This is a genomic window from Lysinibacillus boronitolerans JCM 21713 = 10a = NBRC 103108, assembly GCF_000772935.1.
GTDB lineage: Bacteria > Bacillota > Bacilli > Bacillales_A > Planococcaceae > Lysinibacillus > Lysinibacillus boronitolerans.
This window is the reverse complement of the sequence record NZ_JPVR01000079.1, coordinates 57,672-173,014: the sequence shown is the minus strand read 5'-3', so window position 1 is coordinate 173,014 and position 115,343 is coordinate 57,672. Positions and strand designations below refer to the sequence as shown.

Annotated in this window: 124 protein-coding genes, 1 pseudogene, 1 riboswitch and 2 other annotated features (2 of these 128 cut by a window edge); of the genes and pseudogenes, 96 read left to right on the top strand and 29 right to left on the bottom strand. The window is 37.0% G+C overall.

Translation table 11 applies throughout. The features are described from left to right. Together CD31_RS17780 and CD31_RS23070 are read left to right on the top strand one after the other, a co-directional pair. Positions 1-556, top strand: partial view of a helix-turn-helix transcriptional regulator gene (locus tag CD31_RS17780; protein WP_036079591.1) — the 3' portion only. 329 nt of this gene lie to the left of the window's left edge; 556 of the gene's 885 nt are visible here — the last part of the coding sequence; its start codon lies off the left edge, out of view; the stop codon is at positions 554-556. Between the two features lie 96 nt (positions 557-652). Next, positions 653-811, top strand: a complete 159-nt coding sequence (locus CD31_RS23070) for a DUF1540 domain-containing protein (RefSeq protein ID WP_004231699.1) — start codon at positions 653-655, stop codon at positions 809-811. Positions 812-859: 48 nt separating this feature from the next. Here the strand turns inward: CD31_RS23070 and CD31_RS17775 are convergent, their stop codons facing one another. After that, positions 860-1,102: a hypothetical protein gene (locus CD31_RS17775; RefSeq protein WP_016993122.1), complete on the bottom strand. Its 243-nt coding sequence runs from the start codon at positions 1,100-1,102 to the stop codon at positions 860-862. Positions 1,103-1,517: 415 nt separating this feature from the next. Here CD31_RS17775 and CD31_RS17770 point away from each other — a divergent pair, with 415 nt between their 5' ends. Both CD31_RS17770 and CD31_RS17765 read left to right on the top strand, forming a co-directional pair. Then, positions 1,518-2,069, top strand: coding sequence for a histidine phosphatase family protein (locus CD31_RS17770; protein WP_036079589.1), 552 nt, complete (start codon positions 1,518-1,520; stop codon positions 2,067-2,069). A gap of 61 nt (positions 2,070-2,130) precedes the next feature. Next, complete coding sequence (locus tag CD31_RS17765; RefSeq protein ID WP_036079587.1) at positions 2,131-2,778, top strand: uridine kinase family protein; 648 nt, start codon at positions 2,131-2,133, stop codon at positions 2,776-2,778. A 42-nt stretch (positions 2,779-2,820) separates the two neighbouring features. Here CD31_RS17765 and CD31_RS17760 read toward each other — a convergent pair whose 3' ends face one another. The 4 genes from CD31_RS17760 to CD31_RS24085 all read right to left on the bottom strand — a co-directional run bounded on the left by CD31_RS17760 (position 2,821) and on the right by CD31_RS24085 (position 4,872). Then, positions 2,821-3,465 (bottom strand): SIMPL domain-containing protein, encoded by a 645-nt coding sequence (locus CD31_RS17760; protein WP_036079585.1) that lies wholly within the window; start codon positions 3,463-3,465, stop codon positions 2,821-2,823. A 47-nt stretch (positions 3,466-3,512) separates the two neighbouring features. Next, complete coding sequence (locus CD31_RS17755; RefSeq protein ID WP_036079583.1) at positions 3,513-4,139, bottom strand: DUF2238 domain-containing protein; 627 nt, start codon at positions 4,137-4,139, stop codon at positions 3,513-3,515. Positions 4,140-4,247: 108 nt separating this feature from the next. Beyond that, positions 4,248-4,550, bottom strand: a complete 303-nt coding sequence (locus CD31_RS17750) for a YunC family protein (protein ID WP_004231716.1) — start codon at positions 4,548-4,550, stop codon at positions 4,248-4,250. A 199-nt stretch (positions 4,551-4,749) separates the two neighbouring features. Then, a complete protein-coding gene (locus tag CD31_RS24085) occupies positions 4,750-4,872 on the bottom strand; it encodes a hypothetical protein (RefSeq protein ID WP_016993110.1) in 123 nt (40 codons plus the stop codon). Positions 4,873-5,142: 270 nt separating this feature from the next. Between CD31_RS24085 and CD31_RS17745 the strand changes: the two genes are divergently transcribed. After that, a complete protein-coding gene (locus CD31_RS17745) occupies positions 5,143-5,877 on the top strand; it encodes a polysaccharide deacetylase family protein (RefSeq protein WP_036079581.1) in 735 nt (244 codons plus the stop codon). Positions 5,878-5,941: 64 nt separating this feature from the next. Here CD31_RS17745 and CD31_RS17740 read toward each other — a convergent pair whose 3' ends face one another. Next, entirely contained in the window at positions 5,942-6,202 is a 261-nt protein-coding gene (locus tag CD31_RS17740) for a hypothetical protein (RefSeq protein WP_036079579.1), read from the bottom strand. A gap of 105 nt (positions 6,203-6,307) precedes the next feature. On the opposite strand from CD31_RS17740, the gene CD31_RS17735 reads away from it, so the two are divergent. Further along, the gene (locus tag CD31_RS17735) at positions 6,308-7,102 is read left to right on the top strand and encodes a DUF2268 domain-containing putative Zn-dependent protease (protein ID WP_036079577.1); all 795 of its coding nucleotides are present in this window, start codon (positions 6,308-6,310) and stop codon (positions 7,100-7,102) included. 18 nt (positions 7,103-7,120) lie between these two features. After that, positions 7,121-7,630 (top strand): DNA-deoxyinosine glycosylase, encoded by a 510-nt coding sequence (locus tag CD31_RS17730; RefSeq protein WP_016993104.1) that lies wholly within the window; start codon positions 7,121-7,123, stop codon positions 7,628-7,630. Between the two features lie 14 nt (positions 7,631-7,644). On the opposite strand, the gene CD31_RS17725 is transcribed toward CD31_RS17730, so the two are convergent. The 3 genes from CD31_RS17725 to CD31_RS17715 form a co-directional block, all read right to left on the bottom strand. After that, a complete protein-coding gene (locus CD31_RS17725; protein WP_036079575.1) occupies positions 7,645-8,445 on the bottom strand; it encodes a cytochrome c oxidase assembly protein in 801 nt (266 codons plus the stop codon). A 13-nt stretch (positions 8,446-8,458) separates the two neighbouring features. Continuing rightward, positions 8,459-8,941: a DUF2243 domain-containing protein gene (locus tag CD31_RS17720; RefSeq protein WP_176408492.1), complete on the bottom strand. Its 483-nt coding sequence runs from the start codon at positions 8,939-8,941 to the stop codon at positions 8,459-8,461. A 104-nt stretch (positions 8,942-9,045) separates the two neighbouring features. Further along, entirely contained in the window at positions 9,046-9,903 is an 858-nt protein-coding gene (locus CD31_RS17715) for an endo alpha-1,4 polygalactosaminidase (RefSeq protein ID WP_036079571.1), read from the bottom strand. 132 nt (positions 9,904-10,035) lie between these two features. Between CD31_RS17715 and CD31_RS23060 the strand changes: the two genes are divergently transcribed. The 3 genes from CD31_RS23060 to CD31_RS17700 all read left to right on the top strand — a co-directional run bounded on the left by CD31_RS23060 (position 10,036) and on the right by CD31_RS17700 (position 13,193). Beyond that, positions 10,036-10,398, top strand: a complete 363-nt coding sequence (locus tag CD31_RS23060) for a hypothetical protein (protein ID WP_081977513.1) — start codon at positions 10,036-10,038, stop codon at positions 10,396-10,398. Between the two features lie 328 nt (positions 10,399-10,726). Continuing rightward, a complete protein-coding gene (gene abc-f, locus CD31_RS17705) occupies positions 10,727-12,358 on the top strand; it encodes a ribosomal protection-like ABC-F family protein (protein ID WP_036079567.1) in 1,632 nt (543 codons plus the stop codon). 73 nt (positions 12,359-12,431) lie between these two features. Further along, positions 12,432-13,193 carry a hypothetical protein gene (locus CD31_RS17700; RefSeq protein ID WP_036079565.1) on the top strand — a complete coding sequence of 254 codons (762 nt, stop codon included), beginning with the start codon at positions 12,432-12,434 and terminating at the stop codon, positions 13,191-13,193. A 47-nt stretch (positions 13,194-13,240) separates the two neighbouring features. Here the strand turns inward: CD31_RS17700 and CD31_RS17695 are convergent, their stop codons facing one another. Then, the gene (locus tag CD31_RS17695; RefSeq protein ID WP_036079563.1) at positions 13,241-13,726 is read right to left on the bottom strand and encodes an SRPBCC family protein; all 486 of its coding nucleotides are present in this window, start codon (positions 13,724-13,726) and stop codon (positions 13,241-13,243) included. 136 nt (positions 13,727-13,862) lie between these two features. Between CD31_RS17695 and CD31_RS17690 the strand changes: the two genes are divergently transcribed. Beyond that, on the top strand, positions 13,863-14,228 hold the full coding sequence (locus CD31_RS17690; RefSeq protein ID WP_036079561.1) for a YybH family protein: 366 nt from the start codon (positions 13,863-13,865) through the stop codon (positions 14,226-14,228). On the opposite strand, the gene CD31_RS17685 is transcribed toward CD31_RS17690, so the two are convergent. Further along, positions 14,225-15,019, bottom strand: a complete 795-nt coding sequence (locus tag CD31_RS17685; protein WP_036079559.1) for a sulfite exporter TauE/SafE family protein — start codon at positions 15,017-15,019, stop codon at positions 14,225-14,227. The two genes, CD31_RS17690 and CD31_RS17685, sit on opposite strands and share 4 nt — an antisense overlap. A gap of 110 nt (positions 15,020-15,129) precedes the next feature. On the opposite strand from CD31_RS17685, the gene CD31_RS22745 reads away from it, so the two are divergent. The 14 genes from CD31_RS22745 (at position 15,130) to CD31_RS17615 (ending at position 27,054) form a co-directional block, all read left to right on the top strand. Beyond that, on the top strand, positions 15,130-15,939 hold the full coding sequence (locus CD31_RS22745; RefSeq protein WP_052125404.1) for an alpha/beta fold hydrolase: 810 nt from the start codon (positions 15,130-15,132) through the stop codon (positions 15,937-15,939). Between the two features lie 16 nt (positions 15,940-15,955). Beyond that, positions 15,956-16,525, top strand: a complete 570-nt coding sequence (locus CD31_RS17675; protein WP_036079557.1) for a nucleotidyltransferase family protein — start codon at positions 15,956-15,958, stop codon at positions 16,523-16,525. Between the two features lie 21 nt (positions 16,526-16,546). Then, positions 16,547-17,011, top strand: coding sequence for a DinB family protein (locus CD31_RS17670; protein ID WP_036079555.1), 465 nt, complete (start codon positions 16,547-16,549; stop codon positions 17,009-17,011). 10 nt (positions 17,012-17,021) lie between these two features. Next, a complete protein-coding gene (locus CD31_RS17665; protein ID WP_036079553.1) occupies positions 17,022-17,852 on the top strand; it encodes a helix-turn-helix domain-containing protein in 831 nt (276 codons plus the stop codon). A 205-nt stretch (positions 17,853-18,057) separates the two neighbouring features. Further along, positions 18,058-19,041 carry an ABC transporter substrate-binding protein gene (locus CD31_RS17660; RefSeq protein ID WP_036079551.1) on the top strand — a complete coding sequence of 328 codons (984 nt, stop codon included), beginning with the start codon at positions 18,058-18,060 and terminating at the stop codon, positions 19,039-19,041. A gap of 155 nt (positions 19,042-19,196) precedes the next feature. Beyond that, the gene (locus tag CD31_RS17655) at positions 19,197-20,204 is read left to right on the top strand and encodes a FecCD family ABC transporter permease (protein WP_036079549.1); all 1,008 of its coding nucleotides are present in this window, start codon (positions 19,197-19,199) and stop codon (positions 20,202-20,204) included. 28 nt (positions 20,205-20,232) lie between these two features. Next, complete coding sequence (locus CD31_RS17650; protein WP_052125408.1) at positions 20,233-21,228, top strand: FecCD family ABC transporter permease; 996 nt, start codon at positions 20,233-20,235, stop codon at positions 21,226-21,228. A gap of 29 nt (positions 21,229-21,257) precedes the next feature. Beyond that, positions 21,258-22,037 (top strand): ABC transporter ATP-binding protein, encoded by a 780-nt coding sequence (locus CD31_RS17645; protein WP_036079811.1) that lies wholly within the window; start codon positions 21,258-21,260, stop codon positions 22,035-22,037. After that, positions 22,037-22,807: an alpha/beta hydrolase gene (locus CD31_RS17640; RefSeq protein ID WP_036079547.1), complete on the top strand. Its 771-nt coding sequence runs from the start codon at positions 22,037-22,039 to the stop codon at positions 22,805-22,807. The genes CD31_RS17645 and CD31_RS17640 overlap by 1 nt, the downstream gene beginning before the upstream one ends. 121 nt (positions 22,808-22,928) lie before the next feature. Then, on the top strand, positions 22,929-24,500 hold the full coding sequence (locus CD31_RS17635; RefSeq protein ID WP_036079545.1) for a BCCT family transporter: 1,572 nt from the start codon (positions 22,929-22,931) through the stop codon (positions 24,498-24,500). Between the two features lie 82 nt (positions 24,501-24,582). Next, positions 24,583-25,056 (top strand): GNAT family N-acetyltransferase, encoded by a 474-nt coding sequence (locus CD31_RS17630; protein WP_036079543.1) that lies wholly within the window; start codon positions 24,583-24,585, stop codon positions 25,054-25,056. A gap of 11 nt (positions 25,057-25,067) precedes the next feature. Beyond that, entirely contained in the window at positions 25,068-25,715 is a 648-nt protein-coding gene (locus CD31_RS17625; RefSeq protein ID WP_036079541.1) for a hypothetical protein, read from the top strand. A 72-nt stretch (positions 25,716-25,787) separates the two neighbouring features. Further along, positions 25,788-26,267 (top strand): hypothetical protein, encoded by a 480-nt coding sequence (locus CD31_RS17620; RefSeq protein ID WP_036079540.1) that lies wholly within the window; start codon positions 25,788-25,790, stop codon positions 26,265-26,267. Positions 26,268-26,538: 271 nt separating this feature from the next. Further along, positions 26,539-27,054: a YfiT family bacillithiol transferase gene (locus CD31_RS17615; protein WP_036079538.1), complete on the top strand. Its 516-nt coding sequence runs from the start codon at positions 26,539-26,541 to the stop codon at positions 27,052-27,054. A gap of 121 nt (positions 27,055-27,175) precedes the next feature. On the opposite strand, the gene CD31_RS17610 is transcribed toward CD31_RS17615, so the two are convergent. Both CD31_RS17610 and CD31_RS17605 read right to left on the bottom strand, forming a co-directional pair. Further along, entirely contained in the window at positions 27,176-27,802 is a 627-nt protein-coding gene (locus CD31_RS17610) for an exosporium glycoprotein BclB-related protein (RefSeq protein ID WP_036079536.1), read from the bottom strand. Between the two features lie 163 nt (positions 27,803-27,965). Next, complete coding sequence (locus tag CD31_RS17605) at positions 27,966-29,156, bottom strand: hypothetical protein (RefSeq protein WP_036079534.1); 1,191 nt, start codon at positions 29,154-29,156, stop codon at positions 27,966-27,968. 235 nt (positions 29,157-29,391) lie between these two features. Here CD31_RS17605 and CD31_RS17600 point away from each other — a divergent pair, with 235 nt between their 5' ends. The 4 genes from CD31_RS17600 to CD31_RS17585 all read left to right on the top strand — a co-directional run bounded on the left by CD31_RS17600 (position 29,392) and on the right by CD31_RS17585 (position 31,720). Continuing rightward, positions 29,392-30,042, top strand: a complete 651-nt coding sequence (locus CD31_RS17600; protein ID WP_004231775.1) for a BMQ_0737 family morphogenetic spore coat protein — start codon at positions 29,392-29,394, stop codon at positions 30,040-30,042. An 85-nt stretch (positions 30,043-30,127) separates the two neighbouring features. Beyond that, positions 30,128-30,700, top strand: coding sequence for a hypothetical protein (locus CD31_RS17595; protein WP_036079532.1), 573 nt, complete (start codon positions 30,128-30,130; stop codon positions 30,698-30,700). Beyond that, a complete protein-coding gene (locus CD31_RS17590) occupies positions 30,693-30,974 on the top strand; it encodes a hypothetical protein (protein ID WP_016993047.1) in 282 nt (93 codons plus the stop codon). Before CD31_RS17595 ends, CD31_RS17590 begins: the two co-directional genes overlap by 8 nt. A gap of 11 nt (positions 30,975-30,985) precedes the next feature. After that, complete coding sequence (locus CD31_RS17585; protein ID WP_036079529.1) at positions 30,986-31,720, top strand: hypothetical protein; 735 nt, start codon at positions 30,986-30,988, stop codon at positions 31,718-31,720. Between the two features lie 198 nt (positions 31,721-31,918). Here CD31_RS17585 and rpmG read toward each other — a convergent pair whose 3' ends face one another. After that, positions 31,919-32,068 (bottom strand): 50S ribosomal protein L33, encoded by a 150-nt coding sequence (rpmG, locus tag CD31_RS17580; protein ID WP_004231780.1) that lies wholly within the window; start codon positions 32,066-32,068, stop codon positions 31,919-31,921. Positions 32,069-32,237: 169 nt separating this feature from the next. Between rpmG and CD31_RS17575 the strand changes: the two genes are divergently transcribed. Continuing rightward, positions 32,238-33,431, top strand: coding sequence for a GTP-binding protein (locus tag CD31_RS17575; RefSeq protein WP_036079527.1), 1,194 nt, complete (start codon positions 32,238-32,240; stop codon positions 33,429-33,431). A gap of 20 nt (positions 33,432-33,451) precedes the next feature. On the opposite strand, the gene CD31_RS17570 is transcribed toward CD31_RS17575, so the two are convergent. After that, on the bottom strand, positions 33,452-33,994 hold the full coding sequence (locus CD31_RS17570; protein WP_036079526.1) for an isoprenylcysteine carboxyl methyltransferase family protein: 543 nt from the start codon (positions 33,992-33,994) through the stop codon (positions 33,452-33,454). A 1-nt stretch (position 33,995) separates the two neighbouring features. Next, the gene (locus CD31_RS17565) at positions 33,996-35,078 is read right to left on the bottom strand and encodes a type III polyketide synthase (RefSeq protein WP_036079524.1); all 1,083 of its coding nucleotides are present in this window, start codon (positions 35,076-35,078) and stop codon (positions 33,996-33,998) included. Positions 35,079-35,470: 392 nt separating this feature from the next. On the opposite strand from CD31_RS17565, the gene rsgA reads away from it, so the two are divergent. The 4 genes from rsgA (at position 35,471) to metG (ending at position 39,688) form a co-directional block, all read left to right on the top strand. After that, positions 35,471-36,541: a ribosome small subunit-dependent GTPase A gene (rsgA, locus tag CD31_RS17560; protein ID WP_036079522.1), complete on the top strand. Its 1,071-nt coding sequence runs from the start codon at positions 35,471-35,473 to the stop codon at positions 36,539-36,541. A 17-nt stretch (positions 36,542-36,558) separates the two neighbouring features. After that, on the top strand, positions 36,559-36,984 hold the full coding sequence (fosM, locus tag CD31_RS17555; protein WP_036079808.1) for a FosM family fosfomycin resistance protein: 426 nt from the start codon (positions 36,559-36,561) through the stop codon (positions 36,982-36,984). A gap of 15 nt (positions 36,985-36,999) precedes the next feature. After that, positions 37,000-37,647, top strand: coding sequence for an HAD hydrolase-like protein (locus CD31_RS17550; RefSeq protein WP_036079520.1), 648 nt, complete (start codon positions 37,000-37,002; stop codon positions 37,645-37,647). A gap of 88 nt (positions 37,648-37,735) precedes the next feature. Continuing rightward, positions 37,736-37,996, top strand: a binding site (T-box leader). 57 nt (positions 37,997-38,053) lie between these two features. Next, a complete protein-coding gene (gene metG / locus CD31_RS17545) occupies positions 38,054-39,688 on the top strand; it encodes a methionine--tRNA ligase (RefSeq protein ID WP_036079518.1) in 1,635 nt (544 codons plus the stop codon). Between the two features lie 50 nt (positions 39,689-39,738). On the opposite strand, the gene CD31_RS17540 is transcribed toward metG, so the two are convergent. Further along, on the bottom strand, positions 39,739-41,310 hold the full coding sequence (locus CD31_RS17540) for a 2-isopropylmalate synthase (RefSeq protein ID WP_036079516.1): 1,572 nt from the start codon (positions 41,308-41,310) through the stop codon (positions 39,739-39,741). Between the two features lie 91 nt (positions 41,311-41,401). Next, positions 41,402-41,640 (bottom strand) — a binding site (T-box leader). Positions 41,641-41,836: 196 nt separating this feature from the next. Here CD31_RS17540 and CD31_RS17535 point away from each other — a divergent pair. Then, positions 41,837-42,608 (top strand): annotated as a pseudogene (locus CD31_RS17535) (HAD-IIB family hydrolase). 59 nt (positions 42,609-42,667) lie between these two features. On the opposite strand, the gene CD31_RS17530 reads toward CD31_RS17535, so the two are convergent. Beyond that, positions 42,668-44,362 carry a methyl-accepting chemotaxis protein gene (locus CD31_RS17530; RefSeq protein WP_036079514.1) on the bottom strand — a complete coding sequence of 565 codons (1,695 nt, stop codon included), beginning with the start codon at positions 44,360-44,362 and terminating at the stop codon, positions 42,668-42,670. Positions 44,363-44,673: 311 nt separating this feature from the next. On the opposite strand from CD31_RS17530, the gene CD31_RS17525 reads away from it, so the two are divergent. From CD31_RS17525 to CD31_RS17505, 5 genes are all read left to right on the top strand, one after another. Beyond that, positions 44,674-45,168: a DUF1648 domain-containing protein gene (locus CD31_RS17525; RefSeq protein WP_036079512.1), complete on the top strand. Its 495-nt coding sequence runs from the start codon at positions 44,674-44,676 to the stop codon at positions 45,166-45,168. A gap of 226 nt (positions 45,169-45,394) precedes the next feature. Continuing rightward, complete coding sequence (locus tag CD31_RS17520) at positions 45,395-45,985, top strand: RNA polymerase sigma factor (protein ID WP_036079510.1); 591 nt, start codon at positions 45,395-45,397, stop codon at positions 45,983-45,985. Continuing rightward, positions 45,957-47,087: a DUF4179 domain-containing protein gene (locus CD31_RS17515; RefSeq protein WP_036079507.1), complete on the top strand. Its 1,131-nt coding sequence runs from the start codon at positions 45,957-45,959 to the stop codon at positions 47,085-47,087. Before CD31_RS17520 ends, CD31_RS17515 begins: the two co-directional genes overlap by 29 nt. Positions 47,088-47,306: 219 nt before the next feature. Then, on the top strand, positions 47,307-47,537 hold the full coding sequence (locus tag CD31_RS17510; protein WP_036079505.1) for a hypothetical protein: 231 nt from the start codon (positions 47,307-47,309) through the stop codon (positions 47,535-47,537). A 274-nt stretch (positions 47,538-47,811) separates the two neighbouring features. Next, entirely contained in the window at positions 47,812-48,792 is a 981-nt protein-coding gene (locus tag CD31_RS17505; RefSeq protein ID WP_036079503.1) for a GNAT family N-acetyltransferase, read from the top strand. 49 nt (positions 48,793-48,841) lie between these two features. On the opposite strand, the gene CD31_RS17500 is transcribed toward CD31_RS17505, so the two are convergent. Next, positions 48,842-49,279: an Rrf2 family transcriptional regulator gene (locus CD31_RS17500; protein ID WP_004231845.1), complete on the bottom strand. Its 438-nt coding sequence runs from the start codon at positions 49,277-49,279 to the stop codon at positions 48,842-48,844. 190 nt (positions 49,280-49,469) lie between these two features. Here CD31_RS17500 and hmpA point away from each other — a divergent pair, with 190 nt between their 5' ends. The 11 genes from hmpA to CD31_RS17445 all read left to right on the top strand — a co-directional run bounded on the left by hmpA (position 49,470) and on the right by CD31_RS17445 (position 57,149). Further along, on the top strand, positions 49,470-50,636 hold the full coding sequence (gene hmpA, locus CD31_RS17495) for an NO-inducible flavohemoprotein (protein ID WP_016992894.1): 1,167 nt from the start codon (positions 49,470-49,472) through the stop codon (positions 50,634-50,636). Between the two features lie 223 nt (positions 50,637-50,859). Then, positions 50,860-51,120, top strand: a complete 261-nt coding sequence (locus CD31_RS17490; protein WP_036079500.1) for a metal-sensitive transcriptional regulator — start codon at positions 50,860-50,862, stop codon at positions 51,118-51,120. Between the two features lie 42 nt (positions 51,121-51,162). Further along, positions 51,163-51,504, top strand: coding sequence for a rhodanese-like domain-containing protein (locus CD31_RS17485; protein WP_036079498.1), 342 nt, complete (start codon positions 51,163-51,165; stop codon positions 51,502-51,504). 11 nt (positions 51,505-51,515) lie between these two features. Next, a complete protein-coding gene (locus CD31_RS17480) occupies positions 51,516-51,815 on the top strand; it encodes a rhodanese-like domain-containing protein (protein WP_016992897.1) in 300 nt (99 codons plus the stop codon). Between the two features lie 63 nt (positions 51,816-51,878). Next, positions 51,879-52,427 carry a sulfurtransferase TusA family protein gene (locus CD31_RS17475; RefSeq protein WP_036079496.1) on the top strand — a complete coding sequence of 183 codons (549 nt, stop codon included), beginning with the start codon at positions 51,879-51,881 and terminating at the stop codon, positions 52,425-52,427. A gap of 17 nt (positions 52,428-52,444) precedes the next feature. Beyond that, on the top strand, positions 52,445-52,840 hold the full coding sequence (locus CD31_RS17470) for a DsrE/DsrF/DrsH-like family protein (RefSeq protein WP_016992899.1): 396 nt from the start codon (positions 52,445-52,447) through the stop codon (positions 52,838-52,840). Positions 52,841-52,913: 73 nt separating this feature from the next. Further along, complete coding sequence (locus CD31_RS17465; RefSeq protein WP_036079493.1) at positions 52,914-54,041, top strand: MBL fold metallo-hydrolase; 1,128 nt, start codon at positions 52,914-52,916, stop codon at positions 54,039-54,041. A 117-nt stretch (positions 54,042-54,158) separates the two neighbouring features. Further along, positions 54,159-54,389, top strand: coding sequence for a sulfurtransferase TusA family protein (locus CD31_RS17460; protein WP_088364071.1), 231 nt, complete (start codon positions 54,159-54,161; stop codon positions 54,387-54,389). Between the two features lie 80 nt (positions 54,390-54,469). After that, positions 54,470-55,246, top strand: coding sequence for a sulfite exporter TauE/SafE family protein (locus CD31_RS17455; protein ID WP_036079489.1), 777 nt, complete (start codon positions 54,470-54,472; stop codon positions 55,244-55,246). A 13-nt stretch (positions 55,247-55,259) separates the two neighbouring features. After that, positions 55,260-55,970 (top strand): DsbA family oxidoreductase, encoded by a 711-nt coding sequence (locus tag CD31_RS17450; protein WP_036079487.1) that lies wholly within the window; start codon positions 55,260-55,262, stop codon positions 55,968-55,970. Between the two features lie 228 nt (positions 55,971-56,198). After that, positions 56,199-57,149, top strand: a complete 951-nt coding sequence (locus CD31_RS17445; RefSeq protein ID WP_036079484.1) for a c-type cytochrome — start codon at positions 56,199-56,201, stop codon at positions 57,147-57,149. 39 nt (positions 57,150-57,188) lie between these two features. Here CD31_RS17445 and CD31_RS17440 read toward each other — a convergent pair whose 3' ends face one another. After that, entirely contained in the window at positions 57,189-58,883 is a 1,695-nt protein-coding gene (locus CD31_RS17440; RefSeq protein WP_036079483.1) for an FAD-dependent oxidoreductase, read from the bottom strand. Between the two features lie 250 nt (positions 58,884-59,133). Here CD31_RS17440 and CD31_RS17435 point away from each other — a divergent pair, with 250 nt between their 5' ends. Together CD31_RS17435 and CD31_RS17430 are read left to right on the top strand one after the other, a co-directional pair. Next, positions 59,134-61,122 (top strand): ABC1 kinase family protein, encoded by a 1,989-nt coding sequence (locus CD31_RS17435; RefSeq protein ID WP_016992905.1) that lies wholly within the window; start codon positions 59,134-59,136, stop codon positions 61,120-61,122. A gap of 343 nt (positions 61,123-61,465) precedes the next feature. Continuing rightward, the gene (locus tag CD31_RS17430; protein ID WP_036079482.1) at positions 61,466-62,599 is read left to right on the top strand and encodes a C40 family peptidase; all 1,134 of its coding nucleotides are present in this window, start codon (positions 61,466-61,468) and stop codon (positions 62,597-62,599) included. 156 nt (positions 62,600-62,755) lie between these two features. Here CD31_RS17430 and ytvI read toward each other — a convergent pair whose 3' ends face one another. Next, entirely contained in the window at positions 62,756-63,814 is a 1,059-nt protein-coding gene (gene ytvI / locus CD31_RS17425) for a sporulation integral membrane protein YtvI (protein WP_036079481.1), read from the bottom strand. 90 nt (positions 63,815-63,904) lie between these two features. On the opposite strand from ytvI, the gene CD31_RS17420 reads away from it, so the two are divergent. The 20 genes from CD31_RS17420 (at position 63,905) to CD31_RS17325 (ending at position 83,398) form a co-directional block, all read left to right on the top strand. Continuing rightward, on the top strand, positions 63,905-64,459 hold the full coding sequence (locus CD31_RS17420; RefSeq protein ID WP_036079480.1) for a hypothetical protein: 555 nt from the start codon (positions 63,905-63,907) through the stop codon (positions 64,457-64,459). An 81-nt stretch (positions 64,460-64,540) separates the two neighbouring features. Then, positions 64,541-65,086, top strand: a complete 546-nt coding sequence (locus CD31_RS17415) for a glutathione peroxidase (RefSeq protein WP_016992908.1) — start codon at positions 64,541-64,543, stop codon at positions 65,084-65,086. A gap of 124 nt (positions 65,087-65,210) precedes the next feature. Then, positions 65,211-65,408: riboswitch (cobalamin riboswitch) on the top strand. 159 nt (positions 65,409-65,567) lie between these two features. Then, positions 65,568-66,125 carry a hypothetical protein gene (locus CD31_RS17410; RefSeq protein WP_016992909.1) on the top strand — a complete coding sequence of 186 codons (558 nt, stop codon included), beginning with the start codon at positions 65,568-65,570 and terminating at the stop codon, positions 66,123-66,125. Then, the gene (locus CD31_RS17405) at positions 66,109-67,059 is read left to right on the top strand and encodes an ABC transporter substrate-binding protein (protein ID WP_036079478.1); all 951 of its coding nucleotides are present in this window, start codon (positions 66,109-66,111) and stop codon (positions 67,057-67,059) included. Before CD31_RS17410 ends, CD31_RS17405 begins: the two co-directional genes overlap by 17 nt. A 142-nt stretch (positions 67,060-67,201) precedes the next feature. Next, positions 67,202-67,969, top strand: coding sequence for a tyrosine-protein phosphatase (locus tag CD31_RS17400; protein ID WP_036079477.1), 768 nt, complete (start codon positions 67,202-67,204; stop codon positions 67,967-67,969). 136 nt (positions 67,970-68,105) lie between these two features. Next, positions 68,106-69,473, top strand: a complete 1,368-nt coding sequence (locus CD31_RS17395; protein ID WP_036079476.1) for an MATE family efflux transporter — start codon at positions 68,106-68,108, stop codon at positions 69,471-69,473. 2 nt (positions 69,474-69,475) lie between these two features. Then, on the top strand, positions 69,476-70,309 hold the full coding sequence (locus tag CD31_RS17390) for a putative RNA methyltransferase (RefSeq protein ID WP_016992912.1): 834 nt from the start codon (positions 69,476-69,478) through the stop codon (positions 70,307-70,309). A 79-nt stretch (positions 70,310-70,388) separates the two neighbouring features. Further along, positions 70,389-70,991: a lysophospholipid acyltransferase family protein gene (locus tag CD31_RS17385; protein ID WP_016992913.1), complete on the top strand. Its 603-nt coding sequence runs from the start codon at positions 70,389-70,391 to the stop codon at positions 70,989-70,991. 60 nt (positions 70,992-71,051) lie between these two features. Beyond that, positions 71,052-71,513 carry a low molecular weight protein-tyrosine-phosphatase gene (locus CD31_RS17380; protein ID WP_016992914.1) on the top strand — a complete coding sequence of 154 codons (462 nt, stop codon included), beginning with the start codon at positions 71,052-71,054 and terminating at the stop codon, positions 71,511-71,513. Positions 71,514-71,714: 201 nt separating this feature from the next. Continuing rightward, the gene (locus CD31_RS17375; protein WP_016992915.1) at positions 71,715-72,434 is read left to right on the top strand and encodes a YebC/PmpR family DNA-binding transcriptional regulator; all 720 of its coding nucleotides are present in this window, start codon (positions 71,715-71,717) and stop codon (positions 72,432-72,434) included. A 66-nt stretch (positions 72,435-72,500) separates the two neighbouring features. Next, entirely contained in the window at positions 72,501-73,796 is a 1,296-nt protein-coding gene (locus CD31_RS17370) for an arsenic transporter (protein WP_036079474.1), read from the top strand. A 74-nt stretch (positions 73,797-73,870) separates the two neighbouring features. Next, a complete protein-coding gene (locus CD31_RS17365) occupies positions 73,871-75,619 on the top strand; it encodes a methyl-accepting chemotaxis protein (RefSeq protein WP_036079472.1) in 1,749 nt (582 codons plus the stop codon). Between the two features lie 225 nt (positions 75,620-75,844). Beyond that, entirely contained in the window at positions 75,845-77,587 is a 1,743-nt protein-coding gene (locus CD31_RS17360; RefSeq protein ID WP_036079470.1) for a methyl-accepting chemotaxis protein, read from the top strand. Positions 77,588-77,664: 77 nt separating this feature from the next. Next, the gene (locus tag CD31_RS17355; protein ID WP_036079468.1) at positions 77,665-78,240 is read left to right on the top strand and encodes a YdcF family protein; all 576 of its coding nucleotides are present in this window, start codon (positions 77,665-77,667) and stop codon (positions 78,238-78,240) included. Between the two features lie 132 nt (positions 78,241-78,372). After that, entirely contained in the window at positions 78,373-80,070 is a 1,698-nt protein-coding gene (locus CD31_RS17350; protein WP_036079466.1) for a M3 family oligoendopeptidase, read from the top strand. Between the two features lie 156 nt (positions 80,071-80,226). Beyond that, complete coding sequence (locus tag CD31_RS17345) at positions 80,227-81,324, top strand: AI-2E family transporter (RefSeq protein ID WP_176408490.1); 1,098 nt, start codon at positions 80,227-80,229, stop codon at positions 81,322-81,324. Positions 81,325-81,335: 11 nt separating this feature from the next. After that, complete coding sequence (locus CD31_RS17340) at positions 81,336-81,959, top strand: NUDIX hydrolase (protein ID WP_036079462.1); 624 nt, start codon at positions 81,336-81,338, stop codon at positions 81,957-81,959. A gap of 134 nt (positions 81,960-82,093) precedes the next feature. Continuing rightward, positions 82,094-82,558, top strand: coding sequence for a hypothetical protein (locus CD31_RS17335; protein WP_036079460.1), 465 nt, complete (start codon positions 82,094-82,096; stop codon positions 82,556-82,558). A gap of 22 nt (positions 82,559-82,580) precedes the next feature. Beyond that, a complete protein-coding gene (locus CD31_RS17330) occupies positions 82,581-82,772 on the top strand; it encodes a hypothetical protein (protein WP_004231917.1) in 192 nt (63 codons plus the stop codon). Positions 82,773-82,789: 17 nt separating this feature from the next. Beyond that, positions 82,790-83,398 (top strand): alpha/beta hydrolase, encoded by a 609-nt coding sequence (locus CD31_RS17325; RefSeq protein ID WP_036079458.1) that lies wholly within the window; start codon positions 82,790-82,792, stop codon positions 83,396-83,398. Positions 83,399-83,444: 46 nt separating this feature from the next. Here the strand turns inward: CD31_RS17325 and CD31_RS17320 are convergent, their stop codons facing one another. The 3 genes from CD31_RS17320 to CD31_RS17310 form a co-directional block, all read right to left on the bottom strand. Next, positions 83,445-85,556 (bottom strand): MMPL family transporter, encoded by a 2,112-nt coding sequence (locus tag CD31_RS17320; protein WP_036079456.1) that lies wholly within the window; start codon positions 85,554-85,556, stop codon positions 83,445-83,447. Positions 85,557-85,661: 105 nt separating this feature from the next. Next, a complete protein-coding gene (locus CD31_RS17315; protein ID WP_036079454.1) occupies positions 85,662-86,678 on the bottom strand; it encodes an inorganic phosphate transporter in 1,017 nt (338 codons plus the stop codon). Between the two features lie 21 nt (positions 86,679-86,699). Next, positions 86,700-87,320, bottom strand: coding sequence for a DUF47 domain-containing protein (locus CD31_RS17310; protein ID WP_004231927.1), 621 nt, complete (start codon positions 87,318-87,320; stop codon positions 86,700-86,702). Positions 87,321-87,745: 425 nt separating this feature from the next. Between CD31_RS17310 and CD31_RS17305 the strand changes: the two genes are divergently transcribed. Next, positions 87,746-88,432 (top strand): ABC transporter ATP-binding protein, encoded by a 687-nt coding sequence (locus tag CD31_RS17305; RefSeq protein WP_004231931.1) that lies wholly within the window; start codon positions 87,746-87,748, stop codon positions 88,430-88,432. A 1-nt stretch (position 88,433) separates the two neighbouring features. Then, positions 88,434-89,753 (top strand): ABC transporter permease, encoded by a 1,320-nt coding sequence (locus CD31_RS17300; RefSeq protein ID WP_036079452.1) that lies wholly within the window; start codon positions 88,434-88,436, stop codon positions 89,751-89,753. A 62-nt stretch (positions 89,754-89,815) separates the two neighbouring features. Here CD31_RS17300 and CD31_RS17295 read toward each other — a convergent pair whose 3' ends face one another. After that, complete coding sequence (locus tag CD31_RS17295; protein ID WP_036079450.1) at positions 89,816-90,976, bottom strand: class I SAM-dependent methyltransferase; 1,161 nt, start codon at positions 90,974-90,976, stop codon at positions 89,816-89,818. A 198-nt stretch (positions 90,977-91,174) separates the two neighbouring features. On the opposite strand from CD31_RS17295, the gene putP reads away from it, so the two are divergent. From putP to CD31_RS17235, 12 genes are all read left to right on the top strand, one after another. Continuing rightward, complete coding sequence (gene putP / locus CD31_RS17290) at positions 91,175-92,662, top strand: sodium/proline symporter PutP (RefSeq protein ID WP_016995390.1); 1,488 nt, start codon at positions 91,175-91,177, stop codon at positions 92,660-92,662. 133 nt (positions 92,663-92,795) lie between these two features. After that, on the top strand, positions 92,796-94,082 hold the full coding sequence (gene hflX, locus CD31_RS17285) for a GTPase HflX (protein ID WP_016995391.1): 1,287 nt from the start codon (positions 92,796-92,798) through the stop codon (positions 94,080-94,082). Positions 94,083-94,494: 412 nt separating this feature from the next. Continuing rightward, a complete protein-coding gene (locus tag CD31_RS17280) occupies positions 94,495-95,982 on the top strand; it encodes a peptide MFS transporter (RefSeq protein WP_036079448.1) in 1,488 nt (495 codons plus the stop codon). A gap of 204 nt (positions 95,983-96,186) precedes the next feature. Continuing rightward, complete coding sequence (locus tag CD31_RS17275; protein WP_016995394.1) at positions 96,187-97,332, top strand: M20 peptidase aminoacylase family protein; 1,146 nt, start codon at positions 96,187-96,189, stop codon at positions 97,330-97,332. Next, the gene (locus tag CD31_RS17270) at positions 97,332-98,156 is read left to right on the top strand and encodes a GNAT family N-acetyltransferase (RefSeq protein WP_036079445.1); all 825 of its coding nucleotides are present in this window, start codon (positions 97,332-97,334) and stop codon (positions 98,154-98,156) included. The genes CD31_RS17275 and CD31_RS17270 overlap by 1 nt, the downstream gene beginning before the upstream one ends. Positions 98,157-98,177: 21 nt before the next feature. After that, entirely contained in the window at positions 98,178-99,284 is a 1,107-nt protein-coding gene (gene menC, locus CD31_RS17265) for an o-succinylbenzoate synthase (protein ID WP_036079444.1), read from the top strand. A gap of 51 nt (positions 99,285-99,335) precedes the next feature. Further along, positions 99,336-100,388: a YkvI family membrane protein gene (locus CD31_RS17260; RefSeq protein ID WP_036079442.1), complete on the top strand. Its 1,053-nt coding sequence runs from the start codon at positions 99,336-99,338 to the stop codon at positions 100,386-100,388. 285 nt (positions 100,389-100,673) lie between these two features. Continuing rightward, a complete protein-coding gene (locus CD31_RS17255) occupies positions 100,674-101,624 on the top strand; it encodes an ABC transporter permease (protein WP_016995399.1) in 951 nt (316 codons plus the stop codon). After that, positions 101,617-102,570, top strand: a complete 954-nt coding sequence (locus CD31_RS17250; RefSeq protein WP_016995400.1) for an iron chelate uptake ABC transporter family permease subunit — start codon at positions 101,617-101,619, stop codon at positions 102,568-102,570. Before CD31_RS17255 ends, CD31_RS17250 begins: the two co-directional genes overlap by 8 nt. Continuing rightward, the gene (locus CD31_RS17245) at positions 102,567-103,328 is read left to right on the top strand and encodes an iron ABC transporter ATP-binding protein (protein ID WP_016995401.1); all 762 of its coding nucleotides are present in this window, start codon (positions 102,567-102,569) and stop codon (positions 103,326-103,328) included. The genes CD31_RS17250 and CD31_RS17245 overlap by 4 nt, the downstream gene beginning before the upstream one ends. Before the next feature lie 63 nt (positions 103,329-103,391). Further along, positions 103,392-104,411 carry a siderophore ABC transporter substrate-binding protein gene (locus CD31_RS17240; RefSeq protein ID WP_036079440.1) on the top strand — a complete coding sequence of 340 codons (1,020 nt, stop codon included), beginning with the start codon at positions 103,392-103,394 and terminating at the stop codon, positions 104,409-104,411. A gap of 1 nt (position 104,412) precedes the next feature. Further along, the gene (locus CD31_RS17235; protein ID WP_016995403.1) at positions 104,413-104,727 is read left to right on the top strand and encodes an antibiotic biosynthesis monooxygenase family protein; all 315 of its coding nucleotides are present in this window, start codon (positions 104,413-104,415) and stop codon (positions 104,725-104,727) included. Positions 104,728-105,352: 625 nt separating this feature from the next. Here the strand turns inward: CD31_RS17235 and CD31_RS17230 are convergent. Next, the gene (locus tag CD31_RS17230; RefSeq protein WP_016992693.1) at positions 105,353-105,898 is read right to left on the bottom strand and encodes a hypothetical protein; all 546 of its coding nucleotides are present in this window, start codon (positions 105,896-105,898) and stop codon (positions 105,353-105,355) included. Between the two features lie 340 nt (positions 105,899-106,238). On the opposite strand from CD31_RS17230, the gene CD31_RS17225 reads away from it, so the two are divergent. From CD31_RS17225 to zupT, 9 genes are all read left to right on the top strand, one after another. Further along, complete coding sequence (locus CD31_RS17225) at positions 106,239-107,141, top strand: polyprenyl synthetase family protein (protein ID WP_036079437.1); 903 nt, start codon at positions 106,239-106,241, stop codon at positions 107,139-107,141. 12 nt (positions 107,142-107,153) lie between these two features. Next, a complete protein-coding gene (comX, locus tag CD31_RS17220) occupies positions 107,154-107,312 on the top strand; it encodes a competence pheromone ComX (protein ID WP_016994779.1) in 159 nt (52 codons plus the stop codon). A gap of 5 nt (positions 107,313-107,317) precedes the next feature. Then, positions 107,318-109,606, top strand: a complete 2,289-nt coding sequence (locus CD31_RS17215; protein WP_244905018.1) for a sensor histidine kinase — start codon at positions 107,318-107,320, stop codon at positions 109,604-109,606. Next, positions 109,590-109,970 (top strand): response regulator, encoded by a 381-nt coding sequence (locus CD31_RS17210; protein WP_244905025.1) that lies wholly within the window; start codon positions 109,590-109,592, stop codon positions 109,968-109,970. The genes CD31_RS17215 and CD31_RS17210 overlap by 17 nt, the downstream gene beginning before the upstream one ends. Further along, on the top strand, positions 109,967-110,152 hold the full coding sequence (locus CD31_RS24125; protein WP_342351932.1) for a response regulator transcription factor: 186 nt from the start codon (positions 109,967-109,969) through the stop codon (positions 110,150-110,152). The genes CD31_RS17210 and CD31_RS24125 overlap by 4 nt, the downstream gene beginning before the upstream one ends. Before the next feature lie 423 nt (positions 110,153-110,575). After that, the gene (locus CD31_RS17205) at positions 110,576-111,475 is read left to right on the top strand and encodes a hypothetical protein (RefSeq protein ID WP_036079426.1); all 900 of its coding nucleotides are present in this window, start codon (positions 110,576-110,578) and stop codon (positions 111,473-111,475) included. Between the two features lie 39 nt (positions 111,476-111,514). Then, the gene (locus CD31_RS24075; protein ID WP_258860752.1) at positions 111,515-111,646 is read left to right on the top strand and encodes a hypothetical protein; all 132 of its coding nucleotides are present in this window, start codon (positions 111,515-111,517) and stop codon (positions 111,644-111,646) included. Positions 111,647-111,731: 85 nt separating this feature from the next. Beyond that, positions 111,732-112,340, top strand: coding sequence for a phosphatase PAP2 family protein (locus tag CD31_RS17200; RefSeq protein WP_016992735.1), 609 nt, complete (start codon positions 111,732-111,734; stop codon positions 112,338-112,340). A gap of 159 nt (positions 112,341-112,499) precedes the next feature. Beyond that, on the top strand, positions 112,500-113,309 hold the full coding sequence (zupT, locus tag CD31_RS17195; protein ID WP_016992734.1) for a zinc transporter ZupT: 810 nt from the start codon (positions 112,500-112,502) through the stop codon (positions 113,307-113,309). A gap of 55 nt (positions 113,310-113,364) precedes the next feature. On the opposite strand, the gene CD31_RS17190 is transcribed toward zupT, so the two are convergent. From CD31_RS17190 to thrC, 3 genes are all read right to left on the bottom strand, one after another. Continuing rightward, entirely contained in the window at positions 113,365-114,051 is a 687-nt protein-coding gene (locus tag CD31_RS17190; protein WP_036079424.1) for a 2-hydroxy-3-keto-5-methylthiopentenyl-1-phosphate phosphatase, read from the bottom strand. A gap of 99 nt (positions 114,052-114,150) precedes the next feature. Further along, a complete protein-coding gene (gene thrB / locus CD31_RS17185; protein ID WP_016992732.1) occupies positions 114,151-115,065 on the bottom strand; it encodes a homoserine kinase in 915 nt (304 codons plus the stop codon). Further along, on the bottom strand, positions 115,062-115,343 hold the final stretch of the coding sequence (thrC, locus tag CD31_RS17180; RefSeq protein ID WP_036079423.1) for a threonine synthase. Its footprint extends 771 nt past the window's final position; only the last 282 of its 1,053 coding nucleotides appear in the window; its start codon lies beyond the right edge, outside the window; the stop codon is at positions 115,062-115,064. Before thrC ends, thrB begins: the two co-directional genes overlap by 4 nt.

Below are 115,343 nucleotides of genomic sequence, written 5' to 3'. Positions count from 1 at the left end.
AAATATGATGGAGGAGGAACATTACATGGAAACAGTTGAACAGGTTAAAGGTTGGGTGTTGAGTGGGGCTAATCCAGAATTGTATAAGTTTCATACAGATGACAAGGTATTTCATTCAGGGAACCGCTCAGGAGTATTGTATTCCACAACTGCCTCAGCAAATCATGGCCAATTTGCTACAATGATGCAGGGCTTTCAGGCAGCTGACTACAAAGGGAAACGCTTGAAGATGTCATGCTATTTAAAGACGGCAGATGCTACAAAGTGTGGTGCATGGATGCGTATTGACAATGGTACAGGTGATACTATTCAATTTGATAATATGGATCAACGCTCTGTAACAGGTTCTACTGAATGGAATCATTATTCTATTGTCTTAGATGTACCTGAAGAAGGTTATTCCATTTATTTTGGTGTGTTACTAATTGGTTCGGGTAAAGTCTGGGCAGATGGCTTCCGTTTTGAAGAAGTGGACAACAAGGTACCCTCAACAAATATGCTTACGCAGGAACATTTATCTAATCATCCTACTAATCTAGATTTCAGTATGGAGTGAATCAGACAGTACTAATAAAATCGAGACCTGACTTTTTTGAATAACGTATTGATTACCTCTAATTTGTTAAAGATAACAAAGAGGAGGTGTGAGACGATGGCACAAGAAATTCTTTGTGAAGTCAATAACTGCACATTTTGGGATTCTGGTAACAAATGCACAGCCGAAAAAATTTATGTTGTCAGCCAAAAGGGACAACATGCTTCCAACAGTGAGGAAACAGACTGTAAAACATTCGAACCTGAAACGCATTAATGCCAAAAGGGTAACCATGTATATGGTTACCCTTTTTCCCTCTCTTTATTAATAAATATCCACCTTTTCTTTGTTGAATAAAAGAGCATGAGCATTTTTTACTTTTTCCTCTACATAATCCAGTGAGTATTTACCAACAGAATCTGTTAAATCCCCAATTGCCCGCGACAAATTATCAATAATCGGAATTAATTTGTGCATTTCTGTGCGATGCTTCTCATTGTGCATCTCATCCATAATTTCATATGCTAGTTGTTGGATTTTCCTTAGTCGCAATTTTTCAGATTGCATTGAATCCTCCTTATTGAACCAATTTATGATGTCTCATTATATGAGCTACAATAAGGTTTCATGAATAAGGTTCTTTAGAAATAATTGCTCGTGTGATGAAGGTCTAGTGCATGTTCTCTTATGCTCAATCTGGGATTCGTCTTCATTCGATACAGTTAGCTTTATCATACGTTGATGATAAAATACATCTAAATAATTGCAGTTAATTGGATCTAGCAAAATATTTTGTTTCACCTGTCTCGGTAGAAGGATATGCTATGCATACAGATCTCTATAGAGGTTAGATACTCTACAAGATGAGTTGCTATAGATTGCTGAATATGATTTGCTCAACTTGCATAAGCTTCTTTGGAACTAGTTAGTAAAGAAAGTATAATAGTTGTTAATAAATGGATTTCTACACTAGGAGGTTTTTATGGGGAAGATATATGTTATTAGACATTGTCTAGCACAAGGACAATCACTAGATGCACCCTTAACTCAGAAGGGAATTGAGCAAGCAGAAAGTTTAGCTGATTTTTTCAAGGGCATAAAAATTAATCGAATTCTATCTAGCCCTTTTTTACGAGCAATACAATCAATTGAACCTTTAAGTATTAGAGAAAGTATGACGATTGAAATTGATGAACGTCTTTCGGAGCGCCGTTTAAGTACTAGAGACCTTCCAGATTGGTATGAAAAATTACAGGCGACATTTGTTGATATGGATTTAAAATATGATGGTGGAGAATCCAGTAATGAGGCAATGGATCGAATCGTAGATGTTGTAAAAGACGCATTTGCTCGGGATGTTGATAATACATTAATCGTGAGTCATGGCAATATCATCTCATTACTGTTGAAGTATTATGATATGACTATTGATTTTCACTGTTGGAAGAATTTAAGCAACCCAGATGTTTATCTATTAAGTCCTAAGCATAACGAAGTAATGATAGAAAGAATATGGAGTTCTCAGCATGAGTGAATAATAAGGTGGTATGGAGGGAGTGGCTGCTTACCATACCTTTTCTAATAAGGAGAGTACAATGGAGACTATTTTAAAAGACATCTTAAATTGGGTGATGAAGGCGGATAAAAGGATTGTGATTGGCATTTCTGGTCATGGAGCTGCTGGAAAAACAACGTTTGCTCAAAAACTTATACAGACTTTAGAACAAGATGAAGTAAATTATTTGAATACTGATCCGTATATTGTGAATTCAGATATTCGCAAACAAACAATGCTTGAGTATACATATCAAAATGAGCATCATCGTTTTAAAATGACGGCTTGTCATCCCGCTGCTCATCATCTACCATCATTGGAGAGGGACGTCCAAATGATAAGAGCTGGATTGGATTTAATGACAATCGATACACATTACCTGAGAAGCACACTTATTTCTTCAAAAAAGAAAATTACAATAGTAGAAGGGATGTGCGTAGCATTTATCAATCCTAATCTATTTGATTTGAAACTTTATTTTTATACAGATGGTAAAACAGAATTTATAAGAAGATCGGGTCGAGATGTGATTGAGAGAGGAATAGATATCAATTATTTGAAGCAGTCACATGATGAGCGACGTATTCAATATGAATTATTTATGCATCCACATTGCCAGCATTTTGATATGGTTATTAAAACACAGGATGATGAAATCCTTATTGAAAAAAATACACTTGTAAAATAAACGAGGGCCTTCTGCATTTTGACTAGCAGAAGGCTCTTAACTTTAGTATTGAAATTTTACACGAACAGTAGCATCAATAGCAATTTGTCCCTGTTCTATAGGCGTAATTCCCGAGGATACAGTCATAGAGCGATAAAGGATCGGTGTGTTAGCCTGTTCTTCCACAATCTCTACAGGGAGTGGCTGCAAAGGCAGGTGCATAGTTTCTGCAATGGTTTTCGCCTTCAATTGAGCATTCTGTAGTGCTAAACTTAATGCTTGCTGATAGTAAGCATCGGTATGGTCCATTTTGAACTGAATATTGGTTATTCGATTTGCCCCATTTTCTACAGCGGTATCAATGATTAAGCCCAAATCATTGGTATCCGAAACGTTGACGGAAATGGCGTTGACTACTTCATAGCCATTAAAAATTTGTTTACCATCTTCAAAATTATACAGGGGTGTGATTGTATAACTAGCAGTTTGAATTTGTTCTCTTGGAATACCAAATGCAATAAGTGATTGCATAACTTCATTCATGATTGCCGCATTTTCCTGTTGGGGACCTTGTACATGGTTGCCCTGTGTTTGGACTTCAATTTGTAATTGTACAGAGCTAGGTGTAGCCATTATCTGTCCATTGCCGATTACAATCATAGTACGTGACGGATGATGTGTTAGTTGATTGACTTGTGCATAGTACATCTAATACCACCTTTCATAGGTTATATAATCATGCTATGCAAAAATATTTATGATTTGTTTATTCTTTTTAAAAATTTGTCATGGAGCTTTGTGAATAGAAGTAAAGTTAAAATAGCTCCCAGCAAGGCCAAAAACATGTCCCATTGTGCATCCCATCGATCTCCCTGCATGCCTAAGAAATCCTTTGCTCCTTTACTACCCTTCGAGATTCTTGTACTTAACCATTCAATGATTTCATAAAAAGCAGCGATTGCGAGCAAAATACTGATTGTAATACCTGTAAGCCAAGCTCCTTTTGCAAGTGGTGTTTTCCTGATTAGTATTTCCCTTATTACGATGGCTAATAAACCTTTTAAAAAATGACCAAAGCGATCATAGTGATTACGTTGTAAATGAAATTCTTCTTTTATCCAATTAAAAAGAGGGACTTCCGAATAGGTATAATGCCCACCTATAAATGTCAGAATCGACAAGAGAGCGATGATAAAATAAGAAAATGTGGTGAGGCGGAATTTATAATAAATGCAAACAACGACTGTTATTGCCACAATTCCAGGACTAACCTCAGCTAGCCAATCTAAATAGGAGGAAGGCTTTATAACAGACCAGATGAAAACAATTAAAACAATAATAAGTAAGGTGGCGTGTATTTTAACATGTTGCCTACTATTCATATTAACAACTCCCTTTGTCCCACAGTATGGGAAATGGGGAAATTGCTTATTCAAATTAGGTTAGCAAACAAAAAAGAAAAGCGTCTTGTTGACGCTTTTTTTAGCCAATTAGATCATTTTTAAAAGCGCCTCTACACCCGTCATTCCTTCTGTAATACCAAGCTGTTCTGCTTCATATGTTACGGATTCTAATGGAGCTGTTAATAGCTCATCAATCGTTTTCACGCCTACTGCACGACCAGCAATAATTTTTCGATCAACTAAGCGACTATTTAATAGACCAACATCTAAAGCACCACACATAATGTAGCCTGTATCATTAGAAATGGTCAGTAATGTTGTTTTAGGTAATTGAACAACTACTGCGGTGAAGAAATGCCCTTTAATCATAATAGGCTCAATTGTCACCATTGAAATCACTCCTTTTCTCTATATACATATGGTGATGACTAGCAAGGTGTTCGACATTTTCATGAAAAAATTCATAACAATTAACTAAACCTGTTGCTAGATGTATAAGGAAAGTGAATAGGAGGATTAGTGAAAGCATGGGAGGCACTTTATTTAACCAAAAAGGAATCTACTCTGATGAATAGATTCCTTTTATTCTTTATCTTGTATAAGAAAGCAAAGCTGTTTGCTTAAATTTGTTTAATGCAATTGTTGCCTCATTTTTAGAACTATACTCAAACATGCGATAAGTGTTTTCTTCAAATACTGTAATAACCCACATATATGTGATCCCCTTTGCTGTGTTACATAACATTTAAATATTATTTAAACTGTTATATATCAATGATGATTTTATTTTACATCAATAAAGAAAAAAATAAAGTGCAATTCAATTTTTTTCACATATTGTTCAAAATTATAAATAACGTTTAAAATTTTTTTGAAATAATGAAAAGGAGAAAACAGTCAATCCTTCTCAAGTATATTTCATGGCAATTCGTAAATAGTAAGTTGACGGAGTTCTGTGATTTCGGACTTGGGAGGTGATGCTATGACACGTAATTACGTATTCATTTTTATGGTTTTCTTTTTAATCATCTCGGGATTTTTAGTGCAGGAAGGCTACGCAGATAGAGGTCGTCCTTATTATGAGGAGACAGGTGAAGTTGTTTGGGATATCAAAACAGAGGATAAAATTGTTGCACTCACCTTTGATGATGGTCCACATCCTAAATACACAGCTGCTGTGCTGGATTTATTAGCAAAATATGATGCAAAAGCCACCTTTTTTATTATTGGAAAAAATGCAGAAAAATATCCAGAGCTTGTTTTACGTTCTTATACAGAAGGCCATGAATTAGCAAATCATACGTATACACATCCATTTAAAGTTTCCATCAAAAAATTGCAAGAGGAGCTTCAACAGACAAATGACACGATTTATAGTATTACTGGTTTTTCCCCAGTTTTATTCCGTCCCGTTGGTGGAAATTACACGGATGCTATGATTAATGCTGCTGTTAAGGACGGCTATAAGGTAGTAATGTGGTCCTGGCATCAGGATACGCAAGACTGGAAAGAGCCTGGTGTAAGGAAAATTGTGCAAAAGGTAATGAAGGGAACAAAGCCTGGAGATGTTATTTTATTTCATGATGGTGGCGGGAACCGTACACAAACAATTCAAGCACTAGAAGAAATACTACCTGCATTAAAAAAGCAAGGCTACACATTTGTTACAATATCCGAGCTGATTGAAAGCAAACAGCAACATGAGCAAGTTCAATAATGAAAAGAAGTCATCTCAACAAAGTTTGAAATGGCTTCTTTTTCATTTAAATAAAAGGATTGAATTAGAAGAAAATAATTGGAGCTAGCGCAATACCTAAAATTGTTCCTAAAGCAATTCCATAGCCAAAACCTTCTCTTCTATAGCCTCCAAATCCCCAAAATCCTAAACCATAACCACTATATCTTCTATCAGGTAGAATCCATACCTGTCTTCTATCTACCCTTGTGATTTCTCCTACATGTACTTTACCAGATGAATCCGAGATTCGAACACGTTTACCATGATATTTACAGCAAAGACTATAAGCATCAGCTGGATTCACACATTTCCCTCCTTTCAATGTCATTACAAGCTAATATATGCGATTTGATGCATTTATCACTAGCCGATTGTCTATTCAAGACATATGCTGTGAAGAGGTGATAATATGGCTGTTGTGTCAACAGATAAGTGGTTAAATGAATTTGTAAATGCTAGAAAGTTCACTAGAAAGGATGAGCTAACAAGCTTACAATGCTCGATGCTTTGCAATCGATTAGTCAAACTATTTCGAGATGGGCTTCCAGAAGAAATTCACTATACATTACAGCAACAAGGTCTTTTTTTACCACATGAGGAAGTCGATGTTGAAAAATTAAAGAAGCAAAAAGTATGGGATTGTGTACAGCAGGAGTTCCTATACTTACAGCGGAAATGGAATGGACCCTCAATACCAATATATATTTTCCCGATTACTCAGCAGCAAACGATAACCAATAAAAATGGTGTCGCTTATCCTCATTCGCTTTTTTTATTTGTGGGCGATTTACAAAAGCAGGAGCTCCAAGCGTTATTTGCTCATGAATATAACCATGTTTGTCGTATACACATCTTAAAAAAAACTTTAGATGAGATGACTTTATTGGATTCTCTCATTTTAGAAGGCTTAGCAGAAGATGCAGTGAAAGATTTATACGGGGAAAAATGGATTGCTCCTTGGTTACAATCCTACTCAGATAAAGAGCTTTTAGCTTTATGGGGGCATCATTTTTTACCACAGTTACAACTTCAAGGAATCGAACAGCATCATCCATTTCTATATGGGGGGGACCTTCCGCAATGGATAGGCTATTGTATAGGCTACAAAATTGTACAGTCGTATAAAATAAACCATTCATGCCAACATCCCTTGTTCATTTCAAGCCAAGATTTACTTGCTGGTTCGAATTTTCCGCTACAATAGAGAAAAGGAGTGATTGTTGTGTCCAATGAATTAAAAAATATATTATTACCAATTGTAGACTCAGCAACAAAGGTGCTCATTGTTGGATCAATGCCAGGAAGACAATCGTTAGAGAAGCAGCAATACTATGGCAATCCACGCAATCACTTTTGGCCCATTATTGGTGAGTTGTTAGAGATAGCGATTCCAAATGAATATACAGAGAGAATAGCCTTATTAAAAAACAATGCAATCGGTCTTTGGGACACGATTGCAACTTGTGAACGCGAAGGAAGTTTAGATGCAGCGATACGCAATGAAAAGCCCAATGATTTTCAAACCCTTTTTGAACAATACCCTAATATCCAATTAGTGCTTTTTAATGGAGCGAAAGCATTTGAGGTTTTTAAAAAGCATATTGGCTTAGAGCTTCTTGATGGACGAGCCTATAAAAAAATGCCATCAACAAGTCCAATACCAGGGAAAAATATCAAAACGTTCACTGAAAAGCTAGAGGACTGGCGGATTATCCAATCCTATTTATCCTAATCAACAGAGCGAGATTAGCGTGATGAAGTAGCTGCCTTGGAGTGAATAGTATTCCTTGTACTTTTAAACCATTGATAAAAGAGAATATACACAAGAAGGATTTCAATAGCATCACCACCGTAGTACATGATCTTAGCACCTAGTTCGGCCTCTGTGGCTGGTACATGATGAGGCGGATTTGCATAAATAAATTTTGCTAATATTGCATGAGCTGCTAATGCTGCTACTAATGTAAGAGATCGAAAGACATAAGAATATGAGTGTGGAGTAGGATCAAAATAAATAAAGGCAATAGTAAATAGATAACCCGCTAGAAAAATGTGAAGATGAATGAATACATACAGTAGTATATGTTCATGCATCAAATTGAAAAGTGAGGTTGTATAGAGTAACCATAGGCCGCCTACATTTAGAATAGAAGCAATAATTGGATGACGAATAAAACGAACATATGGATTTTTCAATAGCCGAGAAAGAACACGAGCTTTGTTTACTGGTAAGGTTCTTAACAGTAGTGTCATGGGAGCTGCTAATGTCATAAGTAATGGGGCAAGCATGCCAAGTAATAAATGCCCTATCATATGTGCGTCAAAATGGATATGACTAAGAGTAGCCAATGGGCCGATTAATGTGATGAGAGCACAGGCACTCCCAATTATCCAACAGATAGTACGAAAATGAGGCCATTGTTTTTTATGTTGATTCGAAATAATAACAGCGAGGATATACAATATAAGAGCTATAAAAAATGGCAAAGCCAGTAGTAGCTGAACCATGTTGGAAATGTTTTGAGCATGAGCTTCATGAGAATGCAAGATGCGCCACCTCCTATCGTCCTTTTTGATTTGTTTGGAGCAGTAAGACCATACCGATAATAATTAATAGCGCCGCAAATATGTTCCAAACGATATCATAGGGGAGTATTTCAACGTTGTAACGAATTTGGTGAAGTTTCATGAATTTATGCTGTATGATGCCATCGTAAAGCTGGAATGTGCCTGCTCCCAGAAAAATACCGCCTAGCCATCTTTTTAGCCAAAACCCATGTTTTCTATGTAGGTCAGCCAATAAAAAAGCAGATCCAATCGTAGCAAAAAAGCTGAATGCATGAAATAAACCATCTGAAACTAGTCCAATAGCAGCTGTAGACTTATCATAGAAATGATGCCAGTGTAATAATTGGTGAAAAATTACCTCATCTATAAATGCCACAACCCCAAGCCCAAATAAGATCCCAGTCCACATGTTCTGCTTCTTATATTGAAAGCGGTTTTCGTGCTTAGGTTTTTGCTTTTCATACGTATTTGTCATATCCAATCCTATCACCTCAAGCTGATTTTCCTTTAGTCTACCCCTGAGAAGAGCTCTTAAACAAACATCCTCCAAAACAGTCGTTTGTTAGGGGGAGGTAAGGATTATTGCCAGCTATTATAGTAAGAGCCAGCAGGGCTATAAAAGAATTTGAAATGATACTTCTCCGCTAAAGCACGGCTTTTTAATTCTTCTTCAAAACCAATTGCCATCACCTGTGTACCAAATTTATTGCGTATGTGGACAAGCTTTTGCATCATATCGAGTGACCATTCATCTTTTCCTACCACAGGATAAGAAAAATCCTCCCACATAATAAAGTCAACATATGGCGCTGTATAATCAGCAAGTGTTTGAAATCCCCAATTTTGAGCAACAGATAAATCGGGATGACGTTTTTTAATTTGTTGGATAAAAGATAACATGGCTTCATTTTGCCTTTTTTGTTCATCTTTAGGTAAATAAGAATTGATATTACCGACCGTATCTAAAAACACGCCATCTAAGCCTTTCTGAACTATTTGCTTCTCTATTTCTGCTAGCAAAATGTCTTGATAGTGCGTAGAAGTCAAATTCATTAAAAAAGAATCCCATTCGGCAAAATACATTCTTTCACCCTGTTTATCTCGATAAAAATCTTCTTGTTTCAATTGATGATAGAGTGCTGTATTCCATTTGTCTGCCTCCATCGCATTAATATAGCCGTACACTAAAGTACCGCTTTTTTGAGCATTGACGATATACTTTTGCTGCATTTCAATAGGTTCTACAATCACTAAATCTAATTTCGTCATGCTCTTACCAATGGCATCATTGCCTTTATCTAAATAGTATTTGTAATCTTTCACATCAGCAAGTTTTGCTTGGATACTAGTGGAAGAAGATACTGGATTTTTTGCAAGCAGTATCCACATACTCCCTGCGATGAGCGTGGCTAATAAAAGTAACAATAATTTTTTCATAAGGGCTCCTTTTTGAAAAATATCCCTTCCATTATACATTAATAGGAAATGTATTACCTTCGATAAATGGGCAATGGCTCAACGGTTATTCGCCCTTTTACATATATTGAATAATGTAAAAGGAGGGTTTGTGTGTCTAATAATCCATTTAGAGAAGATAATTTTAGAAGACCTGGTTGGGGAGATTATAATGATTTTGAAACAACGCCATTTGGGCCAACTCCTTTCGGATCCACTCCAGCAGGACAAATGCCAATGAGCACACCACCAGGTTTTTCGCCACCGATTACCGCTTGGCGAGTAGGATCAAGTGGTATACGTTCCTGTTTGTTTAGAAATACGTATATTTGGCTGAATAGTGGTAGAAGTTTTTGGTTTTTCCCTACAGCTATAGGAAGGGAAATCATTGCTGGTTTCCGATGGAGCCGAAGATATGGCTGGTATTTCCGTACCATTTCAAGAAATCAAATTCGCTCTTACGAATGTTTTAGATAGACGCTCAAGGTAGGGAGTTTTATTTTCAAAAAAATGATGCTACAATGGCGATAACGATAAATGAAGGGAAGATGGGTGGCTAATGAATAACTAATCTTAATTTTTGTAAAAGAAATTTTATATTTCACGAACAACAAAAATAGGATTAGTCTGCCCATTTTTCATAATAAATGCTTTATATTCGCAAACAGCTGCTGATATTTAGCTACTCCAAAGATTGTTTTCATAATAATCTTGGAGCTTATTTGTGTATGATATTGTAGCGACTAATCCTTCCAAATGAATTGGAGGGATTTTTTTGTCCCTCCAACTGGAGAGGATGGATAGGATGAAGGAACTTTTAAAATTACAGGATGTACGTTATGAAATAAAGGACACATTGCTATTTGAGCATGTGACAGGCACAGTAAAACAAGGCGAAGTCATCGGCATCATAGGGAGGAATGGGGCTGGGAAATCGACATTATTACAATTGATTCAAGGTACATTATCACCAACTATGGGAGCAATTCAGGGAGCACAGGCTTTAAAAATTACATTTGTTGAACAGGAGCTAGCTCATTTTGACAAACAAGAGGTATCCGCAAGAGAAGCTGATCTGCTGGCTAAGTGGCAGGTACCAAATGTGTCATTTGCAGCGTTAAGTGGGGGCGAAAAGCTGAAAATGCGTCTTGCAGAAGGTTTTTCCCAGAATGCTCAAATTTTATTACTTGATGAACCAACGAATCATTTAGATGAACAAAGTACCGCATTTCTTATCAGACAAGTACACAACTATGAGGGAACGATCATCGTGGTGTCGCATGATCGCTATTTTTTAGATAAGGTGGCCACAAAAATCTGGTCTATTGAGGATAAGAGTCTTATTGAACATGATGGCAATTATACAAGCTATATGGCTGATAGGGAGCACCGAAGATTAACACAACAACGAGCCTATGAGAAGCAACAAAAAAATATTGAACGGATTGAGGCTCAAATGTCGGAACTGACGTCTTGGTCACAAAAAGGCCACGCTCAATCAACAAAATTGGAAGGCTTTAAGGAGTACCATCGTGTGAAAGCAAAGCGCTTAGACTCGCAGGTAAAATCTAAGAAAAAGCGATTAGAAGCTGAACTTTCGAAGGCAAGCGTGGAAGCGGTGAAGCCAGAAGCAGAGATTCGTTTTTCTTTAGGCACGAATCAACGGGTTGGCAAGCGCTTACTGGAAACCAAGCATTTATCTTTAAAATTTGATAAACGCACATTATTTAACGATGTTAATATTACAGCTAAATTTGGAGATAAGATAGCTATTACAGGGAAGAATGGCAGTGGGAAAACAAGCTTTTTGAAAATACTTTTAGGCAAGCTAGAAGCTGAGGGTGAAGTATGGCTATCACCTGCTGCAAACATTGGTTATTTGACACAGGAAGTATTTGATTTACCACTTGATCAAACACCAGAGCAATACTTTTATCAGGAGACATTTGAAGAACGTGGTAAAGTTCGCAACTTGATGAAGAATTTAGGGTTTACACTGACACATTGGACATCTCCCATAGGCAAAATGAGTATGGGAGAACGCGTAAAGTGTAAGCTGATGGCTTATATTTTAGAGGATAAAAATGTACTAATTTTAGATGAGCCGACAAATCATCTTGACTTACCCTCTCGTGAGCAGTTAGAGCACACTCTTGCCCAATATAATGGGACATTGCTTGTCGTCTCACATGATCGATATTTTCTAGAAAAAGTCACGAATAGTGTTTGGGAGCTTCACGATCAGCACATCAAAAAAAAGTGGACAGAAGTCGCACCGAATAAAGTGGATGATACAGCGGCTATCCGTTTAAAGCTTGAAACGGAAAGGCAAGAGATCTTAGGCAAATTGAGCTTTCTAACAGCAAAAGATAAGGACTACGCAATGCTTGACCAGCAGTTTAATGAACTGACGAAGCGCATCAATGAGCTTCGATAGCGGAAACGTTTAAGTTAACCTTTTCAAGGGGAAAATATGGAGAGAAGGCATTTCTTACATGGGGGTTTACATGATGAAAAAGGTAGTATTTCTCTTTTTATTGTTAAGCATTTGTAGCATAAGTGCTTGTGCTGAACGGGATAAGAATGTACCAGAGCATGACAATAAAATCAATACATCTGTAACACAATCAATTAATGATAAAAGTGATACAGTTCAAGCACAAACTGAAGCTCTTCAACAAATAAAGGAGCAGATTCATTTTGATGTTCCATTAAAAATGCCATCAACGTTACCTATTGGAGAGGGTTCATTTTTAACAGCTACAACAAGGACACAGGGCGACCAGGTTGAAGTTATCTTTTATGAGAGCAAAGAGAACATGCCAATTAATGATATTCGTTTAAAAAAATCAGGGACTGTTATTGGAAGATTGCTGGTCAAGAAATATAAAAGTGCGGAAGGTGCAAGCACACAGATAGCGTTTGATAATTTTAATCAAAATGGTGGGCAAGAGGTTGATCTTGGTTACAATATAAAAGGTTATCAAGATGCAGGTGCCGGCTCATTATGGACTGGTTGGAATGAAGGCCGATGGGCAATTGCCACTCATACACGAACTGATAATCCTGATGCAGGTGTTAAACTGGCTAAGCAGGCAGTAGCGTATTTAGAAAACCACATGCTGCCTATCCCAAGGCAATATGGCATGGCTCAGCTAGATGTCTATCAATCAGGTAATTTAATTGTGTGGCAGGATGAAAAGCTTGTTTACACACTCGATTCAATCAAAGATCCTTTAAACGCACTAGCAATAGCCACAGCTTTTTATTAATTTTTGAAATCCTAGAGTAATAATGCTCTAGGATTTTTTGTCTTATTTTATTTCACAGTACTTAGCATTTTTTTGTATTCACTGAATCGTTGCTGCCATTCATCCATGGGGAAATGTTGATGTTCTACGCCATTTAGTAAATCTGTTAACATATCAAGGCAAATATGCCATCCTGCTAAATCCTTCGGTGTATGCTCTGTCAGCTCTTGAAGTGTCTCCACTAATACCAATAAAGAACCCTTGTTAGTAGAAGATAGTTCAAATCTCACCGTATCCGTTCCCCAATCAAATGCCAGTACTTCTTTCTCGGCATAATCTGTAATGGTTATTTCCTCAAAATTACCTGTTCCATCATTCATATTAAAATGTATTTTCCCGTTCTTACGTAGCTCAATGATTTCTAAATTACTCATCCATTTTTGTAGGTTTTCATTGTTAGTCATGGCGGCCCAAACGGCATTTTTTAAATGTGGTAATGGTCGTTTGAATGTAGCAATATGGTGATTGGATTGTTTTTCAATAGTAGCTAGCATAGACATCCTCCGTCTTTATAGTTTTGACTTCATTATAGATGTTCTTCAGTAGCTGTCCAAGCAGAAGGTCATGCAACAATTATCATTTCTAAGAAGTCAATTTTAGGATAAAATTGTTAAAAAAGGAGGGGTAAAGATGACACATCAACAAGCATTGGTACATTATATTCAAGCAACAAATACCCATGATTTTAATCAAGTAAAGGCTATTTTGCATCCACAAGCAATTTATTGGTTCTCTGATAAAACTTGCACAACAACAGAGGAGATTGAGGCTTATTTCAAGCATGCATGGAATGTTATTAAAGAAGAGGTTTATTCAGCCACTGATGTAAAATGGTTAACCGTTGATGAAAAGACGGCTACCTGTCTCTATACATATCATTATGAAGGCTATCATAACGGAAAGTTTGTATCAGGTAGCGGTAGAGCGACTAATATTTTTACACTAATTAATGGTGAATGGAAGATAATTCATGAGCACTTGAGTAGTGGTCATTAAATTATTTTCCATATAATTTGAACAAGCAACAATGTAATAATCAATGTTAGCAGTATTTTGGCTAACCTTAATGGAATGTACGGAAGCACTAGGAGACCTAATTGGGAGCCTATAATAGAGCCAAGTGCCAAAGCAATCGCATAGTGCCATTGAATAAAGCCAGAGTGATTAAACACAACAAATGCCCCTGTACAGCTACCAAAGAGGAGTACTCGAGTGAGCTGTACAGACTTTATGTAAGGGTGATGAGAACGTAGATAATGTAAGATGCTAAATGTCGAAGAGCCAGGGCCGAAACCACCATCATACATGGCGATGAAAAACGGTTGCCAAAAATGAGGTGCTTGATGTTCTAGCGAATCATGAACTTCGGTCCACGCCTTATTCTTCAAAGTAAAGACTAAAGCCAAAAGGAGTAGCACACAGGCCGTATAGTTCATTGTTTGCTCAGACAGCGAAACCGCTAGAAATGCGCCGCAAATCCCCCCAACAAAAGCAAGAGCTATATATTTGAGGATAGATGGGAGATGTAGCTCTTTCTGATAGAGTAGATAGAAAATACTGGATAAAGCTGAAATACCTGTAGAAAATTTGTTTGTGGCAATACTTGTTTGAATCGGAATACCGACAAGCATCATGGCAGGAAGTGTAATCAGTCCACCACCTCCCGCAAGTGTACCGACAAAAGCAGCTATCATTCCAATACATACGAGTGTAAAAGAAATGTTTGCATAAAAAAGTCCAATAAAGCTAAGTAGTACAAAGAACAACATCATAATCATTTTATTCATAAGCTTCTCCCTTTCTTTTATTAGCTTAAGGGTAATTGGTGTTAATGTATAAATCTAATATATAATTTTTGGTTATTTATAAAATTAATTTATAGGAAATGGGGGATTAAATGAATCAAGAAATATATCAATGGGGAAATCCTTATAATCCATCTTTAGTTTTTTTACATGGACTTGGAAGCTCAGGCTTAGCATTTGGGGAGCTAGCAACTTATTTATCGGAGTATCATATTATTTCTTTCGACTTACCAGGACATGGTTATAGAGCTACATTAGAAGCGGAAGAAGAGTATCTTCCCTCTAATTTAATTCAAATAATAGAGGAAATAATAAGTACAAATTTAAAAAATAAGCCCTTTTATTTAATTGGGCATTCTTTTGGTGCAGACTTGGCTATTCATTACGGAGCAAAATACTCGCATCAACTTAAAGGGATCGTACTACTAGATGGCGGATATATGGCTGGAAAAGATTTGGGTATCACTTTAGACAAAGAATTAAAGGACGTAGCAAATTTTTGCGAAAATGTCCGCTTTAAATCATGGGAGGAATTTTTTAACTCTGAGAAAGAAGAGCTTTCTCGGTGGTCGAAGGAGTTAAACGAAGCTTCAAAAGCACAAGTGAAGGAACACAACGGGGAGATCAGACTAACTCTTTCTCACTTCACGGCCCAAGCTATGATAAAAGGTATCAATTTTGAACCAGTTGACCAAGTAGTGAGCATGATAAAATGTCCTACATTATTATTGCATGCTACGGTACCCGCTGAATTAGAAACGAAAAGAAAAAATTGCATCCAAAGCTTACATTTGAAAATAGAGAAATTAGATGTTGAGTCGATTGTAGGGGCAAGCCATGATATTTTTCGTGATGCACCTGAGATAGTGGCGGAAAGATTAACATTTTGGTGTAAAAGCTAAACTGGAGGCTAAATGAATGAGAACGCTTAAAACGGAGGAAGAGCTGAAGAACTTAATAGCATCTGATGACTGGATGATGCACATTTTATCCACAGTAGAAACCTTGCAACTACAAGATTGCTGGGTATGTGCAGGAGTTATTCGCTCAAAGGTATGGGATTACCTTCATGTAAAAGAAGAAAGAACACCAATTGCTGATATTGATGTGATATATTTTGATAAAGAAAATCTAGCAGAAGAAGCAGAGAAGCAGTATGAACATGAACTGAGAAAGCTATCTCCAAACGAGCCTTGGTCTGTGAAAAATCAAGCACGAATGCATGTTTTAAATGGTAGTAATCCGTATAAGTCTGCTATTGATGGCATTTCTCATTTTCCAGAAATACCAACGGCGATTGGTGTAAAGTTATCAGATGGGATACTAGAGATTGCAGCACCGTATGGTATTCATCTTTTAGGAGCAGGCATTGTAGAGCCAACACCGTTTTACCTAGAAAATAAGGATAACTATGCGATTTATCGTCAAAGAATTCAGCAAAAACAATGGCATTTAAGTTGGTCAGAATTGAAAATTAATCTTCAATAAAAAAGAAGGCGAGGGGACCAATTGCAACGAGATAAAGCCTATGTCATTAAACACTATAAAAAATCTTTAGATTGGATAAATAATTTGCGAGGATTATCTGAGGAGCAATGGCGTACGCCCATCGCACCTGGGAAATGGTCGGTTGCAGAGGTAATTGGACATCTTCCTCCATGGGATATGTTTGTGTTAAATCACCGAATCCCTTTTCTGCTTACAGATGAGCGTTTGCCGAAAGGGCCAGATGTAGCACATTTGAATACAATGGCAGCTAAGAAAAGCCGTGAACAAGCAATGGAGGAAACATTGAATGATTTTATTTCCACAAGGCGTCAATTATTACAGACCATTCAGCAGTGGACTAATGAGCAATGGCAACACTCATTTAAAATTGGGCAGTCAGAGATGACTATAATCGATTATTTTGTAGGATTAATCAATCATGATTTACATCATTTTTCTCAGATTCAGAATGTTATACATGTATAGGAGTTTGCATATGGATATCAAATATTTAATTGATTACTTTGCACATGCTTCTGTAAAATTTACAGATGTTTTTACTAAAAAAATGGAGCCAGGTGAAGTGGATGTTGGTAGAACAACGGCCCCAGAAAAGTGTGGTTTAGTGGTGCCACTTGCAGGAAGTGCGATCTTTAGCTTTAATGGAACCCCCTATATGATGGAGCCAGGAATGATTGTCCATGCAGGCCCCCAGATGCCGATAGAAGTGAGAGCGACTGGTCATAAAGGGTGGGAGTATGCAGTTGTTCATTATCGCCTTCCAATAGAAGAAACAGCTCTTTATCCACTAGCCGAGCAACATTTTCTAATTAATACAGGCTTTAACACACAAATTATTAGCCATGTTCAGCAACTAATAGAAAGCTATTCCTTTCCTGGTAATATGGCTGTATTCAAGTCTAAGACATTATTTATGAACTTGTTGGAAGATATCCTTGTAGCGGCAAAAATGAAGGTTCTAGATAGTGCCAGCGAATTAATGGAGCAGGCCTTACAGTATATACATGAAAATTATGCAGAGCAAATCTCTGTATCAAATATCGCGATGGAATTTGGTATTGAGCGTCGTCGTTTTGCTTATTTATTTGAGCAGCATACAGGCATGAATCCAAGCACTTATATTACGGAATATCGTATACGACGCGCAAAAGACTTGCTGGAATATGATGTGATTCCAGTAGCTGAAGTAGCAGAATGTGTCGGATATGTTGATTGTTTTTACTTTAGTAGAGTATTTAAAAAGTGCACAAATTTATCTCCTTCAGCCTATCGAAAGATGAAAATGGAGGAATCCAACTATATGTAAAAAAACTGTTTCTTCCAAAAAAGAAGCAGTTTTTTTATTAGTAAAATCGGCAAAAATCCATGTCATTTTCGAAATCGTCCATTCACAATCTTTTTTTACTTTGTTAGGATAGTATCCGTAAATGATAATGAGTATCAATTATGTGTTGACATATGTATGAAAACGATTATCATTATCAATATGAGCTCGTTAGGGGAGAATATCTATGAATAAATATTTTAAAATGTGTGCACCGGCACTATTAGCATTATCACTGGCTGCATGTGGAACAGATAAAGCAGAGGAATCTACATCAACAGCTAATACAGCGGAGACAAGTGCAACAGAATCACAGACAGAGCAAGCTAAATCAACGCAGACCATCACGTACTTAGGCGAGCAATATGAGCTACCAGCCGAAGTAAAGAACATTGTCGCTGCCAGTCTTGAATCAATGGAAGATGCGGCAATGCTTGGTATTAAGCCAGTAGGTGTCCTTGAAGTAGGTGGCAAAGTTCCTGCCTATCTAGCAACAGATTTTGAAGGGGCTACACTTGTAGGAAATAAAATGGAGCCAAATGCAGAAGCCATTCTTAATCTGGACCCTGATGTAATCGTGGGTACTTCGAAATTCCCTGAAGAAACGGCTGAAAAGCTCAACAAAATTCAAACAATGATTCCATACTCACATATTTCAACAAATTGGAAAGAAAATTTAACTTTGCTTGCACAATTAGCTGGAAAGGAAGAGGATGCAAAGAAAATCATCTCTGACTATGCAGCAAAAGTTGCTGATGCCCAAATAAAATCCAAGGAGCAATTAGCAGATAAGCAAGTATTAATCATTCGTGTTCGTGGTGGAGTGATGTACATCTATCCAGCAGGTGTTTATTTAAACCCTGTTCTATATAAAGATTTAGGAGCACCTGTTCCAGAAGTTGTCTCAACAGCTAAAGCGCAAGCTGAACTATCACTTGAAACATTAGCACAAGTAAATCCAGATACGATTTTCCTACAATTCGAGGATTCAGAGAATAAGGATACGCCAAAAGCTTTAGAGGAGCTACAAAAGAATCCAATTTTCACTAGCTTAAAGGCAGCACAAAATAATCAAGTTTTCGTCAACGCAATTGAGCCATTGGCACAAGGTGGTACTGCTTGGTCTAAAGTGAAATTCTTAGATGTCGCAGCTGAAAAATTACTTAAATAGTATAAACAGGCTGGTAGTAGATTTGGTGAGATCACCGGGCTATTACCGGCCTTTTGTAAGATATGGCAATTTTCACTGTAGGCAGTTGTTAAGGGTATACACTTCAGTAGTTGATATTGTGTACCGCAAAATGGATAAAGAAAAAGGTGTGAAAGTTGAAAAAAACAAACATAGTGTCATTTTCAATATTAGCGATAGCTCCTTTCCTTATTGCCCTTGTGGCCCTAATTTCGGTTATGTATGGAACAAAAGATATTAGTGCACTTACAGTATGGCAGTCGATGACAGCATTTGATCCATCAGATGTTGATCATCAAATTATACGGACAGGCCGTATTCCAAGAATTGCTGCGGTATTGCTAGTTGGAGCATTTTTAGCAGTTGCTGGTGCAGTTATGCAGGGGATTACACGAAACTATTTAGCCTCTCCTTCATTAATGGGTGTCAATGATGGCTCTGCATTTGTCATTACATTAGCCATAGTTTTTTTCCCAGGACTACCAAATTATCAAATGATTTTATTATCGATGCTTGGTTCTGCATTGGGAGCAGGTATTGTCTTTGGTTTTGGCTCGTTAATCCGCAATGGCTTATCTCCAGTAAGGCTAGCCATAATTGGAACAGTCATCGGCACATTTTTAAGTAGTATTGCTACTGCGATTGCGATGTATTTCCAAGTATCCCAAACAGTTAGTGCTTGGTATAACACAAAGGTACATATGGTAGATATGGATATGCTCATCCTTTCTATTCCATTTGGTTTAACTGGATTGATTTTGGCTTTATTATCGGCAAAAGCGATTACCATTACTTCGCTAGGTGAAGATATTGCCATGGGGCTTGGACAGAAAACAAAAACAGTACGTATTATTAGCATGCTAGCTGTCGTATGTTTGACAGGGACAGCGGTTGCCCTTGTAGGGAAAATCGCCTTTGTAGGGTTAGTCATACCACATATTACACGCTTCCTTGTCGGTGTTGATTATCGCTATATTATTCCTTGTGCAGCTGTTATTGGAGCCTTTTTCTTAGCGCTTTGTGATGTCCTGAGCCGCGTTGTCAATTATCCATTTGAAACGCCAATTGGTGTCTTAACCGCATTGGTCGGTGTACCATTCTTCTTATATTTAGTTCGTAAGCACGGAGGTGAAAAACGTGCATAAAAAAACCTCAAGTTTATTCTTTTTAACCATGTCGATGCTTATTTTATTGATTTTCGTTGCGAGCTATTTACATATTACAAATGGTGTTTTTGATATGTCTGTAATGGATGTCATTAAAACATTGTTGCGGATTGAGTCCAATTCAAAGTTTGATCTTGTTATTTTTGAATTCCGTTTACCTCGAATTGTTATTGCTGGACTTGTCGGTATTGGCTTAGGTATGGCGGGAGTTGTATTACAGGGGATTACACGCAATGGACTAGCAGATCCAGGTATATTAGGGATTAATGCAGGGGCTGGTGCAGCAGTCGTCATATTCATGTTCTTCTTTCAATTAAAGCTAGTAAGTGCCGATATGAGTAGCTGGATGTCAATTTTAATGATGCCATTATTTGGTTTTATCGGTGGAACAATTGCAGCTATCCTGATTTTTTCATTTGCTTTAAAAAATGGTCATCTGGATATGCAGCGATTAATCTTAACTGGTATTGCTATCAATAGTGGATTTGGAGCTTTGTCCTTATTCCTATCCTTAAAAATGAGTGCACAAGATTTTGAATCAGCGGCTATTTGGATGGCAGGTTCTATTTATAATGCGAATTGGATCTTTGCGCTTACGATGCTACCTTGGCTTTTGATTTTAGGACTATATGTGCACAGAAAATCATATTTACTCGATTATTTCCAGCTTGAAGAGGATAGCATCACAAGTTTAGGAATAGCAGTTGAAAAGGAGAAAATGAAGCTGTTATTAGCCAGTGTAGGTCTTGTCAGCGCTTGTGTATCTGTATCAGGGAGTATTGGATTCATAGGTTTAATGGCTCCCCATATTGCCAAGCAGCTTGTTGGTATTCAGCACCGTTATGTTATGCCAGTGAGTGCTTTAATTGGTGCAGGTCTGTTAATCTTAGCTGATTTTATTGGTAAAACCGTTTTTGCACCATCGGAACTGGCTGTAGGTATTGTCGTTTCAATTATTGGGATTCCATATTTCTTGTATTTACTGGTGAAATCTAAGGCATAGGAGGAAATGGCGTGCAAACTGCATTTAGAATGGAAAACCTGGCTTCAGGTTATGAGCAGGTACGTGTCTTTGAAGGGTTAAATTTAACAATAGAAGAGGGCAAAGTGACGACAATTATCGGTCCAAATGGTTGTGGTAAATCTACCCTCCTTAAAACGATAGGACGTATTTTAAAAAAACAACAAGGTACGGTTTATTTGCAGGAGCAAAATATGCAAAATTTATCGACCAAAGATATTGCCAAGAAGTTAGCAATATTATCTCAAACACCTGTTGCTCCTGGTCAATTAAAAGTGGAGGAGTTAATTGCGTATGGTCGCTATCCACATCGCAACAATGTTAATCGCTTAACAAATAAGGATGAGGAAATGATTGAATGGGCTTTAACGGTTACCAATACAATGGAATACCGAAATAGAGACCTTGCACAGCTTTCAGGAGGACAACGTCAACGTGTTTGGCTAGCGATGGCCTTAGCGCAGGAAACAAATATCTTGCTATTAGATGAACCTACTACTTATTTAGATATGGCACATCAGCTCGAGGTATTGGACATTGTTAAAAGTTTAAATGAGATGCATAGCTGTACAATAGTGATGGTTCTACATGATATTAACCACGCTGCCAGATATTCAGATCATCTAATTGCAATGCGTAAGGGTATTATCATGCAAACTGGCACGCCACAGGAGATTTTAAGTGCTGAGGTGATGCGTAAAGTATTTAATATTGATGCGCGCATTATGGAAGATCCTGTAACAAATACACCTGTATGTTATGGCTATGAAATTTTGAAGGAGGATATCTAATGAATATAGCTAAAGTAGACTACGTTACACAACAAATGACTTCAAAATTGACAAATTATTCGTACACGATTAACATCTATGTGCCAAATGAGGAAGCACCACAAAATGGCTTCCCAGTTTTGTATGTACTCGATGGCTCCTCCTATTTTAATCTTGTAAAGGAAGCGGTGCGTTTACAAAGTCGTAATGCACCAAAAACAGGTGTCCTTCCAGCTATCGTTATTGGAATTGGTCATGGCGATGATATGCGTGAAAGAAGATTTTATGATTTTACAGCGCCAGCAGAGACATATCTATATCCAGAAAGATTTAAAGGAAAAGGTCATGAAAAGCTTGGAGGAGCAGTGGATTTTAGTCGCTTTATTGAAGAAGAGTTAAAGCCAACGATTGAGTCACAATATCCAGTAAATAAAGTACAGCAAGCTCTATTTGGTCATTCCCTAGGAGGATACTTTGCGCTTTGGCAACTATTTCACCACCAATCCAGCTTCCAACGCTATCTAGCTATTAGCCCTTCTATTTGGTGGAATGAGCATGAGCTGGTGCAATGTGCTTCAGTATTTCTGAACGAGCATCAGGACATGGACGAAACTTTGTTTATGAGCGCAGGTGAACTTGAAACCTTTATGGTGGATGATGCGCGACAAATGGCGGCAGTTTTAAAAAAAATAATGGCGGTAGATTTTTACGAGGCTTTAGATGAAAATCATGCTTCGATTGTACCAACTGTTATGAGTAGAGCCCTGCGTTTTATGCATAAAGCACATTAATAGGTAGACCGCATAGTCTTTTGATAATGCGGTTTCTTTTTTTATTTATTAATAAAATAACTGAATTGTACGCATAATAAAGGAAATTTGGTCATCTGTCTGGGATAAATGGAGGCGCTGTATGCAAAATAAAATTTTAAAAAACCCAGTATTTCTTATTTCTAGTGGAGCAATTTTTCTCTTAGTCATTATCGGAGCAACGATACCGGAAAAATTTAAGAACGTAGCAAACAGCGTATTTCATATGACAACGGATTATTTCGGCTGGTTTTATTTAATGTCTGTCTTTATTATCGTTTTATTTTTATTCGGTCTGGCAATTAGTAAATACGGAACAATTCGCTTAGGATCAGAAGATGGTCGTCCTGAGTTTAGTTTTCTAACATGGATTTCTATGCTCTTTTCAGCTGGACTTGGTGTCGGCCTGGTGTTTTGGGGTGTAGCTGAGCCGATGAGTCATTATTTTTCACCTCCTTTCAGTGATACAAAGCCTCTATCAACGGATGCAGCCCGACTGGCGATGGGATATTCATTCTTTCATTGGGGATTAAGCCAGTGGTCTGTTTATGCCATATTGGGTCTTGTTATGGCCTATGTACAATTCAATAAAAAAAGAAATATGCTTATCTCCACTGCTTTAGAGCCTGTCACTGGAACAAATCGAGTCGTTAAAGGAGCGATCGATATTCTCGCAGTAATTGCTACAGTTATGGGGGTAGCAACGTCTATAGGGCTAGGCGTATTACAAACAAATGGCGGTTTAACTTTCGTCTTTGGTTTGCCAGATACATTTATCTTGCAAGTAGCCATTATTTTTATCATGTTTATTGGCTATATGCTATCAGCCACAACAGGTCTACAAAAAGGGATGAAGATCCTGAGTAATGTCAATATGACTTTAGCAATTGTCTTACTTTTATTTGTTTTTATTACAGGCCCAACAATCTTTATACTTGAAACCTTTACATTAGCTATTGGGGATTATATTTCAAACTTTATTCAATATAGTTTAAGGATGCAGCCATACGTTGGTGGGACTTGGGTGAAGGATTGGACGATCTTTTACTGGGCATGGGCGATCGCTTGGTCACCATTTGTAGGCTCCTTTATAGCTCGTGTATCTAAAGGCAGGACTATTCGAGAATTTATTATAGGGGTTTTAATTATCCCGCCCCTCATTGCCTGCTTTTGGATTGCGACCTTTGGTGGAACCGCAATGTGGTTTGATTTACATCAAGATGCACAAATCGCTCAATCTGTTCATAATGATGTAACGGTTGCGCTTTTCCAGCTGTTAGAACACTTACCGCTTTCAACAATTGCATCTACCATTGGAATACTTTTAATCATAATATTTTTAATTACCTCTGCTGATTCGGCCACCTTTATTATGGCGAGTATGACGACAAAAGGTTCTTTAAATCCCACGATTTTATCAAAGCTAGTATGGGGTGTTTTAATGGCAGCTATTTCAGGCGTTTTATTGTATACAGGCGGGCTTGAAGCATTGCAAACGGCCTCATTAATCGCTGCATTACCCTTTACAGTGGTGTTACTTTTATTAATGATTTCTTATATTAAAATGATGAAGGAAGAGATTATTCCTCTTAAGAAAAAGGATATCCAACGTTTGAAAATAGCAAGAAAGCATATTGAAAAGGAAGCAAAAGTGAAAGACAAACATACTAAGTAGTAGGCCGTATTCGAAATAATACGGTTTCTTTTTGTTTTAATTTGCACTATTATGAACAAAAAACGATAGGAGGTGCTTAAGGTTGGAAATTGTTTTAGCAGAGAGCAAGGATGCCCCAGTTATACATCAGGTGATGCTACAGGCGTTTCAAGAATATGAAAAAGCTACTCCACCATCCAGTGCACTAAGTGAAACGGTGGATTCAATAGAACAGGCAATGCAGCAAAATGAACAAGCATTTATTGGGTATATCAATAAACAACCAGTTGCCATTGCAAGGTTTACGCTCAGTTCAAAGGGGATTTATTTTTATAGACTTTCAGTGATCCCAGAAAGACAAGGTCAAGGTTTAGCAAAAGTACTGATCTGTCAGCTCGAACAATATGCACTATCGAAAGGGGTAACAATTAGTCGGTGCAAAGTACGTATGAGTGTTCCGCGTAATATTGAGTTATATCGCTCATTAGGTTATGTTGTAACGACAGAGGAAATGGTGAAAAATCGTAATGGTAACTCTCTAGCAATAGTAACAATGGAAAAGAGACTTTCCAATTAGGAGGAGTTTAATTGAGAAAAAAGCTCGGCTGCTTGCATGCTCATTATTCCAATATAGAATACATAGAGCAAGCTTTTCAAAGCGATGAAGATATAGAGATAATCCATTTTGTAGACCCTGGCGTTATAAAGCATGTGTCTAAAGGGAGTAATGATTTAGCACATAAAGTTAAGGAGCAAATTGAATGGATAATTAGCTGTGATGTGGATGCAATCTTAATAACGTGTACAAATTATATAGCTTTATTAAAGGATGAAACTTTGTCCAATCTCCCGATCCCCATCATAAAGATTGATGAGCCCTATTTTGAAAGTATATGTAGTAAGCATCAGCCTCAAACGATACTTTTCACAAATCCAGCAACTGTAGAAGGAACGATGGCAAGACTTCACCAATATGCTAAGCATCAAGGAATATCAGTAGATGTGGTAGCGAAAGTTATTGAACATACATTTGATCTTATTATGCAGGGGAAAAAAGAAGCCTATGACGAGGTTATTTTAAGAACTTTGCATACTTTATCTGCTGAGCAAAAATCCATATCGGTTGCCCAGCTATCGATGGTAGATGCAGCACAACAATTTGAAGATCACACCAGGATTAAAATTCTTCATCCATTAAAGCCATTAGTGAATATTGTAAAGAGTACGATGAAGTAATAGTTTCGTAATTTACAGAATTATCTGTAACAATATCGTTGAAACAAACGTTTCATAGGAAAGGGGGATGTTATGAAACGAATTGTATTTTTATGTATAATGCTATTATTCTTAGTGGGCTGTGCAGATGAAGCAAAGGTTACAATACCTGAGGATCTACCCGAATTTGTGCAAGAAGATGATTTTGCATCCGTTGATTGGGATAAAAAGGCAGTGGAATTTGGTGATAGAGGTATTATTGGTAATGCCGATAAATCAGGTGTCATAGGTGCGAATATGCCAAGTTTAAGCACACAAAAATGGATGTGGCATCTATGGGGAATAGATGAAGTACGGGATACGGAGTTAACGATTATTGGATACCATAGAGACTCTAAAGTCGTACAACCGATTTTAGTGGATGGCTGGAGCATAAGGCTTGGCGGACCTGTTAATGGAGCAGATGCACATACACCTTCTCATGTGAAAATTCCTCAGTCTGGTGAATGGGCTATTTTACTGTATACAAATGGAAAATATTTTGATACGTTGATATACGATATCCAGGAATAATAGTAAACCCTTATTTTGTAATTATTTATACTTATAAAATAAGGGTTTTTGATGTTTGTATATGTATTGGGAAAGGAGGTGTATGGTGTGCCCATGTAAGCTTGCATTGTGTATTGCTTTCATATTTCTGAAATGCACAAGATGCTGAAGACGCCATTCAGAAAGTATATGTAAATACGAAAAGCTATTGAACATAGATAATTACAGTGCATGGTTGTAGCAAGAAAAATATTAAATTGGTAAGATAAAAAATAAAATGGAGGTCAGCAATATGAAAGATTTACGTTATCCCATTGGACAATTCCAATTTCCCAAAGAAATGAATTCACAGCAAGTACTAGAGTGGATTAATGAAATTCGTTTGTTACCAAAACAACTTGCAGAGGCATTAAGTGGTGCAAGCGAGCAAGACTTAGTAAAATCTTACCGTGAAAATGGCTGGACTGTGACACAGCTAGTCCATCATATTGCTGATAGTCATATGAATAGCTATATTCGTTTTAAGCTAGCGTTAACAGAGGATGTACCAACCATTAAGCCATACAATGAGGCAGAATGGGCACAGTTACCTGATTCTGAAATGCCAGTAACAACTTCTTTTGATTTAATAGAAAGTTTACATGAACGATGGGTTTATTTATTGACAAGCTTAACAGATGAACAATTACAACGAGTATTTAATCATCCTGATTCAGGACTGACAACACTGGAGCAAGCAATCGGTTTATATGCTTGGCATGGTAAGCATCATTTGGCACATATTCAGAATGCTTTGATGAAAGTATAAAAAAGTGTCTAAAGACAAGAAGAAATAGCAAGTTGACCTCTAATTATTTATAAATACAAGAGGTCAACCCTAGTGCTAAATAACTATTATTTGATAGTAATTAATTTAAACTGGAAACTTTTTATGAGATTGTAATACCTGCACTTGCTGTTCCTGTAATAATTTGTGCTACAGTAACTCCTGTAGTTGCTGCAATTGAGAATACCATAACTAATTTATCACCTGTAACAACTGGAACTGGAGCAACATTAGCTGAACCAAATGTAATTTCTCCAGCGCTTAAAGGTCCAGTAAGTGGCGGAGCTAGATCTACAACTGCGCCTGTAGCAGTGTATACGTTACTTCCTGCTGGTGCACGATAGATTTGCGCTCTTAATGTTGTTGTACCTACAATTGCTGCACCTAAAAAAGCAGAAAAAGATGCAGAAATTGCTGTTATATTACCAGCACGTGGCACAACAAATGCCTCTGTTACAATACCTGATAAGTCTAGAGTATTGCCTACAATAGTAACGCCTGGAACCGCTGTACCGAATCCAATAAGCGAAGGCACACTAATAACTCCTTCACCAACAGTAGCTAATGCAACAGTAGTTAAACCTGAAGAAAATGCAATAATTGAACCTGTGTTAACTGTTGGAGGAATACACGCTGCATCAATTGCTACAAACGGTCCAAGTGCAGTACACTGTCCATTACCATTATGGCCATTACCAGAGCAACCACACATTGAATTATTCAAACACATTTTTACACCCCCTTTCTTCATTATTCTATTCATTTCAGATTAGGGGTTAAGGGCAATTATCTACTTCACCTATAAATTCAATGATTTCTTAATGACAGCTTTTATTTGACACATAAAGACATCCACTATGTATGTTTTGACATAGTGGATGTTTAAGAAAATGTTAACTCCATCTTTTAAAGAAATCGAAAAATGAGTTTTTTCCTTTTTTAGGTTCTTCCTCAATCGGCTTGTTTACAGGTTCAAGCTGCATGATCTCTTCATCAAAGGACGGATGAACCTCATAGGTTGCATCAGCATGATACACTTCAACATATTCTTCTTCTGTTTCCAATGAAGGAGAATGATCTATATCTGCAGGTTCTGCTACTGTCTCTGCAATGATTTGGTTGAGAGGCTCACTAGCTATTGCTTCAATGTCTTGACTAACAGGCTCGCTAGGTTGCTCTAAGATAACTTGTTCTATCGAGTCATTAATTACAATGGGCTTCTCCAGATTGTTATGCTCATTCTCAGTTTTTACAACCTCCGCAGGATTATTGAATGTTTCAGTTTTAGTGCTATCTGATTCATTAACAATAGAAGATTGTAAAGTATCATTCTCGATGTTTTCCTCGCTTGAAGCTGGCTGTACGGCAGATGGATCATAAACACTTACTGGAACTTCCTTTGCATCCATGGCATTTTTAAAATGGAAGGTGGATTCAACTGTCGTGTTTCTGTATAAACCATTGTATATTTGGCTGGGGTGTGTATTGATTGATTGGAAATATTGCTGATTAAAATGCCGTTCTTCAGGTTTAGTTTCCGGTAGACCATTCTGAGGAGAGGGACCCCCGATGTTTACATTAGGTTGGTGGTTTTTGGCTTTTCCTGCCACACTTTGTAATAGTCTATAAGAAGGTTGTGCTGATGTAATTGTAGTTTGATCTGCGGTTTGGGTCATTCTAGGTTGTCTAGGTAAAAGATTAGGATAAGTTTGAGCAGGCATGTCAATGGAGGGAGGTACGGTTTTTGTATCATTTCCTTTAACTGGCAATAGTTTGTTTAAAATTGATAAAATCTCTTGGTTCATTCCTTCAATGGTTTGATTCAAAGACTCAAGCTGTGTTGAAAGAACCCTAATTTGATCGTCGTAACCTTTTATATATGAATTTTGTTTAGTATCCAATGTCTCTGTGATCCCTTCTAAATGGGCCATCTGTGTTTTTAGTCCATCAAACTCCTGCTTCATATAAAGGAAATCTTCAATTGAATTCCCCGTTTTTAACGAGGTTAACGATTCTCTATAAGATTCAATTTTTTGCTTTAAATTTTCAATTTCTTGAGTGGTATACAATTTTGACTCTTCCATTGTAGTTCACCCCTTTCAGTCCATTATTAGTTTATTAAAAATATTGACTTTCTGTTACAAATATAACGGTTCTTTCAACATTTTGATTCGTATCGTTAATGAGAGAAGTGTATGAAAACAAATCTTGATTGATTTTAATAAATATCCAATGTAACTATTTGTTAGCCCATGCACTTATAGCTGAAAAACATATGCTACAAACGAAAGATAAAAATTTTATGGAGGTGTCAAAAGGATGCAAGAGCATATGCCATCCCAGGCGCAGGAACTAATCTGTATAAATGTTGATAAGGTATACGACTGGATTGTAAAAGAAATGTCGTTTGATATTTCACCTACTGGACCAATTACATTCCCAGGTGTTACAGCAACTACTGACTTAACAGGTGCTATTGTTACTTGTCGAGTAATTCCAGCAACTACAAATCCAATTGTGATTCTGAACCGTGAGAATCGCCAATTCTCTATTGATGGATCAACTGTTTGTCTGCAACATCTAAATGTTCAAAAGAACTTCATTCTAACAATTGTCGTTACTTTACCTAATGGTACTGTTTTCACAAGCAATAATATTCCAGTTTCTCGCTGTGAGCAAGTGACATTATGTGCACCTAAGGGAACAGACGTTGAAATTTTATACACAGATTTAGATTGCTTCGTTTGTACAACAGGAACACTTAGTGTTGGAACAGGTGCTGCAGCAGGTACAATCACGTTCTCTGCGTTAACAATTACTGTTGCTGTTTGTCAAAGTATTCAATCTACATTCCCAGTTACAGTGGAATTTTTAGCAACTTTCTGCGAACCAAGAGCAGACTTACCATTCTCATGTCCAACTGCGGTTCGTCCACAACAATGCCCAGTTATTTTCCCAACTGTTGGTTAATTGTGATAACAAAAAGAAGAAAGTCATACTATGGAAGAGAGGGTAATCCTCTCTTTTTTTAATGGAAATAATAAGGAGGTTTAAAGTGACAGATCGTATTGAAGACAAAATACAGGCACTAAAAGAACAAACAAATGCCTATGTTCATGATATTAAAAGGTTGGTTGAGGGATTAGCAATTCCGAATAGGATTAACCTCATCAGTTATTTTACAACTTCATTAAATATTTCCTATGATCCTGAGCAAGAGAGTTTATGTTTAGGCTCTTATCATATTCGTAATATTGGAAGTGCAGCCATCACGAACCCATCTCTGTGTATAACAATACCCAAGGAGTCACCGTTTTACTTTTCGGGGAGATATGTTCATGAAAATTTCACGCCCAATTTTAAGACACAGGGGCAGAGTCAGTGGGAGCGCTTTAATGACAAATCAAGCAAAGAAGAATATTGGCTGAGACCGGTTGGTAAATCAATAATCGAACCGAATGAAACCATTTCATTTACCAATTTTCAAATAAAATGGTCCCATAATTTATCATATTCAGGGACGATTATGGGTTTTACATATTGCGATCAGCTCACAGAAGGTGTTGTAGTTTTAAATCCTATAAATCTAAATGGAATGGGCCAAACACAGGAGGAAGACAATGGGTGACAACGAAAAACAAGAGTTTGGTAGTGTAATTCAGCAATTAGTGAAGGAACAGCTAAGTCGTCGTAATGAACAAGATAATAGCTTTGCATTTCTTGAAAAAAGCACATTACAGCTATTAATTGCCTATCTTGTTACAGGTGAAAAGAGTCATGTTGAACAACTAGAGAATCCACAATTAGAAGGAAAGTGGATGAAGCAGCTGGATGAATTACTAGAGGAAAGTAGAGAGCAGTTTGAAGAGGTGGTCGATTTACTAAAAAGATATTCAGGCTAGGGGGTGTGATGATGGACAATGAGATTGTGAAAAACAATGATCCAATACAGCTCCAACAAATGATTATTTTTTTAAGGGCCGAGTTAGCTAAGTACAAAAATGAGGTGAAAAGACTTAGAGATAGTGATTATTACGCTTTGGTTCTTCGACTTGAAAGAGAAAATGTTCAATTAACAAGGCATAAAAAAGATCTTTCGATGGAGCTACTAAAGTTGAAAAGAGACTTTGATAAGGAATTACAAGCTTACGATGAACAAATTCAGAAAAGAGAAGCGCAAAGAAAAAAACAAATTGCATCCATTGAGGCTTTATTAAAGGAATTGGCAGAATTACGAGCTGAAAATAAGTCATTGATGGACAATATTCAAGCATCAAAGGAAGCTACGATCAATACAAATGAAAGATCTATAATTGAAAGCATAGATAAAAAATTAAGTGACTATACAATCATAGCAGGTAAACAAATGGAGAATATTATAGAGAAACTAGAAAAATACCATAGAGAGAAAGTAGAGTCGGACAGCCTTCATCGACATTTATTAAGGGAGTTAGAGACGAAAAATCTAGAAATTGAGAGACTATCCAATGAATTAGATGCAGTAAAAAAACAATCTAAGGATAATGGCATATCAATGAAACAAGGGATTAATATTGATGAACAAATAGATTTTAGATTACGTATGCTCGATGAATTAGATCAGAAATTGAATGAACTAGCGTTAGAAATCAATAGTGAGCAGCTTTAGCTGGGGAAATTTCATCATGACTGTTTCAAAAGTATGCCTTTGAAACAGTCATTTTTTATTGCTTCGAATAGGAATCTTCTAAGAAGGGTCCAACCGCTCATAGAGGAAGACGCTCCTGCCACTCACATAGTAGAAGGCACCGCTCCAAAACAGGTTAGATCCGCTCCAGAAGATATCATCTTGATCCCCATTCCAATATTACTTTGTTTCTCTATGCAGGGTTACACGTTTCAGGCGAGGAGAGTACTTTTTAAGCTCCAATCTTTCGGGATTATTACGTTTATTTTTAGTAGTAATATAGTTTTTATCACCTGTTTCAGTACAGGCTAGTGTTACTTGTACACGCATTGAAGGGCCTCCTTTTAAATAGTAATTATTACGATTTAAACAATATATTTCTCGCTGGATATTGTCAAGTTTAATTTCACTAGTAATAAAAAGCTTTGCATTTTCCAAAGTAATATGATTTAATTACAAATTGTAAATGGTAATGATTACGATTTGAGGAGTTGTAAGAATGACAAAGAAAATTCCTGTTACAGTATTGAGTGGATATTTAGGTTCTGGTAAGACAACAATGATGAATCATGTATTGCAAAACAAAAAGGATTTACGTGTCGCTGTTATTGTGAATGATATGAGTGAAATTAATATTGATGCGGAGCTTATCGCAAATGGTAGCGGTATATCACGTACAGAAGAGAAATTTGTGGAGCTATCGAATGGTTGTATTTGCTGTACATTACGAGAGGATCTATTGCAGGAGGTGGAACGTCTTTCGAAGCTAGGCAATATTGATTACATTTTGATTGAATCGACAGGGATTAGTGAGCCGATTCCAGTTGCACAAACATTTAGTTATTTAGACGAGGAGCTTGGCATTGATTTAACGAAGTTTTGTCGATTAGATACAATGGTTACTGTCGTAGATGCCCATCGTTTTTGGCATGATTTTCAGTCTGGGGAAAGCTTATTGGAGAGGAAGGAAGCTGTTGGTGAATTAGATGAGCGTGATGTTGCAGACCTTCTTATTGATCAAATTGAATTTTGTGATGTCCTTATTTTAAATAAGTGCGATTTAGTATCCGCAGAGGAGCTTGAGCGATTAGAACGTATTTTACGTGCATTACAGCCTGAGGCAAAACTTATACGTACAACAAATGGTGTTATTGATCCAGTTGAAATTTTAAATACGGGGCGCTTTGACTTTGAACGTGTCTCTGAATCGGCTGGTTGGTTAAAGGAGTTGGAGCTTGGTCATGAAAACCATACACCAGAGACTGAGGAGTACGGGATCTCTTCTTTTACCTATAAACGCAAAAGACCGTTTCATCCGATGCGCTTTGTTGAGTGGTGTGATCACATGCCAGATTCAATAGTACGAGCGAAGGGTATTATTTGGAGTGCAAGACATCAGGAAGTTGCGCTATTATTATCGCAAGCGGGGTCATCTGCAAAAATTGAACCAGTCTCTTATTGGGTAGCGGCACTTTCTCAAGCCCAGCAGCAGGATGTATTCCAGCAAAGCCCTGAAGTATTGGAAGATTGGGATGAAGAGTTCGGAGATCGAATGACACAACTTGTGATTATTGGCATTGATCTAGATCGAGAAGACATCACTAAACAGTTGGACAACTGTCTGTTAACAAATGAAGAGTTTCAGAACCCTTGGGAACGTCTACAAGATCCCTTTAACTGGGAATGGCAATAAAGAAGAAAAGAAGATTTCGGCTAAGACTCCGAAATCTTCTTTTGAAATACACGATTATAATTAGTAGCATCTCGTAATGCTTTTTCTTCTATAGGTATTCGGACAGAAAGCATTGTAATATTGAGTAATGTAAAACAAAATGCTGTAAAGTAAGCCTGAAACATGAGTGGTAGCAAAAGGATTTCTAAACAAACTACCGCATAATTGGGGTGGCGCATATATTCATATGGCCCTTTACGAACAACTTGTGCGTCAGGTAAAATGAGGATTTTTGTATTCCAAAAAGTGCCTAAAGAGCGAATACACCAGATCCGCAAAGCCTGCACTGCTAAAAATAATATAAAAAATAACGGAAATAAGGGCGAGATACCATTGTTGTTTGTGACGATTTCCACTATTAAAAACAGAAAAAAGCTAATATGCATGGCTACCATATAGGGGTAGTGTGAAGCACCTACTTCATAGGCTCCTTGTGAAAGCATCCATTTCTCATTGCGCTTGGCAATGACAACTTCTGTCAATCTTTGTAGAACGACAAGGATAAAAATAAAATAGAAGATCATGTTACTCCCTCCAGTTTAATAATACAGCTTCTGCACAAAAACCAGGGCCAAGAGCTACGAGCAAGCCTGTATCCTCCACTTGTCCTTCATTTAACATAAACTGCTCTAATACGTATAACACTGTTGGTGATGACATATTACCATGTCGTCTCAATATTTCCCGAGAAATGTCGGTTTTTTGGGGAGATAGATAAAGTGTATCTTCATAAGCTTTTAATACCTTTTTTCCTCCAGGATGCGCAATAAAATGAGTCAATTGTTCGCTATACAGTCCTTGTGCCATTAAAAATTGCTCAATGAAAGGTCCAAGCCAATTGGTAATAATAGAAGGAATACTTTTTTGGAAAACGACATGAAACCCGTTGTTTTTCACATCCCAACCCATTACATTTTCCGAATCTGGCATCCATTTAGAACCTGTAGCTATAATATTAGGGGTTGGCCTTTTTGTTGCGATAGCTACTTCATCCCCACAAACAAGTATGCATGCTGCACCATCGGCAAAAAGAGAAGCACCAATTAAATTACTTTTAGAAAAATCATTTGGCTGAAAAGTGAGGCTACATAACTCGACACAAACGACAAGTACCTTTGCATATGGATGGGCTTTACAAAAATCATAGGCTCTGCTTATACCAGCGGCTCCTCCTGCACAACCAAGACCCCATAGAGGAATGCGTTTAAGTCGATCTGAAAAGGGAATTTTGTTCATAACACGTGCGTCAATGCTAGGTGTTGAAATTCCTGTACTGCTAACAAAAATGATGGCATCGATGTCCTCAGTAGGAATAGGTGAGGATAAAAAAGCTGTATTAGCTAAACATGCTTGAATGACATTTACGCTGTATTGTGTAGCTAACTCAATATATAAATTATTACGTTCTTCAAAGGAGTGATTCGTACGATGCCATTCAGCTGGCACACAAAAATGGCGTGTGTTGATGCCACCATTTTCAAAAACCTTTAAGTAGCGCTCTAGTTTTGGAATTTTTGCATAAAAAAGCTCTTTCGTTAGTTCCTCTGCGTTATCTTGCTGTAATGTGTAAGGTGGTTGATATGTGCTAATTGAAATGATTTTAGGCAATCCAACATCTCCTCGCATTTAATGGTTTTGTTCATTGTATGCGTGGATGATTGGAATAAATGCTTATAATATTGTAATTGACAATTTCTGAAAATTTAGCTATATTGATAACAACTAAATGGAAAGTAGGTGATGTGACATGATGAATAGATCTGTAATTAGCGAACTGCAATTCGGTTTGTTCAATTTCACACGCCTAAAATATACAAAGTGACGCCGTGCCATAACTCGGGGTATTTGTGTATCTTTTAAACGTGCCTGTGAAACCTTGTAACTGCCGAATTGCAGCTACAAGGTTTTTTATTGTAGTTCCAAAAGGTGAATTGCGATAGGGCCTCTTGCGGATGACAACTATTTTCGCTGAGGCATCATACGTTTAGGAGGAAAATAAATTGAATTTAACAACATTAGGTTTTACAACATATTTTGAAGAGCAAATGATAGAAATGAAAAAACAGGCTAAATTAAAAAATTGTGTGCCTGCAAGGGTTACTTTAGAGCATAAGCATTCTTATCGGGTGTTAGCTGAAGAGGGAGAATGGCTTGCGACAATTGCTGGTCATTATGCGTATACATCTTTAGCGAGGGAGGACTATCCAGCAGTTGGTGATTGGGTGCTAGTGGAGAAAATGCCTGGTGAGGAACGAGCAATTATTCATCAGCTATTCCAACGAAAATCTGTATTTTCACGTAAAGTTGCAGGAACGGAAATTCAAGAACAGATTGTCGCATCAAATGTCGATATTGTGTTACTTGTTATGAGCTTGAACGCAGATTTTAATGTTCGACGTTTGGAGAGATATTTAGTGGCTGCTTGGGATTCAGGTGCAAAGCCCATTATTGTCCTGACAAAAGCTGATTTATGCGAGGATGTTTCGAGCTTAGTACAAGAAGTGGAGTCTGTAGCCTTTGGTGTGGATATCTTCGTAACGAGTGCTCTTTCAGGCGAAGGTCTAAAGGAAATTCAAGCGCTATTCACAGAGGGGGTGACGGGGGCATTATTGGGGTCTTCTGGAGCAGGGAAATCCACATTAACAAATGCTTTATGTGGTGAGATACTGATGAAAGTAGCGGGTATACGTGAGGATGATGCCAAGGGACGACATACAACAACCCATCGAGAGCTAGTAGTATTGCCTGCTGGCGGCTGTCTAATTGATACGCCAGGGATGCGTGAGCTTCAATTGTGGGATCAAGGGGATAGTTTAGCTTCTAGCTTTCAAGATATTGAGGAACTAGCAACGGCTTGTCGATATCGTGATTGTACACATCAAAAAGAGCCTTATTGTGCTGTGCAGCAAGCTATAGTAGATGGGGACTTGGACCAATATCGTCTACAAAGCTATTTTAAGCTGCAAAGAGAATTGGCTTATATGGAGCGCAAAACAAATACGCAAGCAAAACTTGAGGAGCAACGCAAGTGGAAGCAAATAGCCAAGGGAATGAAAAAGGGGAAGAAATAATCAATAGGAGCACAGCCATGACAATTCAAAACATCAATCATTTATTGTTTTCAGTTTCTAATTTAGAGGAATCCATCACATTTTATGAAAAAGTATTCGATGCCAAGTTGCTAGTAAAGGGGAACAGCACAGCCTATTTTGATGTAAATGGGCTGTGGCTAGCTCTGAATGTAGAAAAGGATATACCCCGTAATGACATCCATCATTCCTATACACACATTGCTTTCACAATCGCTGAGGATGACTTTGATAAGGTGTATGACAGATTGGTGCAGCTAAAGGTCAATATTTTAGCAGGTCGGCCAAGAGATGAAAAGGATAAAAAATCAATTTACTTTACAGATCCTGATGGTCATAAATTTGAATTTCATACAGGAACTTTGCAAGATCGTTTGGATTATTATAAGCAAGAAAAGCAGCATATGGTGTTTTTTGATAACTAATTAAGGAGAGATTTTATGAATAAAGCGTTTATTTTTGATATGGACGGAACATTATTTCAAACCAATCTTATTTTAGAGCCTGCGCTCGACGCAACATTTGATGTGCTGCGGACAAACGGCTTGTGGCAGGGAGAAACACCTATAGAAAAATATAGAGAAATAATGGGGGTTCCTTTACCTGTTGTGTGGGAAACATTATGTCCTATGCATGCTTTAGAGATACGAGAAGAGAGCAATGTATTATTCCATGTAAAGCTGATTGAGCAAATACGTGGACATAAAGGTGCTTTGTATCCAAACGCTGAACAAACCCTTGCAACATTGTCAGAGAATTATCCGTTATACATAGCGAGTAATGGACAGGTTGACTATTTACAAGCAATCGTCGAAACCTATCAGTTGGAGCGTTTTATAAAGGGAATCTATAGCATTCAAGCAATTGCAAGTGGGCATAAATCGGATCTGGTCAAAAGAGTTGTAGATGAAAATAAAATTGATTATGGAGCAGTGGTAGGAGATCGTTCTTCGGATATCCAAGCTGCACAGGACAATCAATTACTATCAATAGGTGTTCGCTTTGACTTTGCACAAGATAAGGAGTTAGAAAAAGCAGATATAGTAATTGATGATTTAACTGATTTGCTAAAGGTTACATTCGATTAACTTAAGAAAGTGTATCAAAAAAAGGGATGATTTAGCGACAAACATTGCATTTCCTCACAAGAAGGCGTAAAATAATGCCAATCCTATAGAAAAAGCATTGAGAAGGAAAAGTAAATTGGATTAGCATTTTATAGAGAGCCTCTGTTGGTGGAAATGAGGTAAATGAACCCTTTTGAAAATGACCTTTGAGCTTCGTACCGAAAGCTTTTTAGCCAGTAGATTACGACGAGATGGGCACTCGTTACAACAGCAGCAGTATCTCTTTTTTGAGTGAAGACGTACTGATAGAGGCAAATAGCGTGAGCTATTTGTAAATATAGGTGGTAACACGGGTATACTCGTCCTAATCAGATTTGATTAGGGCGATTTTTTTTTACTATTTTTTCTGTGAGGGGAGCAATTTAGAATGACAATTGTTATTGGAGGCGCTTGGCCGTATGCAAATGGCTCTTTGCATTTAGGGCATGTTGCCGCATTATTACCAGGTGATATTTTGGCTAGATATTACCGACAAAAAGGTGAGCAGGTTTTATATGTATCAGGCAGTGATTGTAATGGTACACCCATTTCTATTCGTGCCGCCCAAGAAAATACAACGACAGAAGCTATAGCTAATCACTATCATGAGGAGTTTACTAGATGCTTTCATGATTTAGGATTTACCTATGATTTGTACACAAGAACGGATGCGGAGCACCACCATGAATCCGTTAAGGCCCTTTTCTTACAGCTACTGGCTAATAATTTCTTATACAAGAAGAAAATTGAACAGGCTTACTGTGAGACGGATAAACAATTTCTACCAGATCGATTTGTCGAGGGGCTCTGTCCAAATTGTGGAGCGAAAGCAAGGGGAGATCAATGTGATAACTGCTCAGAAATTTTAGACCCATTGGATTTAATTGATAAGCGCTGCAAAATATGTGGGAACGAACCTGTTATTCGAGAAACTGAGCACTTTTATTTTACCTTTAGTCAATTTCAAGGAAGGTTGGAGTCTTATTTAGCACAAGCGAAAGCCGAGAAACGTTGGCGTGACAATGCTTTAGGGTTAACGGAGCGATACTTGGCAGAGGGAGTTCCTGACCGAGCGGTAACAAGAGATTTACCGAATGGCATAGATGTTCCAGTGCCAGGTTTTGAAGGGAAAAAAATATATGTATGGATTGAAGCTGTAGCAGGGTACTTAACAGCAAGCTTGGAATGGGCAAAAGAGCATCAAATAGCTATTGAAGATTTATGGAATGAAGAGACCATTTCATACTATGTACATGGGAAGGATAATATTCCATTCCATACAGTTATTTGGCCAGCCATTTTAATGGGAATTGGATCCAAGGCATTGCCTACCCATATCGTATCTAATGAGTATTTAACATTAGAAAAACGCAAATTATCTACTAGTCAGAATTGGGCTGTATGGGTTCCTTATATTTTAAGCCGTTATGATGCGGACTCTATTCGTTATTTCTTAACGATGAATGCGCCAGAAAATCGTGATACTGATTTTTCATGGCGGGAATTTATTTATAGCCATAATGGCGAACTACTCGGAGCCTATGGAAATTTTGTAAACCGTACATTGAAGTTTATTGAGAAATCATTTGCTTGTCAGGTGCCACAAGCGGAGGTGGATAGCGACATTCGAAAACAAACCGTACAATTGTTTAATGAAGCGGGTGTTCTTATCGAAGGTGGTCATTTCAAGCAGGCGTTAGAATCCATTTTTGAGTATATTCGCGGTGCTAATCGTTATTTTGATGAACAACAGCCATGGCTACAGGTAAAAGAAAACATAGAGGCAGGTAATCGTACATTAGCAACTTGCGTCTATATCATTGCGAATTTAGGACAGCTGCTGCATCCTTTCTTACCGTTTTCAGCAAAGAAAGTAAGAAATATGTTAGGTATAAATGAAATGATGTGGCATGAGCAGGTAGATCTCCCTAAAGTCATTCGAGAGGTGACACCATTATTTGAACGTCTTGATATCGAACGAATCGATGAGGAATATCAAAAACTAGTTAGGGATAGTCACTAGGATTGAAAAAGCAGTATGGCGCAAGAGCCATACTGCTTTGCTATTTTCATTTAATTCATAACAGGTGTTAATTTTGTCACTACAATGCTATTAATCGCATTAATATAGGCTAATGCACTTGCCTTAAGAATATCTGTATCTGCTGCTTTTGCAATATACTTTTCGCCTTCATGCTCAATCGTAATTTTTACTTTACCTAAAGCCTCTTTGCCTCGTGAAACACTATTGATATTATATTCCACTAGTTTTACATCCATATTTGTAATTTCTGCAATGGCTGAATAGAGGGCATCAATTGGACCAGAGCCTACTGCACTAGCTTTAAATACTTCGCCGCCTTTTCGAACCTTAACACTTGCTGAAGGGAAGCTTGTATTGCTGACGACTTGTAGATCATCAAAATCAAAGAATTGCTCACTATAATGTGTAGCATTTTTATTATTGGCATCATGTTTTTCATAATAGCTTTCAACAATAACATATAAATCGTGATCATATACTTCTTTCTTCGCATCGGCTAGCTTTAAGAATCCTTCGAAAATACCTTCAAATTCCTCTGTTGAAAGATTAGTAAAACCTAATTTTTCAAGAGCATTTTTCACTGCATGGCGACCAGATCGAGCTGTTAGTACTAGCTCCATATCATCAAGACCTACATCCTCAGGATGGACGATTTCATAAGCATCACGCGATTTTAACAAACCATCTTGGTGAATACCAGAAGAATGGGCAAATGCATTATCTCCTGTAATGGCTTTATTGACCTGTACATCTAAGCCCATAAAGCTAGAAACAAGACGTGAAGTATTCATAATTTCTTTTGTATTAATACGTGTTTCTGCATTGTAGACGGAGCTACGAGTTTTAAGTGCCATGACAACTTCTTCTAATGCAGCATTACCTGCGCGTTCACCGATACCATTGATTGTACACTCTACCTTATCTGCACCATTTTTAATTGCAGCTAGCGTATTAGCCGTTGCCATTCCAAGATCATTGTGACAATGAACGCTTAAAAGAACGCTATCATCTAAGTTTTTCATACGGTCATTTAATTTAAAAATCATTTCTCCAAATTCCTCTGGCTCTGCAAAGCCAACCGTATCAGGAACGTTAATCATCGTTGCGCCAGCTCTCATAACAGCTTCAATTGTTTTCCAAAGATATTCAAAGTCAGAACGAGAGGCATCCTCTGTGGAATATTGAACTTGCGGCAATAATGTTTTAGCGTATTTCACAGCATCCACGCCTATTTGTAAAATTTGATCTTTTGACTTGCTGAATTTTTTCTCCACATGAATATCAGAGGTTCCTAGTACCATGTGAATCATCGGGTTTTGAGCATACTTCACAGCATTATAGACGGCATCAATGTCAGCCTTTACAGCACGTGCTAATGCTGTAATCATAATGTCGTTTGTATTGCCAACCTTTTCAGCTACAGCTTTGACGGCATCAAAATCACCTTGAGAGGAAGCGGGGAATCCAGCTTCAATAATATCGACACCTAATTTTTTCAGCTGCTGAGCGATCTCTACTTTTTCATAAAGATTTAGCTTTGCTCCAGGCACCTGTTCGCCATCACGTAAAGTTGTATCAAACACCCAAATTTTTCTTCCCATTTTCAAACACTCCTTTTTAGTGATTAGTATCTAAAATCTACACTTAGGCCAATAAGTCATTAAAAAAATAAAAAACCCGTCTCTATTTAAAAATAGAGACGAGTTTATGCTCGCGGTACCACTCTAATTGACCTTCTCTTTATAGAAAAAGTCCCCTTATCGACAGCTATCACTGTCTATCCTGTTAACGGGGGAAACCGACATCCCTTACTAAAAAGTTCAGGGAGTAGCTCATGGACGAGTTCAAAATGTGTGCCTACCGATTTACACCAACCATCGGCTCTCTACAAGTACACAAACACTTTTACTATTTCCAATCTTGGCCTGCAATGTGTTGTTGAAAGCTATATTACTTGGATATTAACTTCATGTCAATAATATTCTAAAAATTTATTTAATTCTGTCTTAAGTATTAACTACCTTATTAAAAATTTGATATTTAGTGAAATGTAGTTGAAACACTAATAAATGTATTTTTCTGGGAGATAATGATATGGAGAGTTACCCTATGAAAGGTAGGAAAATCATGAAATTTGTCTTTGATTTAGATGGTACTATTTGTTTTAAAGGTAAGCCATTAAGTGAAGAGATCACAAATGCTTTGGAGGCATGTAGACGGCTTGGACATGAAGTCATTTTTGCCTCAGCCAGACCGATACGGGATCTACTACCTGTATTACCGGAATCGATGCGAAAATATCCAATGATAGGTGGGAATGGTGCATTTACTGCTCGATGGTGAAGCAATTGAGGTAACAGCATTTACTACAGAAGTAGCTGAGGCCATTCGCCAGGTTATCACAACTTTTCAATTACCATATCTAGTAGATAGTCATTGGGATTATGCTTATACAGATAGTGAGGATCATCCAATTTACAAAAATATAGACCCTTTAAAAGCAGCTAAAAAGGTAGCCTTAGAGGATATTAGAGACATAGTGAAAGTTGTTTTATTTCCTGGAGATTATCTTGATGCTGTATTATCTGAGCTACAAAAGCTTCCTGTTTGTCTATATGAGCATACATCAGAAAATATTGTGGATATAAGCCCTTATGGCATCGACAAGTGGAATGGCTTATCTAAATTGGGTGTTGAGGCAGGGAAGTTTATCGCCTTTGGCAACGATGCAAACGATGCTTCCATGTTTTTGAAAGCTAAGGAAAGTGTCTGTGTAGGAGGGCATCAGGTTCGTGAAATGGCCTCTTTACAGGTTGTGAGCGAGGAAGCAGCTGTAATTGAGATGCTTGAGATGTTTAGCGAAAAGTACAGCGGAAACATAGCAAATAGAAATACATAAAACATGAAAAAGCTGCTCATTTTCTAGAGACTATAAGCCTAAAGAAAACGAGCAGTCTTTTATTCTACCTTAAAGCGAGAGACTTGCGTGTGAAGTTCTTCTGCCATATTTGAAAGTGTTGCAGCTGAAGCTGCTACTTCTTCGATAGTAGCTAATTGTTCCTCGGAAGCAGATGCAACATTTTGTAAATTAGATGAGGACATTTGGGCAATAGTTGCAATTTCATCAAAGGAAGCATAGATTTGCTCTGCACTAGAGGACATTTCCTCTGAAACAGTCGTTGCTTCTTGGATTTGCATGGATACTTGCTCAATCAGCTCAACAATCTTAGAGAAACCTTCTTCTGCTACCTTCACTACTTGCATTCCAATTTGAACCTCTTGCGTTCCAGTATCCATTACCGTAACAGCACGGTTTGTATCCTGCTGTATTTCAGAAATCAAGGTAGCGATTTGCTCAGCGGATTTTTTTGATTGCTCTGCTAACTTTTTCACTTCATCTGCTACGACTGCAAAGCCGCGTCCATGATCGCCTGCACGGGCTGCTTCAATTGCAGCATTAAGTGCTAATAAATTTGTTTGTTCTGCAATATCAGTAATAATACCAATGATATTGCCAATTTCAATGGAGTGCCCGTCTAGATTTTTAACAACACTTGCTGACTCTAAAACAGCCGTGTTGATTGTTGTCATCTGAGAGATAACACGATGTAATGAATCATTCCCTTTCTTAGCCTCTGAATTTGTTTCGATTGCCAGTTCAGAAACAGCAGCAGTAGTAGAAGCTAATTGTTGGATACCCTTTGTCATGTTTTTCATTGCTTCTGAGCTTTCAGTTGCGTTTTTCCCTTGAGCCTCTGAGCCACTAGCAACCTCTTGAATAGAAGAAGTGATTTGTTCTGTAGCCTGGATAGTTTGCTCTGCACTAGCTGTTAACTCAGCAGCAGAACCACTTACTTGTACAGTGTTTTGGCGCACATTCGTAATTAAATCCTTTAAATTTGTAGCCATTTGATTAAACGCAAGCGCTAAATCACCCACTTCATCACGGTTCTTTATACGAATTTGTTCAGCTGTTAAGTCACCCTCAGCTATTTTTTTCGCAGCCTTAGCCATACCGTTAATTGGACGAGACATTAGACTACCAACTACCATAGCAATTATCAGACTTATGACAACTGCAAAGACCCCAAGAAGCATCATTTGGAGCTTGATATCTTGAATTTGATTGGATGTAGCAGCCATTTTACCTTCTACATATTCATTTTGATAATTAGAAAGGTTTTCAACACGTTCATCGAATTGTTTAATAATTAAGCGTCCTTGAGTACTATCCAATTTTTCGTACTTCTCTGTTTCGCCAGCAGCTTTTAACTCAAACATACGATCTGCAAATTCTTGAACATTTTGCTCACTTTTATTAATAGCTTCAAGCAGCTTAATTGATTTTTCTGAATCTAAAGTAGCCATTAATTCTTCTGATTTTTGTTTGAATTCTTCGCGTGAGGCTTGATTACTTTGAAAGTTTTGTTTGTCTCCAAGTAGTAGGTAACCTCGCATGCTGACAATTTCCTGTTTTGCAATCACCCGTAATTCCTGAATACTTATAGATTTAGTAGTTTGTTCCTCCAGTAATGTACGATATGTCTTATTTACAGAATCAAGCTGTTTTATATTTAAGCCGATTGTTGTAACGAGTACTAAAATAACTATAAAAAAACCGAGTAATAATTTCTTGTAGATAGTAAATCGCATAGTTGAAATATCCTTTCTCAGTAATTAGTAGAAATGTTACAAAATAATGAAATATGTATATATATCATTTATATCAGATTATATGGATTTTACAAAGTATTATGAGTATTTCTACTGTAATTAGTAGTTTGAAAATGGGTATTATTAATATATGAAGTAATAAAAAAAGTAGATTTTATAGCTATAATGCTACTAATAATAGGGATAGTTAATGGTGCATGTTGAATATTAAGTCAATTTTCATAAATTTTGAAACTTTAATAGTAGTCATTACGTAGAAGCAGTAAAGGAAAAGAACAGGGGTGGAGAAAATGTATAGGCCAATTTTAAAGTTACCTAAAACGAAATCAGAAAAGATATGGGACTATATTGGTGGTAGTATATTTATTTTATCCATCTTTTATATTATATTGGCATGGGGTAAGTTGCCTGATGAAATACCTGGTCATTTTAATGGGATGGGTGAGGTTGATCGCTGGGGTTCAAAAATTGAATTATTTATTCTTCCATTCATCGGTTTATTTTTATGGATTGTAATGGGGCTGCTAGAAAAAGCACCTCATATGCATAATTATCCGTCACGTTTGAATGAAAGTAATGTAAAAGCATTTTATTTGAATAGCAGAAAAATACTAAATCAAGTGAAAAATATCTGCCTCATTTTATTTGCATTTATATCGATTCAGATGGTTCGTATTGGTCTTGGTGAGGTAAATTCATTAGGCTGGTGGTTCCTACCCATTGTATTGATAGTTGTATTGATCCCAATTATTAAAGGGTTTATAACAAGCTCCAAAATAAAATAGAAACTCAAGCGCTTAGGATATCCTTAAGCGTTTTATTTTTGTGAAAAAATTTTTTAATGTGTGTCACAAATGGCTGTTGATTTCAGTTATATAGGCGAGGAAGGGAAGATGTAAAACATTTCTCCAAGTAACTTGTTGACATTCAATAATATTTTTAAGATTTTTTATCTAGTGTCACAAACTTCTATTAATTTCAGTTATATAGATTGGAAAGGGGGGAACAACTTTGACTGCACTAAATCAATCAAAAGAGCGAGCTGATATAGATATTCAATCCATTGTGGAGCAAGTTCAATCAGGTAACACACGTGCCTATGCAGAAATCATTCGTTGTTTTCAAAAGCAAATTTATATTTATTGTTACTATATGCTAGGAACCAAAGAGGAGGCGGAGGATGCCTCACAAGATATTTTTATTAAAGGATTAGAAAATATTCATAACTTTTCTTATACGGTTTCCTTATCGGCATGGCTTTATAAAATTGCCCATCATCATTGTATTGATGTCATAAAAGCCAAAAATAGGGGCTATAAATTTTGGCTAAATATGAAGCAAGAACAGGTGAAGCAGACGCAAGCTCCGATACCTGAATATGATGAAATGGTGCATAGGCTATTGGAAAACTTACATGTAGATGAAAAAAGGATTTTATTACTTCGTTCTATTGAAGAGTATAGCTTTGATGAAATTGCTGCCATTATGGATATGAAAGCAGCCACAGTAAGAAAAAAGTATGAACGATTACGTAAAAAATTGATGAAGGAAAATATGTTAGGAGGGGATATTTATGGACACTCGTTCAAGATTGGAGGTTAAGGAGTTAACTCAGATAGAAAGGTTTATTCGGGAAACACCTGTGGAAGTGGATTTAGTAAATCGGACAATGAACAAATATGAAAGCAGCCGTGACACAAAGCCGTCTAAAAAATTTAAAACTCGTAAGAACTTACGTCCAAGAGTCATGATGATTACCGTCTCCGCAGCAATGATTTTTAGTTTGATTATTGTTACAGGTTTAATTTCACCAACGATGGCTGCGACGATGAAAGAAGTGCCTTTATTATCATCTGTTTTTAAATTTACAGGGGATCTTGGTTTACACGCCGCAGATGAAAAGGGACTCTCAACAAAATTGAATATAAGCGCTACGCATGAAGGCTTTACATTAAATGTAACAGAAGTAGTGTATGATGGTACACGTGTTGCAATTGGGATCGAACGCCATGATAAAGAAGGTGAAAATGCCAAAGAAAATTTATCAGAGCAAATCAGTAATATTGAATTTTTACTAAATGGTGAACCATTGAATCACACCAATTTTAGTAGTGTTTTTGAACAACCAAGTAAGGATAAGAATTCCGTAATTCTTGAATTTGCAGATTTGAAAAACCAAGGTGGAAGTCCTTTTCCAAAGCAATTTAATTTGACATTATCTGCTACAATAACTGGGATCTCTGAACCTTTTAAAATGGATATTCCAGTGAGTGATATTGGTAACTATGTAAACCTACAACCTAATATAAGTAGAAAGTACAAGAATAATCAGTTTACTATTGAACAAATTATGCTAACTCCTATTACAACTAGTATTACGACAAGAATAGCCTTGCTTGATAAATCAACTTCTGTAGATTTCCGGGAAGGAATAAGTATCGAAGTTTATGATGAACAAGGGCATGAACTAAAACTAATTCATGGCAATGGTAGACGTGAGACAAATAAAGGAAATAGCGATCTCATTATGGATTTACGGTTACATCCATTTGAAACCTTACCAAAAGCTATTACGATCAAACCATATATCCATCTTTATAATGACTACCCAAAAGGAACATATCAAGAGAATGAAAACGGTGACCCGATCATTCAATACATTTCAGAGCTAGAAATAACAATACCAATTAACTCAAAAGAATAAAAAAGTAAGGAAAGTGAGGTAAAGCTCACTTTCTTTACTTTTTAGTACTTCAAATTATCCTCCTATTTATAAAGTACAAAGTAGTGCACCGCTAGATTTATAAGCTTGAACTACAGCGTCCCCTACATTGACGGACAACTCTCTCCTTTCGAAATTGCCCAATGACGACCCTTCAACGCGATGCTAGAGCCAACAAATGTGTTAATATGTTGATCTTGAGTGTTGATAGATCCATCCGCAGGCACAAAAGTAACTGTAACTTTAAACTCATCAGTTGAGTTGATTGATTCTTCTAAAGCTGATGCAGGAACCTCGTATGTATTTCCTACTGCAATTGTTTCTAATTCAGAAGCACTAGCATTGCTATTGAATTCACCACCGACAATAGTTGTAGCTAAGGCTACAGAAGCTAACTTCCAAAATATTTATTCGATTCACTTCCTCTTTTGATTTAATTTCCAATAAATGTTTTATAGCAAAATGTAGCAAAGTGAGTAATACATAAAATAAAGTTAACTTTTTAATAGAGAGAATAATGAAAGCATCAATAAAGTAAACTTTTTTATAACACGTTTTGTTGTAGTTTTTGTTGCCTTTATTTAAAGTAGTTTGTAAGGCTACAAAGATGATTACATTTTATGTATGTTTCAATCGATGAAAAAGTTTTTCGTAAGCTTTACAATAAAGAAAATGTATTGTTAACAGAAATAAAGGAGAATAGAAGATGACGGTAACTTTAGTGAGACACGATATCAAATATGCCGAGGCTATGCATGCGTTGTCTTCTATGCCACAGGTTCGAGATGCCCTTGGCTTACCTGCTGGCAAGGTAGAAGACACGATTCATTTTATTAAGCGTGAACGTATAGATGAAGAAGAAGGTAAGACCGTTCCTCGTGTGATTTTAGATGAGGAGGGGCAAGTCATTGGTGTGACATCATTAATGTTTATTGATCGTCATAAAAAGAGCTGTCATATCGGCTCTTGGCTTGGCTATCAATTTTGGGGAAAGGGCTATAATCTTGAAGCAAAAAAGGCTATCTTAGATATTGCTTTTTTTGAACTAGGATTATTACGTGTATTTGCAGGAGCACGGAAGGTTAATATCCGTTCACAAAAAGCCCAAGAAAAACTACCTTTTGTTCGATTAGGGGTGGAAAAAGATTATCCTGAGGAGCATTCGTGGTTAGAAGTGAAGGAAAAGCAACCATGTGTGTTAAATGTTTTTGAACGAGAAGACTATGTCCGTTATCGAACATCCCTAGAAAAGGTAGAAGGAAACCGAGAAGCTTTTTTACCCCAGCTTTTATTAGCGGATGAAAGTGAGGTAGCGGTTCGGAAATATTTAGATAAGGGTACATTATATAAAATTAATTGTGGAGAACTGCTAGTGGGAGTGGCATTAGTCATTCCTCAATCTGACACTACAATTGAATTGAAGAATCTTGCTATTGAAACCAAGTATCAAGGGAAGGGAATAGGCAAAGAGATATTACGACAACTTACTGAAAAGTGCCGTAAGGAAGGCTATCAGGTAGTATTGGTTGGAACGGCGAACTCTAGTATTGATAATATCGCTTTTTATCAAAAAGTAGGCTTTCGCATGGAGGCTATTGAAAAGGATTTCTTCCGTCATTACCCAGAACCAATTTATGAAAATGGTATTCGTGCATTGGATATGATTTTCTTTACAAAGCAATTATAAGCAAACTTCATAAAAAAATACCCGTTCAACAAAGGTTGAGCGGGTATTTTTATTTACCAAGCAGTAGAGCCATTAATTTTTCCTTGGAATGAAGGAAATCGTCCAAGGTGTATTGATCTAACACGTTCAAATAGGCTTGCAAAGCTTCATACAGCACACCTTTTAGCTGACATTCAGGAGCTATTTTACATAGGTTATTTTCTTTATCGAAACATTCTACAAGATGAAAATCTTCTTCTGTATGACGCACAATTTCACCAATAGTAATGGTTTTTGGATCGATGGCTAGGCGAATACCACCACCCCGTCCACGAATAGTTTCAATATAGCCTAATAAGCCAAGCTGGTGTGTCACCTTCATTAAATGGTTTTTCGATATATTATAAGCATCTGAGATCTCTTGAATAGTTGATAATTGACCATCTTCCTTTGCGCCTAAATAAATAAGTGTGCGCAGAGAGTAGTCCGTGTATAAAGTTAAGCGCATCCGAACACCCTACTTTCTATAATTCATAATAATTATAGCATTTTTACATTGAAGTATAATATCTTCAACCTATTTTTAAAGATGTATTTAGAATACATCAAATATGTCTATTTTGTTAAAGATGTATTTTATATATTGCTTTAAGAGAATGAAAGCGTTATATTGTAATCACGAAAGGATGGTAAGCGATATGTTAAAACAAGAAACAATTCAAATTATTAAAGCAACAGTACCTGTATTAGAAGTTCACGGTGTTGAAATCACAAAGACGTTTTACAAAAATATGTTTCAAGCTCATCCAGAATTACTAAATATTTTTAATCACACGAACCAAGAACAAGGTCGTCAGCAAACAGCATTAGCTAATACTGTTTACGCTGCAGCAGTTCATATTGAAAACTTAGAAGCAATTTTACCAGCAGTAATGCTTATTGCACATAAACACCGTAGTTTAGGAATTTTACCTGAACATTACCCAATCGTGGGTGAAAACTTATTAAAAGCGATTAAAGAAGTACTTGGTGATGCAGCAACAGATGATATTATTGGTGCATGGGCTGAGGCATATGGCGTTATCGCAGATATTTTCATTCAAGTAGAAGAAGAGTTATACCAAAAAACTGAGAACAATGGTGGATGGCGTCTATTTAAACCATTAAAAGTGGCGAAAAAAGTTGTGGAAAGTGACTTAGTAACTTCTATTTATTTTGTAAACGAAGATGGATCACCGCTACCAACTTATGAACCAGGTCAATACATCTCTATCCGAGTGAAAGTGCCAGGAGAAGAGTATTTAATGAACCGCCAATACACACTTTCTCAAGCAAGTGCAGAAGATGGCTATCGTATTTCGGTGAAACGAGAAAGCGATCATACGCCAAATGGTAAAGTGTCGAATTATATTCACGATCACTTACAGGTTGGAGATTTAGTGGATGTAAGTGCCCCAGCTGGATTATTTGTGCTAGAAGAAACGGATGCGCCAATTACATTTGTGAGTGGTGGTATCGGTGTAACACCTTTAAACAGTATGCTGCAATCTTTAAATGATAACGCAGTGAATGAAGTGAACTTTATCCAATGTGCTCGTAATGAGAAAGTTGTAGCGTTTAGTGATGACATTCAAGAGAAAGTAAATGTATTACCAAATGCATCCTATACAGCTTTATACTCTGATGAAGACAAGCTTATTACAAAAGAATTATTAGCTGAAAAAGTAGCTGATAATGCAGATGTTTATGTATGTGGCCCTGTAGGCTTTATGGAAGCGGTTATTAAAAATTTACAGGAAATTGGCGTGAAAGATGAGAAGATTCACTATGAATTCTTTGGACCAGCCATGCAATTAGCTAAATAAAAATGATTTCCCTGCTATGAGTAATAACTCGTAGCAGGGTTTTTTTATTGAAATAATAAGGAAGCAGATGGATGGGGTTAAAGAAATGAGGAGAACATTGTGCCCCTGAATTTTAGCCCTATAAAAAAGTTTGAAGCTTTCATATTGACAATATACCTATAGGGGTATAATATGTATCTCGTAAGGAAGTTCACTCAACCGTTTTGAAAGGGGGCGTAACAGAATGGCATATGGTCCAAACACTGCAAATCGTGTGAAACGTATGGAAGGTCAAATGCGCGGTATTTTACGCATGATGGAAGAAGGTCAAAGCTGTAAAGATGTGATTACACAGCTATCTGCCGTGCGTTCTGCTGTTGATCGGACGATTGGTGTCATTGTAAGTGAAAATTTATTAGATTGTGTATCGACTGCTAAAGGTAATGCTGAAAAAATGAATGCTGCTATCCAGGAAGCAATGGATTTGGTCGTGAAAAGTCGATAACTAAGATATACCCATAATCGTATAAAAGGGAGGACTGATCCTATGGAAATATGGATTATTATTGTGCTTGTCGCAGCCTTTTTCTTTTGGCGAATGAAGCCAGCGAAGGGCGTTCGATCAATTTCTACAGCCCAATTAAAAGATATGCTGAATGATAAGGATAAGATATTTATCGATGTACGCACGCCTGCTGAGTATAAAGGTCGGCATATCTCGCAATTTAAAAATGTTCCGCTTGGATCGAGCTTTGAAAACCTACCGAAGGATAAAGAGATCATAGTTATTTGTCAGAGTGGCATGCGAAGTAGTCAGGCTTGTAAGCAACTGAAAAAGCAAGGCTTTGAGCGTGTTTCCAATGTTCGTGGTGGAATGAGTGCATACTAGGAGGAGAAAAAATGAAAGAAATTACAGCCAAAGAAGTTCAGCAAACGATGGAGCAAGGAGAGAAGCTGAATCTTATTGATGTGCGAGAGGTGGATGAAGTGGAGGCTGGTCACATCCCAGGCGTTATTCATATCCCGCTAGGTTTATTAGAGTTTCGATTACATGAATTAAATAAGAGAGAGTCGTATATTATGGTTTGTCGATCAGGTGGACGAAGTGCTCGAGCTACTCAAATATTAGAAAGTAATGGTTTTAATGTAACTAACATGACTGGTGGTATGTTAGCTTGGGAGGGTAAAGTACAGTTATAGATTATTGCTATATTTTTTTGAGTAAAATAATACCCTTGTAGGTATATGGAGGTTGAGAAAATTATGAAGGCGGATTTTCAGCTAGATGCCAAGGGTCTTTCTTGCCCAATGCCGATTGTGAAAACAAAAAAAGCGATGGCTGATTTAGTAGATGGTCAAATTTTAGAAGTAGCTGCGACAGATAAAGGGTCAAAAGCTGATATTGCAGCATGGGCTGAAACTGTAGGTCATCAGTATATTGGTACTTTAGAAGATGATTGTGTACTGAAACATTATATTCGTAAATGTACAAACGACCAAATAGAAGAAATGATGTTTGATCAAACAATTGATTTAGAGCAAATCACAAGTCGTAAAGGATTAATTCTTGATGTACGTGAGGAAACAGAATTCGCTTTTGGGCATATTGCGGGAGCAAAATCGATACCAATGGGCGAACTGGAGACGCGACTTTCTGAGCTTGATAAAGAGCAGGAGATATATGTTATTTGTCGTACTGGAAAACGCAGTGACATGGCTGCGCAAAAGCTGGCTTCACATGGTTTTACGAAAGTATTTAACGTACTACCAGGTATGACATCCTGGTCAGGCGATTTAACAAAAAACATTTAAATTGGAGGAATTTTATTATGTCGAACAAAGTAGCAATTATTGCAAGTAACGGTGGTTTATTTGATGCGTATAAGGTGTTTAATATCGCAACTGCAGCAGCAGCTTCTGAGAAAGAGGTAGCGATCTTCTTTACATTTGAAGGTTTGAATTTAATTCATAAGCAAGGTATGCATGCATTACCAATGCCAGCTGGAGCAGAACATTATGCTGAAGGTTTTACAAAAGCAAATGTGCCAGCTATCCCTCAACTAGTAGAGATGGCACAAGAATTAGGTGTGAAATTTATTGCTTGCCAGATGACAATGGATGTAATGAGTTTAACTACTGAAGATTTCATTGAGGGTATTGAAGTGGGAGGAGCCGTAACGTTCCTAGAATTCGCGAAAGACGCAGCACCGTCACTTACATTCTAGTGTCCTAAAAGCGGAGAGGATACCCCTCTCCGCTATAAAAAACATAAATATAATACCAATGGGGGTAAAAGAGATGTCAATTCAAAAATGGAGTGCGTCACAAGTAGCTAAAAAGGTTATTCATAATGAGGAATTATTTATTTTAGATGTTCGTAATGCGGATGCATTCGAAGATTGGAAAATCGACGGACATCGCTTTGAGTATTTAAATATACCTTATTTTGAACTGTTAGATGGTATTGATAATATTTTACCAAATATCCCAACTGATAAAGAAGTTTTAGTCGTTTGTGCAAAAGAAGGATCGTCTTTAATGGTCGCTGAAATGTTAGCTGAGGCAGGTATTGAGGTTGCCTATTTAGCAGGAGGTATGAAATCCTGGAGCGAATATTTAGAGCCAGTCAAAATAGGAGATTTAACAGGCGGTGGTGAGCTTTACCAGTTTGTTCGTTTAGGAAAGGGTTGTCTGTCTTATATGGTCCTTTCTGAAGGTGAAGCAGCTATTATTGATGCTGTACGTTTTACAGATATGTTTATAACCTTTGCAGAACATAAAAATGTCCAAATTAAACATGTTTTTGATACACACTTACATGCTGATCACATTTCAGGTGGGCGCCATATCGCAGAGATGACAGGCGCAACCTATTATTTGCCACCTAAGGACGCTGAGGAAGTTGTGTTCCACTATACACCATTAGTTGATGGCACGACTGTTCAAATCGGTGCATCAAAAATAGATGTAGGGGCGATCTATTCTCCTGGTCATACGATAGGCTCTACTTCATTTGTTGTTGACGGCAAATATTTATTAACGGGAGATATTTTATTTATCGATTCAATCGGACGTCCTGATTTAGCTGGCCTTGCTGATGATTGGGTTGGAGATTTACGGGATACGCTTTACAAGCGTTATCGAGAATTGTCTGATGAACTTATTGTCTTACCGGCACATTTTATGATTATTGATGAGCTGAATGAAGATGGAACGGTTGCGAAACGACTAGGGGATTTATTTGTACAAAACCATGGATTAAATATTCAAGATGAAGAAGAATTTAGACGTGTGGTAACAGATGAATTACCTCCACAGCCCAATGCTTATCAGGAAATTCGTCAGGTGAATATGGGGAAAATAACACCTGGGTTAGATGAGCAAACAGAAATGGAAATTGGACCAAATCGCTGTGCAGTACGATAAAACATGCTAAAGTGCAATGAGTATGCCTGTAAATTTCGGGAATTGAAGGCGCATGAAGATATAAAACAAGATGAACCGGCAAAATCGCTTACAACCTTTGCCGAGTAGAAGGAGATTATGATGAAATCAAGTTTACAACTAGATGCAAAAGGCCTTTCTTGTCCAATGCCTATTGTGAAGACAAAAAAAGCAATAGATACCCTAAAGCCTGGGGAAGTTTTAGAAGTTCAGGTGACAGATAAAGGAGCTTTAGCGGATATTCCTGCTTGGGCAAAAGCTGGAGGTCATATCATTTTAGATCAATCTGAAGAGGCTGGCGTCATTACATTTTTCATTCAGAAAGCATAGGGCTGATTGAGGGTTGTCTATTACAGTAGAACAACCCTTCTTTCCTTTTATTGAATACAGCTAGAAAGAAGGAAAAATAAATGGATATTGCATGGATCTTAACCATTTTACTTATTGGTTTTCTCGGTTCATTTGTATCGGGGATGTTAGGTATTGGCGGTGCCATCATTAATTTCCCAATGCTACTGTATATACCGCCATTACTAGGGTTTGCGGCCTTTTCGGCACATGAGGTGTCAGGGATAAGTGCGATTCAGGTGCTTTTTGCTGCTCTTTCAGGTGTTTGGGTCTATCGCAAAGGTGGGTATTTAAATAAATCACTCATTATCTATATGGGGAGCGCCATATTAACGGGAAGCTTTGTAGGTAGCTTCGGTTCGAAATTTTTATCAGAGTCGGGTATTAACATTGTCTATGGAATTCTTGCATTAATTGCAGCTGTGATGATGTTCATTCCGAAAAAGCAAATTGATGATAAACCAATGCAGGCTGTTACATTTAATAAACCATTGGCGGTCCTATTAGCTTTCGTTGTTGGTATCGGTTCCGGGATTGTGGGGGCAGCTGGTGGATTTTTATTAGTACCAATCATGCTTGTGGTCTTAGGAATTCCTACTCGTATGACTATTGCGTCAAGCCTTGCTATTACGTTTATCTCCTCAATAGGAGGTACCATTGGTAAATTAATGACTGGGCAAGTAGAATATTATCCAGCGCTCATCTTGATTGTATCTAGTCTAATAGCTGCTCCTCTAGGTGCGAGAATAGGGGGCAAGTTAAATACAAAATTCCTACAAATTATTTTAGCGGTTCTTATATTAGCAACAGCTATTAAAATTTGGATGGATATATTATAAAGGGGATATGGTAATGAAAATTGAAGTCTTCTCTGATTTTACATGTCCATTTTGTTATATTGGTAAGCAAGAACTTGAACGGGCGATTGACATCGCAGGCTATACAGGATTAGTGGAAATAGAATATAAAGCATTTCAAATAAGCCCAGATACCCCGAAAGTGAATGCACCATCTTTTTATGAGGCGTTGGCTAAAAAATATGATGTTACGCTTGAAGAAGCGGAAGAAATGGTTGAGGGTATAGCTATGAGAGCAGCGGAAGTTGGTTTACATTATAATTTTGCTAAGATGAAAACGGCACATACAGAAACGGCGCATCGTTTAGCTAAATGGACGCAGCAATTTGGTAAAGCGACAGCATATACTGAATTACTAATGGCTGGTTATTTTAAAGATGGTGAAGATTTAAATAAAGATGAATTCTTATTAAAAGTTATTGCGCAATTAGATTTGGATAGAGAAGCTGCGGAGGGAATATTAGCTTCAACTGATTTTAGTGAAGAGCTAGACAAGGATCGCTATGAAGCACAGCAACTTGGCGTGCGAAGTGTACCGTTCTTTGTATTTGAAAACCGTTATGGTATTAAAGGGGCTGAGCCGAATGAAGTGTTTGTGCGGACTTTGCATCAAGCTGCGGAAATAGCTGGTATTCAGCCAACAGTAAAGATAAATGGTAATGGAGAATCGGCATGTGCTGATGGACAGTGTAAACTTAAGACGTAAGAGGTGTCGAGTACGAATTTGTACTCGACGCTTTTTTGTTTCGAAGTAGATGAATACTGCAAGAGGTATTAAGTCTTGTTTTCTGTGTTATAGAACAAAATAAAATGTATAATTTATCCTTTTTTATCATCTGAATGGTTCTGTTTTATGGTAGTGTGAGAAAAATCACATCCAATAAATTGTTATGTTGCTAAAATATAAGTGAGAATACAAAGGGGGGTATTATAGATGAAACCTATAGTAGCAGGAGTAGCAGGAACAGTACTGTTAGCAGGCGCCATTTTTGTTGGGACGTTTGTCAGTGACAAAATTACAGTTGATTCGAATGTGAGTGAGAAAGAAGCGACAGTGCAAACACAATTACCAACAACAGCAGCTGCTCAGTCAGTGGTCTATGCTCCGCCGAGTATTGAGGAAGTACCAGAAGGTCCAATGAAAGAAGCAATATTATATGGCTATGAACTTGTAAATAACACGCATGTTGCGGCAGATGAATATGTGGGCAACCAATTATCTTGCACAAGCTGTCATGCTGGTGCTGGCTATGATGAGCAAGCCTCCTCATTAGTAGGTGTAATGGCAAATTATCCACAGTATATTGGACGCTCGGGTGGTGTGGTTACAATAGAGGAGCGTATTAATGGCTGTATGGTTCGTAGTATGAATGGTAAAAAATTCGAAATGAATAGTGATGAACTAGAGGCTATGGTGGCGTATTTTGCTTATATTTCTGAAGGTGTTCCGATTGGAGCAAAACGTGAATGGGCGGGCACTAGTGATATGAAGAATGTGCCGATCCCAAATGTTGCAGATGGTGAGGAGCTTTATGCGCAGTCCTGTATAGCCTGTCATGCAACAGATGGCGCAGGAACTGGTGCTAATACTGGCCCGGCTTTATGGGGAGATAATTCATTTAATGATGGCGCAGGCATGGCACGTATGTCAAAAATGGCTGGCTATATTCAAAATAATATGCCAATAGGTGCAGCAGGAACATTAACAGATCAAGAAGCTGCAGATTTAGCTGCCTTTATTTTATCGCAGGATCGTCCAGAGTGGGCAAACCATGAAAAAGACTGGCCAAAAGGCGGGCGTCCAAATGACATCATGACTAAGGAAAAACGTGAACAAGTTAAAAATGGAACGATTGACTGGGAGAAAGTTTTGTCTACAAACTAACGAAGAAAAGGGATGCTCATAATTGGCATCCCTTTTAAGTTATTTAAAATTATACGCAGTTACGATTTTATCTCTGTTTGTTGTAATGTCTGTAAAATATTCATATAAGCTAATCCCAAGGAATGACCCGCTTACATTAAAGATGTTAGAAAAACCGCTATTTTGAAGGGCCATAACAGCATTATAGCTACGTTGACCGGATCGGCAATGTACATATACTGCTTGATCCTTTGGGATTTCATTCATTCTTTCCCGAAGTTCACTAAGAGGAATATTGTGTGCATTGATGAGATGACCAGATTCAAATTCATTTTTTTCACGAACGTCTAAGAAATAGGCTTGATTTTCAATGAGTTTCCTCACTTCATCAACTTTTACCTGCTTAAAGTGTCCGTGTAATAGATTTTGAGCTACAAGAGCTGCCAAATTGACAATATCACGGGCAGTGCTAAACATTGGAGAATAAGATAACTCTAGCTCCTTTAAATCTTCTAAAGTACCGCCCATTGTGATGAGGGTAGCTATAACATCAATCCTCTTATCTGCATTACCTTTACCTATTGCTTGAGCCCCTAGTATTTTACCCGTGGGTGTTTCATAAACGAGCTTAAAGTGAAGTGGATTACTATTTGGCATTAGTCCTACTTTGTCGGGAGCTATCAAATAAACACTTTTCGCTTGAAAACCATTTGCCAGGGCTGTTTTTTCGTTTAAGCCTGTTGTCGCACATGCGAGGTCGAAAATTTGTACACTTGAAGATCCAATGACTCCCTTGTTGTGATGAGGGATGTTATACATATGATTAGCTACAGCACGTGCTTGTCGTTGAGCGGGTCCGGCTAAAGCAAGGCTTGTCTGTTTATGGGTAAGCTGATGGAATACTTCAATTGCATCTCCCACGGCGTATATGGAAGGATCGGACGTCACGTAATTTGCATCAACTTGAATACCTCCGAGTTCACCGATTGTTAGCCCGGCCTCTTTAGCTAAGCGGATTTCGGGGCGAACGCCAATCGCTAATACTACTGCCTGTGCTTTCAATTGTTTGCCAGAATTTAACGTCACATTATCTAGTGTAACTTTTGCCAGACCGTCATTGACAATGACTTGAACCCCTTTATCGAACATTTCCTTGTGTAAAATTTGAGCCATATCATAATCAAAAGGGGCCATAATTTGTTGGCCGAATTCAACTAGAGATACATTATAGCCTGCTAGATTCAAATTTTCCGCTACCTCTACGCCAATAAAGCCTCCGCCGACCACTGCAATATCCTGTACATTATCTGTTTGTAGATGTCGATTCAAACGGTCAATATCAGCCACGTTTCTAATGGTAAAGACGTGCTTAGAATGGATGCCCTCTAAGTCAGGTACGATAGGACTTGCTCCTGGGGATAGAATTAACGTATCGTAACTTTCCTCATAATCTCTATTCGTTTTTAAATCCTTAATGGTGATGGTTTTTTGCTCTCTGTTAATACGTACAACTTCTTGCAGAACACGAGCCTCTATATTGTATTTTGTTTGAAAGCCTTGAGGTGTCATTAAGATTAATTTGTCGCTATCTTCAACAATCCCGCTTAAATGGAAGGGGAGAGAACAATTAGAGAATGAAACATTCGGCCCTTTTTCAAACATAATAATTTCTGCCTTTTCATCGAGACGACGAAGACGTGCCGCTGTGGATGCACCACCTGCAACGCCACCGACTACTAAAAATTTTTTACTCAATTATAAACACTCCTTTTCTCGTTAAATACATATCGGGGTATTTAAAAGCTTTTAAATAAAGGTTTTGTTTCTAAAAATAGGTGAATTATGTAGTTTTAATACTACAAATAAATAATATACCCTAAAGGGTATATTATCAAGGTGCGAGATAAATAAATTTTCTGTGGTGTTCCTCGTTCAAGAAAGTTGGTGCATAAATTTGCTATACTAGCGGTAGTAGGAAATGGAAATGGCACAGGGGGTGACACTGTTGATCATATTGAAATTTTTAATCCAAATACTGGTAGTTTCGGGTTTGATTTATATTGTGAGTGGACGATTAATTGGCTCAAATATTAATTTCGTGAGAAGAGTGCTGTCAGTCGTTATTAGTGTGACATTAACCTCTTTTGTTTACTGGTATTCTTATCTGCGCCATACAGATTTTTTATCAGAAACGATGATGCAAACAGTAACTGAGGTAAGCACACTGATTTGGATCGGTAGTATGCTACTAATTTCGATGTTGCTTTATTTGGTATTTGAGCTTTTTGACCCAAGTGGCATTACAAATGGAGATCGCCGTAACGGCCAAAAATCTTTATTATTGCGATTGCGTAGCTACTGGCGACAGCAGAAACGCCTGCGTCAGGTATTGAAAATTGCTGTTACAAACGGTGTTGTACAAACGATTAAATATGCGAGGCAACGGGAAAATGAAAAAGAGCTTGCGATTGCTTTGCGAGCAACACTAGAACAATGCGGTGGGATTTTCATCAAGTTTGGCCAGGTACTCTCCACACGAAAAGAGCTTTTTTCACCTATTTTTATTGATGAATTAGAAAGACTCCAACACCGAGTAAAACCTTTATCAGAGGAGCAAGTGAAACAAATTTTAGAGAGGTCTCTTCCGCAATCCATGGGCGAAATATTTAGCCAATTTCAAATGGAACCCATTGCAGCAGCCTCTATTGGCCAGGTGCATAAAGCAAGGCTTAAAGATTATGAAGAAGTGGTAGTCAAGCTATTGCGTCCAGAAGTAAAGGGAATTATGCGCGATGACCTTGAAATTTTAGAGGAATTTGCTAACTGGCTATCCACAAAATCGACCTGGGCAGAATCATTGGGCTTTCGAGAGTTGGCCGGGGGATTTGCAGATGGACTACGTGAGGAGATTCATTTAGATATTGAAGTACGTAATACGCTACAGGTGAAGAATGCACTGGCGAAAAGTGATTACAAGGTTCGAATTCCTAAAATATTTACGCCTTATAGTAATGAAAATGTTATTGTGATGGAGTATATTCGTGGACAAAGTGTGGCAGATGGGGCATCTGAATTTAATCGTTTGTCTATTGATCGTAGGCAGTTTGCAAGAACCGTACTGTATTCATTTTTTGAGCAGATGCTATTCTCTGGTATTTTTCATGCAGACCCCCATCCAGGAAATATCCACATCGATGAAACAGATGGCACACCAGTGTTGCTTGACTTTGGTGCGGTAGGACGTTTAGGTGCAACACAGCAAGAAGGCTTGAAGTTATTTTTGATGGGTATTCAACTAAATGATTCAAGCGTTTTATACGATGGTTTAACACTATTAGTGGAAAATGCTGATCATGCAGAACGTGCGAGAATGGAACAGGCAATCGATCAAATATTACTGAAAATTTCCTATGTTGACCGTATACCTACTGAAGAACTAATTCACGCGCTCTTTACAGTGGTAAGAGATTTTGGACTTGCATTTTATCCAGCGGTGGGATTGGCTCTCCGTTCCTTAGTGACGTTAGATGGCACACTACGGGTAATAGATCCGCGTTTTGATATTTTTACAGAGGCAAAGGATTTTTCTGCTACATATATGCGTGCCTCTTTCCTTAAGCCATTTAAAGAACCAATGGCCACAAAGGAGAGGCTGCAAGAAGAATTATCTATGCTTATACCGACTTTACGTAAAATGCCTAGAAGAGTCGATCAGCTCATTCAGCGAGTTGAAAGTGGAAAAATCATTTTACATCATGATGTCTTTTCGGATGAACATAATGCACGTTTTATTACACATTTGTTTTCTCAATTTGTATTGCTGCTGGTGGGTATAACTTTTGGTATTATATCTGTCGCTCTTTTAGCAATTTCACAATTTATCCATGATTCTTATGCGGTTTATTTGAACACAGCGGCATATTTAGGTTTATTTTTATGTGCTATTTTGTTAGTGAGATTATCTATACAAGCACTAAGGTCGATGAAGCAATAGGTAGGGAATTTTTTCCCTACCTTTTTTCTTTGATACCATGAAATATTACAAAACCATTACAAAACATCCCCTGGGTCTAATGTCGATTTAGCTAATAGTTTCGCTGTGTAGAAGAAAACCGTGTTTTGTAGAATAATGTAGTTTAAGTGCGAATGTTACAGAAATATTTCGAGTTTTACTAATGTATTAAATAGACATGAAATAGTATAAAAGTTATGTAGAAAATGCTAAACTTTAAAAGGCTAAAATAAATATAAGAACATTTAATTAAAATAGAAATCGTTCAAGTGATTACATAGAATATCGAGAGCGAAATTGATAGACGAAGGGAAATGAAGGTAACGTGGCTAAGCGTAACAAATGGCGTAAGTCGATGGTGCTAGCATTAGCACTAGCTGGCGGCTTATTATTTAATACAATTCAACCAACAGAAGTACATGCCGAAGAAACTTCTCAACAAATGATTGAGAAAAAGGCTGAAATAGATGCACAAATTAAAAAATTACAAGAAGAACTAACGAAACTACAACAAGAGATCGACGAAAAAGTAAAGGTATTTAAACAAGTACAAGCTGATATTAAAGAAGTGGATGCTAGTATTGCTGAAACACAAAAACGCATCGAGCAACGTTCAAAAATTTTAAGTGAACGTATGGCTGCATATCAAGCGCAAGACAACACTGTAGGTGTTTATTTAAACGTAGTTCTTGAGGCAAAAAGCTTTGCAGATTTAATGGATCGTGTCGTAGCGGTAAAAACATTAATGGATGCAGACCAAGAATTAGTGGATCAACAGGAAGCAGATAAAGCAAGCTTAGAGCAACAAAAAGCTACATTAGATGAAAAGCAAAAGGAACTTCAAAAACAATTCCAAGAGCTTCAGCAAAAAGAAAGCGAAATGGAAGTGAAGAAAGCTGAGAACGAAGCGAAATCACTTGCACTAAAAGCTGAAATTGCAACGAAACAAGAAGAAGAACGTTTAGAGGCAGAGCGTAAAGCAGCTGAAGAAGAGGCAGCTCGTTTACGTGCACTTCAAGCAGCTACACCAGTTATACAAGCAACTCAAAATAATGGTGGAGGCGAACCACAAAAAATTATTGTTGGGTCAGGAGCTGGTACTGTTTCTTCAGGAGATGCCATTTCAACGGCTAAACAATTCCTAGGACGTCCTTATGTTTGGGGTGGTAGCAACCCATCAACAGGTTTTGACTGTTCAGGTCTTGTACAATGGTCATATAAGCAAGCGGGTGTTTCTTTACCTCGTACAGCATCACAGCAATATCTAGCAACACAACGCATTTCAGCAGGTGAAGCACGTGTTGGGGATTTAGTATTCTTCAGCTATGGTTCAGGGGTAGCACACGTAGGTATTTATTTAGGTAACAACACAATGATCGATGCTCAAAACAATGGTGTCGTAATTGAATCACTTGATTGGTGGAATCAATACTTAGTAGGCTTCGGACGTATTCAATAGGCCTCACTATTATATAGACGGTTGACATAAGAAAAAGGTCATCTTTGTAGAGAAAAATATACAAAGATGACCTTTTTATTTTGCTTTTCTTTCAAAAGAAACAAGACTGCTACTTCTATCCTGGAAGAGAGATTTTTCTAGTAAGCTAGATTAATATCAAATTTTAAAATTTACTTTGATGACACCTGTCTCTTTCAAGGCAATAAAGAAAATAATAACGAATGGGCCGACAAGTAAACCGATAATACCAAATAACTGTAGACCTATGAACATGGAAATTAATGTTGGCAAAGTAGATAAACCGATATGGTCTCCCATTAATTTAGGCTCGACTACTCGACGAATAATAAGTAAAATAGCAGCTAAGATGAATAATTTTACAGCTATAGAGGTGTTTCCCATTAACAGGTGGTAGAGTCCCCAGGGCGCTAGAATAATGATAGAGCCTAGGAATGGTACAATATCTATTAACCAGATAATAATCGTCATTGTTACTGCGTATTTCGGTTGGATTAACAGCAGTCCAATGAGTGTGACGCCTCCAATAATAAAGCTTACAAATAAGTGAGCCTTCATATAGCCAAATGTAGCATCTTTTAGGCGATTTAAAATAATTTTTATTTTCTTTGCTGTATTGGGCTTTAAATATTTATAAGTGATTTGCTTTAACTTAGGCAAATCAAGCATAAATAGAAATAGCGCAATCATATAAACGAGAAGACTGATAAATAGGCTGGGTATCTCTGAAAAGAAGGCAGAAACTTTGCTATAATTAAAGAAGCTTAAAAAGGATTCTTCAACTTTCTTTATGAAATCCATTGTGGTTTTTTGAAGCGAAGCACTTACTTCAGGTGGAAAGTCTTCTGTGTATTTAGAAATATTTTCTTGCATATGAAGCCACATATCTGATAGCTTGGAAATATAATAAGGAGCTTGCTTAGACAGTAAAATTATTTGCGTCATAATTTGTGTAATGGAAAGATAGCAAATAATAGAAATAACAAAAACACTCACTATGTAAATAAAAGCAACTGCTATTTTCCGTGACATTTTCCATTTCCGTTTAAAGAACATGACAATTGGTTCTAAGAAAAATGCACTAATCCCAGCAAGTATTAAAGGCATGGATACGGGGATAACAAAATAGGCAGCTATAAGTAGTGATAAAATCACAATCAACCGAAAAATCAATTTCCTAGCATGAAATTTATTCATAAACTCACCTTCTTTGCGAAAAAAATTAAGTTAAGTGTACCATAAATCAAATTTTATTACGTTCTGAAACAATAAAGGTAGGGATAAATTATGGAAAAAGAGATTTTGCAACTTTTTAGTAATCTAACAGAGCATGATCGCGATATTCAATATGAATCTTACGAGGAATTAATGAAAATTATGCAGGAACCTGTAGATTGGACATATGCAGTTTGGGAACAGCTAATAAAAGCACTTACATACAATAATGGTTATTCTCGTGCACGTGCTGCACAAATTTTATGTGCTTTAGCTGCAAAAAGTGATCCAGAAGAAAGGGTCTTGGAGGATTTTTTAAAGATTTGGGCTGTGACTTACGATGATCAATATGCTACAGCGAGGCATGCATTACAAGCAATTTGGAAAATTGGACAAGCGGGTCAGGTACAAAGAGATTTGGTTGTGTCGTATCTAGCTAAAAGATTTCAAACATGTATAGATGAAAAACAGCCATCTCTTATTCGCCAGGATATTATTATGTCATTTAAAAAGCTATATGATCAAACGAATGACTCGAAATTATTAGACATTGCCCATCGTTTAATTAATGAGGAACAAGATGCTAAATATAAAAAGAAGTATAAGTCAGCCATCCGTTCAAAGTAGCGAGATGGTGTTTTTTTGTGCAAATTCTTTGATGAACTGTAGAATAGTCAACTATAATGAATGAAAAAAAGAGGTTATGGCATGAGCATTTATAATTATCTAGTACGAAAGCCTAATGGTGAAATTTTATCGATGGAAACATATCGTGGAAAAACAATGTTAATTGTTAACACGGCAAACCAATGCCGATTTACATATCAATTTGAAGACTTACAGAAAATGTATGATAAATATGGAAAAGAGAATTTTGTAGTTCTTGGATTCCCTTGTGATCAATTTGGTCATCAAAATCCTGAAGATGGAGAGGAAACTAAGCATCTATGCAAGGTAAACTATGGAGTCACATTCCCGATTTTTGAGCTTGTACAGGTAAATGGAGAGGCAACACATCCACTCTTTAATTATTTAAAGCATGAAGCGGATTACCGCGAATTTGGGAAGGCAAGTATGCAGGAGAAAATGCTGGCAGAAGCAATAGTTCAACTTGCTCCAAGCTTTTTAGATGGTCGTAATATTCGCTGGAACTTTACAAAATTTCTAGTAGATGCTAATGGTAAAACCGTTGCTCGCTTTGAACCAACAGATTCACAGCTTGATATTGAACAAGCAATTGAAACACTATTGTAGTAAACTTATTAAACAGTTTTAATTTTTCTCTTAAAGTAGCAATATTGCTGTAATTTTAAAGTTATCCATTCTAAGTATAGCTATTTTTTCTGAATCATATATGATAAACTGCTTTACAAATGAAATATTCTTGCAGAATAAAGGTGCTAGTTAGCATAATCGGGAATCCGGTGAAAAACCGGAGCTGTTTCCGCAACTGTAAGTACAGCCAATATAAAGATTTACCACTGTCTCAAAGAAGATGGGAAGGTCCTTTATAACTCATTTGTTTCATGTGATGAACTGTACAAGCCAGGAGACCGACCTTTATTTGAACGTATAAAAACTTCTCGGAAGCTAGGAGGATATACGGCAAATACATAGGCTATGTCCAGTTTGATGGTACTTATTATGTTATTTTTGTCGTTCCTTTGCAAAAGGAGCGATTTTTTTATGCCTTTCAAGTAAGAATTTTTCATTATAGAAAGTAGGGGGGAAGCAAGTGAAAAAAGATGCCCGTTATTCTTGTTATCCATTTATGCGTGAGAAAGCTTCAACGGTAGATTTTGAAATTCGAACAGATAGCCTTACAACACATTTAGGAGTTGCATTAGCTGCAGTAAAAAAAGAGGATGTTCAAGTTGTTGCTGAGGATTTATTGCTTATTTTACCTATGGCTTATCATGTAAATGGCTCAGTTCGTGGGAAATTAGCAGTAACTGAAGAGGATTTATCTTGGTTAAGTGAGCGGTATGATTTTTACGTTCGCCATGTGAAGGAAGAGATTCAAAGTTTTGTTTTACCACAAGGAACAGAGGCCGCTGCTGCTCTACATCTTTGCCGCAGTGAAGCGAAAAAATCATATCGTATCTTACACAAAGTATCAGAAGAACGAGAGGTTCCTGCTATTCTTTTCGATTACCTTGGCTTATTAGCTAATGTATGTTTTGTTATGGCTGTGTTTATGAATCAGCAAGCAGGAATAGCTGAAATACCATTTATTAGTAAATCTTACCCAATGAAAAAGAAAAAGGAGAATAACAATGAAGAAAGTATTTAATTTCCAATGGCTATCAGTGCTCTTACTTGCACTGGTATTAGCAGGCTGTGGCACGGCTGAAGATACAACAAATAAAGAAGCTTCACAGGATATACAACAAGAAGAGAAAACAAGCTATAAAGTGACAGATGATCGTGGAGTGGAAATAGAGTTTAATGAAGTACCGAAAACAGTCGTATCATTACAACCGAGTAATACTGAAATTTTGTTTGCTTTAGGTGTTGGCGATAAAATTGTGGGGGCAACTGAGTACGATACTTACCCAGAGGAAGCACAAAAAATTGAACGTGTCTCTGATACTATGAATTTTAACAGTGAAAGAATTATAGCGTTAAAGCCAGATGTTGTCATTGCTTATACAATCGGTAATAAGGATGCACTAAAGCCGCTTGAGGATGCAGGAATTAAAGTGTTTGTTATTCAATCTGCGACTACTTTCGAAGATGTTTATGGAGATATCGAGCAAATTGCTGCAGTGATGGATGTTGCGGATAAAGGAAATAAATTAAACGAAGAGATTAAAGCGAAAATTGCTGAAGTCCAAACGAAGGTGAAGGACGTAAAGACGCCAAAAAATGTTTATTTAGAGGTTAGCCCTAAGCCAGACATTTATACAGCAGGCTCTAGTACTTTCCAACAAGAAATATTGGATGCAGCTAATGTTAATAATGTTTTTTCTGACCTGACTAGCTGGGCAAAAGTGAATGAGGAAGATGTTATTGCAAAAAATCCAGATGTTATTTTAACGACAGTAAACTATACAGAAGATCCTATAGGGGAAATTCTTGGACGAGATGGTTGGAATACAGTGACAGCTATTCAAAACAAAGCGGTGTTGTCTCTTGATACAGATATCTCTAATCGACCTGGTCCACGTATTGGTGAAGCTGTAGAATTAGTAGCGAAAGCTGTATATCCAGAGTTATTTAAATAAAATATTATTCCATACTAGCTGTTAGCCTTTCAGCTAGTATTTTTTGTGTTTTAATTATTACCTAGCGTGAAAATTGGAATTAATGTAGTTTGTTCTTTAGAATAAAAGTAAGTATGCTCGATAATTTTAGGAGGTGTAGTGATTGGAACAATTAGAGACAAAGGTGATTCCATTTGAGGCAGTCTATAATTTCCGAGACATGGGTGGATATAAGACAAGGGATGGCCGTAGGGTAAAGAACGGTTTATTTTACCGATCAGCGGCCCTTGGGAAAATGACACTGGCGGATAAAGAACTATTTGAAACGCTAGGGATTAAAACTATTTTTGATTATCGCGATAACAATGAGGCATATCATAATCCTAACCCAGTGTTCTCGAATGCTCAATATATTCAAATCCCAGCGAAGGGTAAGCATGCTTTTGAAATGCCTACGAATGCTGAGGGTAGAGATTTTTATAAAGCGGTAAGCCCTGATATGTTCCGGGATTTTTATGCACAAATGCCTTTTAACAATCCTTCATTTAAAGAGTTAATGCAAACGATTCAAAATCCTGATAATCTAGGTCTTGTTCACCATTGCGCAGTTGGTAAGGACCGAACTGGTATTGGGGGAGCTCTTATTTTACTAGCTTTAGATGTACCTGAGGAGACTATCATGGAGGACTATTTAGATACCAATATGTATTTACGTCCAATGGTGGAAAGAATGGCTCAGGCTATTCAGCATCAGTATAATGAGCAAGAACTACAGCAATTTTATGCATTAATGTCCGCCCGTGAAGACTATTTACAAGCAGCACTGGATGCTATGGATGGTCGCTATGGTTCAAAGGCTGGGTTTTTAGAGCAGGAATTTGGCCTAACAATTGAAAAACGAAAGCAATTGCAATCCTATTGCTTAATTTAAAAATGTGCCCCTTCACTCCTATGTGAGAGGGGTTTTTTTATGTGGAAGCGCTGTCTTCCTATAAATCTCTTTACAGTCAAAATATTTGTGATAAGATACAATAGATTTTTAAGAAAATATAGGAGAAGTGAAAGTATTGGCAGACACAATTAAAGAGACAAATAAGTTAAGTCTATTCCATTTAACATGGCCGATCTTCTTAGAAGTTTTTCTATTTATGTTGATGGGACTAGCCGATACTTTTATGCTCAGTGCTTTATCAGATAATGCTGTATCAGGAGTAGGTGCAGCCAATCAATATATCCATATTGCCATCTTAATACTGGAAGTAGTGGGCAATGGTGCATCTATTGTTGTTTCACAGTATTTAGGTTCCAGACGCTTTTTTGAGGCGGCGAAAATCTCGGCGTTAGCGGTCACGATGAATTTGGTCGTTGGGCTTTTAATGAGTATTTTATTTTTCTTCTTTGCGAGACATTTAATGACAATGATGAACCTGCAGGGAGAAGTACTCCACTATGCACAAAGTTACTTAGTCATCATTGGGAGTTTTATTTTCCTGCAGGCTATTATTAATGCACTTGCTGCAATTATTCGTGTACATGGTTGGACAAAACAAACTATGTACGTTTCACTTGGCATGAACGTCTTACATGTTGTGCTAAACTACGGTCTTATTTTTGGGAATTTAGGTTTACCAGAGCTTGGTGTGAAAGGAGCGGCTATTTCCTCAGTCATTAGTCGCGGACTAGCCGTACTAGTATTTTTCTGGTTGCTATATCAGGTAATGGAAGTACGCGTAAAGTTACAATATTATTTTGAGTATTCAAAGGAATATGTAAGAAAAATACTAAACATTGGTTTACCATCTGCGTTTGAGCAGGTGCTTTATCAATTTTGCCAAATCATCTTTTTATATTATGCGACTTACTTAGGAGCAGAAACGCTAGCAGCACGACAGTATGCTATGAATATTTCGATGTTTACGTATTTATTTGCGATAGCCATTGGTACAGGAACAGCCATTATTATTGGTCGTCATGTGGGTGCAGGCGAGCAAGATGAGGCGTATCATCAGCTATGGAAAAGTGTTCGAGCAGCATTTGTTTTTACGATAATTATGGTCGCAGTCGTTACGATTTTCCGTAAGCCCCTCATGCAGGTTTTTACTGATAATCCAGAGGTCATTAAAATTGGAGCATCCGTGTTAGCTCTAAGTATATTACTAGAGACTGGTCGCACGATGAATATCGTTGTCATTAACTCTTTACGCGCTTCTGGGGATGCTAGATTCCCAGTGAAAATTGGTTTCCTATCGATGGTTTGCATGAGTCTGCCGCTTGGCTATTTATTTGTATTTGTGTTGGATTGGGGCTTGGTCGGAGTATGGCTAGCCATTTCAGCAGATGAATGGGTGCGGGCGATTATTGTATACTTTAGATGGAAAAGTCGTAAATGGGAGCGTTATGCTCTTGTATCACCGAACGACAAGAAGGAGGCATAGAAATGGGCGCATTATCGAAACGTGCTATCGGGGCAGCATTAATGGATCAACATATCACCCTTTTTGCTTGTCCGATCTGTCAGCAATCAATGCATGTCTATGAGCAAGGGAGATTGGTTTGTGCTTCTAACCATTCCTTTGATATTGCGAAACAAGGCTATGTCAACATGTTGACACATAGCGCTGCTTCTAAATATAGTAAGAGCCTTTTTGAATCCCGCAAGGCTGTTATTGATAGTGGGATTTATGATGCTGTAGAAGCCCGAATCGGTGAGCTTATAAGCTCAGCAAAAACGGTGCTTGATACTGGTTGTGGAGAGGGCTCACATTTAGCTCGCATTATGAATGATAGAAATCATGGTATTGGTGTTGGAATTGACATAGCAAAGGAGGGCATTTTGGCTGCAGCACGTCATTATCCTCAACAAATTTGGTGTGTAGGGGATTTAGCTAAAAGTCCATTTGCTCAGACAAGTTTCGATGCAATTTTAAATATATTATCGCCAGCAAATTATGAGGAGTTTAAACGACTTCTTAAACCGAATGGCTGTCTTGTAAAGGTTGTTCCACAAAGTGGATATTTGCAAGAACTGCGTGCTCAATTATATGCAGATTCAAGCAAGGAAACTTACTCTAATGAACAAATTGTGGCTCGTTTTCAAGATAGTTTTCGTGAGGTAAACGTAGAACGCATAACTTATACTTTACCGCTTGCAGATGAACTAGTACCTGCGCTATTAGAAATGACACCAATGGGCTGGCATAAAAAAGAGGAAACAGCCATTGTATTAAATGAAATTACGATTGATGTGGATCTATTAGTAGGGAAGGTTTAAGTTGGTCACCTGCAATTGCAGTATACTGGTCTTTTCGATTACAATGGGAATAACTATTGAATAAGGTAGGAATGTAACAGTGTATAAACTAGCAGCAAATGTTGTCAAAGTAATATTAAAATTAATGGGTTCAAAGGCTCGTGTGTATGGAGAAGAAAACTTGCCAAAAGAGGGTGGATTTATTATAGCTTGTACACATACAGGCTATGTTGATATTTTAAACCTTGGTGTAGCCATGTACCCCCGTGAAATTCACTTTATGGCGAAGAAGCAATTATTTGAAATGAAAGGGCTTGGCTGGCTTGTTAAGCATTTAAACGCTTTCCCGGTAGACCGTGATAATCCTGGACCAAGCGTGATTAAAATCCCTTCACAGTTATTGAAGGAAGGGAAAATTGTAGGGATTTTTCCCTCTGGTACACGCAGTGCAGACGGAACAGATTTAAAACAAGGTGCTATTACCATTGCACAGTTGGCAAAGGCGCAAATTGTTCCAGCTGCTTATGTTGGTGCGCGTAATGCTGGAGATGTCATGAAGCGTGGCAAAGGCTATTTAATTTATGGTGAGCCATTTTATGTAACAGGTAAGGGAAAAGAAGGCCGTGAGCAGTTTACTCAACACCTTGAGCATGAGCTAGTCGCTCTAACAGAAGAATTACAGAAACGTATTCCCGTAAAATAAAAGAAAATGGCACTCAGAATCAAATTGATTTTGAGTGCTTTGTTGTAGGAGGAAAATAAAATGATTCGAGTACTTTTCGTGTGTTTAGGTAATATCTGTCGCTCCCCCATGGCAGAGGCGATTATGCGCGACTTGGTGAAGAAAGAGCATTTAGAAGATAAAATTGAAGTGGATTCTGCTGCTACTAGTTCGTGGCATATCGGTGAACCTCCACATCGGGGTACACAGGATAAGCTTAGGGAATATGGTATTTCCACAATAGGTATGCAAGGTCGACAATTACAAAAGTCAGATTTTGAAAAGTTTGCTTATATTATCGGAATGGATGAAAGCAATATTCGTAATATCCGCACAATACTAGGCAATCCAAACTCGCCAAAGATTTTTCGTTTTTTAGATTTAACACCGCATCGTAAGGATGTCCCAGATCCTTATTATACGGGCGATTTTCAGGAAACTTATGATTTGGTGCAGGAAGGTTGTCAGGCATTACTAGAAAAAATTAAACAAGAGCTGTTGTAAGAGGGCGCTAAAAACGTAAATTTTAACAGTGATTTCTTCAGAAAAATGCTACCTTAAACATTGGTATATCTAGCTTTGTAAGCATCATTGTGTTATTATTTGCAGAGTAAAGATACGATAAGTATTTAATTACCATTTACAGATATGCAACTGCGTATCTATTATTTTTATAAATTTATCTTTTGAAAGAGAGTGGAAACAATGGGTCGTAAGTGGAACAATATTAAAGAAAAGAAAGCGTCTAAAGATCAAAGCACAAGCCGTATTAATGCAAAATTTGGACGAGAAATTTATGTGGCAGCTAAATCGGGCGAACCAGATCCAGAGTCAAACCGTGCACTTAAAGTAGTACTTGAACGCGCAAAAACATACAGTGTTCCAAAACATATTATAGAAAAAGCCATCGACAAAGCAAAAGGTGGCGGTGATGAAAACTTTGATGAATTACGTTATGAAGGTTTTGGACCAGCCGGCACAATGATTATCGTGGATGCTTTAACAAACAATGTAAATCGTACAGCATCTGATGTACGTGCAGCATTTGGTAAAAATAACGGGAATATGGGTGTCAGTGGATCTGTAGCTTATATGTTCGATTCAACAGCAGTTATTGGCTTAGAAGGCAAAACGGCTGATGAAGTACTAGAGATTTTAATGGAAGCTGATATTGATGCTCGCGATATTCTAGAAGAGGAAGAAGCCGTAATTATTTATGCAGAGCCAGATCAATTCTTTGCGACACAAGAAGCATTGAAGGCTGCAGGTGTAGAAGAATTTACAGTAGCAGAGCTTTCTATGCTTCCTCAAACAGAAGTGACTTTAACTGGCGACGATGTAGCGAAGTTTGAAAAACTAATTGATGCATTAGAAGATTTAGAAGATGTACAAAATGTCTTCCACAATGCAGATTTAGGCGAATAAACCAATTAGCAAAATGAGTAAACCAGTAGCATGTACGCTACTGGTTTTTAATTAGGGAGGAAAATGATGCAGACTGCTTTTGGCATTATTTTATTTTTAGTTACATTATTTTTTGTCATAGTGCAACCACGAAAACTATCAATAGGCTGGTCGGCCTGTATAGGAGCAGCTATTGCACTATTAATAGGTGTAGTAACCTGGCATGATGTATTAGAGGTAACGGGGATTGTTTGGAATGCAACACTATCATTTATTGGCATTATTTTAATTTCACTCATCTTAGATGAAATTGGCTTTTTTGAATGGGCAGCTCTCCATATGGCACGACTCGCAAAGGGAAGTGGAATTCGCTTATTTGTTTATATTAGTTGCCTTGGAGCTGTTGTCTCAGCTTTGTTTGCTAATGATGGGGGTGCTTTAATATTAACGCCGATCGTTTTAGCGATGGTGAGAAAACTGAACTTGACTGAAAAAATGATCTTTCCATTTATTATTGCAAGTGGTTTTATAGCAGACACAACCTCCTTACCTTTTGTTATTAACAATTTAACGAATATTGTCTCAGCTGACTTTTTTGACATAGGGTTTATAGATTATGCAGTTCATATGATCGTACCGAACTTCTTTTCGTTAGTGGCAAGTATAGCAGTACTTTACATTGTTTTTCGCCGTTCCATTCCACAGCATTATTCTCTTGAGGCAGTTGAGCAACCAAAGCACGCAATCAGGGATCCCAAATTATTTACGATCGCTTGGTATGTGATTGCAATCCTATTAGTGGGATTCGTAGCTGGTGAGGTTTTACACATCCCTGTATCCTTTATTTTATGTGGGGTCGCTGCTTTATTCTTATGGCTTGCACAGCGTAGCTCTATTGTAGATACAAAGAGGGTTGTAAAAGGAGCTCCATGGAACATTGTGTTCTTCTCAATTGGTATGTATGTGGTTGTCTATGGGTTAAAAAATGTAGGGATGACAGGACTGTTAGCAAATTTATTCGAGCTAGCTATACAGCAGGGCTTCGTAGTAGCAACGATGACGATGGGATTTGTGGCTGCCATTTTGTCTGCTGTCATGAACAACTTACCTACTGTTATGATTGATGCTTTGGCAATTTCAGAAACAAGCGCATCGGGCATGATGAAGGAGGGACTGATTTACGCAAATATAATTGGTACGAATTTAGGTCCAAAAATGACACCAATTGGCTCACTGGCAACATTGCTATGGCTTCATATATTAGCCCAGAAAGGCATTAAAATTAGCTGGGGACAATATTTTAAAATCGGTGTTATTCTTACTATTCCGACACTGTTCGCCACTTTAATTGCATTAATTATTTGGATATGGTTAATATCATAGATTTATTGTCGAAATAGTTGAAAAAATAGTACAATATGAACTATTAGTATATCAGTATATTAAAGGAGGAAAGTATGCGAGCGACAGGCAAATTAAGCAATAAAATAGTGTTAATGTCATTGGTAATGTTAGTGGCTTTGTTATCCTTTTTCGTTATAACAACAATTTACACAGCAAAATCATCTGTTAATAAAACCATGGGAACACAGGCAGTTGCAGTTGCTGAGAATATTGCAAAACATTTAAATGCAGATGAATATGAGCAGCTCTCAAGGGAACCAAAAGAATCTGAGTTATATTGGCGACTTCGGGAAGAGCTCAACGAGTTACGTGAAATAAATGGTGTTCTTTATGCCTATACCTTCGCAGTACCACAGGAAGATAAAAAGGTACGTTTTTTAGTGGACGGTATGCCAGCAGATGATCAAGAAAATGCTGGAGCTATAGGGGATGAGTCCTCTTCCACATACTACAAGGATATTGAGAAGGTAAAGAATACTGGAAGTTACTACTCTGATATTTTACATAGTGATTTTGGAGATTATTTGTCAGGTACTGTTCCATTAAAGGATGAGGCAGGTAATATCGTTGCCTTTGTAGGGGTCGATATAGAAGCAACAGAGGTAAGCAATGTTACGAATGCAGTATTAACGGCTATTTTACCTGCATTAATTGTTGTCATATTAGCTTTAACAGGTATTGTGATGTTTATCTTATATCGTTATATTAATGGAGCATTAAAACCTTTAGCGCATCTCGGTGTTGCAGCACAAAGTTTTGCTCTAGGAGATATTGCTAAGGCAACGATAGAAGTGGAGAAAATTCAGTTAAAAGGAGCAAATGAAATTACAATATTTGCACAATCCTTCAGAGAATCACTACAAAAATTAAAAGAAACTTTCCATACGATTCAACAACGCACATTTGCTTTACAAAATGTTGTTCAAAAAATTGATGAGACTTCTCAACATGTGGAAGAATCAAACGCTCAAATTGCAGATCGAATTATCGAAATTGCTGCTGGTAGTGAGCAACAACAGCAAAATAATCAAGAAGTTGTATTAACTATGAATGAGATGTCAATTGGTATTCAACGACTGGCTGATACAACTTCAGAGATTGCAGAGTCATCATCAGCCATGACAGGACTTGTGGAAACAAGTGTTAATCATTCTCAAGAAGTTGTATCCCAAATTCAAAACGTAGAATCTTCTGTTTTACGTACGGCTAATCATGTCGAGGAAATGGGTGATAAGTTCCAATCAATTGAAGAGATGGTGAAAATCATTACAAGTATAGCGGATCAAACCAACTTACTGGCTTTAAATGCTGCAATTGAAGCAGCAAGAGCAGGAGAGGCTGGTAAAGGTTTTGCAGTCGTGGCAGATGAAGTTCGTAAACTTGCAGAGATGTCTAAAGCATCTGCTGACGAAATACACATGCATTTAGAAAGCTTTAAGAAAATTACTGATCGAGCATTACAGGAGATGGCTAGCAGTACAATAGATGTACAGGCAGGCAATAAATCAGTGCAACACATAGGCGTAAGTCTAGAGAAAATATTGCATTCTGTCCTTGAGGTGAATAATAAAATTCAAGATGACTCTGCTGTAATTGAAGAAATGTCAGCAGGCTCTGAGGAAGTATTAGCTACTACCGAGCAGATGAATGCTATTGCGAAGCATAGTGTGCGAGGAACAAAGGAAGTAGCAACTGCCTCGGATTTACAAGTAACGATGGTTTCTGAATTAAATGAAGTTGTAACCATATTAGATCAAACAACGAAAGAGGTTATAGAAACGATTAATACATTTAAATTATGATAAGCACAAAACTATTTCTCTATAAGTGTACGTCTTGTGGAGAAATAGTTTTTATAAATTTTTGGCCATTAAAATATATCAAGAGGTTAGCATGAAAGTATTAAAACGAACCATATTAAGGGAAATTAGAAAATAATTTGTGCTTTACCCATTGTGAAAACTTCCAAACCATAACATAATATAAAGTAATATATTGTTGAACGAAGAAAATAGGGGGGCTAAAGTATGAAGTTTTTACGTTCAATACAGGGGAAATTGATTATTATATCATTGGCACTACTAATTATCCCAAGTTTAATAATAGGTATAGTTAGTTATGGTAAGGCTAAGAATGGGATGGAGGATATAGGAGAGCAGGTACTTTACAATAGTGTTGAATCTGCTTTGCAATTAATCGAGCTCGCAAACGAAAGTGTTGAGAAAGGTAACATTCCATTAGAGGTTGCACAGGAACGAGTACGAGAAGCATTTCTTGGTCCGAAAGATAGCGAAGGTAAACGGCCGATTAATTATCCTGGTGATTTAGGGGAATATGGCTATATTTATGTGCTGGATGATAAGGGAACATTAACAACACATCCAACACGAGAAGGAGATAATCTTTGGAATGACCAAGATAGCAGTGGCAATTACTTTATTCGAGAAGTAACTGAAAAGGCACTTGATGGTGGTGGCTTTACACAATATGAATTTGAACTACCAGGTCAGAATGTCTTAGCGGATAAAATTATTTATTCTGAGAAAGATCCACATTGGGGATGGATTATTGCATCAGGTACATATATGCAGGATTTTAATGCAGAGGCAAATTCTTTATTGCTAGTAATTGGTTTGACATTAGTAGGTGCCATCATTATTGGGACAATCGTTGTCATTCTTGTATCAAGACATCTTGCATTACCAGTTCAAAAATTATCTAAACGTGTGCGTGAAGTAGCAAAAGGGAATTTAACGGTTGAAATTGAGCATTTACAGCGCTCGGATGAAATAGGACAGTTAAATGATGGCTTTAATGAAATGGTACATCAACTTAAAACACTTATTTCAGATGTGGAGGAAGCGATTGTAGAAATACAATCAACTTCAGCGAACTTAACTGCAGTAGCTGAGGAGACAAATGCCTATGGTGATGAAATCGTCAAAGCAATCAATGAAGTATCCAAGGGTGCAGTCAAGCAAGCATCTGATGCAGAGGATACAAACAGAACGGCTATCGAGTTTGCGCAGCAAATTGAAGGATTGCATGATAAAAATGAATTAATGTTAGATGCCTCACAGCATATGAAAAAATCAAATGAAGAAGGCCTAGTTAATCTAGAAAGCTTAAAGGATAAGTCGCAGGAGTCTTCAAATCTCGTTCAGAATATTCAGTCTGTATTTGGTAGCTTAATTGTTAAGGTACGTGAAATTGAAGGCATCGTGGGGACGATTACGGAGATTTCAGATCAAACAAATTTACTTGCACTTAACGCCTCTATTGAAGCAGCAAGAGCGGGTGAACATGGTAAAGGATTCGCAGTTGTCGCGGAAGAGGTACGTAAACTTGCTGATCAAACCTCTGTAGCAACTGAGCTAGTACGCACGACGCTAAAAGGCATTGAAAGTGAAACAAACTTAGTCAATGATGAAATGCAGAAAACCCATATCATTGTAAGTCAACAAAATGATTCTGTCATGGTTACAGAATCATCCTTTAAAGAAATTAAATTAGCTGTTGAAAAAATCATAGCCATTATAGGCGATACGACGGATAGTGTAGAATATTTAAATAGCTCTAAGAATAATATTATGCAATCGATTGAAAGTATTGCGATGATTAGTGAAAAGAATGCTGCTGCGTCTGAAGAGGTAACAGCATCTGTAGATGAGCAACAACGCGCAATACAACTCGTTAGCGAATCATCCAATGATTTAACCGATGAAATATCTGCTTTACAGGAGTCTATTAAACGATTTATATTGAGATAATATCTTTCAGGATGCTTGATTAACAAGCATCCTTTTCTTTTTACCATCGTTAATAAAAGGTAAAGGAGGAATGATTTGTGAGAAGATGGTTGGTGACAGTTGGTGTTATTTTAATCGGTATTGGAATCGTTCTTTATATTTGGCTGGGAAGAGAACTTGATCAGGGTATAGAACCAAATGCCAATGGTTCAGCTGATTATATGATTATATTGGGAGCAAAAGTAAGGCCAGGTGGTGTACCATCGCTTTCATTAAAAAGTAGATTAGAGGTGGCTGTTCCATACTTAACAAAATACCCACATGTTAAGGTCATTGTGTCAGGTGGACAAGGGCCAGATGAAGACCGTACAGAGGCATCTGTAATGCAAGACTATTTGGAACAGCATGGCATCGATGCCACGAGAATTATCATAGAAGATCAATCTACGTCTACTTATGAAAATTTAGTATTCTCTAAAGAATTATTACCAGAAGAGACAAAGAAAATTACCATCGTTTCAAATGACTTTCATTTGAAACGTGCAAAATATCTTGCTGAAACGTTAGATTTTGAAGTAGATGTCCTATCAGCAAAAACACCAAAATCAGTAGAAGCAAAATTAAGAATAAGAGAAAGAGCTGCCTTATTAAAAACATATATTGTGGGCTATTAAAACAATAACGCCTTTACATTTCTTTCTCACAAAAAATCATCACAACAGAAAAGAGATAATTGTTTCTTAATAGATTCCATTTGGCATATAATAGAAATATTACGGGGTATAGGACAGAAAGAGGGGACTTTAATGACAACGTTTAAAGATTATCAATACAGCCGCCCAAATGTGGCATCGATGAAAGAGCAGCAATTAGCACTTATTGAGCAATTTAAACAAGCACAATCGATGGACGAGCAAAGTAATATCATAGAAAAGCACAATGCAATTAGTAATGACTTTGCGACAATGGCTAATTTAGTGTATATTCGTGCTTCAATCGATACGAACGATGAATTTTATCAAGCAGAACGTGATTATTTCGATGAAGTAGGTCCTGAGCTAGAAGAAGTAACGACGGAATATTATAAAGCTTTAATTGATTCACCATTTCGTGAGCAATTAGAAGAAAAATGGGGTCAACAATTATTTGATTTAGCAACTTATCAAATTAAAGGCTTCTCACCAGAAGTTATTGATTTGATGCAAAAAGAAAACAGACTTGTTTCTGAGTACAATAAGCTTGTTGCTTCTGCACAAATCGACTTTAACGGGGAAACATTAACGCTTGCTCAACTTGGTCCGTTTGCAGAGTCAACGGATCGAGAAACACGTAAGGCCGCAACGGATGCTCGTTTTGGCTTCTTTGCAAAGCATGAAGATGAATTCGATCGTTTATATGACGAACTTGTCAAGGTACGCCATGAAATTGCGATTAAACTGGGCTATAACAACTATGTTGAACTAGGCTATATTCGTATGAATCGTATTGATTACAATGCTGATATGGTTAAAAAATTCCGTGATCAGGTTCGTGATTTAATTGTGCCTGTTGCAACGAAGCTATATGAGCGTCAGGCAAAGCGAATTGGCATTGAAGATTTTAAATTTTATGATGAAGCACTTAACTTCTTATCAGGTAATGCTACGCCAAAAGGGAATCCTGAGTGGATTGTAGCAAACGGTAAAAAAATGTATGAGGAGCTTTCACCTGAAACAGGAGAATTCTTCAATTTCATGATTGATCATGACTTAATGGATCTTGTAGCGAAGAAAGGGAAAGAAAGTGGCGGTTATTGTACGTTTATTGAAAACTATCATTCTCCTTTCATTTTCTCAAACTTTAATGGTACTTCAGGTGACATCGATGTATTAACACATGAAGCTGGACATGCTTTCCAAGTTTATTCAAGCCGTAACATAGGCATTCCTGAGTATTTATGGCCAACCTACGAATCTTGTGAAATTCACTCGATGAGTATGGAATTCTTCACATGGCCTTGGATGGAGCTGTTCTTTGAAGGTGATACAGAGAAATATAAATTTACACATTTAAGTAGTGGTCTTTTATTCTTACCATATGGTGTGGCAGTAGATGAGTTTCAGCATGTTATTTATGAAAATCCTACAATGACACCTGCTGAACGTAAAGCTGCATGGAAAAAAATTGAGGAAACATATTTACCACATCGCGACTATGATCATAACAGCTACCTAGAGGCTGGGGGCATTTGGCAACGTCAGGCCCACATCTATGCAAGTCCGTTCTATTACATTGATTATACGTTAGCGCAAATTTGTGCCTTCCAATTCTGGAAACGTTCACGTGAAGAATTTGAAGCGGCTTGGAAAGACTATATTCATCTTTGTAGTTTAGGTGGCTCGATGTCCTTTACAAAGCTTGTAAAAGAGGCAGGTTTAATCTCACCATTTGAGGATGGCTGTGTTGAATCGGTTATAGGAGAAATTGAGACATTCTTAAATTCAATAGATGATTCTTCTCTATAATTGATGACTTAAATTCGTTTCACTTCCACGATAACTAGTGTGGAAGTGAGCGAATTTTTTAGTTTGTCAGAGGGGTTCTGTAAAAAAATACTAGGATACTTGCGAAATGGTTAATATATCAGTAGTATTTTCAGTAACTGCATTTAAAGGAAGTGAATGAAAGTGACGAGGAAAGTTTGGTTTCAAGTAGGAGTAGGGGTACTACTTACACTACTAATCATTAAATATTTTATAGAAATTCATTGGATTTTTTCACCACTTGTCATCATCTTAAAAGCCATTTTTGTGCCTTTACTACTTGGTGGTGTTCTCTATTATGTAACTGAGCCAATTCAGAGGTTTTTAGAAAAACGTAGATTTCCTCGATGGGGAAGTATATTGACGATTGTGTTCGGACTAATAGCAATGGTAGGTATTTTTGGCTGGATAATTGGTAACCCAATTGCCGAGCAGGTCAATAAATTAGTGAAGAATGCCCCTATGATTAGTACGAGTATTAGTACGAGCATTCAGCAACTAACAGACTATGTAACGCAAAATAAGGATAACTTCCCTCAGCAATTAAATGATGTTATCGAAAAAATGGCGAATTCAGTACAAGATATTGCAGTAGTGGCGAGTAGAGGTTTTGTGTCCTTTTTACAATCCATTGTATCTGTGTCGTTATTAGCCATCTTAATTCCATTCTTCTTTATTTTTATGCTGAAGGATCATGAGAAGTTTGCTCCATCCATCTATAAATACTTCAGTGGTGAACGTCAGCAATGGGTAAAGAAAACGTTAAGTGAAATTGATGATGTATTACGTACCTACATTCAGGGCCAACTGCAAATTAGCTTTTTATTAGCACTAATAATGTATGTAGGCTATTTAATTATCGGATTAGACTATTCGCTATTACTAGTGATTTTTGCATTCTTTATGAATATGATTCCATTTATTGGGCCTTGGATTGCCTTTGCGCCAGCCCTGATTGTGGCAGTTATTCAAGATCCAATTTTAGTGGTGTGGGTTTCGGTTGTGACGCTGGTCGCTCAGCAAATAGACAGCAACTTTATTACACCGAATGTCATGGGGAAATCACTTGATATCCATCCCCTTACCGTTATTACAATTATTTTAGCGGCAGGTAATATAGCAGGTTTTATTGGCATTATTATCGCTGTACCATTTTATGCAGTCTTAAAGGTTATCGTATCCAATATTTATGATCAACGTAATGCGATTAAGAAAAAAGCGACGAAGTCAGTATAGGAGTCGAAACAATGGAACAAGAAATTGTAAAGGTATTTAATGAACAGCATGAGCAAATTGGGACAGCTACGAGAGCGGAAGTACATGAAAAAGGGCTTTGGCATGAGACTTTTCATTGCTGGCTTGTCAATGAAGACTATATTTATTTTCAAGTACGTAGTTCACAGAAAAAGGATTATCCAGGGTTGCTCGATATTACAGCAGCAGGGCATCTTTTAGCGATTGAGACTGTAGAGTCAGGTATTCGAGAAGTAAAAGAAGAATTGGGACTCAATATTGATGTCCATGAGGTAGTCAAAATGGGCATGACCTCTTGTAGTATCGTTTCTGAAAATATGATCGACAATGAATTTTGCCATGTCTACATATATCCTTTCAAGCATGATTGGGATTCCTTTGCTTTGCAGTATGAGGAAGTATCAGGTGTAGTAAGAGCGAGGCTAAATGAGGCGGAGGCTTTCTTCTTGGGGGAAACGACGACGCTTAATATTGAAGGGTATGAATATTTCCCAGATGGTCAACGTGTGAGAATTGTCAGACCAGTTGGTACTGCACAATTTGTTCCTTATCGGGAATTGTATGTTGCACAGGTGATAAAATTCACACGTGAAAAAATATTTAATCAAACCTCATAAGTTTAAATAGGATAAGCTATAAAATTAGCTTGTCCTATTTTCTTGTGCAAAAATGATTTAGAAACGACACGATATAATAGGAAAAAATGAGTTATACTGTTAGATAGATTGTAAAGAAAAGGAGCATTTTTTATATGCTAACATTTGAACAAAAACAAGCGATTATTGAATCGTTTTCTGAGCTAACAAAAAAAGAAATTTCTTTAAAGCGCCTAAATTATCATTACATGGACAGTCTTTACGAAAAGACGATTGTAGTGGAGAAATTACATCCAAATGGCAATGGCTTTGTCTTTGTGGGAGATTTATTGCGCTATGAGAATGAGGCTAACGATAAAGGATTAGTTAATATCCGCGATTATGATGAACTACAGCTTCGTGAAATTATTGAAGACGCTATCCAATATTTATCTGAAGAAGTAGAAGAGCAGGAGCCAATTGTAGAGATTTGGAATAGCCGAGATGGTAGTCAGTTGCAGCTAGCTTTTGAGCAGCGTTCTTGGAACGTGTATCATGGAGACAATCTTGAAGAGGCATTTGGTACGTATGAGGCAGCAAAGGAATATTTACTAGAAGAAGGCTTTCGTACAAAGAAATAAGAAATACGGGGGATCATGATAGATGAACGGAAAGAAATTAGTGGGAATTGTTATTGTTGTTGTGATTGCGGCATGTTTATTTTCAGTTTATACCATTACTAATTTTTATAAAAATCACGAAGAACAGCCAAATCGTGAAAATCGTGAAATTAATAAGTCAAAGAGCTTGAATTTAATTTTGCCACAGGCTACAATTATCTCGAATTCAAGATAATTGAGAGGTGACTGTCAGTGCAACATATTTATTATAAAGGTACAGACGAAACGAAGCCGACATTATTATTACTACATGGTACAGGTGGTAATGAGGAAAGTCTTATTGGGCTGGCAAAAGAAATAGATGAAACAGCTAATATTTTAAGTGTTCGCGGGAATGTACTTGAGCATGGAATGCCACGATTTTTCCGCCGATTAGCGGAGGGTGTCTTTGATATGGAAGATTTAATCTTTCGTACAAAGGAACTTTATGAATTTTTACAGACGTCAGCACAGCAATATGGCTTTGATCGCCAACGAATTGTAGCAATAGGGTATTCGAATGGTGCTAATATTGCAGCAAGCTTATTATTCCACTACGATGATGCGTTAGCAGGAGCTATTTTACATCATCCAATGGTACCAAGACGTGGTATTGAATTACCGCAGCTCTCTCCAACACCTGTGTTTATCGGTGCGGGTACGAATGATCCGATGTGTACAGCACAGGAATCTGAGGATTTAGAAACCCTTTTAAGTACTGCAGGTGCAACGGTAACGACGAAATGGTTTAATTTTGGTCATCAACTAACAATGCCTGAAGTTCAAGCAGCAAAAGAATGGTATAACAGCATCTATGCTTAATTGAAAAATCCACCTCACTTATAAAAGGAGGTGGATTTTCATTATGTTATTTACTTTTCTTTGAGAAAGGAAGCCACCAGTTCCAGTCGCCAAATAGCTTCATGAGACTAGGCACAAGCATAAGACGAATAATCGTTGCATCAATTGCAACAGCAATGGCGATACCAACGCCAATTTGCTTCACAGGCATCACATCAGTAAAAGCAAACGCACCTGTAATAACAATCATAATAAGCGCTGCCGATGTAATTATTCGGCTAGTAGAGGTTAAGCCATCAATTGTTGCACGCGTATTGTCGGAGCCCTTTAAATATTCCTCTTGGATACGAGAAATTAAAAAGACTTCGTAATCCATACTTAAGCCAAATACAAGACAAAAAACAATAACTGGAATGATCAGTACAATGGAGCCTGCTTCAATACCAAAATGTCCATATTGGAAAATATAAACGAGTATACCGAATGCGGATGAAAGCCCAATAATGTTCATGATTATTGCCTTTAACGGAATTAAGATAGAACGGAATGCCAACATTAAAATAAAGAATGTGGAAACGATAATAATCGCTATAGCCAAAACAATTTTATTAGCAATTTCATCAAAAATTTCTTGGTTGAATTTAGCTGGTCCTCCAAGTCTAAAATCTACGCCTAAGTCTTTGTCCATCCATGTTCGGGCAAATTTTTGAGCTGTAGAGGAAGAACCCGCTGCATCAATTGTGATTGGGACAAATAGCTGTGTATCCTTTGAAAAAGTACTTATAACAGGCTTTAATTGTTCTGCAACCTGCGGAATAGCTAAAGAAGCAGAGAGCTCCTCTGGTGTTTGAATGTTAGCAGCTGTATATATAGTTGAAACATTAGTCACTAATGGGTCCTGTAATAGCTTTTCTTGAATCGTATAAATTAGCTCTCTACCCTCAGTGTCCTCCCAGCCATTTTTTCGTTCAGCTAACAAATATAATGTAGAGGATTCACCTAATCCAAAGGTTTCATCTAATTTATCGTATGCTACACGTGCATCATATTTTGTTGGTAGGGAGTCCACCTGTGGTATGGTTAATCGGATATCCTTTAAAGGGATCATGCCAATGCCTAGTAACAATAATGCTGAAATTACTATAGCTATTGGATGTTTCATGACAAAACCTGCAAAGCCGCGCCAACGATTTGCTCCACCTGGTTTAACGCGTATTAAGCGCCATTTATTAAGTTTATCTCCTAATAGCATCATGGTGGCAGGAAGGAATGTTAAGCCAGAAAGAACGGCTAACAGGACGACTATAGTGCCTCCTAGCGCAATATTGTGAAAAATTTCTACATCAATGACAATCATCGCACCTAAGCCAATCATGACACAGACTGCGGAGAAAATGATAGAACGGCCTGCTGTCTGAATAGCAGTTTGAATAGCTTGTGCAATAGAAGTATGTGCGCGTTCTTCTCGGTAACGATTAATAAACAGCAACGCAAAATCAATACTTAAAGCCAGCCCAAGCATCGGGACAATATTTAAGACGAAAATAGATAGATTTACATTAGCACTAAGTAACGTCATCATACCAAAGGCCGTAACCACTGTCACAATACCAATGATGATTGGTAGAATAGAGGCAACAACTGTACCGAACGCTAATAAGAGAACCACGATGGCAATTGGCAATCCAATGGCTTCAGCTGATGCTAAATCCTTTTGACTAGCAGTATTTATGTCAGCAGAAATAACAGGACCTCCAGTAATACTAACACCGTCTTTTTCAATTAATGAGCGGAATTCCTCAACAATGTCCGGAAGGTTTTCTACATCGTTCTTTATGTGAACCATAGCATAGGCAATACCATCTTTCCGTAAAGAGGAGTCTTCTAAAGGTGATTGAATAGAATGAATCTCTTTTTTGCTATCTAATTTTTTTAAAGTGTCTTCAATTTTCTGATCATCAGCTGGATCAAAGACAACCAATATCGTATTAGATGGTAAATCAAATTTTTCTGCTAGCTCGTTGGTAACATAGGTATGATCTGCTTCGACAAAAAAACCATCACCTTGAAGTTTACCTGGAAGCTGTAAAGCAAAGTACGCCATTGCTAGAAAAATAATTAGCCATATGACTACGATTGCTTTCGCATGTGCTGTAATATAAGCTGAAAAAGTTTTCATAGTTGTTTATACATCCCCCTTTTCAATTAGTGTAAAGGATGTGTCACATTTTGTCGTGTGACAAAGTAAAGACTCCCATCCACTTTTTGGACAGGAGTCTTATTATTAAAAGAATAATGATAATACAAAATATATAACAGATGCCATAACAGCTGAAATTGGCATCGTAATCACCCAAGTAGTAACAATCTTTCGAGCCATGCCCCAGTTCACCCCACGTACACGCTGTGCTGAACCAACACCCATAATGGATGAAGAAATGACATGTGTTGTTGATACCGGTAAGTGGATTAGCGTAGCACCAAAAATAACAGTAGCAGAAGCTAAATCTGCAGCAACACCATTCACAGGGCGGATTTTCATGATCTTACCGCCAACCGTTTTAATGATTTTATAACCACCAATTGAGGTACCTAGCCCCATTGCTGTAGCTGCAGCAGCACGTACCCAGAAAGGAATTTCATCTCCAGTATGCAAGCCACCAGCGATTAACGCCATTGTCATAATCCCCATTGCTTTTTGGGCATCATTTGTACCATGGGTGAATGATTGGATGGCAGCAGTAAAAATTTGCATTGTACGGAAACCTTTATTCGTTCGATATAAATTTAAATTTTTAAACCATAATTTAAAAAGTGTCATCATGATAAAGCCTGCACAAATAGCAAGTAAGGGTGAAAGCACTAACGCCATGATGATTTTAGTAAAGCCGCTATAGTTTAACACATTGAAACCAGCGGATGCGATAGCAGCACCAGCGATAGACCCAATCAATGTGTGTGAAGAGCTTGAGGGAATACCGAAATACCATGTCAACAAATTCCAAATTATAGCTGAAATTAATGCTGCTAAAATAACGACTGAGCCTGTTGTGTCTCCTTCAAAAGCATTTAAAGCAAAAGGATCTACAATATCTTTTGTTAGAGCTTTTGCCACTCCTACAAAGGTGATAGCACCGATAAAGTTCATCGTTGCGGCCATAATGATTGCCGTGCGTGGCGGCAATGCTCTAGTAGAAACCGAAGTTGCAATAGCATTTGCTGTATCATGGAAGCCATTGATAAAGTCAAATGTTAGGGCAAAGATGACGACCAGTACGGTTAATATAATGATTGTGTTCATTGTAAAGTGCCCATCTCCTAATTATGCGTTACGCATGATAATTGTTTCCATAGTATTTGCTACGTTTTGACAATGATCAGCGATATCTTCAAGTTGTTCATAAATATCCTTAAATTTAATGAGGCGGATTGGATCCTTTTCATTTAAAAATAACTTCTTAATAGAAGTACGTTGTACCTCATCACATTCACGTTCATAGTCTTTAATAAGAATTGCGTGTGGACGCATGCCAATTAGATTCTTTTTCTTTAACTCTTCTGTCGCTTTGACTATTTCATCAGCACTTTTCGAAATAAACCCTAAGAAAATGCGCATAGATTCATCAATCTCAGTGAGCGAAAACATTTCAAAGTGTGCAATACAGTGTTCTGTTCCATCTAAAACATCATCCATACGAATGGCAAGCTCTAAAATATCCTCACGTTCAATTGGTGTCATGAATGATTTATTTAACATGACAATCAATTCATGAATAAGCTTATCACCAGCAGTTTCGTAATTTTTCATTGTAATGCTAATCTCTTTTAGGTCAGCCACACTGTTAATACGAAAATCATTTGCGTAATGTACAGCCTCTCTCATATTTTCAGCAATTTTATGCAATGCAATAAAGAAAGGGTCTTGTTTTTTTGAGTTAAGCATGTGAATCGAATCCTCCTGGATATAAATAAATTAATCGACCTCTAAACTTTACTATCATAACAAAATCTTTAATTTATCTACATAAAAATTTACTATTCGACACGAAAATTTACATTGCTGTAATATACAATTCGTTCACAAAATGTGAGATGATCCTGCTGTATTTATTTTTATGAGTACAGATAAAACCTTGTGATAACGGGAAATTCTTCTATCGTGATGACTTATTAGTACAGATTAAGACACGAAAAATGATAGAAGATAATATGAATAGCGCATCCGAATTGTAAAGGTATTGTAAATTCGTTTGATAACCAGAAGAGTACCTTCTTATTCTTAAGAATATCTTCATTTTTATCCTCCCTCTTTATTAAGAATTGTTTTCTACAATGGAAAATGAAGAAGAAAGGAGCGTTTATTAACTAATGATTCAGGTTGAAAACTTACAACATACATTTTTAATTGGAAAACGAGGGAAGGAAAAGCAAGTGCCTGTATTGAAAGGCGTGAACTTCGAGGTCAATAAAGGGGAAATTGTTGCTATTGTAGGCAAAAGTGGCTCAGGAAAATCGACCTTATTACAAGTTCTAGCTGGTTTTATGAAGGCTGAACAGGGCTCTATTAAAGTAAATGGAAAGGAAACAGCCCATCTAACTGAAACAGAAAGTGCTGCCTTTCGTTTACGTCAATTCGGTTTTATTTTTCAAAACTTTCAATTGATGCCTGGTTTAACGGCTTTCGAAAATATTGAATTACCTTTAAAGCTACAGGGTTTGCGTAAGGCTATGCGCAAAGAAAAAGTAAAGAAATTAATGGATAAGGTTGGTTTGACAGAAGTAGCAGACCATTATCCCAATGAATTGTCAGGTGGACAGCAACAGCGTGTCAGCATTGCACGAGCCCTTATTACGAATCCTCCCATATTACTTGCAGATGAGCCAACAGGGAGTCTCGATTCAGAAACCGAGCAGGATATCTTATTGCTTATTCAAAGTTTAAATCGTGAATTAGGGCTTACTTTTGTCATTATCACACACGATGAAGAAGTGGCTACTATCGCACATAGACGCTTCCGCATGTACGATGGAGAACTGGTAAAGGAGGAAGCTTAACATGTTATTTAAGGATCAATTAGATTTTGTAACACAACATATCAAGAAAAATAAGCTGCGTGTGTTTATGACGATACTGGCTGCAACGATGGGCTGTGCCTTTCTAATCGTGCTAGCATCTGTTGGTTTTGGATTACAGGAATCTTTACGCAATGAAATTCTTTCAAACGAAACCGTTACAAAAATTCAAGTATATGGTGATAAGCAATTAACTGAAGAACAAGTACAAGAAATTAAAAAAATGGAACATGTAGAAACAGTGCTTGAAACAATTAGTGTCAATGCCTCCGCTCAATCATTTTTTGAGGATCGTGATACAACTTCTAATTTAATATTGTCAGATATGCAGGACTTTGAACAGGTAAATGGAAAGCTTGCAAAAGGCCGCTATCCAACAAAATCTAATGAAATTGTTGTAGGCTATCATTTTGCTCAAACATTATTGAATGATACAGAACGTGACGTCATTGCGGAAAAAAGTAAAAAGGCTGAAGCTGAGGGCACGTATTATGATGGCAGTGAAGAGGGCTATAAAGAGTCTTTGCTTGGAAAAAACATAGACCTGTCCTTAGTTCCCCACACGGGTACAAATGATGAAACGCAAAAAATGAGTTATACAATTGTTGGCGTAATGGAGAAACCTTCTTATGATTGGATGGTTGATAACGCTATTCATATGGATAAAGAGCAAAAGGCAGTATTAGCTGAAAATTTATCTACAGATAGTAACATGGCAGAGGATGAGCTGTTTTACTCCGAATTTAATATTTATGCGGATACTTTAGAAAACGTTAAGCCGATTTTAGAGAAGTTAAAAGATAAGGGCTATAGTGTATTTTCAGTAACGGAGCAATTAGAACAAATGAATGTATTTTTCCTTGTATTAAAAATTGGCTTAATCTTTGTAGGCACAATTGCTGTGTTGATTGCTTCTATCGGTATTTTTAATACAATGACAATGGCTGTCACAGAGCGGACACGCGAAATTGGTGTGTTAAAGGCGATTGGGGCAAGTCCAAAGCTTATTCAACGGTTATTTTTAATGGAAAGCACATTTATCGGTATTTTTGGTACGCTAATTGCTGTTGTCATCTCGTATGCTATTAGCTTTGCGGCTAATGCAGCATTACCATTAATTCTTAAGGCGGCAACAGGGGAGGAAGCGTTTGCAACAAATGATATAACATTTTCTCTTATCCCATGGCAACTAGTCATTATTGCAGCGGCCATTAGTGTTGGTGTAGCGATGATTTCAGGTTATCGCCCAGCACGCAAAGCAACTAAAATCGATGTTATTCAAGCTTTACGACAAGAGTTATAATGAAAAAGGCGATCCAATCAACGTTGGATCGCCTTTTATTTGGAAAGAAGTACATCTGTATGTTATAAATACTCTTTTAACTCATTCGCTAAAAATGGCGTTGCATTCAATAAATTTAAGAAGGCTTCATAGCTGGCACGTTGTTCTTTAGTTGGTTTTTTACCTGTTTGATATGCTCGAATTAATATGTTTTTAGGTGTATTCTCCATATCGATAAACTCTAAAAGCTGTGCTTCATAGCCAACAAGCGATAAAATTTCAGCTCGAATAGCATCTGTAGCAAGTGCCGCAAATCGCTCTCGAACAAGTCCATGTTGCAACATAATATCGAGAGCAGGTGTATTTAATTGACGATTTAACTCATGCTGACAGCAAGGCACACTTAGAATGACACTTGCTCCCCATTTCACAGCACGAGCCAAGGCCATATCTGTTGCTACATCGCATGCATGGAGTGTCACTACCATGTCTACAGCACTTTCATCATTATAATCATTGATATCTCCTACCAGAAATTCTAGCTGATCATAGCCTAGATCCTGTGCTATTCTTGAGCATTCTTCAATAACCTCTTTTTTTAAATCTAAACCTGTAACACGAATGTCTAAGCCTTTTTCAATTTTTAAATAATGATACAAAGCAAAGGTTAAGTAGGATTTACCTGAGCCAAAATCTAATATCCGTACCTGTCGATCCTGAGGTAAGTATGTTAAGGCATCATCAATAAACTCAATAAAGCGGTTAATCTGTTTAAATTTATCATACTTTTGTTTTTTAACCTTTCCTTCTTCTGTTTGTACCCCCAGTCGTATTAAAAATGGATAGGGTTGATCATCAGATAGTAAATAATTTTTTTTACGATTATGGCTTAAATGGACTTGTTTAGGTGAAGCCGTTTTATCTGATTTCCAAAGGACTTTGTTCTTTTTTGACAATTGCACTTGTACCGTCTCATCTACGAAATCAATATGGGCTTGACGATACTCCTCAAAAAACGCGTCGAGCTTGGAAGGAAAATGAGCCAATAGAATATTTTCATGTTTTAAAATCCGTTCATATTGGTATTCAATTTGTATATGGTACTGATTCTTTAACATTAATGGTTTTAATTTTATTCGTTTTATTTCGTTTGATTTCATACGTGGTTGACTGATTGTAGCTGTCACAAGCTGTTGTTGCAAAATTTGCTCAGTGAGCAGAGCTTTCATTTCTTCAAATGTCATACATTTTCGCCTACTTTATTGTGTAATAGATGGCACTAGTTTAACACATTTTATAATAGACAATGGATACTTTGGTATTCGGAATTAATTTAATAAAAATTCCGAGTATTTATAGGTAGAATTGTATATTCATGGTATCTTAAATATAGTAATTCTTTTTGAATTAGTGATACTAAGGATTAATAAGGAGGAGAAAATATGTCGGATAACATGTATCAATTATTAGCGATTGTTATTTATATGGTCGCCATGCTAGCGATTGGCTGGTATGCATTTGTTAAAACCTCGAATTTAACAGATTATATGCTTGGCGGTCGTTCCTTAGGTCCAGCGGTTACTGCGCTAAGTGCGGGTGCTGCGGATATGTCTGGCTGGCTCCTAATGGGCTTACCAGGTGCGATATTTTTATCAGGTCTTGTGGAAGCTTGGATTGCAATTGGATTAACAATAGGAGCTTACCTAAACTGGCTACTTGTGGCACCGCGTTTACGGGTATATACACAGGTTACAAATGATTCCATTACTATTCCAAGTTATTTGGATAATCGATTACGTGATCATACAAAGCTTATTAGGATTGCTTCAGGTATCATCATCCTCATATTCTTTACATTTTATGTATCGTCAGGGATGGTAGCAGGGGGCAAGTTTTTTGAGAGCTCATTTGGCTATGATTATCACACAGGGCTATTAATCGTTTCAGGTGTAACAGTTGCCTATACATTATTTGGTGGATTTTTAGCTGTAAGTTATACAGACTTTTTACAGGGACTTATCATGTTTTTAGCACTTATTACTGTACCGCTATTTGGTTTATTTGTAACAGGTGGTATAGGTGAAACCATTTCATCTATTAAATCTGTTGATCCAGATCTTCTAAATTTATTACCGGCCACTGCGACAGCAGCAGGGATCATTTCGTCGGTTGCTTGGGGATTAGGCTATTTTGGACAGCCTCATATTATTGTCCGCTTTATGGCGATTAGTTCCGTTAAAGAAACGAAGCAAGCACGACGCATAGGTATTGGCTGGATGATGTTAAGCTTATTTGGAGCTATTGGAACTGCCTTGGTGGGTGTAGCTTATTATCAGCAAAATGCTGGAGAGCTAAAAGATGCTGAAACAGTATTTATTGTACTTGGACAGATTTTATTCCATCCATTTATAGCAGGGATTATGCTGGCGGCTATTTTAGCAGCTGTTATGAGTACAATTTCATCCCAATTAATTGTAACTTCTTCGGCACTTGTAGAAGATATTTATAAAGCATTATTTAATAAAACAGCAGACGATAAGCATTATGTTTTTGTGGGACGTATGGCTGTATTAGTTGTTGCGATTATTGCAGCAATCCTAGCATGGAATCCAGACAGTTCCATCTTAAGCTTAGTTGGCTTTGCTTGGGCAGGTTTCGGTGCCGCATTCGGACCTGTTATTTTACTTTCTTTATATTGGAGAAAGTTAACGAACTATGGAGCACTTAGTGGGATGGTAACAGGAGCTGTAACTGCGTTTATTTGGGGTAAAGTAGATGCTTTATCAAGTGCGTTGTACGAAATTGTTCCGGGCTTCCTTGTTTGTTTAATTGTTGCGGTTGTTGTCAGTATGCTGACATATAGACCAAATAAAGAAATTGAAGAAGAGTTCACACGCTCAGAAGCATTGCTAAAAGAAGAAAGAAAATAGTTGAGATGCGCCTTTCCGTGAGGCGCATTTTTTAGAAAGGTTAACAATGATCTTCAAATACGAAATAGAGTATTTTATGGTAAGATGAAGAAAATTTATCGTAGCGATATCGGGCTTTGGTGGGAGGTTTCTAATGGATAGAATTAAGGAAGTTGATGTATTAATTGAAAAGGCCATCCTAGTTGGCGTGAATTTACGAAATGACGAGCATTTTGACTATTCTATGGAAGAGTTACAAAATTTAGCTGAGGCTTTGCGGGTAGAAGTGGTTGGGACGGTCACGCAAAATTTGGAACGTGTAACACCTTCCCATTATGTGGGTACAGGTAAAATAGAAGAAATCAAAAATTTTTATGAAGAAGCACAAGCAAACCTTGTTATATTTAACGATGAACTGTCTCCTTCGCAAATCCGTAATTTAGAGCGTGATTTAGCAACGAAGGTCATTGATCGAACAATGCTGATTTTAGATATTTTTGGAAGACGTGCAAAAACACGTGAAGCCCAAATGCAGGTGGAGTTAGCACAGCTTCAATATATGCTACCTCGCTTAGTGGGTTTGCATGCCTCTTTAAGCCGTCAGGGTGGAGGTACTGGAGGAGGCTTTAAAAACCGTGGTGCTGGTGAAACAAAGCTGGAACTGGATCGACGAAAAATTGAAGATCAAATTGCTAAAATTAAAAAGGATCTTGAGCACGTGAAGGAGCAGCGAGAAACGCAGCGTAAACAGCGTCGTAAAAACGCTCTTCCAGTTGTATCGATTGTTGGCTATACAAATGCTGGAAAATCAACGATTATGAATCAACTGCTTACACAAATAGGACAAGAAGAGCATAAACAAGTCTTTGAGAAGGATATGCTTTTTGCAACTCTTGAAACTTCTGTACGTCAGATTGAACTACCTGATAAAAAGACATTTTTACTGACAGACACTGTAGGCTTTGTGAGTAAATTACCTCACCATTTAGTGAAGGCATTTCGCTCCACTTTGGAAGAGGCGCGAGATGCGGACCTTTTACTCCATGTGGTAGATGTTTCAAATGCTGAGCACGGATTTATGATGGATGTGACGAACGAAACACTAAAAGCAGTTGGTGTTGAGGACATTCCCACAATCTATGTATACAATAAAGCAGATATAGCAACTGTTCCATACCCTGTAGTGAGTGGAGATAATATTTGGATTTCAGCAAAGCAGGGGATTGGTTTAGAAGAATTAATACAATTAATTCGTCAACACATCTTCTCGCATTATGTAACGGTTGACATGTTAATACCTTATGATCAAGGGAACGTTGTCTCTTATTTAAATGAAAATGCCTCTGTTTTTAATACATCCTATGAAGAGGGTGGGACATTATTGTCTCTTGAAGTAAAAGCAGCAGATTACGCAAAGTATCAGCACTATGTTGTTAATTAAAAATTAAGGACTTCCCAAAGCATGCCAAAAGATTTTTGGCATGCTTTTTGTCATTAGAGGGAATAGTAGAATCTAGAGCAATGTGAAGGGTGTATCTAAAAGGTTATAGAAAAAGAGTATAAATTTGTAAGTAAAGTAATAAATCTGAATTTTATATATTTTAGAATAATTCATTGTATGTGTAATAATTTTTTGGATATAAAGTGTGAGAAAACTTAGATATATCAAAGGATTTAATAATTTAGATAGTAATCAATCAGAATTTATAGAAAAATGACAAATTTTCAACATTTTTTAAAACTCTTGATAAAGTTTATAAAACGCTTTAGTATGATGAAACAAAGTTTTTTTATCCTTATTTTAGGGTAATGATGTTTTTGGAGAATAATTTTATATTGGGAGAGGGTATTGTATGTCTAGTAAAGATGAAGTTGTAAAATCTGTCCCTCAAAATGGCTTTGTTGGACACCCTAAAGGGCTCTTTACTTTGTTTTTCACAGAATTTTGGGAACGTTTCTCGTACTATGGTATGCGAGCAATTCTCATCTTCTTTATGTATTACGAATTACATGAGGGTGGCTTAGGTCTAGACCGCGGAACTGCGAACTCTATTATGGCCATCTACGGCTCACTTGTTTATATGTCTGGTATTATAGGTGGATGGATTGCCGACCGAGTTTTAGGAACACGAAAAACCATTTTTTATGGTGGCGTGTTAATAATGATTGGTCACTTACTGCTAGCATTGCCTGGTGGTGTGAGCATGTTATTTGCTTCGATGGCATTTATCGTTATGGGTACTGGTTTATTAAAGCCAAACGTTTCAAGTATTGTTGGGGACATTTATGCTGAAACAGATAGCCGCCGTGATGCAGGTTTTTCTATTTTCTATATGGGTATTAATATGGGAGCATTCATTGCACCATTTATTGTCGGAACAATTGGACAAAAATATAGCTTCCACCTTGGCTTTGGTTTAGCTGGCCTGGGTATGTTTATTGGTTTAATTGTTTATAAATTAACAGAGAAAAAATATTTAGGCTTAGCGGGCTTACAAGTAAATAACCCACTAAAGCCTGAAGAACGTAAAAAAGTCTTTACACAATTCGGAGTTGCAGCTTTACTGATTATCATCTTAGGTGCTATTGGTATTAAAACTGGTACATTAACAATGAATGTATTTAGTTTTATCATCACAGCTCTTGGTGTATTAATTCCAACTGCATTCTTTATTTATATGTATCGCAGTAAAAAAACAACAAAAGATGAAAAGTCTCGTTTACTTGCTTATATTCCTTTATTTTTATCAGCGGTAATGTTCTGGGCTATTCAAGAACAGGGCGCAACAATTTTAGCGACTTATGCAGATGAGCGCACACAGCTAAGTATTGGTGGTATTCAGCTTCAATCTTCTTGGTTCCAGTCATTAAACCCATTATTTGTTATTACAATGGCACCATTATTTGCGATGCTATGGCTTAAATGGGGAGACAAGCAGCCAACAACACCACGTAAGTTCTCATATGCATTGTTCTTTGCAGGTCTCTCATTTTTAGTGATGATGATTCCAGCACACCTATCTGGTGGAAATACATTAGTGAGTCCTTTATGGTTAGTATTGTCATTCTTCTTAGTAGTTGTTGGTGAGTTATTATTATCACCAGTTGGTCTATCTGCTACAACGAAATTGGCACCACAGGCCTTCGCAGCACAAACGATGTCTTTATGGTTTTTAACAAGTGCAGCAGCACAAGCAATTAATGCACAATTAGTTAAGGTCTATGAAGTTGTAAGCGAATTCACATACTTTGGTTTCTTAGGTACCTTATCTATTGTAGTCGGAATTATTATATTAATTCTTTCACCGATTATTTCAAAAGCGATGAAGGGTATTAATTAAATGAAAGATGCAAGTACAGTTTTCTTAATAGCTGTACTTGCATCTTTTTTTGCTATCTAAATAAAAGTCTACCTAAGAAACTGAGAGCGAAATATATTATCGTAAGTAGTTATTTTATTGAATGTGGGTAAAGTTTCTATGTAGAAAATTAACATTTTCGTTATAATAATTTTAATAATATGAAAATTTAAGGGGTTGGAATCCATGAAGGAAGAGTTAGATTATTTGAGGCCAAGATTAATGGAGATTTTTACGTATTTACATGCGAATCCAGAAATCAGCTGGCATGAAGTAGAAACCACCAATTATATAGTGGAGCTATTAACGCAAGAAGGTTTTTCTCCTAGACGATTTAAAAATTCCACAGGATTATATGTTGATGTAGGCAACGGTGACCCCAAAGTAGGATTAAGAACAGATATAGATGCTTTATGGCAAGAAGTAGATGGCCATTTCCGTGCGAATCATTCATGTGGACATGATGGGCATATGACGATGGCCATTGGTACACTATTACTTTTAAAAGAACTACAGCTATCTATTAATGGTACAATTCGTGTTATTTTCCAACCTGCTGAAGAAAAAGGGACTGGAGCATTATCCGTAATAGAAGAAGGCGTTATTGATGACTTAGATTATTTATTTGGTGTCCATGTAAGACCTGTTCATGAGCTAGAGGACGGCACTTATTGTGCGGCCTTATATCATGGTGCCTCTCGTTTACTTGAAGGCGAGATTATCGGAGAGGATGCCCATGCTGCAAGGCCACACCTTGGTATTAATGCAATTGAAGTAGGTGCAACAATTATCGAAGATTTGCGAACCATTCATACAGATCCTATGGTTCCTGTATCTGTAAAGATGACGAAATTCCATGCAGGGGGAGATTCGGGCAATATTATTCCAGGTAATGCCTCATTTACGATTGATATTCGTGCACAACAAAACAAGGTGATGGACGATTTAGCACAAGGTGTAAAGCGTGTGATAGATTCTTCTAAATTATTGCATAAGGTACAAATTGAATTACGTACGGTTGCCAATATCGTAGCTGCTGAAGTTGATACAAGTGCTCAATATTTGATGGAGCAGGCAATTATACAGGCTGCTGGATTATCAAATTTAAGAAAGCCCGTTCATACACCTGGTGGAGAGGATTTTCACCATTATGCTGTACAACGGCCACATTTAAAAACAACCATGCTAGGCTTGGGTTGTGGATTAACACCAGGGTTGCATCATCCGAAAATGAAATTTAAACAAGCAAGACTTGTCACAGGAGTGGAGATACTTACAAGAGCAGTTTTATTAGCTTTGGAGACAGGGCATAAAAAGGAGGCGTCAGCATAATGTTAGAGCAAGTACGTATTCACAAAGTAATGACACCGAAAGAAATTGCAGAGATCCAAAAATTAAATGCTGAAATATGGGGCAGCCAAGCAATTCCCTCCCATCAATTACTAGCTGCTGTACAAAATGGGGGAATCGTATTAGGAGCGTATTTAGATGAAAAGCTAATTGGCTTTAACTATTGCTTCGTTGGCTATCAGAATAGAGAAATGTACTTACATTCGCACATGATTGGTGTAGAAAAAGCATATCGTGAACAAGGTGTGGGTGAATTATTGAAGCATGCCCAACAAGAATATGCCAAAGAGCATGGTTTTCAACTTGTCCGCTGGTTAATTGAACCGTTAGAAGCACGTTTGGCGAATCTAGCATTTCTAAAATTGAATGCCACTAGTTATCAATATGAAAATGATTATTATGGTCCGCTTCGAGATGACTTTAATGAAGGACTACCTTCAGATAGATTAGTCGTTGAATGGTGGATTGAGCACGATCAAATGGCAGATAGCCTTGATGAATTAGAAGAAGTAGCGCAGGAAATTGTACCTTGGACATTAACAGTCGACGGATTACCGGTTCTAGATGTAGAAAATACATTTCAGTTGGAACAATCCTTTTATAAGGACGCCTATCTCTTACCAATCCCTCAATCACTACAGAAAATGAAAGTGGAAAGTCCAAAACTTGCAGAGGACTGGCGTTATAAAGTTCGCACAATCCTAACAACCTTATTTAACCAAGATTATGCCATTGTACGCATGAAGAAACATCCAGAATATGTTCATAGCTATCTGTTAGTCAGACGCTCCTTATTAGCTTTATAATCATGATAGGGAGTGAACATTGTGAGATTAGAAAAGATTACATTAAGGCATTTAAAAATGCCTATGAAAGCACCATTTACAACGAGTTTTGGCACTGTTGATGAAAAGGAACTGCTATTAATTGAGGCAAAAGATAAATCAGGGATCACAGGATGGGGAGAAACGGTTGCCTTTGTAGCACCATGGTATACAGAAGAGACATTAAAAACAACCTGGCACATGCTACAAGATTTTTTGATACCCATCTTGTTACATAAAGAGATCGGGCATCCAGATGAGGTGACCTCATTATTTGCACCTATTCGTCGAAATTGCATGGCGAAAGCTTCAATTGAGGGTGCTGTATGGGATATCTATGCTCAGCAAACAAAGCAATCACTTGCACAGGCGTTAGGTGGTCAAAAAAAACGTATTGAAGTGGGAGTCAGCGTGGGTATTCAACCATCTGTCGCGCAGTTGATAGCATTAATAAAAGATCATATTGAAAAAGGCTACAAAAGAGTGAAGATTAAGATAAAGCCTGGAGAGGATGTCGAGGTAGTACGGGCAATTCGTGCGGAACTGCCAAATTTACCCTTGATGGTAGATGCAAACTCTGCTTATACGTTAGATGATATAGAAATACTACAGCAGCTTGATGACTTTAATTTATTAATGATTGAACAACCATTAGCTGCTGATGATATTGTCGATCATGCAACATTGCAGAAAAAGTTAAAAACGCCTATTTGCTTAGATGAAAGCATCACATCATATGAGGATGCCAGACGAGCAATAGAACTTGGAAGCTGTGGTGTTATAAATATCAAGATTGGACGAGTAGGTGGTTTAACGGAAGCGAAACGAGTTCATGATCTGTGTAAAGCGAACCATATTCCAGTTTGGTGTGGAGGAATGTTAGAGGCAGGGATTGGACGAGCACATAATATTGCCTTAACATCTCTTAGTCATTTTTTATTACCTGGCGATACAGCAGGCTCTAGTCATTATTGGTATGAGGATATCATTGATCCAGAAGTAAACGTCAAAGATGGCTATATTGAGGTACCCCAGTCGGTAGGTATTGGTTTTAGGCCTAATATGGCTGTTATTGATAAATTAACGATTAGCAAAGAAATCTATCAATAAGGCAGTACTTAGTCAATAATTTAGTATATAGGAAAATGAGGAGAGAACTGATTGAAAAAAAGCTTGCAAATCGGTGGTGCCTATGTGGGGATTATCGTTGGAGCAGGATTTGCATCAGGGCAGGAGATTGTCCTTTATTTTACAAGCTATGGCTTTAAAGGCATATATGGAGCATTGTTAGCTATGGTTGGTTTCTCAATTGTTGGAATGTGTGTTGCTCAAGTGAGCTCTAGGCTTCGCACAGCATCCCATAAGGATTTGATTTATCAAATTTCAGGGAATGCTATGGGCTTTATATTGGATTTAGTTTTATCACTCTTTTTATTTGGTGTAGCTGTCATCATGTTTGCTGGGGCTGGTGCAACATTCCAGCAAATGTTTGGACTGCCTATCTGGCTTGGGAGTATTTGTATGATCTTGCTTACAGTAGCCACAGTCATGATGGATGTGAAAAGCATCATTAATATCATTGCACTTGCTACACCGTATCTACTAACCGTTGTGTCCATCATCGCTATCTATGCTATTGCAACGATGGATTTTACCTTTGCAGAGCAAGCTGTTATTGCTCAACAGGCTCAAATAAGTGCGAAAAGTTGGTGGGTAACGGCTTTATTATACATGTCGTTCAATGTAGGGGTTAGCTTCTCTTTATTGACTGTTATGTGTGGTTCCATACGCAATCATAAGGTAGCTGGCATGGGTGGTATAATTGGTGGGATTTTGTTAGGTGCTTTAATTTTACTTGTAAATTTCTCCCTTTTAGCAAAGATGAATATCATTGTTGGACTAGACATTCCGATGCTAGCGTTAGCTAATGAAATTCATCCGATTGTTGGAGTATTAATGACCATTTCTCTTTTGGGAATGATTTATAATACGGCAGTAGGGATGCTATATTCCTTTATGGTAAGATTTTTCGAGCCTAGTAGAGCAAGCTTTAGGGTTGCAGTCATATTTATAGGTGGTCTCGGTTTTTTAGCAAGCCTTGTAGGATTTACAACGCTAGTAGCTAAACTATATGCAGTGATGGGCTATGTAGGGCTAGTATTAATCATATTCATTATTTCTGCATGGTTAAGAGGCACTAAGAAAATTATTTAATATAAAAATGGTAATTGAGTGATAGACTTTATTCTCAATTACCTTTTTATTTGGATAAAAACATTGTAGAAATAGTGAATTATTTCGGTTCAATTGATTTGCGATAATGCTGATATTTCGTTAATTTGGCATATTTTTTAGTTAATCATAAATAAAACGAGAATAATTCTCATTTGTTGGTTGACTGAGAATAAAATCATGCTTATAATGGAAATCGTGAGTAATGATAATCATTTTCACTAATAAGTGAGTTACGCACAAAAATGAAATCTACCGGGGATTACTATGAAAATAAGATATCTTTTAACAGCAACTGTTTTGCTGTCTATTGTGTCGCTATTTATCGGAGTAGTTGATATTAAGCCTAGCGACCTATTAGACTTCCAATCAGAAGAAACTAGACTATTTTTAATTAGTCGTGTACCTAGACTTGTTGCCATCTTGCTAGCAGGTGCAGGTATGAGTATTGCTGGTTTAATTATGCAAAGCTTAAGTAGGAATAAATTCGTATCACCAACAACAGCTGGTACATTAGATGCCACACGGTTGGGTGTATTGATTTCAATGATGTTCTTTACGAATGTTACGTATTTCCAAAAAATTTCCTTCGCTTTCATATTTGCTTTAGCCGGCACATTACTATTTATGCAAATATTAAACCGAATTAAGTTTAAAGATGCGATTTTTATACCGCTTATTGGCTTAATGTTTGGGAATATATTGTCCTCTGTTACAACATTCTTTGCGTATAAGGCGAATATTATCCAGAACATTTCCGCATGGTTACAAGGAGATTTCTCATTAATCATGAAAGGCCGTTACGAACTGTTATACGTAAGTGTACCAATACTCATTTTGGCTTACATTTACGCAAATCGTTTTACAGTGGCTGGGATGGGAGAGGATTTTGCAAAAAATCTTGGTCTATCCTATAAATTTGTAGTCAATTTAGGCTTAGTGTTGGTAGCCCTTATCTCCACGACAGTGGTGTTAACAGTCGGTATCATTCCGTTCCTTGGTTTGATTATTCCGAACATTATTTCCCTGTTTAAAGGTGATAATTTGGCGAAAACCTTGCCGCATACAGCATTACTTGGTATGTCATTCTTATTATTCTGTGATATTTTAGGACGAGTACTGATTTTCCCTTATGAAATACCAATAAGTATGACTGTTGGTGTAATTGGAAGTGCCATCTTCCTATTCATGTTGTTTAGGGGGAGAGCATATGCGTAATCGTACAAAAATGTTCATTTTATTAGGTCTCGCTGTTATAGCAGTTGTCCTATATTTATTTTGGGAACTAAATGGTAATTATCACTATGCTTTTCCGCGCCGTGTCATAAAGGTAGTGGCAATGGCATTAACAGGTATAGCGATTGCCTATTCAACAGTAGTTTTCCAAACAATCACACATAATCGTATTTTAACGCCAAGTGTCATGGGTTTAGATGCTTTGTATATGTTAATTCAAACATGCATCTACTTTTTCTTTGGCTCTACATCCATATTAGTTATTAATATTTACTATAATTTTACGCTTGCAATTGGGGCGATGATTCTATTCGCTTTAATTTTTTACCGAGTATTGTTTAAAGAAGGAAAGCGCCCGATTTATTTTTTACTGCTTGTTGGAATGATTGTTGGTACGTTTTTAGGAAGTATTACTACGTTCTTCCAGGTATTAATAGATCCGAATGAATTTTTAGGCTTACAAAGTAAAATGTTTGCAAGTTTCAATAATGTTAATTCAGATTTAGTTTGGCTAGCAGGCGTTATCATATTAATAACATTTGTCTACGGTGCTCGTCATATGAATCAATTAGACGTCATGTCCCTTGGACGAGACACAGCAATTAATTTAGGTGTACCTTACGATAAGCTGGTGCAACGTATGTTAATTTTAGCTTCAATCTTGATTGCGGTTTCGACGGCGCTCGTTGGTCCAATCACATTCTTTGGTTTAATCGTTGCAAATTTATCGTATCAGTATTTTAGAACATACAAGCATTCCATCTTAATTACTGGCTCCTGTGTAATGAGTATTGTGGCTTTAGTCGGTGGGCAGTGGATGGTTGAACGTTTATTTAGTTTCACTACTACACTTAGTGTCATTATTAATTTTGTGGGTGGGGTCTACTTCATCTACTTATTATTAAGAGAAAGTAGGTCAGCAGGATGATACAAGTCAAAGAAATTACGAAGTTTTTTGGTAAAAAACCTGTCGTTCAAGATGTAAGTGTTGATATTGTTTCAGGAAAAATCACATCGTTTATTGGACCGAATGGTGCAGGGAAGTCCACGCTACTTTCTATGGTGAGCCGTTTACTGAATGCAGATACTGGCGAAGTACTACTCGATAAGGCAGATGTACGTAGCTGGAAATCGGATGATTTTGCTAAACGCGTATCGATTTTAAAGCAATCTAACTTTATGAATGTTCGTCTAACGATCCGCGAGCTTGTATCCTTTGGCCGTTTCCCTTACTCAAAAGGGCACTTAAAGCCAGAAGACGAAGAAAAAGTTGACGAAGCTATCCGCTATATGAATTTAGAAGATATGCAACACAATTATTTAGATGAACTTTCAGGTGGTCAACGTCAGCGTGCTTTTATTGCAATGGTTATTGCTCAGGATACGGAATATATCTTACTGGATGAACCATTAAACAACCTAGATATGAAGCATTCGGTCCAGATTATGAAGATTTTACGTAAGCTGGTTGATGAGCTAGGCAAAACAGTGGTTATCGTTTTACATGATATTAATTTTGCCTCTGTTTACTCTGATTATATTGTTGCATTAAAAGATGGTCGTGTTGTTAAAAATGGTCCTACAAATGACATTATTAACTCACATGCATTGAAGGAAATTTATGATATGGATATACCTGTTCAAGAGCAAGATGGTTGTCGAATTTGTGTTTATTTTAATTCGTAAAAATAGTTCCAGGTGGATGGCCATCTAACTATCAAATAACTTAATTAAAGGAGAAATTTCATAATGAAAAAATGGAAATTACTTACAGTTTTAATGGCAATGATGCTACTAGTATTAGCAGCTTGTGGTTCGAAAGACGAAGCAAAAGAAGATGATAAAGGTACGTCAACTGACAAACCGGCAGAAGAACAAAATGAGGCATCTTCAGCCTATCCACTGACTATTCCAGGTAGCACAATTGAAGGACGCGATGGTAATACTACGTTTGAAGAAGTAACACTTGATAAAATACCAGAAAAAGTTGTTGTTTTTGATAATGGTTTCCTAGATACTCTAGATGCATTAGGTGTTAATCCTACTGCAGTAGTACAAGATTCATTACCATCTTACTTAAGTAAATATAAAGATAGTGCTTATGTAAACGCAGGTACATTATTCGAGCCTGATTATGAAAAATTATCTGAAATTAACCCAGATATTATTTTTATCTCTGGTCGTGCGTCAGCAGCATATGCTGAATTATCTAAAATTGCACCAACAGTTTACATTGGTGTAGATAACAAAAACTTCCTAGAATCATTCAAAGCTAATACAGAATTAGCTGGTAAAATTTTTGGTAAAGAAAAAGAAGCAGCAGATGCGATCGCTGCATATGAAGCAAAAGTTGAAGAAGTAAAAGGCAAAGCAACTGCATCAGAAGAGAAAGCTTTAATCGTATTAGGTAGTGAAGGCGCGTTATCAGCATATGGTTCTGGTTCACGTTTCGGTGTTATCCATGATGTATTTGGTGTGAAAGCTGCAGATGAGAAAGTTAAAGTTGGAACACATGGTGATAATGTAAGTTTTGAATATGTTCGTGATACGAACCCTGATATTCTCTTTGTAGTTGACCGTGATGCAGTAGTAAATGAAAACGGCGAGTCAGGTACTAAAGCTGCAATTGAAAACGAAATCGTAAGTGCAACTAATGCTGTGAAGAACGGTAAAGTGTTCTACCTAGATCCAGAAGTTTGGTACCTTTCAGGTGGCGGTTTACAATCTGAAACACTAAAAGTTGAAGATGTATTAAAGGCGTTTAACTAATATGTTTGTACAAATTAAACGTATTGTTGTGAAGGAAGGGAATTCGGATAAAGTGGTGGAACGTTTTGGTGCTAATCCAAACGGACCATCATTACTTGAACAACAACCTGGTTTCATTGATAAACAGGTACTTGTTAAGAAAGTTCGCCGTGGTGATGAAGAAGTGCTTGTGATGGTTCGTTGGGAATCAGAAGAAGCATGGAAAAATTGGGAGAAGAGTCCTGAGCATATTGCAGGCCATAAGGCAAGCGCAGGTAAACCGAAGCCTGATCATATCATTGAAAGCGGACAAGAAGTTTATTATGTAAAAGGTTAATCATCTAAGGGTGTCTCAAGAGATTGAGACACCCTTTTTTGTTGAAAAAAGATCATGTCACTAGCAGAAAAAGCCTTTTAGCAAGGCGAGGGGTTAATTTCCGTTCCCTAGCGTCCTTTCCAGGAGCTTCCGATGAGCTTTTTTACTCACTTTCGATCGCTACAGAATCTCATCTGTGACGCTAGTTCCTCTCCAATCAACCATGTGCAAAAGTGTCTTTTCCTTATCTTTCATACTAGCTGTAGTAAATAAAATAACCCATTCCTTGTATGATGGAGAAAGGATAGGCTTCTATTTTCAAAGCATAAAGAGTAGTGAACCTACCTCACTTTATTTGAAAACCTTTGCTAAAAAGGAAACAATGAATGGAAGGCTACTCGACTCCCGTGGGATAGCGAGACAGAAAAGCCTCTAAACGGAGCGGTAGCGGAGGAAGCGGTTCGGCACTTCCCACAGTATAGCAAGTAGCCTGCAATAGAAACGACTTTCTCCTTTCACAAATATTCTATTAATCGCTTTATTTATCACACTATATAGTGGTGTCTCAAGAGATTGAAATACCTTTTTATATGACACAAAAAGCAGGTCACAATGATTGTTGACCTGCTTAGCTAAGTGGATAGGTTTAATGTTTAATAGATGGCTTTCTCCATTTACTAAATGTCGAATCCATATTAAAGGATATCGTGTTCTCATTAATGGACAAGCCTGAAATACTTGTATTACAAAGTTCATCCAAACTATCTGGGTGATTGTTATTATTAGATGCGTTGGCCGCCATTGCTAGCCCTCTAGCATTAATAATTGTGTCGTGTGGCGTTACATACACTATAGGGGAATCTATATTTAATCCAAAAGTGAAAGGATTGACTAATGACATACTAGAAATACTTTCGTTTGATATTCTAATAATTCCATATTGCTCAATATAATAATCTCGTTTTTGTTGAAATGTATCCTCAAATCCAGGAATATCACTAATATATTTTGAGTAGGGTGAAATGTTTTTATACGCAGCCAATGTTTCTTGATAGGCTTTTAATTCCGATTGTATAATGATTTTTTCAATTTGTCGTTGATCATTGCTTGGCTGTTTAATTGTAATTTCTTCAGTTGAGACAGAGATATTACATGAAAAAGTAGCCGTAAGTATGAAAACTGTTTCATTCATTTTAAGTCACTCCCAGTACAAAAAGATTTCATGTGCATCAATCTATCCTGACTTTAAAAATAAGATTTTATGGCTAATCTAAGCGTAACATCTGTTAGAACGCCATTTCAATGGTAAGTTTACGCCACTTTAATGGCGGTACTTGGTTCTCTACCGCCATTTTTTTAGTAATTATTAACAAAATTCTGGCGTGGTTTGATTGAATAACGCCATTTTTTGGCGGTCTTTCACTTCATAGAGGAAATAATGGTATTTAATGTATTATAGAATTGTACGACTAGTATTAATTCCCACTAATCTATATAATATCTAGTAATATACTAGATGGGAGAGAGGACTATTGAAGGATTTAGATGCACATATCGATGAATCATTAGACATCCTTATAGAAAATGAATTATTACTTGGCCCTGAGCTCAAGTTAATGCTAAAAAGCTTTAAAGAAGAAAAAACATCAGTAGGTTTTTCCTTTGGTAAATTGTGTTTTTGGCATTATGAAGCATTTTCAAGTAGTATAAATCAAGATATCTACAAGGTAGCTGCTGCAATTGAACTTCTTATACTATCTTTTGATATTATTGATGATCTGCAGGATAAGGATTCAGACTATATTTGGAACAAAACACCTGAATTATCATTAAACGTTGCTTTAGCTATGCTGGTCATGGCATCTAAAACAATAGATGAAACCTCTTTTGTCCATAAAAGAGCGGCTATAAAGCTACTTGAGGAATACGCTTTAAAAAGTATAAATGGACAGCAATTAGACTTGCTAAATAGTTGTCGTGATGAAGATTCCTATGTACAAATGATTACCTTGAAATCTGGCTCATTAACAGCAATGGGTTGCTTGATTGGTGAAGTACTTGCAAAAGGAGAAATATCTCAAGAAGTAGAGGAATATGGGAAATACATAGGCATCATCCAACAAATTAAAAATGATATTCAAAGCTTAAAGGCGTGGGGTCCTAAAAATGATTTGCTAAATAAAAGGTATTCTCTGCCTATTATTTATCTTTTATCACAGAAAAATGATGTTTCAAAATCTGTTTCTAGCTATTATAATGATGATATAGTTACAGATTTGGATAATAATGCAACAGAAGATGCGTTGACAAATGGTGGGGCAATACGTTATGCCATTACGATAAAAAACGTCTACAAGTTTAAAGCATTGAATTATCTTGAAAATGTAGCTATAAATGAGATAGGTAGAGAATACCTACAAAAACTATTGAAATGAGGAGAGATAAGAATGATTAATGTAATCCAATATTTAGAGCAAAATCCAAGCCTAGTTGCACTATTAAGAGAACAAAAAGCCTCATTAGTTGGAGTTTCATCTGTAGAACAAAAAGCAATTTTAGAAGCGTTTAACGGTGAAATGAATACAGAAAGTGATATTTGGAACTAAGAAAGTTGCGAAGTAAGTTGTTTTGGCCCGCTATAATTCTCTATTTAATTATTGGTTTTTATTTAAATTATGTGAATTATAGCGAGCCTTATATACAGATTGGATTAGAAGAAGAGAATGGCAGATGGGTCATTTCTCAACTATATTATAAAGACTGGGCAGAGGGTCAAAATATTTCTGTTGGTGATGCAATTTTAACTGTAGATACTGAACCCATCAACGAATTAAAACAACTGAGGTATAAATCAAAAATTTTATCTGCTAATGAAATAACAATACTGAAGCCCGATGGAGATCTAATCAATATACATATTAAGCATTTGGATATCCCTCAACAATTTATCTATGTTTTAATCATTCCAGCTTGTTATTATTTATTAACATTATTCGTTGCATTTTATTTACATTTTAAACAAAGAAATACAAAGTTAGCTGATTTACTAATTCTCTTTATGTTAACGGTTTCTTTGGCTTATGTAAGCAGTGGTGTCTCTGGTAGAATGGATACGATTGGTATTATCGTAAATCGAAGTAGTATGCTGTTATGTTTAGTTATACTGTTACATTTTTTGAGAAATTATTACTCATTTGTGAAAACTAATTGGGTGTTTACAAATAATATCAAGCTCTTTTATATACTTCCTTTCATAGCTTTTATATTAGGCTGTGTGGGCACTATTTATCCTGCTTCAAATGATATTCTTTCCAATGTTATATTGGCTATTTTCTTTATTCTCCTTGTGATCATCCTTAGTATTTTATTAATAAGCTATTTTAAGTACAGCTCACCTCAGTTGAAAATTTTATTAAATAGTATACTAATACCGTTTCTTCCATTTCTTTTTTTATATGCACTCCCAAAAATACTTTTTCATACGTATATACTTTCATCTGAGATAAGCTCGTTATTTTTATTGCTTATACCTTTTAGCTTTATTTTTACGCAATTAGCAGAGAGATTATTTGATATTGAATACCATATTACAAGATTACGTTATTATGTAATATTCTCTTTAATCTTTACTGTATGGTTCACAGTTGGACTATACCTTATTGCAGGGCATTATTTAACAATGACTGTCATGTCAGGAGTAGCTTTCTTTACATTTGCTTCATTAGTTATACTTTTTTACGTAAAAGAGAAGGTTGATTATCGCAAGCGGAAAATTTTATTCTCCACAAAGGGCGACTATATTCATCAGCTATATACAGCCGTAGATAAAATTGGAAAAACAATTAAAATTAACGAACTTTTAGAGAAGTTTGCTTACGAGGTTTCCATGCATCTGGAGTTAGAGGATGTTTTTGTCTTAACATATAACTATGACAAAAATGAATTCATAACAAATGCTGGAGAAAGTATTACGATTGATCCTGACATAATGGAAGAAATCAGATTAGGTGAAATAAGAAAGATTGACAAAGTTTATATAGCATTTCTCCATCAGGATGCACATTTTAAAAGAGCTTTAGTGCTCGGGCATAATAATACGATTCAATTAAAAGATGAGGAGCTTTTATGGCTTGAATTGCTCTTATTATATGTAAATAATTTTATTGAAAATACTAAGATGGTGGAAGAACTGCTAGAGGAACTGAAGCATATGAAGCAAGCTGATGATGGTCAGTTACCATGGCTAAATAAGCTATTATGGCTAAGGTTTGAAGAAGAAAAATACCAATTAGCTCAAGAGTTACATGACACCAATTTACAGGAGCAACTTCATATTGCTCGCGAGGTGGATGTCCTAGTAAATGCAAAAAATACAACGGATATTCAAGAAAAGCTTGCAAAAATTCATAAACAAATGGTTGCCTCCTTACATGAATTACGTACTTATTGTGAAAACCTCAAACCCCCGTTACTAGATACATTAGGTTTAAATGCTGCATTAGAAAAGTTGATTCGGAAAGTCCAAGGAAGAGCTAACTTCGCGCTTATTTACACAATTGATCGACTTTATTTAGAGGATGAGCGCATGAATTTAATGATTTATCGTTTATTCCAAGAGCTACTTAATAATGCGTTAAAGCATTCCTATGCAGCTTCTGTTGAAATTCATTTAAAAGAAATGAACGATGGTTTCGAAATCATTTATAAAGATGATGGTGTAGGCTGTAATGTAGAGGACATTATAGTAGCAGAATCGATGGGCATTCAAGGCATGCAGGAGCGTGTAAAAGCGTTTAATGGGCAATTTGCTATTGACTCGAATATCAATGAAGGGATGTTTATTAGAATCATGGTGAAAGAAGGGAGTGAAACACTTGATTACGATGCTCATAGTGGATGATCACCCTATAGTGTTAGAGGGAACTAAAAATTTATTTCAAGAGAATGAAGATATTATCATCGATACGGAAAGTGATGCAACTTGTGTCATTCAAAGGATAAAGAATAAACCGTACGATATCTATCTAATAGATATCAATATGCCATTAGAAAATGGAATTAACCTAGCCCGTAATATCAAAGCTATTCAGTCAAATGCTTCTGTTATTCTTTACACAGGCGATGATATTACGGATTATTATCCACTCATTTTAGAAAGAAAAATAGAAGGCATTTTAGCTAAAACAGCTTCGAAAGAGCAAATATTAAGAACAGTAAGGGCAATTGCAAACGGCGAAATTGTTTTACCTAAAAATTTCTTATAAATGAAAAGGAAAAGAAAATTTTAAGACTCATTGCAGAGGGCCATACAAATAAAGCAATCGCTATTGAATTAAATATTCCTCAACGAACAACGGAGAGATATTTAACTCAACTCTTTTCTTTGTTAAATGTAGACTCACGAACAGAAGCTGTAAATCTTGCTGAGAGAATGAATTTACTCTAAACAACTTCTATGCTATACTGTTGGTATATTTTTCAATTAATAGGGAGCATTATGGGAATTGAATAGCCTATATTTTCCCTCAGTTAAATAAATCCAAATTTCTGTGTTAAATAGCCTATGAAATATAAAAGACACCGCCAAAAAAGTGGCGGTGTTTTTTTATAACCGCCAAATCACGCCAAAAATTTGTCTGAATCACGCCAGAAAATTGGCGTAAACCCGAAGTTGAAATAACGGTATAACTACTGGTACGCTTAAATTAACAGTGGTTAAGTAGATTTGCTTTAGTAAGTAATATATAAATCATTTTATTAAAATAAGCAGCCTGACTATCTATGAATAAAGTAGCGTTAGTAGATTGTAGAATGTTACTAGCTAGTCAATATACTTCACCATAAAACTTTATAAAGGTAGGCGTGTATTGTGAAAGTAGAACTTGAAAATTTGTTTTCCATAGATGAAACTAGTCAAGATCAAGTTATTAACGTTTATAATCGTCATGGTATTGCTATTGGTGCGCCTGAATTGAGAAAAAGAAACTTAAAAACAAAATTTAATCCTATCTTTACATTAAATGAAGATGTAACATACGAGCAGGTAACAGCTTTATATGAGTCTTTAGAGCGTGAATTTGGAATCGTTTCGATTGGAGAACGTTTTTATTTTGAATTCTCGGATATAGAGTATGAACGTGCACCATTATTTACTTTAAATTCAACAGGTAATTCACCAGAAATGTTCTTAGAAGATAAGGGGACACTATTTTCTTTAAGTACACATTGTAAGTGTTGTGGGCTCATGGATAAAGAGCAGTTATCACCAATAGTCATTGATACTACGCAGATGAAAGACCGTCATTTAGTGCATGTAAATGGTTATTGGGTAGCTTCTGAGGAATTAGTATCATTAATGCAAAGAGAAAAGCTAGAAGGCTATGAGCTTTTAGAGGTAATCCATCAAGGACCTGCAGAAGGCAAACAGCCAGCTTATCAAATTATTCCTGTACAAATGCTACCTGAGTGTAGTAAGGACAGAGTTAAATTATACTTTGCAACTGAGCAACCTCCATGCAGTTGTGGCTTAAACGGAGTCATTAATGGACCTGATATTTATCACCATGAAGATTTGAAAAATCTAAAAGGCGATGTTTTTTACTCAGCCGAGTGTAGTCATGATGGAAGATATCTATATAGAAAAACATTGTTTAGCAAACGATTTAGAGAAACTATTATAAAATATGGTATTTCGCGTGAAGTTAGAGGAGAAAAGGATGCAAACTTTGGTCCAAAAGATTGGCTATTTGATCCAGTGCTAATCAAGTAGGACAAATTTGGAATAGTAAAGAATAAGGGAGTGTTTAAGGTGTTTAGAAGAATACTACCTATAGTAGCCATATTATTCATTGTTGCATTGGCCGTTTCCAATTATTTTAACAAACCCGAAGAAGAATCTATCACCATTTATCAAGAGGTCAATGGCGTAAACCTTTCTTAAAATGAATGCCTATTTTTCATTCAAAAAAGAGCGATTTGTGTTATGATGTGAAGAATATAGCATGAATGTTTTTTGAGGTGAAAAAATGAAAAAATGGGCATATCCTTTAGCAGTTTTAACGTTAATTGTCTTTATTGTATTAAGAGTCACTTATCAAAGTGAGTTTTTGAAAACATTTGATGCAAAGATGGCAGAGCTTCTTTTTGGTAATCGTTTTATTGAGATCTTTCATTATATTGGTGAGCCCAAATTTGTTGTTGCTGTTGCAGTAGTTTTAATGGCGTATTTAGCTTGGAAGGTAAAAAATTATCGAGGCATGCTATTTGTTGTACTAACTTTTGCAGTAGGCAATGTTCTAAACCAATTACTAAAGAAATGGGTGCAACGTCCGCGACCTGAAATTGAGGAACAGCTAACTTCCTTTAGTTTTCCATCGGGACATTCGATGACAGGTATTCTTTATTTATTTACACTTGCTTATATTTTAGCGGAGAATAGTAGTAAAGGACGTAAAATCCTTCTATGGCTTGGAGCAACGATTTTGATGGTGCTTATTGGTTTATCACGTATTGCAGGAGCTCGACATTTTGCTACTGATGTACTTGCTGGTTGGAGCATCGGCTATACTTGGTTTATCATCTGTGTCATCTGGTACGAACGCCGTAAACGCTTATTTCAATCAAATCATAAATAAAAAGACAGGCAGTATCTATTTCACAGGATAGATACTGCTTTTTTTACGTTTAATTGAGACATTGTAAAGAATGATATTTGCCTTATAAAAAAGAATTGCGTAAAGGAAACTTCTACGCTAAGATGAGTACAATAAGAAAAAGAGCAAAGGAAGAAGGGTATGGACGGAAATGTTTTACTGGCATTAGGATTAACTCTTTTTGCCGGACTTGCAACAGGTGTAGGTAGTTTAATAGCATTTTTTACATCAAGAACAAATACAAAATTTTTATCCTTAGCATTGGGTTTTTCAGCAGGGGTAATGATCTATGTATCTCTTGTAGAAATATTTGTGAAAGCTAAAGATGCTTTAACCAATGCATTAGGTACAACAAATGGCTATTGGATGACAATCCTTGGATTTTTCGGTGGGATGTTATTTATTGCCTTGATTGATAAATTCATTCCGAAGGCTACTAATCCTCATGAAGTAAAGCTAGTAGAGGATGTTAATGCTATCAAACCACAGGTTAATGAAGAACATTTGATGAAGATGGGCGTTTTTACGGCTCTGGCGATTGGCATTCATAATTTTCCAGAGGGGATCGCTACATTTATGTCAGCTATTAATGACCCGAATGTAGGGATTGCTATTGCCATTGCAGTTGCTATTCACAATATTCCAGAAGGCATTGCTGTATCTGTTCCTATTTTCTTTGCAACAGGTAATCGAAGGAAAGCCTTTAAATTATCCTTTTTATCAGGATTGGCAGAGCCTGTTGGTGCATTAGTAGCCTTTTTGCTCCTTATGCCCTTTTTAACGGATGTCATGTTTGGTATCGTTTTTGCTGGGGTCGCAGGGATAATGGTCTTTATTTCACTAGATGAATTGCTACCGGCTGCACAAAGATATGATGAAACACATTTATCGATGTATGGTTTAGTAGGGGGAATGGCGGTCATGGCCATTAGCCTAGTATTATTAGCATAAGTAAGTAGGAAAAGGGAGACATCTTTGTAAAAGTGGCTCCTTTTTCTTTTTTCTATTAACGTGTAAGAACAGCTTTTTTTGACTCCACTAGCTCTTGTATTATTTTGAGACAATCATGAAATGTGGTAAAAGGTCTATATGGAACATGAAGCTCTTCACAGCGTTGGATAAGATGATCTCTAGCTAAAACAATATCTGCTAGTTTAGCTGCTTCAAAATCTGATAGAGAATCACCAATTACAATTTTATAATGATCTTCCTTAGCAAGCTTCCGCATCACGCTTGGCTTACAGCAGCCGCAACCTTGTGTGCTATATTTCGCGCATTCCTCATCACAGCTATTGGGGTAGATCAATTCTATTTGTTCACCAGAAAAATCAGCTCTATTACAGTAGATGCCTGAAAAAGGACCAAATTTTTCAACTAAAGGCTCGATGAAAAAATCAACTCCGCCACTTACAATATAAAATGGAATATTGTTGTTTTGAGCATAGCGTGCAAAATCTCCAAATCCCTCACGTATGACTGCTGAATCCATTAGATATTGAATGATTTCATCTTTTTGATGAGTAGAAAGTAGATGAAACATTGCTGATAGCCCATCTTTAAATGAAATGGTTTGTTCCATCATCGCTTGGGCAATTTTCTCAGATTCTTCTGGTACAAATTCAGTCATAAGTGAAAAGATGTTATCTGTTTCTGTTATCGTGCCATCGAAATCGCAGAATATAATGGGTTTCAAGGCAATCCCTCCTTAGAAAAGCACATTTAAAAAGTTTAATTCTATCCTTCTATATTATTAGTTTTATACGTACTTACTTTCAAGAAAAAACGCCTACTATTATAGTAGACGTTTCATACATTCATTGACTTGTATACCATGTTCATCCGCTTTTGTTAAAATAATTTGATGCTCAGGGAATTGCTTTGTCATTAATTGAACGAAGTCAGGCGCAATAGCAGAAGGAATAATAGAAATCAATGTTGGTCCAGCGCCACTTAGAGCAGTACCATATGCACCGTTCGATTTTGCTGCCATACGAATTTCCTCATAAGCAGGAATTAGCTTTGCACGAAACGGTTCATGGAATAAATCTGCCTCCATATAACGTCCAGCACGTTCAAAATCTCGTGCCATTAAAGAAGCAGCTAACATATTCGCATTTGCTGAAGCATGAACAGCATAGGAGCGATTAAATTGCTCTGGTAAAACAGAACGGGATTCGCTCGTTTTTAATTCAACATCTGGTACATATACAACAAAGGAGGCATCGATATCATTGATGTGGAATGTATCAACTATGCCTTTGTCATCCATTGAAGAAATCGTTAATCCTCCTAAAACTGAAGCAGTTGCGTTATCTGGATGTCCTTCAATTTGTGAAGAGAGATTGAGTTTATCTTGAATTGTTAATCCAAGCTCGCATACTTGATTTGCAAGTTCGATACCTGCAACAATAACTGCTGCACTGCTGCCAAGTCCACGTGCCAACGGAAGTTCACTAGCCATCTCTACACGACAAGCAGGAAGCTGTTGACCATATAGATCTGCAGTTTTTTTAGCAATAACGTATAGTAAGTGTTCTTCAAGCTCAAACTCTTTAGGACCATTATCATCAAGATGAATAATTTCCCATTGTTCTTGTAGGGTAACAGAAAGCTTTAAGTAAAGAGACAAGCCAAGTCCTATTGAATCAAAGCCTGGACCTAAATTGGCTGTGCTTCCAGGAACTGAGATTTGCCAAATTTTACTCATAGTACACCCTCAATATATGCACGAATTTCTTCGTCATCGTTTTTAAGAGATACGACCTCTACAGTGGATACATTCATGGCTGTATCAGGATCTTTTAGTCCATTCCCTGTAAAGATTGTTACAACTTTAGCGCCCTGAGGGATTTTTCCGTTTTCAACAGATTTTATAACACCTGCTAAAGAAGCAGCAGAGCCTGGTTCAACAAAAATGCCTTCTGTACTTGCGATTAATTTGTAGGCTGCTACAATTTCTTCATCAGTCACGGAATCAATGATACC

What these genes read in the sequence shown, in the direction of transcription:
- CD31_RS17525 (WP_036079512.1), top strand. Translation starts at nt 44,674, where the DNA reads ATGTATAGGCCAATTTTAAAGTTACCTAAAACGAAATCAGAAAAGATA.
- CD31_RS17700 (WP_036079565.1), top strand. Translation starts at nt 12,432, where the DNA reads ATGAAAAAGGTAGTATTTCTCTTTTTATTGTTAAGCATTTGTAGCATA.
- CD31_RS17475 (WP_036079496.1), top strand. Translation starts at nt 51,879, where the DNA reads ATGAAGGCGGATTTTCAGCTAGATGCCAAGGGTCTTTCTTGCCCAATG.
- CD31_RS17365 (WP_036079472.1), top strand. Translation starts at nt 73,871, where the DNA reads ATGCGAGCGACAGGCAAATTAAGCAATAAAATAGTGTTAATGTCATTG.
- fosM (WP_036079808.1), top strand. Translation starts at nt 36,559, where the DNA reads ATGACAATTCAAAACATCAATCATTTATTGTTTTCAGTTTCTAATTTA.
- CD31_RS17280 (WP_036079448.1), top strand. Translation starts at nt 94,495, where the DNA reads ATGTCTAGTAAAGATGAAGTTGTAAAATCTGTCCCTCAAAATGGCTTT.
- CD31_RS17255 (WP_016995399.1), top strand. Translation starts at nt 100,674, where the DNA reads ATGAAAATAAGATATCTTTTAACAGCAACTGTTTTGCTGTCTATTGTG.
- CD31_RS17380 (WP_016992914.1), top strand. Translation starts at nt 71,052, where the DNA reads ATGATTCGAGTACTTTTCGTGTGTTTAGGTAATATCTGTCGCTCCCCC.
- CD31_RS17240 (WP_036079440.1), top strand. Translation starts at nt 103,392, where the DNA reads ATGAAAAAATGGAAATTACTTACAGTTTTAATGGCAATGATGCTACTA.
- CD31_RS17500 (WP_004231845.1), bottom strand. Translation starts at nt 49,279, where the DNA reads ATGCGCTTAACTTTATACACGGACTACTCTCTGCGCACACTTATTTAT.
- thrB (WP_016992732.1), bottom strand. Translation starts at nt 115,065, where the DNA reads ATGAGTAAAATTTGGCAAATCTCAGTTCCTGGAAGCACAGCCAATTTA.
- CD31_RS17610 (WP_036079536.1), bottom strand. Translation starts at nt 27,802, where the DNA reads ATGTGTTTGAATAATTCAATGTGTGGTTGCTCTGGTAATGGCCATAAT.
- CD31_RS17505 (WP_036079503.1), top strand. Translation starts at nt 47,812, where the DNA reads ATGACGGTAACTTTAGTGAGACACGATATCAAATATGCCGAGGCTATG.
- CD31_RS17480 (WP_016992897.1), top strand. Translation starts at nt 51,516, where the DNA reads ATGAAAGAAATTACAGCCAAAGAAGTTCAGCAAACGATGGAGCAAGGA.
- CD31_RS17750 (WP_004231716.1), bottom strand. Translation starts at nt 4,550, where the DNA reads ATGGTGACAATTGAGCCTATTATGATTAAAGGGCATTTCTTCACCGCA.
- CD31_RS17340 (WP_036079462.1), top strand. Translation starts at nt 81,336, where the DNA reads ATGGAACAAGAAATTGTAAAGGTATTTAATGAACAGCATGAGCAAATT.
- CD31_RS17585 (WP_036079529.1), top strand. Translation starts at nt 30,986, where the DNA reads ATGGACAATGAGATTGTGAAAAACAATGATCCAATACAGCTCCAACAA.
- CD31_RS17540 (WP_036079516.1), bottom strand. Translation starts at nt 41,310, where the DNA reads ATGGGAAGAAAAATTTGGGTGTTTGATACAACTTTACGTGATGGCGAA.
- CD31_RS22745 (WP_052125404.1), top strand. Translation starts at nt 15,130, where the DNA reads ATGAATCAAGAAATATATCAATGGGGAAATCCTTATAATCCATCTTTA.
- putP (WP_016995390.1), top strand. Translation starts at nt 91,175, where the DNA reads ATGTCGGATAACATGTATCAATTATTAGCGATTGTTATTTATATGGTC.
- CD31_RS17245 (WP_016995401.1), top strand. Translation starts at nt 102,567, where the DNA reads ATGATACAAGTCAAAGAAATTACGAAGTTTTTTGGTAAAAAACCTGTC.
- CD31_RS17370 (WP_036079474.1), top strand. Translation starts at nt 72,501, where the DNA reads ATGCAGACTGCTTTTGGCATTATTTTATTTTTAGTTACATTATTTTTT.
- CD31_RS17300 (WP_036079452.1), top strand. Translation starts at nt 88,434, where the DNA reads ATGTTATTTAAGGATCAATTAGATTTTGTAACACAACATATCAAGAAA.
- CD31_RS17675 (WP_036079557.1), top strand. Translation starts at nt 15,956, where the DNA reads ATGAGAACGCTTAAAACGGAGGAAGAGCTGAAGAACTTAATAGCATCT.
- CD31_RS17635 (WP_036079545.1), top strand. Translation starts at nt 22,929, where the DNA reads ATGCAAAATAAAATTTTAAAAAACCCAGTATTTCTTATTTCTAGTGGA.
- CD31_RS17590 (WP_016993047.1), top strand. Translation starts at nt 30,693, where the DNA reads ATGGGTGACAACGAAAAACAAGAGTTTGGTAGTGTAATTCAGCAATTA.
- CD31_RS17405 (WP_036079478.1), top strand. Translation starts at nt 66,109, where the DNA reads ATGAAGAAAGTATTTAATTTCCAATGGCTATCAGTGCTCTTACTTGCA.
- abc-f (WP_036079567.1), top strand. Translation starts at nt 10,727, where the DNA reads ATGAAGGAACTTTTAAAATTACAGGATGTACGTTATGAAATAAAGGAC.
- CD31_RS17235 (WP_016995403.1), top strand. Translation starts at nt 104,413, where the DNA reads ATGTTTGTACAAATTAAACGTATTGTTGTGAAGGAAGGGAATTCGGAT.
- CD31_RS17375 (WP_016992915.1), top strand. Translation starts at nt 71,715, where the DNA reads ATGGGTCGTAAGTGGAACAATATTAAAGAAAAGAAAGCGTCTAAAGAT.
- CD31_RS17460 (WP_088364071.1), top strand. Translation starts at nt 54,159, where the DNA reads ATGATGAAATCAAGTTTACAACTAGATGCAAAAGGCCTTTCTTGTCCA.
- CD31_RS17360 (WP_036079470.1), top strand. Translation starts at nt 75,845, where the DNA reads ATGAAGTTTTTACGTTCAATACAGGGGAAATTGATTATTATATCATTG.
- CD31_RS17470 (WP_016992899.1), top strand. Translation starts at nt 52,445, where the DNA reads ATGTCGAACAAAGTAGCAATTATTGCAAGTAACGGTGGTTTATTTGAT.
- CD31_RS17275 (WP_016995394.1), top strand. Translation starts at nt 96,187, where the DNA reads ATGAAGGAAGAGTTAGATTATTTGAGGCCAAGATTAATGGAGATTTTT.
- CD31_RS17720 (WP_176408492.1), bottom strand. Translation starts at nt 8,941, where the DNA reads ATGACAAATACGTATGAAAAGCAAAAACCTAAGCACGAAAACCGCTTT.
- hflX (WP_016995391.1), top strand. Translation starts at nt 92,796, where the DNA reads ATGGATAGAATTAAGGAAGTTGATGTATTAATTGAAAAGGCCATCCTA.
- CD31_RS17645 (WP_036079811.1), top strand. Translation starts at nt 21,258, where the DNA reads ATGGAAAACCTGGCTTCAGGTTATGAGCAGGTACGTGTCTTTGAAGGG.
- CD31_RS17230 (WP_016992693.1), bottom strand. Translation starts at nt 105,898, where the DNA reads ATGAATGAAACAGTTTTCATACTTACGGCTACTTTTTCATGTAATATC.
- CD31_RS17550 (WP_036079520.1), top strand. Translation starts at nt 37,000, where the DNA reads ATGAATAAAGCGTTTATTTTTGATATGGACGGAACATTATTTCAAACC.
- CD31_RS17310 (WP_004231927.1), bottom strand. Translation starts at nt 87,320, where the DNA reads ATGCTTAACTCAAAAAAACAAGACCCTTTCTTTATTGCATTGCATAAA.
- CD31_RS17200 (WP_016992735.1), top strand. Translation starts at nt 111,732, where the DNA reads ATGAAAAAATGGGCATATCCTTTAGCAGTTTTAACGTTAATTGTCTTT.
- CD31_RS17305 (WP_004231931.1), top strand. Translation starts at nt 87,746, where the DNA reads ATGATTCAGGTTGAAAACTTACAACATACATTTTTAATTGGAAAACGA.
- hmpA (WP_016992894.1), top strand. Translation starts at nt 49,470, where the DNA reads ATGTTAAAACAAGAAACAATTCAAATTATTAAAGCAACAGTACCTGTA.
- CD31_RS17415 (WP_016992908.1), top strand. Translation starts at nt 64,541, where the DNA reads ATGAGCATTTATAATTATCTAGTACGAAAGCCTAATGGTGAAATTTTA.
- CD31_RS17660 (WP_036079551.1), top strand. Translation starts at nt 18,058, where the DNA reads ATGAATAAATATTTTAAAATGTGTGCACCGGCACTATTAGCATTATCA.
- CD31_RS17270 (WP_036079445.1), top strand. Translation starts at nt 97,332, where the DNA reads ATGTTAGAGCAAGTACGTATTCACAAAGTAATGACACCGAAAGAAATT.
- CD31_RS17570 (WP_036079526.1), bottom strand. Translation starts at nt 33,994, where the DNA reads ATGATCTTCTATTTTATTTTTATCCTTGTCGTTCTACAAAGATTGACA.
- CD31_RS17745 (WP_036079581.1), top strand. Translation starts at nt 5,143, where the DNA reads ATGACACGTAATTACGTATTCATTTTTATGGTTTTCTTTTTAATCATC.
- CD31_RS17765 (WP_036079587.1), top strand. Translation starts at nt 2,131, where the DNA reads ATGGAGACTATTTTAAAAGACATCTTAAATTGGGTGATGAAGGCGGAT.
- CD31_RS17490 (WP_036079500.1), top strand. Translation starts at nt 50,860, where the DNA reads ATGGCATATGGTCCAAACACTGCAAATCGTGTGAAACGTATGGAAGGT.
- CD31_RS17420 (WP_036079480.1), top strand. Translation starts at nt 63,905, where the DNA reads ATGGAAAAAGAGATTTTGCAACTTTTTAGTAATCTAACAGAGCATGAT.
- CD31_RS17445 (WP_036079484.1), top strand. Translation starts at nt 56,199, where the DNA reads ATGAAACCTATAGTAGCAGGAGTAGCAGGAACAGTACTGTTAGCAGGC.
- CD31_RS17735 (WP_036079577.1), top strand. Translation starts at nt 6,308, where the DNA reads ATGGCTGTTGTGTCAACAGATAAGTGGTTAAATGAATTTGTAAATGCT.
- zupT (WP_016992734.1), top strand. Translation starts at nt 112,500, where the DNA reads ATGGACGGAAATGTTTTACTGGCATTAGGATTAACTCTTTTTGCCGGA.
- CD31_RS17330 (WP_004231917.1), top strand. Translation starts at nt 82,581, where the DNA reads ATGAACGGAAAGAAATTAGTGGGAATTGTTATTGTTGTTGTGATTGCG.
- CD31_RS17665 (WP_036079553.1), top strand. Translation starts at nt 17,022, where the DNA reads ATGGATATCAAATATTTAATTGATTACTTTGCACATGCTTCTGTAAAA.
- CD31_RS17715 (WP_036079571.1), bottom strand. Translation starts at nt 9,903, where the DNA reads ATGAAAAAATTATTGTTACTTTTATTAGCCACGCTCATCGCAGGGAGT.
- CD31_RS24085 (WP_016993110.1), bottom strand. Translation starts at nt 4,872, where the DNA reads ATGTGGGTTATTACAGTATTTGAAGAAAACACTTATCGCATGTTTGAG.
- CD31_RS17515 (WP_036079507.1), top strand. Translation starts at nt 45,957, where the DNA reads ATGGACACTCGTTCAAGATTGGAGGTTAAGGAGTTAACTCAGATAGAA.
- ytvI (WP_036079481.1), bottom strand. Translation starts at nt 63,814, where the DNA reads ATGAATAAATTTCATGCTAGGAAATTGATTTTTCGGTTGATTGTGATT.
- CD31_RS17390 (WP_016992912.1), top strand. Translation starts at nt 69,476, where the DNA reads ATGGGCGCATTATCGAAACGTGCTATCGGGGCAGCATTAATGGATCAA.
- CD31_RS23070 (WP_004231699.1), top strand. Translation starts at nt 653, where the DNA reads ATGGCACAAGAAATTCTTTGTGAAGTCAATAACTGCACATTTTGGGAT.
- CD31_RS17685 (WP_036079559.1), bottom strand. Translation starts at nt 15,019, where the DNA reads ATGAATAAAATGATTATGATGTTGTTCTTTGTACTACTTAGCTTTATT.
- CD31_RS17210 (WP_244905025.1), top strand. Translation starts at nt 109,590, where the DNA reads ATGCTCATAGTGGATGATCACCCTATAGTGTTAGAGGGAACTAAAAAT.
- CD31_RS17600 (WP_004231775.1), top strand. Translation starts at nt 29,392, where the DNA reads ATGCAAGAGCATATGCCATCCCAGGCGCAGGAACTAATCTGTATAAAT.
- CD31_RS17695 (WP_036079563.1), bottom strand. Translation starts at nt 13,726, where the DNA reads ATGCTAGCTACTATTGAAAAACAATCCAATCACCATATTGCTACATTC.
- CD31_RS17485 (WP_036079498.1), top strand. Translation starts at nt 51,163, where the DNA reads ATGGAAATATGGATTATTATTGTGCTTGTCGCAGCCTTTTTCTTTTGG.
- CD31_RS17320 (WP_036079456.1), bottom strand. Translation starts at nt 85,556, where the DNA reads ATGAAAACTTTTTCAGCTTATATTACAGCACATGCGAAAGCAATCGTA.
- CD31_RS17690 (WP_036079561.1), top strand. Translation starts at nt 13,863, where the DNA reads ATGACACATCAACAAGCATTGGTACATTATATTCAAGCAACAAATACC.
- CD31_RS17350 (WP_036079466.1), top strand. Translation starts at nt 78,373, where the DNA reads ATGACAACGTTTAAAGATTATCAATACAGCCGCCCAAATGTGGCATCG.
- CD31_RS17575 (WP_036079527.1), top strand. Translation starts at nt 32,238, where the DNA reads ATGACAAAGAAAATTCCTGTTACAGTATTGAGTGGATATTTAGGTTCT.
- CD31_RS17450 (WP_036079487.1), top strand. Translation starts at nt 55,260, where the DNA reads ATGAAAATTGAAGTCTTCTCTGATTTTACATGTCCATTTTGTTATATT.
- CD31_RS17605 (WP_036079534.1), bottom strand. Translation starts at nt 29,156, where the DNA reads ATGGAAGAGTCAAAATTGTATACCACTCAAGAAATTGAAAATTTAAAG.
- rpmG (WP_004231780.1), bottom strand. Translation starts at nt 32,068, where the DNA reads ATGCGTGTACAAGTAACACTAGCCTGTACTGAAACAGGTGATAAAAAC.
- CD31_RS17315 (WP_036079454.1), bottom strand. Translation starts at nt 86,678, where the DNA reads ATGAACACAATCATTATATTAACCGTACTGGTCGTCATCTTTGCCCTA.
- CD31_RS17295 (WP_036079450.1), bottom strand. Translation starts at nt 90,976, where the DNA reads ATGACATTTGAAGAAATGAAAGCTCTGCTCACTGAGCAAATTTTGCAA.
- CD31_RS17250 (WP_016995400.1), top strand. Translation starts at nt 101,617, where the DNA reads ATGCGTAATCGTACAAAAATGTTCATTTTATTAGGTCTCGCTGTTATA.
- CD31_RS17760 (WP_036079585.1), bottom strand. Translation starts at nt 3,465, where the DNA reads ATGTACTATGCACAAGTCAATCAACTAACACATCATCCGTCACGTACT.
- CD31_RS17755 (WP_036079583.1), bottom strand. Translation starts at nt 4,139, where the DNA reads ATGAATAGTAGGCAACATGTTAAAATACACGCCACCTTACTTATTATT.
- CD31_RS17335 (WP_036079460.1), top strand. Translation starts at nt 82,094, where the DNA reads ATGCTAACATTTGAACAAAAACAAGCGATTATTGAATCGTTTTCTGAG.
- CD31_RS17620 (WP_036079540.1), top strand. Translation starts at nt 25,788, where the DNA reads ATGAAACGAATTGTATTTTTATGTATAATGCTATTATTCTTAGTGGGC.
- CD31_RS17455 (WP_036079489.1), top strand. Translation starts at nt 54,470, where the DNA reads ATGGATATTGCATGGATCTTAACCATTTTACTTATTGGTTTTCTCGGT.
- CD31_RS17615 (WP_036079538.1), top strand. Translation starts at nt 26,539, where the DNA reads ATGAAAGATTTACGTTATCCCATTGGACAATTCCAATTTCCCAAAGAA.
- CD31_RS17640 (WP_036079547.1), top strand. Translation starts at nt 22,037, where the DNA reads ATGAATATAGCTAAAGTAGACTACGTTACACAACAAATGACTTCAAAA.
- CD31_RS17345 (WP_176408490.1), top strand. Translation starts at nt 80,227, where the DNA reads ATGAAAGTGACGAGGAAAGTTTGGTTTCAAGTAGGAGTAGGGGTACTA.
- CD31_RS17530 (WP_036079514.1), bottom strand. Translation starts at nt 44,362, where the DNA reads ATGCGATTTACTATCTACAAGAAATTATTACTCGGTTTTTTTATAGTT.
- CD31_RS17775 (WP_016993122.1), bottom strand. Translation starts at nt 1,102, where the DNA reads ATGCAATCTGAAAAATTGCGACTAAGGAAAATCCAACAACTAGCATAT.
- CD31_RS17770 (WP_036079589.1), top strand. Translation starts at nt 1,518, where the DNA reads ATGGGGAAGATATATGTTATTAGACATTGTCTAGCACAAGGACAATCA.
- metG (WP_036079518.1), top strand. Translation starts at nt 38,054, where the DNA reads ATGACAATTGTTATTGGAGGCGCTTGGCCGTATGCAAATGGCTCTTTG.
- CD31_RS17465 (WP_036079493.1), top strand. Translation starts at nt 52,914, where the DNA reads ATGTCAATTCAAAAATGGAGTGCGTCACAAGTAGCTAAAAAGGTTATT.
- comX (WP_016994779.1), top strand. Translation starts at nt 107,154, where the DNA reads ATGATTAATGTAATCCAATATTTAGAGCAAAATCCAAGCCTAGTTGCA.
- CD31_RS17650 (WP_052125408.1), top strand. Translation starts at nt 20,233, where the DNA reads ATGTCGATGCTTATTTTATTGATTTTCGTTGCGAGCTATTTACATATT.